The organism is Rhizobacter sp. P5_A1, assembly GCF_056400745.1.
The window spans coordinates 1-109,388 of the sequence record NZ_JBFUKR010000003.1 but is presented as its reverse complement, the minus strand read 5'-3'; the positions used below and the strand labels follow the sequence as shown (position 1 = coordinate 109,388).

Sequence of the window (109,388 nt, the reverse complement as noted above, 5' to 3'; positions counted from 1 at the left end):
CGAGGAGCTGTTCGTCACGACCAAGCTGTGGGTGCAGGACACCGGCTACGAGCGCACCCGCGACGCCATCGACAAGTCGCTGCGCCGCCTGCAGCTCGACTACCTTGACCTGTACCTGATCCACCAGCCGTTCGGCGACGTGCACGGCTCGTGGCGCGCGATGGAAGCGGCCTACGAGGCGGGCAAGCTGCGCGCGATCGGCCTCAGCAACTTCCACCCGGACCGGCTGATGGACATCAAGGCCTTCAACGACGTGGCACCGGCGGTGAACCAGGTCGAAGTGAACCCGTTCCAGCAGCAGGCCGAGAGCGTGGCGTTCATGCGCGACAACGGCGTGCAGCCCGAGGCCTGGGCGCCGTTCGCCGAGGGGCGCAACAACCTCTTCCACAACGAGGCCCTCGTGGCCATCGGCGCCCGGTACGGCAAATCGGTCGGGCAGGTCGTGCTGCGCTGGCTCGTCCAGCGCGATGTCGTCGTGCTGGCGAAGTCGGTGCGCAAGGAGCGGATGGCGGAGAACCTGAACATCTTCGACTTCCAGCTCGACGGCGCGGACATGGCGCGCATCGCGACGCTCGAGACCGGCACGAGCAGCTTCTTCTCGCACCGCGATCCGGCGATCGTCAAGTGGATGAGCGAGCGGCGGCTCGACGTCTGATGAAAGTTCGTTCGCTTGCTGTCGCGCTGGCCGTCGTGTCCCTCGTGGGCACCGCCCACGCGGCCGACGACGCCAAGGCGCGCCCGGCTCCGTTGATGATCCAGGCGCAGGGCAGCTTCGCCGTCGGCGGCACGGTCACCCGCGACCCACTGGGCCAGACCTTGCACGGCGACCACGCGCGGGTCTTCTATCAGGTCCCGGCGAACGCCCGCAAGCTGCCGCTCGTGATGTGGCACGGCTTCGGGCAGTTCGGCAAGACCTGGGAGACCACCGCCGATGGTCGCGAGGGCTACCAGACCCTCTTCCTGCGCCGCCGCTTCCCGGTCTACCTGGTCGATCAGCCGCGGCGCGGCGGCGCCGCGCGCAGCACGGTCGCCGCGACCGTCAATGCGGCACCGGACGAGCAACGCTGGTTCAACATGTTCCGCCTGGGCCGCTGGCCCGAGTTCTTTCCGGGGGTGCAGTTCTCGCGCGAGCCCGAGGCACTGAACCAGTACTTCCGCCAGATGGTTCCGGACACCGGACCGCTCGACGCGAAGGTGGTCACCGACGGCGTCTCGGCGCTGTTCGACCGCATCGGCCCCGCGGTGCTCGTCACGCACTCGCACAGCGGCGGATTGGGTTGGACCGTCGCGATGAAGAACCCCAACGTGCGGGCGATCGTCAGCTACGAACCGGGCAGCAACTTCGTCTTTCCGGAAGGCGAGGTGCCGCCGCCGATGCCGAGTGCCGCCGGCCCGCTCGAAGCCGTCGCGGTGCCGATCGCGCAGTTCCTCAAGCTGACGCGGATTCCGATCGTCGTCTACTACGGCGACAACATTCCCGACGAGCCCTCCGGGAACTTCGGCGAGGACAACTGGCGAGTGCGCCTGGCCATGGCCAGGCTCTGGACCGAGGCCATCAACCGGCACGGCGGCGACGCGACGCTGGTACACCTTCCCGAGATCGGCATCCGGGGCAACACGCACTTTCCGTTCTCCGACGTCAACAACGTGGAGATCGCCGACCTGATGTCCGACTTCCTCGCGCGAAAGAAGCTCGACTGAACGTTCTCGGCGACACTGCGAACCTGATGAGCAGCGAGCGAGGACGACATGGCTGACGTTCGATCGATGTGCGCGATCGGCCTGAGCGGTCAACTGGGGTTGAACGGGCACCTGCCGTGGGAGGGCGACCGCCGCCCCGAATTCGAGGCCGATGTGGCGCGGTTCTTCGACATGACCCGCGGCCACGTGCTGATGGCCGGCCCGCGCACCATCGGCGCGGTGCCGCAGTTCGCGCACGCGGACCGCACGCTGGTCACGCTGCGCTCGGGCGACGACCCGCAGGCGATGCTCGACCGCTTTCCCGGTCGCGTCGTCTACATCGGCGGCGGCCCGCCGGTGTGGGACGTCTACGCCCGCTTCATCCGCCACTGGGACATCACGCGGCTACCGTACGACGGCCCGGCCGATCGCTGGTTCGACCCGCGCTGGCTGCAGACCGGCGCGCAGGTCCGGTCGCGCTGAGCTGCTCACGACCTGCGTGTCAAGCCAGGTTGCCTTGGCACAGGTACTTGGTGTGCATGTAGTCGTCGAGCCCGTAGCGCGAGCCCTCGCGGCCGTAGCCGGATTCCTTCACGCCGCCGAACGGCGCGGCTTCCGAAGCGAGCGCGCCTTCGTTGATGCCGACGATGCCGCATTCGAGCGCGTCCGCAACGCGCCAGATGCGCGAAACGTCTTGCGAATAGAAGTAGCCGGCCAGGCCGAACGGTGTGTCGTTGGCCGCCTTGACGACCTCGGCTTCGGTCTCGAAGCGCGTCACCGGCACGACCGGGCCGAAGGTCTCCTCGCACGAGCAGGCCATGGCCGCGTCGGCGTTCACGATCACGGTCGGGGCGTAGTAGTTCGGGCCGGCGCAGCGCGCCGAGTGCAGGCGCTCGCCGCCGACGACGACCCGCGCGCCGCGGGCCACCGCGTCCTGCACGTGGCGCTCGATCTTCTCGATCGCGCGCGCATTGATCATCGGCCCGATCTGCGCGTCGGGCTCGGTGGCCGGGCCGACCTTCAGCGCGCCGACGCGAGCGGCCAGCTTGCCGACGAAGCGATCGTGCACTGAATCCTGCACGAACACGCGGTTCGGGCAGACGCAGGTCTGGCCGCCGTTGCGGAACTTGGCGGCCATCAGGCCCTCGACCGCGGCGTCGATGTCGGCGTCGTCGAACACGATGAAGGGTGCGTTGCCGCCGAGCTCGAGCGAGAGCTTCTTCAGCGTGCCGGCCGATTCGCGCGCGAGGTGCTTGCCGACCGGCGTCGAGCCGGTGAAGCTGATCTTGCGCACGCGCGCATCCGCGAGCCACACGTCGACGACCTCGGGCGTGCGCTCGCGCGATGCGGTCACAATGTTCAGCACGCCGGGCGGCACGCCGGCTTCTTCGGCCAGGCGCACCAGCGCCAGCGAGGTCAGCGGCGTGTCCTCGGCCGGCTTGGCGACGACGCTGCAGCCGGCGGCCAGCGCCGGCGCGATCTTGCGCGCGATCATCGCGGCCGGGAAGTTCCACGGCGTGATCACCGCGACCACACCGACCGGCTCCTTCACGACCATCATGCGGCGCCCGCGCACCGCGGCCGGGATGATGTCGCCGCAGGCTCGCGTCGCCTCCTCGGCGAACCACTCGACGTAGCTCGCCGCGTACAGCACCTCGCCCTTGCCTTCGGCCAGCGGCTTGCCCTGCTCGCGCGAGATCAGCCGGCCCAGGTCTTCCTGGTGTTCGAGGATCAGCGCGTGCCAGCGCTTCAGCAGCTGTGCGCGCTCCTTCGCGGGCCGGGCCCGCCAGCCCGGGAACGCCGCGTGCGCGGCCTCCACGGCCGTCAGCGCATCGGCGGCACCGCTGTCGGGCACCTGCGCGAACACGGTGTCGGTGGCCGGGTCGGTGACGTCGAGGCGACGGCCTTCGATCGCATCGGACCAGCGCGCGTTGATGAAGTTCTGCTGGCGTTGCAGCGCGGGGTGAGCGAGGGTCAGCGGCATGGCGATGAGACTGAAGGAAGAGTGGGGGTTCAGGCCGCGGCGACGCGCTGGGCGATCGCCTGGCCGAGTTCGGTGGTCGACGCCTTGCCGCCCAGGTCACCGGTGCGCGGGCCTTCGACCAGCACGCGCTCGATCGCCTGCACGATCGCGTCGTGCGCGGCGCGGCCGGCGCCGGTGCCGTGAGTCAGGAACTCGAGCATCAGCGCGCCCGACCAGACCATCGCGATCGGGTTCGCGATGTTCTTGCCGGCGATGTCGGGCGCCGAGCCGTGCACCGGCTCGAACAGCGACGGGAACTTGCGCTCCGGGTTCAGGCTCGCCGAGGGCGCGAGGCCGATCGTGCCGGTGGTCGCCGGCCCGAGGTCGGACAGGATGTCGCCGAACAGGTTGCTGGCCACCACCACGTCGAAGCGGTCCGGTTGCAGCACGAAGCGCGCGCTCAGGATGTCGATGTGCTGCTTGTCGGTCGTCACTTCGGGATAGTGCTTCGCCATCGCATCGGCGCGCGTGTCCCACCACGGCATGCTGATCGCGATGCCGTTCGACTTGGTCGCGACCGTGACGTGCTTGCGCGCGCGGCGCTGCGCCAGCTCGAACGCGTACTTCAGCACGCGGTCGGTGCCATGGCGCGAGAACACCGACTCCTGGATCACGATCTCGCGTTCGGTGCCGGGGTACATCACGCCACCGAGCGAGGTGTACTCGCCCTCGGTGTTCTCGCGCACGACGACATAGTCGATCTCGCCGGGTTGGCGGTTGGCGAGCGGGCACGGCACGCCCTCGAACAGGCGCACCGGGCGCAGGTTGATGTACTGGTCGAACTCGCGCCGGAACTTGATCAGCGAGCCCCACAGCGAGATGTGGTCCGGCACGGTCGCGGGCCAGCCGACGGCGCCGAAATAGACGGCGTCCATGCTCTCGAGCTGCGCCTTCCAGTCGTCCGGCATCATCTGGCCGTGGGCCGCGTAGTAGTCGCAGCTGGCCCATTCGATGTGCGTGAACTGCAGCGACAGATCGAAGCGCCTGGCCGCGGCTTCGAGCACGCGCAGGCCTTCGGGGATCACTTCCTTGCCGATGCCGTCGCCGGGGATCACGGCGATCTTGTAGGTCTGTGTCATGGGGTCTCCAGTCCGGGAAGAAATCAGGCCGCGATGGCGGCAGGCACGTCGTCCAGCCAGCCGCGTTGCAGCTTGGGCACCGAGCGTGCCAGCAGCTCGTAGTACGGGTGCTGCGGGCCGCGCTCGAAGTCGGCCCGCGCCACCTGCGCCAGCTTGCGGCCGTGCTGCATCACGACGATCTCGTCGCAGACCGAGCGCACCGTGTGCAGGTCGTGGCTGATGAAAAGATACGACACGCCGAGCTCGCGCCGCAGCTGCGCCATCAGGTCGAGCACCGCGGAGGCAACCACGGTGTCGAGCGCGGAGGTGACCTCGTCGCACAGGATCAGGTCGGGCTCGGCCGCGAGCGCGCGAGCGAGATTCACGCGCTGCTTCTGCCCGCCCGAGAGGCCGCCGGGCAGGCGCTGTGCCACCGCGGCCGGAAGCTGCACCAGGTCGAGCAGCTGCGTGATGCGCGCCTGCAGCGCGGCGCCGCGCAGGCCCTTGTAGAACTGCAGGGGCCGGGCGAGGATGCGCTCGATCGTCTGCGACGGGTTGAGCGCCGTGTCGGCCATCTGGAACACGATCTGGATGCGGCGCAGATCGTCCTTCGGGCGCTCGTTCAGCGTCGCGCCGAGCTCGCGGCCGTCGAACACGATGTCGCCGCGGCACGGCGCGATCAGGCCGGCGATCGCACGCGCCAGCGTGGTCTTGCCCGAGCCCGATTCGCCGATCACGCCGACGGCCTGGCCGCGGTAGAGCTTGAGGTCGATGTCCTGCAGGATCAGTGTCGCCGGTTGGCCGTCGCTGCCCTTGGCACCGTAGCCGGCCGACAACCCGGTCACCTCGAGCAGCGGGCGTGCGTCGATCGCGCTCGAGGCCTGACCGGCGTCGCGCATCTTCGGCAGCGCGGCGGCCAGCAGGCTGCGCGTGTAGTCGTTGGCCGGGGCCTCGATGATCTGCTCGGTGCTGCCGATCTCGCGCATCGCGCCGTCGCGCAGCACCAGGATGTGGTCGGCCATCTGCGCGACGACGGCGAGGTCGTGGCTCACGTAGACCGCGGTCGCGCGGCGCTCGCGCACGACGCGGCGGAACGCGCGCAGCACCTCGATCTGCGTGGTCACGTCGAGCGCCGTCGTCGGCTCGTCGAGGATCACGAGCTCGGGGTCGGTGATCAGCGCCATCGCCGCCATCAGCCGCTGCAACTGCCCGCCCGAGACCTGGTGCGGGTAGCGCGAACCGATGCGCTGCGGGTCGGGCAACGCGAGCTCGCGAAACAGCGCGACCGCCTTCGCCTCGGCGTCGGCGCGCGACATCAGGCCGTGGATGCGCGCCGGCTCGACGACCTGGTCCATGATCGAGCGCGACGGGTTGAACGAGGCCGCCGCGCTTTGCGCGATGTAGGTCACGGTGCGCCCGCGCAGCGCGCGTTGCTGCGCCGGCGACAGCGCCAGCACGTCGACCTCGCCGATCCGGATGCTGCCGCCCGCGATGCGGCAGCCGTCGCGCGCGTAGCCCATCAGCGCCAGCGCGGTGGTGGTCTTGCCCGAGCCCGACTCGCCGATCAGCGCCAGCACCTCGCCGGGCGCGATCCTGAAGTTGAGGTCCTTGACGATGGCCTGCTCGGCGCCGCCCCGTGCGCCCGCGACGATGTTCAGCTGGCTGACCGTGACGACCGCGCCCATCAGTGCGCTCCGCGGGCCGAGCGGCCGGGCAGGTTGTCGATCAGCAGGTTGACGGCGATCGTCAGGCTCGCGATCGCCAGCGCCGGCATGATGATCGCCGCGCTTCCGAGCGGCAGTGCGCCGATGTTCTCGCGCACCAGCGAACCCCAGTCCGCGGCGGGCGGCTGCACGCCCAGGCCGAGAAAACTCAGCGACGCAAGCAGCAGCACGACGTAGACGAAACGCAGGCCCAGGTCGGCCAGCATCGGGCCGACGATGTTGGGCAGGATCTCGTGCAGCATGATGTACAGGCGCCCTTCTCCGCGCGTGCGCGCGACTGTCACGTAATCCATCGCGTCGATGTTGACGGCCAGCGAACGCGCGATGCGGTAGGCACCTGGCAGGTAGATGATGGCCGCCGTCAGGATCAGCGTCGGCATCGACGAGCCGAAGGCCGCGACCATGATGAGCGCGAACATCTTGCCGGGCACCGAGGTCAGCGTGTCGATCGCGCGGCTCAGCAGCGCGTCGAGCCAGCGCCCGCTGGCCGCCGCAAGCAGCGCCAGCAAGGTGCCGCAGCCGCTGGCGAGCAAGGTCGCGGTCAGCGCCACGCCCACCGTGTAGCGCGTTCCCTGCACGACGCGCGCGAGCACGTCGCGGCCGAGGAAATCGGTACCGAACCAGTGGGCGGTGCTGATCGGCGCGAACACCGCCGCCTCGCCCATGCTGCTGCCGCCCTGGCTCATCAGGCTCGGGCCGATCAGCGCCGCGATGAGCCAGAACAGCAGCACCGCCCCGCTCAGCAGCGCGACCGGGTTGAACGCGCGGCGGGCGCGGCGCGGCTTGACGGGGAGGGTCAGCGTGGAGTCGTTCATCGCAGTGCTCGCGTTCAACGGTAACGCAGGCGCGGGTTCGCGACGATGCTGACGATGTCGGCCAGCGTCACGAGCGCCAGGTACGCGGCGCAGAACAGCATCGCGCAGGTCTGCACCAGCGGCATGTCGCGCTGGGTCACGCCATCGACCATCAGGCTGGCCACGCCGGGGTAGTTGAAGATGGTCTCGACGATGATCACCCCGCCGAGCAGATACGACAGCGTCATCGCCACCGCATTGGCGATCGGCCCGACCGCGTTCGGCAGCGCGTGCGCGAGCACCATGCGCATCGGTGTGGCGCCCTTCAGCAGCACCATCTCGATGTAGGGCGCCTTGAGCTGGTCGATCACCGCGGCGCGCGTCATGCGCATCATCTGCGCCACCATCACGCAGCACAGCGTCATCACCGGCATCGCGAACGAGCGCAGCATCTTCACCGGCGAGTCGAAGCTCACGCCGTACGACAGCGCCGGCAGCCAGTGCAGTTCGACCGCGAACACCAGCACCGCGAGCGTGGCGACGAGGAACTCGGGCACCGAGACCACCGCGACCGCGCCGCCGCTGACGATGCGGTCGAACACCGAGCCGCGGTACATCGCGGCGAGGATGCCCAGCACCAGTGCCAATGGCACCGCGACGACGATCGTGATGGCCGCGAGCAAGAGCGAGTTGGGCAAGCGGCTCGCGAGCATGTCGGCAACCGGCGTGTGCGTGACGATCGAATCGCCGGGCTTGCCGGCGAGCAGGCCGGAGAGCCAGCGCCCATAGCGCACCGGCGCGGGCACGTCCAGCCCCATCTGATGGCGCAGTGCGGCCAGGGTCTCCGGCGTGGCCTCCTGCCCGAGCTGCGCCTGAGCCGCGTCGCCGGGCAGCACCGCGGTGATGGCGAACACCATCGCCGACACCACCAGCAGCGACAGCAGCGCGAGCATCACGCGCTGGAGCGTCAGTCGCAGGATGAGCAGGTTCATCGCGCTCGGCGTTCGATGGCGTCAGCCGCTCAGGCGTCGAGCCAGACGTGCTCGGCGAACGAGTAGCCCATCAGCCCGCCGAGCGGGATCGGCGACAGGCCCTTGAGCTTGTTGCTGTGGCCGTCGAGGCTGGCCAGGAACAGCGGGATGCCGGTGCCGGCCTGCTCGTGGATCATGGTCTGCATGTCGGCGTACTGCTGCTTGCGCTTGGCCGCATCGGTCTCGGCGCGCGAGGTGATCAACAACTGGTCGAACTTCTCGTTCTTGAAGCGCGATTCGTTCCAGGCCGCGTCCGACTTGTAGAACAAGGTCAGCAGCGTGTCGGCGCTGGGGCGCGGATTCACGTTGCCGAAACCGACCTGGCTGTTGAGCCAATGGTTGGCCCAGTAGCCATCGGCCGGCATGCGCTTGACGTCGAGGTTCAGGCCGATCTTCTGCGCCGACTGCTGCATCACCAGCGCCATCTCGACCGAGTACAGCGCCGCCGGCGACGCGACCACCGGCACCGGGGCCTCGCCGACGCCCGACTTCTTCAGGTGGAACTTGGCCTTGTCGAGGTCGAACGGGCGCTGCGGCAGCCCGGCGAAGTAGAAGCGGTTCGTCGGGTCGATCGGCTGGTCGTTGCCGAGCACCGCATGGCCGAGCGCAACGGACTTGCGCATCTGCTCGCGGTCGATCAGGTGCTTCATCGCGAGGATGAAGTCGGGGTTGGTGCCCGGACCCACGTCCTTGCGCATGATCAGGTCGGAGTACTGGCCCGACTGGGTGCTGAACACCGAGAAGCCGGCCGTGCCCTTGATGCGATCCACCGAGCGCGGGTTGACCGAGCCGGCCAGGTCCAGGTCGCCCGACAGCAGCGCATTGACGCGCGCACCCTCGTCGCCGATGCCGACGAACTCGATCTCGTCGAGGTAGGGCTGGCCGGGCTTCCAGTAGGCCTCGTTGCGCACCACGATCGAACGCACGCCGGGCTTGAACTCCTTCAGCTTGAAGGGGCCGGTGCCGATGCCGGCGTTGAAGTCGGTCGTGCCGTCCTTGACGATCTGGAAATGGAAGGTGCCCAGGATCACCGGCAGATCGGCGTTGGGCGCGCTCAGCGTGACGGTCACCTCGTTCGCGCCGCTGGCCTTCACGGTGTCGATCTGGTCGGCCAGCGCCTTGGCCTTGGAGGCCGTCGCCGCGTCCTTGTGGCGCATGACCGAGAACACCACGTCGGTCGGCGTCAGCGGCTTGCCGTCGTGGAACTTCACGTCCTTGCGCAGCTTGAAGACCCAGACCTTCGCGTCCTTGGTGTCGAACGATTCGGCCAGCGCCGGCTGCGGCGTCAGGCTGCCGTCGAGCGAGGTCAGGCCGTTGTAGAGCATCGTGCCGCGCGAGTAGTCGGTCTGGTTCGACATCTTCGCCGGGTCCAGCGTGTCGGTGATCGCCGCGGTGGCGCCCGCGACGCGGATGCGCCCGCCGCGCTTCGGCGTGGCCGCGTGCGCCGACAGCGCCAGGCTGGACAAGCCGCCCGCCAGCGTGGCCTGCATGCCACCGGCCATCAGCATGGCCAGCACATCGCGCCGGCTCGCGCCGCGCTTCAACGCATCCAGCATGCGCGTGCTGTCGTGAGGACCGACGAGGTCTTGGAGTTTGGTGCGCTCGTTCATGGCAGTTCCTGTGGCTGTGGTGCGGTGGATCGAAGGGGAAGAGTCGGCTCAGGCGACCATGTCCTTGACACGGTAGTAGAGACCGATGGCGGGGAGAAACCAAGGGGGGCCGAGGTGGCCGGGGATTGCGGGCCACGCACGGTCGCGCCAGGGGTTGGCAGCGGCGTTGCCGGCCATCACCTCGGCCATGCGCTGGCCCATGTGCACCGACATCTGCGTGCCGTGGCCGCTGTAGCCCGTCGAGTAGTACAACCCGTCGCGCTCGCCGGCGTGCGGCAACCGGTCCTGCGTCATGTCGACCAGGCCGCCCCAGCAGTAGTCGATCTTCGCGCCGGCCAGTTGCGGGAAGGTCTGGTCCAGCCCGCGCTTCAGGATCGCGCCGCTCTTCCGGTCGGACGTGGGGCTGGACACCGCGAAGCGCGCGCGCCCGCCGAACACCAGCCGGTGGTCGGCCGTCAGGCGGAAGTAGTGGTGGATGTTCGCGACCGTGACGCAGGTGCGGCGCAGCCTGAGCACGGCCTGCGCGCGCTCGGGCCCCAGCGACTCGGTGACGATGATGAAGCTGCCGATGCCGACGATGCGCCGGCGCAGCCAGCCGAAGCTGCCGTAGCTGCCGTGCTGCGAGGCACCGGTGGCGAGCAGCACCTGCTTCGCGTTGACCGTGCCGCGCGCGGTATGCACGCGGTGTACGTGGCTCGCGCCCTGGCGCTCGAGCTTGTTCGCGGCCGTGCCGAGGTGGATCTGCGCGCCGTTGCGTTCGACCGCGCTCGCCAGGCCGTGGGCAAAGCGGCCCATGTGCATCTGCCCGCTCTTCTTCTGCAACAGGCCGCCGACGAAGCGCTCGCTGCCGACCTCCTGCCGCACGCGTGTCGCGTCGATCAGCTCGACATCGGGGTCGACCTCGCGCCGCATGCGTTCGGCACTGCGCGCCAGCGCCTCGTAGTGCGCCGGCCGGGTCGCGAGCTTGAGCTTGCCGTTGCGCTCGAAGTCGCAGTCGATCGCCTCGTCGCGCACGACGCGCTCGACCGTGTCGACGGCGGCATCGAACGCGTGGTACCAGGCGCGTGCCTGCTCGGCGCCGTATTGATCGGCCGCCGCACCGTAGTCGACCGCGAGGCCGTTGTTCACGTGGCCGCCGTTGCGGCACGAGGCTTCGCTCGCGATGCGGTCGCCGGCCTCCAGCACCACGACGCTCGCGCCGCGCCGCACCAGCGCCAGCGCCGCCGACAGCCCGGTGAAGCCGGCGCCGACGATGACCACGTCCGCGCTCGCCGGCAGCTCCGCGGCCGTCGGCGTGAACGCCGGTGCCGTGTCGGTCCAGTACGAGTCGAGCTTCATGGACGCGGTGTGGACGGTGTGTGCCGCGCGATCAGAGACCGACGACCCCGGCCAGCCCGCCGATGTCGGCAATCTCGGTGTAGCCGTAGGCCGCGCAGCCCGGACCATGGCCGCGATTGACGAAGACCTTGTTCCTGATGCCGAGGTCGTCTGCGGACATCAGGTCGTAGCGCAGGCTGGACGACACGTGCAGCATGTCTTCCGGGTTCGCGTTCAGCGAATCGAGCATGTACTCGAAGGCCTGCAGCCGCGGCTTGTAGGCCTGCGCCTGCTGCGCGGTGTAGACGCGGTGAAACGGCGCGCCGAGCTGCGCGACGTTCTTCAGGATCTGGTCGTCCGACGCGTTCGACAGGATCACCAGCGGGATCTCCTTCGCGACGCGCGCCAGGCCTTCGGGCACGTCGGCGTGCGGGCCCCAGGTCGGCACCGCGTCGTAGTAGCGCTGCGCCTCGTGGTCGAAGTACTGCACGCCCCACTTCTTGCAGGTGCGGCGCACCGCGTTCTTCAGCACGTCGACATAGGGCTTCCACGCACCCAGCACCTCGTCGAAGCGGTAGGCGGAGAAGTCGGCAACGAACTGCTCCATGCGATCGGCGGCAATGCGGTCGGCAAAGATCTCGCGCGTCATCTCGCCCATGCGAAACCGGGTCAGGGTGCCGTAGCAATCGAAGCTGATGTATTTGGGACGGAAAGCCATTCGGGTGGGTCCTTTGGTTCGGTGATGGAGCCTCGTCATCACCATTTCATTGAAGCATGTGACGAGGACGAGTTCGTGGGGAAATGGATCGAGCCGGGCATCGAAGCTGCGGTTTCGATGGCCCGTCTCGGCATGGCATGCGGTCTGCGCTGCACCGGTGCGGCGGCGCACTTCATTGCGGCACCGCGAAATCGATCAGCACGCTTTTGACGCGCAGGTTGGCCTCGACGGCCTGGCGCCCCAGGTCCTTGCCGATGCCCGACTGGTGATAACCCCCGGTCGGGATCACGAAGTCCGACGTGCGGCCGTAGCGGTTGATCCAGACCGTGCCGGCCTGGATGCGGCGCATCGCGCGCATCGCGCGACCGATGTCGGCGGTGTGCACGCCGGCGGCGAGGCCGTAGTGCGCGTGCTCGGCCAGCGCGAGGCCTTCTTCTTCGGTGTCGAAGGTCTGCACCGTCAGCACCGGGCCGAAGATCTCCTCGATCACGGCCGGGTTGGCCGCATCGACCTGGTCGATCAGCGTGGGCTGGAAATACGCGCCGCCGGCGGCCACGTCGGCGAGCGAGCCGCCGCAGCGCGCCCGCGCGCCGCTGCCGAGCGCACGCCCGACGATGTCGGCGATGCGCGCCGCCTGCGGGCGCGAGACGATCGGCGACAGCGTGGCCGCGGCGTCCCAGGTCGGGCCGGGGCGCAGCGCGTCGAAGCGCTCGGCGATGCGCTCGATCAACGCTTCGGCGATGCGCCGCTGCACGATCAGCCGCGAGCCCGCGACGCACACCTGGCCCGCGTTGCCGGTGATCGCGCCGGCGATCGTCGCGGCGAGCTTGTCCAGGTCGGGCACATCGTCGAACACCAGCTGCGGGCTCTTGCCGCCCAGCTCCAGCGTGACCGGCTTCGGGCCGTGCAGCGCGCACGCCGCCATGATCGCCGCGCCGGTGCGCGTCGAGCCGGTGAAGGTCATCTTGGCGATGCGCGGATGGCGGCTCAGTGCGTCGCCGGTGACGCGGCCGTCGCCCTGCACGATGTTGAAGATGCCCGGCGGCACGCCCGCCTGCACCGCCAGCTCGGCCAGCCGCAGCACCGAGAACGGCGTGAGCTCCGAGGGCTTGAGCACGACCGCGTTGCCGGCCGCGAGCGCGGCGCCGACCTTCCACGAGGCCATCACGAGCGGGAAGTTCCAGGGCGTGATCGCGCCGACCACGCCGTACGGCTCGGTGACGGTCATGCCGAGGTGATCGCTGCGCGTGGCCGCGACCTCGCCGCCCAGCTTGTCGGCGTACTCGGCGAAGAAGCGCAGGCCCTCGGCGGTGAACGGCAGGTCCCACGCGAGGGCGTCGCGCAGCGGCCGTGTCGAGCCCACGGCTTCGAGCGGGGCCAGCACCGCGCCATCGGCCTCGACCAGGTCGGCCCAGCGGCGCAGCACCCGGGCGCGTTCGCGTGGCGCACGGGTGGCCCAGTCGCTCGCCCGCCAGCGGGTCCACGCGTTCGTGACGACGCGGTCGACGCCGTCGGCATCGGCCAGCGGCAACGCGGCATAACGTTGGCCGTCCGAGGGCCGCTGCACCTCGAGGGCCTCGCCGGCCGCCGCCGGCAGGAGCATGCCGTCGATGAAGTGGCCGCTGCTCACATGGATCTGATCGGGCTGGAAGCTGTGCACGCGGGCCTTCAGAATGGGGGTGTACCGATCCGCAGATGCTAGGCAGGGTGGCGCGGAATTTGCGCCTGTACGCACCGCGGCGAGCGCAGCAAATTGCGATTCGCCGCGGCGCGACAGCGGATGCTGCGGTATGGGTCCCGGCAGCAAGATCGTCCTATCCGACGCGCCGGCAAGCTTGCAACCATCGCACGAGAACCCCAGCTGGAGAACCGATTGACCCATGCATTGAGCGCCGCTGACGGGGTCGTGCTGCGACCGATGACGGCGGCCGACCTCGAGGCCGCGCACGCGCTGTCGCTGCGCGTGCACTGGCCGCACCGCCTCGCCGACTGGCAGTTCAACTTCGAGTTCGGCCACGGGCTGGTGGCCGAGCGCGACGGCGAGCTCGTCGGCACCGCGCTGTGCTGGCTGTGGGGTGCGCAGTACGCGACCCTCGGCCTGGTGATCGTCGACCCGCGCTGCCAGGGCCGGCGCGTCGGCTACCGCCTGATGGAGGCGCTGCTCGCGTCGCTGCAGGGTCGCGACGTGCTGCTGCACGCCACGCCCGAAGGCCGCGGCCTGTACGAGCGCCTGGGTTTCGCGCGGACCGGCGAGGTGCGCCAGCACCAGGGCACGGCGCTGCCGGCGCCGCTGGTCGCGCTGGCCCCGGGCTGGCGGCTGCGCCCGGCCGACCACAACGACACCGCGACGCTGGCTGCGCTCGACGCCCAGGCGCGGGGCATGCCGCGCGTCGCGATGATCACCGCGCTGCTCGGCAGCGCCGACACCGTCGTGCTGGACCACCAGGCCCAGGCGCGCGGCTTCGCGATGCTGCGCCGCTTCGGCCGCGGCCTCGCGATCGGCCCGGTGGTCGCGCCCGACGCCGACAGCGCCAAGGCGCTGATCGCCCACCTGGTGGGTCTGAACGCCGGCAAATTCGTGCGCATCGACATCGACTTCGACAGCGGCCTGACCGAGTGGCTCGAGGGCCTGGGCCTGCTGCGCGTCGATGCGCCGACGGTGATGGTGCGCGGCGCCGCGCCGGGCCGCGTCGAAGGCGTGCGGCTGTTCGCGCTCGTCAATCAGGCACTGGGTTGAAACCTGGATGAGCTTCGTCTACAAGTCCGACCCCGTGCGCGGCCGGCAATGGGCCGAGATCTTTGCGCGCGAAGCGCCGGCGCTGCCGTTCCACATCTGGCCCGACATCGGCGATCCGGCTGCGGTGCGCTTTCTCGCGGCGTGGGAGCCGCCCGCGAAGCTCCTCGAGGTGTTCCCGAATCTCGAGGTGCTGTTCTCGTCCGTCGCCGGCGTCGACCAGTTCGACTTCTCGGCGCTGCCGGCCGGGCTGCCGGTGGTGCGCATGGTCGAGCCCGGCATCATCAACGGCATGGTCGAGTACGTCAGCTGGGCCGTGCTCGCGCTGCACCGCGACATGCTGCACTACCAGCGCCAGCAACGCCGCGCACTGTGGCAGGCCGCACCGCTGCGGCCGGCCTCGCAACGCCGCGTCGGCGTGCTGGGCCTGGGCTCGCTGGGGCAGGCGGCGCTCGCGGCATTGCGCCGCTTCGGCTTCGATTGCGCCGGCTGGAGTCGCTCCCGGCATGTTCTCGACGGCGTGCAGTGCTTCGCCGGGGCCGATGAGCTGCCGACGTTTCTCGCGCGCACCGACATCCTCGTCTGCCTGCTGCCGCTCACGAGCGAGACGCGCGGCATCCTCGACGCCGCGGTGTTCGCGCAGCTGCCGCGTGGCGCCGGACTCGTGCATGTCGGCCGCGGGCCGCAGCTCGTGCACGACGACCTGCTCGCCGCACTCGAGCGCGGCCAGATCTCGGACGCCGTGCTCGACGTGACCGACCCCGAGCCGCTGCCGCCGGACCACCCGTTCTGGCAGCACCCGAACATCTGGCTCACGCCCCACATCGCGAGCATGACGCAGCCCGGGACCGCCGCGCAGGCGGTGCTGGACAACCTGCGTCGCTTCGATGCGGGCGAGGCGATGATCGGGCGCGTCGATCGATCGCGCGGATACTGACGTGCCGCATCTTCTGCCGAACCCGCGCCCAGAACGATGAAGCATTGCGTGGCGGCCGTTCAATGCAGCACCACGCGTCAGAGCGGTCGACCTATTCTGGAGGCTCTTCTTCAAGAGTCATCCGCATGTCGTCCAGAGACCTTTCCCATCTCGATGCGCTGATCGCGCTCGACCGAGACCACCTGATCCATCCGGTCGCGCCGTGGCGCAAGCATGAGCAGCGCGGCGTGACCGTGCTGGAGTCGGGCCACGGTTCCTGGCTGAAGGACGCGAACGGCCGCGAGCTGCTCGATGCCTTCGCCGGCCTGTGGTGCGTCAACATCGGCTACGGCCACGAGAGCGTGGTGCGGGCCGCGGCCGAGCAGATGCGCAAGCTGCCCTACGCGACCGGCTACTTCCACTTCGGCAGCGAGCCGGCGATCCGCCTCGCGGCCAGGCTGGTCGAGATCACGCCGGCCGCGCTGACGCGCGTCTACCTGACGCTGGGCGGCTCGGAGGCGGTGGACGCGGCGAGCCGCTTCATCACGCAGTACTACAACAACACCGGCCGGCCGAGCAAGAAGCACTTCATCTCGCTGCAGCGGGGCTACCACGGCTCGTCGTCGTTCGGCGCAGGGTTGACGGCGCTGCCGGTGTTCCACCGCGGCTTCGACCTGCCGCTGCCGAACCAGCACTACATCGCGTCGCCGTATCCCTATCGCAGCGCGGTCGGTGACGATCCGCAGGCGGTGATCGCGGCGTCGGTGGCGGCGCTGCGCGCCGAGGTCGCCGAGCTCGGCGCCGAGAACGTCGCCGCGTTCTTCTGCGAACCGATCCAGGGATCGGGCGGCGTGGTCGTGCCGCCGGTCGGCTGGCTGAAGGCGATGCGCGAGGCGACCCGCGAGCTCGACATCCTGTTCGTCGTCGACGAGGTCATCACCGGCTTCGGCCGCACCGGCCCGATGTTCGCGTGCGACGCCGAGGGCGTGGAACCCGATCTGATGACGCTCGCCAAAGGCCTGACCGCAGGCTATGCGCCGATGGGCGCGACCCTGGTCTCGGAAAAGGTCTACGCCGGCATCGCCGACGGCGCGCCGGCCGATGCCCCGATCGGCCACGGCGCGACCTACTCGGCCCACCCGGTCAGCGCGGCGATCGCGCTCGAGGTGCTGCGGCTCTACGACGAAGGCGGCATCCTCGCGAACGGCCAGGCCGTGGCGCCGCATTTCGCCGCCGTGCTCGACGGCCTGCGCGATCACCCGCTGGTCGGCGAGTCGCGCCACCGCGGGCTGCTGGGCGCGCTCGAACTGGTGAGCGACAAGGCGACGAAGCGCGGCTTCGACGCTGCGCTCGGCCTGTCGGACCGGCTGTTCGACGCCGGCTACCGCAACGGCCTGATCTTCCGCTCGTTCGGCGACCACATCCTCGGCTTCGCGCCGGCGCTGTGCTTCACCGAGGACGAGTTCGCGCAGATGGCCACGCGCCTGAAGAAGACACTGGACGACGTGCTGGCCGCGCCCGATGTGCGCGCCGCGCTGAAGTGAGATGCGTCGCCGTCCGGTCAGCGAAGCCGCACAATTGAGCCCTCGCATTGCACTGCCCGCCCGTGACCAGCCCTTCTCTCAAACTCGACCGGCTCGACCTGCGCATCCTGAGCCAGTTGCAGAAGAACGGGCGCATCACCAACGTCGACCTGGCCGATGCGGTCGGGCTGTCGCCCAGCCCCTGCCTGATCCGCGTCAAGCGGCTCGAGCAGGCGGGGTACATCTCGGGGTACGGCGCGCAGCTGCGGCTCGAGAAGCTCGGCGACACGCTGACCGTGTTCACCGAGGTCACGCTGTCGGACCATCACCGCGAGGACTTCGTGCGCTTCGAGGCGGCGATCCGCGGCGTCGACGAGATCCTCGAATGCCACCTGGTCAGCGGCGGCTACGACTACCTGCTGAAGTTCACGACGCGTGGCGTCAACCACTACCAGGCGCTGATCGAGGACCTGCTCGAGCGCAACATCGGCATCGAGAAGTACTTCAGCTTCATCGTGATCAAGTCGCCGTTCATCAAGACGCACTACCCGATCGAGCGGCTGTTCCCGTCCAACCCCTGAGGACGGTTCTGGCATGAGCCATCCACTGCCCAGCGGTGGACGCTTCGTGCGTCTCGCCGAGACCGCGCGCGCCGCGGTGCATCTGTCGATCGACGGCGCACCAGCGACCGCGCTCGAAGGCGACACCCTGCTCGTCGCGCTGCTGACGAATGGCCGGCGCGTGCGCACGTCCGAGTTCGGCGACGGCACGCGCGCCGGCTTCTGCCTGATGGGTGCCTGCCAGGACTGCTGGGTCTGGGACGACGCCGGACAACGGCTGCGCGCGTGCTCCACCGTCGTCGCCGAAGGCATGACCGTGCGCACCGCGCCGCCGGCTTCGCTGTGGCCGATGACGCCGGAGGTCGCGGCGCGCGAACGCGGCGAGGTGTTCCGATGACGCCGCCGCGCGTTGTCGTCGTCGGCGCCGGCCCGGCCGGCGTGCGTGCCGCGCAGGCGCTGGTCGATGCCGGCCTGCGCCCCATCCTGATCGACGAAGGCCGGCGCGACGGTGGCCAGATCTACCGCCGCCAGCCCGAAGGCTTCAAGCGCACGCCGGCCATGCTCTACGGCAGCGAGTCCGCGAAGGCGCAAGCGCTGCACCGCGACTTCGATGCGCTGCGCACGCGGATCGACTACCACCCCGAAACGCTGGCGTGGAACATCACGTCGGGCCAGCTGCACACGGTGCATGCGCCCAGCGGCGCGACGGCCACGCTGCCTTTCGACGCGCTGATCGTCTGCGCCGGTGCCACCGATCGGCTGATGCCGGTGCCGGGGTGGAACATGGCGGGCTGCTACAGCCTGGGCGCGGCACAGATCGCACTGAAGGCGCAGGCCTGTGCGATCGGCTCGCGCGTGGTGTTCATGGGCAGCGGGCCGCTGCTGTACCTCGTCGCGGCGCAGTACGTGAAAGCGGGTGCGCAGGTCGAGGCCGTGCTCGACACCTCGCCGGCGCTGCCGTCGTTCGCGGCACTGCGCGGCTTGCTGACGCGCCCTCGCCTGCTGCTGCGTGGCCTGGCGCTGAAGGCCTCGCTGCGCCTCGCCGGCGTGGCGCTGCTGAACGACGTCGAGCCCATGCGCATCGATGGCTCGGCCGGTGGCGGCGTGTCGGGTGTCGTGGTGCGCGACGCACGGGGCGCCGAACGCAGCTTCGCGTGCGACGCGATCGGCATGGGTTGGCATCTGCGCGCCGAGACGCAGCTCGCCGACCTCGCGCGCTGCGAATTCGAGTTCGAATCCCTGAGCCGCCAATGGCTGCCGCGCATCGACGCCTGCGGCCGCAGCAGCACAGCGGGCGTCTACCTCGCCGGTGACGGCGCGCGCATCCTCGGTGCCGACGGCGCAGAGGCCGCGGGTCGGCTCGCGGCGCTGGCTGCGTTGCACGACCTGAACCATGGGCGGGGCCGCACGCTGTTCGCGGCCGAGCAGGTCGGCCTGCAGCGCACACTGGCGACGATGAACGGCTTCCGCGAAGGGCTGGCGCAGGCCTTCCCGTGGCCGCACGCGCACGCGGCCGTGCTGCCGAACGACGCGATCGTGTGCCGCTGCGAGGCCGTCACGGCCGGCGAGCTGCGCCGCAGCGTGCTCGCACTCGGCAGCCAGGAGCTGAACCGCGCGAAGGCCTTCAGCCGAGTCGGCATGGGGCGCTGCCAGGGCCGCTACTGCGGTCACGCGGCGGCCGAGGTCGTCGCGGCCGCGGCGAGCGTGCCGGTCGAGCGGGTGGGGCGCCTGCGCGGGCAGGCGCCAGTCAAGCCCTTGTTGATGAGCGCGCAGGAACATGGCTGAAACCGCATCACAGCGCAGTGACGTGCTGATCGTCGGCGGCGGCCTGATGGGCACGACGACGGCGCTGTTCCTGCGCCGCCACGGCCTGAGCGTGACGCTGCTCGAGCGCGAGCTGATCGGCCGCCAGGCCAGCGGCACCAACTTCGGCAACGTGCGCCGCCAGGGCCGCGACCTCGCGCAGATCCCGCTCGCGAACCGGGCGCGCGCCGTCTGGGGCCGCGTCAACGAGCTGCTCGGCGAGGACCTGGAGTTCGTGCCTTACGGCCACCTGCGCGTCTGCTACACCGAGGCGCAGGCCGCCAGCCTCGAGCAACACGTGCGCGACGTGCAGCCGCTCGGCCTCGATCTGCAGATGTTCGGTGCCGACGCGATGCGGCGGCGTTGGGGCATCTTCAGCGACGCGGTGGTGGCAGGTTCATTGTCGCCGCTCGATGGCCACGCCAACCCGCGCCTGGCCGGCCCGGCGTTCGGGCGCGCGGCACAGCGCGCGGGCGCGCACATCCACGAGCACAGCGAGGTCGCGCACATCGAGCGCGACGCGGCCGACTTCGTCGCCCACACGGTCGACGGCCGGCAATACCGCGCGGCCCAGCTGCTGGTGACGACCGGCGCGTGGTCGGCGCGCTTCGCGCAGAGCTTCGGCGAGCCGGTGCCGCTGGACGCGCGCGGCCCGCAGATGGGCGTGACCGAACCGCTGCCGTATGCGATCGGCCCGTCGATCGGCGTGTCCACGCCGATCGAGGAAGAGGGCCTGTACTTCCGCCAGATCGCGCGCGGCAACATCGTCTTCGGCGGCGGCCTCAAGGGCCCGGCGCTGGCCGATGCGGTGCGCGCGTACGTGAAGCCCGACAACACGCTGCGCCAGCTGCGCGAGCTGCGCCGCTTCGTGCCGGCGTTCGCGAACGTGCAGCTGATCCGCGTCTGGAGCGGCATCGAGGGCTACACCGGCGACTGGGTGCCGGTGCTCGGCCCGAGCGCGCGCGTGCCCGGGCTGCACTACGCGTTCGGCTTCAACGGCGAAGGCTTCGCGATCGGCCCGGGCGTCGGCGAGGCGATGGCCGAAGTGATCGCCACCGGCCGCACGTCGACGCCGATCGCGGCATTTTCGATCGGCCGCTTCGCGACCGTCCCGCGGGATCAGCCCATCACGACATAGACCTTGCGCAGCGTCTCGGTGATGTGCCACACGCCTGTGGTGTTGGCCGGGAAGAACAGCGTGTCGCCGGCGCGGATCTCGCGGGCCTCGCCGCCGGTCGGCGTGAAGGTGCACGAACCCGACAGGATGTGCATGACCTCGGCCTGCGCGAGCTGGCGTTCGAAGCGGCCGGGCGCGCACTCCCACAGACCCGTGCGGTTGGCGCCGGCGCCGACCAGTTCGACGGCGATGCCACGTGTCAGGCAGGGCGGCTGCGACAGCGGGCGCGCCACCGGGCCCAAGTCCTGCAGCTCGGTCAGGTTCGCGGATTGGCGGAGGATCTGGATCGTCATGTCGAGAGGCGCGGTGGTGAAAGAGGCGCAGCATAGCGACGCCCCTGCGCCGCCGATAGGACGCTCTTGTCGCGCCGCACGATCTGCGCGGCAGGTGCCGCACAACGCAATTCGCTGCCGCGCAGTGCGCCGTTTACGGCGCCACGCGGGCGGGCATCGCTCTTAAGCTGAAGCCCATGTGCACGACGCCCTCCAGCCCGACCGCCACACGGCGCGACACGCGCTCGCTGGCGCCGGTGCTCGCCCACATCGACGCCCACTTGAGCGAGCCCTTGCCGCTCGACGACCTGGCCGCGATCACCGGCCTGAGCGTGTGGCGCTTCGCGACCGTGTTCCGCCGCCACATCGGCATCGCACCGCACCGCTATGTGAGCCTGCAGCGCATTCGCCATGCCCAAGCCCTGCTGCGCCAGGGCGCGACGCTGGCCAGCGCCGCCAGCGAATCCGGCTTCTGCGACCAGAGCCACTTGTCGCGGCGCTTCAAGCGGCTGTGCGGCATGACGCCCGGCCAGTATCAGGCCGGTCAGGCGAGCCGGGCGGGTTCGCTTCCACTGGCTTCCAAACTCTGAAGGACCCCACCATGCCGCTGCAGAACTTCAAAGTCCTCACCTTCGACGTCGTCGGCACGCTGATCGACTTCGAGGGCGGGATGCTCGCCTACCTGCACGGCAAGGTGCCCGGCGCGACCGTGTCGGACGACGTCTTCCTTGCCGCCTACCGCCGCGCGCGCAAGAGCAAGGACACCGACTGGTACCCGAACGACCTGGTGCGCTGCTGGCACGCGATCGCGCCCGAGCTCGGCCTGCCGGACTCGGCCGCGCTGGCCGAAGGCTTTCGCGACTCGGTCGCCGAGTGGCCGGCATTTCCCGACTCGGTCGCGGCACTGAAGCGGCTGCGCGCGCGCTTCAAGCTGGTCGCGATGACGAACGCGCAGCGCTGGGCGCTGACGCACTTCGAGAAGACGCTGGGCATGCCCTTCGACGACAGCGTGACCTGCGACGACGCGCTGTGCGAGAAGCCCGACCCGCAGTTCTTCGCGTTCGCGCGCGGCCGCCTGAGCACGCGCGGCTACACCCGCGAAGACAACCTGCACGTGGCGCAAAGCCAGTACCACGACATCGGCGTCGCGCACCGCCTCGGCCTGACCACCTGCTGGATCGAGCGGCGCCACGGCCAGCCGGGCTTCGGCGGCACGCTGGAAGTACCGGAGCTGACGACGCCCGACTACCACTTCCACACGCTGGCGCAGCTCGCGGACGCGGTCGACGCAGACCGCTGATGGCCGCGCCGCGCGCCGACGAGATCGCCGACCTGCTGCCCGCGCTGACCGCGCTGCGGCACGACCTGCACGCGCACCCGGAGCTGGCGTTCGCCGAGCACCGCACCGCGGGCATCGTGGCCGGCGCACTGCGCGAGCTCGGGCTGGAGGTGCACGAAGGCATCGGCGGGACCGGCGTCGTCGGCATCCTGCGCGCGGGCACGAGCCGCCGCAGCGTGGGCCTGCGTGCCGACATGGACGCGTTGCCGCTCGCCGAGCACAGCGAGCTCCGTTATCGCAGCACCGTGCTCGGCGTGCACCACGGCTGCGGCCACGACGGCCACACCAGCATGCTGCTCGGCGCCGCGCGTCACCTGGCGCGCACGCGACGCTTCGACGGCAGCGTGGTGTTCATCTTCCAGCCCGCCGAGGAAGGGCGCGGCGGTGCGCGTGCGATGCTCGACGACGGGCTGTTCGAGCGCTTTCCGTGCGACGCGGTCTATGCGCTGCACAACTGGCCCGACCTGCCGCTGGGCCGTGCGCAGACCCGCCCCGGGCCGATCATGGCGGCCGCGGATCGCTTCGACATCACGCTGCGCGGGCGCGGCGGCCATGCGGCGCAACCGCAGCACACGCCCGATGCGATCCTGGCCGCGAGCCAGCTCGTCGCGCAGCTCAACACGATCGTCGCGCGCCGCATCGATCCGGCCGAGTCGGCGGTGCTGTCGGTGACACGCATCGAAGGCGGGCAGTCGCACAACGTGCTGCCGGCCGAGGTGCAGGTCACGGGCACCGTGCGCAGTTTCGATCCGGCGTCGCAGGATCGCATCGAGGCCGCATTGCGCGCCACCGCGCAGGGCATCGCGCTCGCCAGCGGCACCGAGGTCGAGGTGAGCTACACCCGTTACTACCCCGCGACGGTCAATGCCGAGCGCGAGGCCGCGCTCGCGCTGGCCGCGGCCCGCGACGTCGGCCTGGACGCCGGCGTCGCAGCGCGCCCGGCGTTCACGTCGGAAGATTTCGCCTTCCTGTTGCAAGCCCGGCCCGGCGCGTACCTCTGGCTCGGCCAGGGCCGAGCCGACGCCGCCGGCGACCGGCCACTGCACCATCCGTCCTACGACTTCAATGACGACGCCTTGTCCCTGGGCGTTCAGTGGTTTGCCGCCGTCGTTGGCCGCGAACTTGCGCCAGGAAGTGACGCGCAAGTGAAGTGATTCGCCGAAGCGGCCGGCGCCGGTAGGCAAGTCCGGAACGACCCCTCCGCGCGCTCACCGGTGCCGGCGCAAATCCGCCCTGCCCGGGCGTTGCCCGGCGGAATCTCGCCGCGTGGTCACCGCATCCACCGCGCCGAACCGAGCGAACGAGGCCGACAACCGCACGCGCCGTGCAATAGGCACGCAAGCCTGCGTGAAAACCCGCGTTGGTATGCCCCGTGCAATTGAGTGCCCGCGGCTTCAGCGCATGTCCGCGCTCTGCCGAACCCAGGAGTGCCAGCATGACACCGGTCCAGAATCTCGCAGCCACATCAAGGTCCTAGCGTGCTCGCGGACTCGGCTCTCCAGGCCTCCTGGCGCCGTGCCGCGCCGGTCTCGGTGTATGCGGGGCTCGCGGTCGGCGCGGTGACCACGGGGGTGTTCGCTGCCCAGTCGCTGTTCGACGTGGCGCTCGCCACGGCCATGCTCGTGATGTCGCTGCTGAACATGGCAGCGTCCGCGCTTTCACAGCGGGAAATACTTCGCCTCAACGAGGCCCTGCATCGCGCCAACAAGGATCTCGCCGAGCTGCTCCATTCCGACATGCTCACGAGCCTGCCCAATCGACTGCACTTCGAGAAGGTGTTGAACCGAGCGGTCGCGACCCATGAAGAGACCGGTCAGCCGTTCGCCGTGTTCGTGATCGACCTGGATGGCTTCAAGCCGATCAACGACAGCCTGGGCCGCCAGGCCGGCGACACCGTGCTGCGCGAGATTGGCCAACGCCTGCGACAGCTGAAGCGTGCGGGCGATGTCGTGGCCCGCGCGGGGGGTAACGAGTTCCTGATGCTCGGCAACGGTTTGCAGGGTCGCGTGGATGCCGCGAAGCTGGCCGAGCACCTGCAGTCGGCGATCTCTCGGGTCGTCAAGTGCGGCAACGATGAGCTGTTCGTGTCGTGCTCGATCGGCGTTTTCATGTACCCGGAGTGCGGGCAACCCGACGGCTCGATGATCGGCTGTGCCGATGCTGCGATGTACGCTGCGAAGCGGGCCGGCGGCGCGAGTCTGGTGTTCTACGAATCCGGCATGTCGCTGGAGGGATCCGCGGCCAGGGAGCAGATGACCCTGAAAGCGGAGCTGCGAACCGCCATCGAATGCGGCCTGCTGGAACTCTTCTACCACCCCAAGGTGGCCGTGAAGACGGGTCAGATCACCGGGGTTGAAGCGTTGGTGCGCTGGCGCCATCCAACCCGAGGCATGGTCGGGCCGGACGAGTTCGTGCCGATTGCCGAGCGCTTCGGCATGATCCAGCTGCTCGGCGATTGGGTCATCGAGGCTGCCTGCCGGCAGATCCGCAGCTGGCTCGTGGAGGGTCTGCGCATGCGCGTGGCCGTGAACCTGTCCGCGCGCCAACTGCAATCGCATCAGCTGGTGCCCCACGTGCAGGCGTGCCTGCAGCGCCATCGCATCGATCCCCATCTGCTCACGTTCGAAATCACCGAAACGCTCGCGATGGAGGATTCACCGGAGATCGGTCGGGTCTTGCACGAACTCGTCGACTCGGGCGTCACGCTGTCGATCGATGACTTCGGCACGGGCTATTCCAACCTGAGCTACCTGCGCCGATTGCCGATCGCTCAACTGAAGATCGACAAGATGTTCGTGCGTGACGTGCACGAGGATCCAGACGCACGGGCGGTGGTCGACGCCGTCGTCCGCGTCGGGCACGCGCTCGGCCTCGAGGTGGTGGCCGAAGGCGTCGAGAGCGAGCGCCAACGACAGTCCTTGGTCGAGTTGGACTGCGACCAGCTGCAAGGCTATCTGTTCGCGCTGCCCATGCCGGCCGATGCGCTGAAGCGCTGGGCCGACGCGGTCAAGGAAGATCCGTTCGCGATGTTCGAACCCGACTTGTACGGGCACACGACGATGCGCGCCCAGCTTTGAATCGCGATGGCAGAACTGAACGTTGCATCACTGGCGCGAGCGCTTCGAGGAAGATTCGAGGTCGTTCAACGCTTCTGCGTCGACAGCGCGGGCCAGTGGGAGGTCGTCCTGCATTCGCCGCAGCGATCGACGTTCAAGCGGGTGACTGCCGACGCGCTCGAACCCTTGGCATGGGTGCACGAACGGCATCGCACGACGGTCGCCACGGCCGTTCAGCGCGCGGTTGAAGCGCACGCTGACTGGAAGGGCGTGTGCGACTTCGCGAGCGAGCCGTCCGTCTCCTGGCCCGTCGAAGTCATCGTCACGTCGTTGGAGGGACCGCGCTCGTGTCTGCTCACGGCCCGGCGACTGGTGCGCGAGTCTGGCGAGCTATCCGTCGGGCCGGATCGACGGGGCCTTTGGATTCTTGCCGCTTCGGCGGCGGGCCTGGGTCTGGTCGTGATCGAGCCGGATGCCGCAGAAGTCAAGCTGGATGACACCGCGGCAGCTCAGATCGGATTGCCCGATTCGGCCGAAGGTGTGTTTTCGGTGGACGCGTGGATCGGCCAGTTCGTGGCCGAGGACCGCGCGCGGCTGCTTTCACTGGTGGAGACTGTCCCGACCGCTGGACAAACGCACGCGCTCAGCGCTCGCACGCAGCGGCGCGAGGGCCGCCACAACCGGGTGCTGGATCTGTCCTTTCGTGCCAGCAACGACGGCATGCGATGGGTTGGCGCCAGTCGAGACGTCACCCAGGAGCGAACCTTGGGGGAACTGCGGCGCAAGAAGGTGGCGGCCGAACGGGCCAACAAGGCGAAAAGCGAGTTCATGTCGCATGTGAGCCATGAGTTGCGAACGCCGCTGAACGGGATACTTGGTTTCGCTCAGCTGATGCTGATGGACAGGGAGAATCCGCTCACCGGTGAGCAACTCCGGCGCGCCGAGGTACTGACCTACTCCGGGCAGAGGCTGCTGGGACTCATCAATCAGTTGCTCGAGATCTCGCGCATCGAGCAGGGCCGACGCTCCATGAAGATGGGGTCGGTCAACGTAGCGTCGGTGTTTCGCCTGAGCGTTGACCAGCTTCAACCGATGGCCGATCGAGCCAACGTCGTCGTGGAGATTCTGGTCGACCATCCCGAGCGGGCGGCGGTGCGCGCGGATCGGGCCGCGCTCGAGCAGGTGCTTGTCAACCTTCTCTCCAACGCGATCAAGTACAACCGACCAGGAGGGCGTGTCAGCCTGACCTTCAGCCGTGAAGACCGCGGTGTGATATGCGTGAAGGACACAGGGCGTGGGCTGACAGGCCCGGAGCTCAGGCGGCTGTTCGAACCGTTCAACCGGCTCTGGGCTCAGCACTCGAAGGTGTCTGGCCATGGCCTGGGCCTCGCCATCACCCGAAAGCTCGTCGAGGCGATGGACGGCGAACTCACGATCGAGTCGACCCGGGGCGTGGGGTCGGTCTTCTCGGTGCACCTGCCCGAGGCCAGCCACTCCCGGTTCGATGCCACCGAGACGGTGCCCCTGGAGCTTCCATCCGGGTGGGACTCGCTCGAGGGGCGCAGGGTTTTGTACGTCGACGATGACGAAGTCAACACGCTCTTGATGCGGCAGGTCTTCCTGACGCAGCCCGAGTGGGAACTCAGGACGGTTGGTACCGGAGCCGAAGCCCTGAGATCTGCGGTGCGGGACAAGCCCCAGCTGATACTGCTCGATCTGAACCTGCCGGACATGACCGGGATCGAGGTTCGCCGGGCCTTGCGGTCCGACGCCGGAACGCGCGACATTCCGTGCGTCGCAGTGAGCGCCGACGCGATGCCCGGACAGGTGAAGAAGGTACTGGCGGAAGGCTTCGAGGAGCATTGGGCCAAGCCGCTCGACCTGCCGCGGATCCTGCGCAAGCTCAAGCAACGCTTGGCCTGAGGTCGGGTCGGCGCCGCGCGGCGCCGGGGTGTTCACTGGCGATAGACCTCGGGGTCGATGCTCAGCCGCTTGAGCTTGTCGTGCAGGGTCTTGCGCGGCATCCCCAGCGCTTCGGCGGTGCGCGAGATGCTGCCTTCGGCCTTGCGCAGCGCGTGACCGATCAGGGCACGCTCGAAGTCATCGACCTGCTCGACCAGCCCGGCCGGCGCCGCCGCGGCCGCTGCCGGCGCGGCGGCCTGCTCGAGGCCGAGCACCCAGCGCTCGGCGAAGTTGCGCAGCTCGCGCACGTTGCCCGGCCAGTCGCGCGTCTTCCACTCGGCGATCTGCGCCGGCGTCCACGCGGGCACCGGGCGGCGCAGGCGCAGCGCCGCCATCTCGGTGAACTGCACCAGCAGCAAGGGGATGTCGTCGGCCCGCTCGCGCAGCGGCGGCAGTGCGATCGTCGCCACGTTCAGGCGGTAGTACAGGTCGTCGCGAAAGGCGCCGCGCGCGGCCAGCTTCTGCAGGTCCACCTTGGTCGCGGCGACGACCCGGCAGTGCAGCGGCACCGCGGTGTTGGAGCCCAGCCGCTCGACCGCACGCTCCTGCAGCACGCGCAGCATCTTCACCTGCAGCGCCATCGGCATCGACTCGATCTCGTCGAGGAACACCGTGCCGTCGCGTGCGTACTCGAGCTTGCCGATGCGGCGCTTGGTGGCGCCGGTGTAGGCGCCGGCCTCGGCGCCGAAGATCTCGGCCTCGAACACCGTCTCGGGCAGCGCGCCGCAGTTGATCGCGACGAACGGCCCTTCGGCGCCGCTCGCGTCGTGCAGCGCGCGCGCGACGACCTCCTTGCCGCAGCCGGTCTCGCCGTGGATCAGCACGTCGACGCGCGTCGGCGCCAGGGTCGCGATCAGCGTGCGCACGCGCTCCATGGCCGCGGTCTGCCCGATCAGCGGGCTGCCGCCGTCGAGCACGGCTTTGAGGCGGCGGTTCTCGACCACCAGCTGGCGCTGCGCGAGGGCGCGGCGCGCCGCTTCGATCAGGCGCTCGGAGGCGAAAGGCTTCTCGATGAAGTCCCAGGCCCCTTCGCGCATCGCCTCGACCGCCATCGCCACGTCGCCGTGGCCGGTAACGAGCGTGACCGGCAGCTCGGGGTCGGTGCGGCGCAGCTCGCGCAGCAGCGACAGGCCGTCGCGCCCGGGCAGGCGCACGTCGCTGATCACGATGCCCGGGAAGCTGTAGGCGTTGAGCTCCGCGAGCGCCTGCTCGGCCGATTCGCGCGCAGCCACGCTGAAGCCGCCGAGCTGCAGCGCCTGCGCGGCGGCCAGCCGCACGCCGGGGTCGTCTTCGATCAGCAGGATGGAGGCTTGGTCCAAGGGGGTCATCGCACGCTCCTCGCGCTGTCAGCCGATCGTCTGCGAAACCGCGGCGCTCGCGCCGACGGTCCATGTCGCGGCCGGCAGCCGCAAGGTGAACACCGCGCCGCCGCCGACGCGATTCGCGGCCTGGAGCGTGCCGCCGAGTGCGTTGGCGATCGAGCCGGAGATCGCGAGGCCGAGCCCGAGGCCGACGCCGGCCGGCTTGGTGGTGAAGAAGGGTTCGAACAGCCGGCCCGCGGCCTCGTCGGCGATGCCCGGCCCGGTATCGGCGACGCTGATGCCGACCCAGTCGCCCTCGCGCGCGACGTCGATCTCGATGCGCGTGCCGCCAACCTCGGCGCAGGCGTCGAGCGCGTTGCGCAGCAGGTTGACAAGGATCTGCTCGATGCGCACCGTCTGCCCCTGCATCGCGAGCGCGGGGTCGGAGGCCTCGGCGTGGATTGCGATGCCGTGCTGCCGGGCTTCGGCCGACACCATCGCGATGGCCACCGCAATCGCCGGTGCGACCGGCACCGGCGCGTGGCGCAGGTCGTCCTTGCGGGCGAAGCCCTTGAGCTGCCCGACGATCGTCGCGATGCGCTGCGTCAGCTCGCCGATGGTGTCCAGGTTGGCCTGCACCGAGGCGTCGTCGCCGCGGTCGAGCAGCATCTTCGCGTTGTCGTTGAGCGCACGCAGCGCGGCCAGCGGCTGGTTGATCTCGTGCGTGATGCTCGCCGCCATCTGCCCGAGAACGGTGAGCTTGCCGGCCTGGATCAGCTCGTTCTGCGTCGCGCGCAGCGTGGCCTGGGTGCGGTCGAGTTCGCGGATCTTCGACTCGAGCTCGTCGTTGGCACGCACCAGCACCGCGGTGCGCTCGCCGATGCGCTGCTCGAGCTGCGCATGCACGCCTTCGAGCTCGCGCTGGGCGCGGCGGCGCTCGTCGTTGCGGCGCCGCCGCAGCCTGGCGTAGAGCGCCGCCACCAGCACGAAAGCATAGGCAAAGCCCGCCGCCGCCGCGTAGCCGCGCGCGAGGTTGCCGACGTCTTCGACCTCGGCAAACGACAGCAGCGTCCAGCCCATGTGGCCGAGCGCGCGGCGCTCGCCGGCCACAGGCAGCCAGCGCATGGCGGCGCCATCGCGCAGCGCGAGCTGCGCGACGCCGTCGCGCCCGGCCTGCACCAGCGGCACCGGTTCGAGGGCACTGTCGCCGTACTGCCGCGTCGCGCGGATGCGGGCGCGCGCCGCCTCGTCGAGCGGCGCGAGCGAGCGGAAGCGCCACTCGGGGCGACTCGACAGGAACACCACGCCCTGCTCGTCGGCCAGCATCAGCAGCGACCCGCTGCGCCGCCAGTTGGCCTCGATGTCGTCGAGCGAGATCTTCACCGCGACCACGCCGAGCGGCGCCGCGCCCGGCTGCAGCTCGTCGGGCACGCGGTGGGCCAGGAAGTAGCCGGGCTCGCGGGTGGTTGAACCGAGCGCATAGTAGCGGCCCGAGCCGTTGGCGACGGCGTCGCGGAAGTAGGGCCGGAAGGCGTAGTTCTGGCCGACGAAAGACAGCGGCGTGGCCCAGTTGCTGGCGGCCACGGTGTGGCCGTGCGCGTCGATCAGGTAGATCGCGGCGACGTGGGTGTGCGCTGCCAGCCGCTCGAGGCGCCGGTTGACCGCATCACGGCGCGCCGCGTCGGCGGGGTTTGTCAGCAAGGCCACCTGGTCGGGGTAGCCGGCCAGCACGACCGGCAAGGTGTCGTACTTGTTGAGCGCCGAGGCCAGGCCGGACGACAGGAACTCGAGCTGGCGCTGCGTGCTCTGGCGCAGATCGTCCAGGCCCCAGCGGTAGGTACTGCGGTAGGTGAGCCCAACCAGCAGCACGCCGGCACCGACCAGCAGCACCACCAATGCAATGGCCTGCGCCGTGCGGGCCGGCCCCCGCCAGGAGCGGGTGGGCTCAGGGGTGTGATGCTTCGGCATCGATCCTCGAATGGCGACGCGTGTCGCGCATGCCCAGGTAGACCAGCAGCGAGCACGCGATCACGGCGCTAGCGTACCAGTAGAAGCCGCTCTCGTTGCCGGCCTGCTTGAACCACAGCGCGATGTATTCCGCGCTGCCGCCGAACACCGACACCGCCACCGCGTAGGGCACACCGACGCCAGTGGCGCGGATGGCCGCCGGGAACAGCTCGGCCTTCACCACCGCGTTGATCGAGGTGTAGCCCGAGACGATCAGCCAGGCACAGGCGATCAGCGCAAACGCTTCCCAAGGGCCATGGGCATGGCGGATCGCGGTCAGCAGCGGCACCGTGAACAGCGTGCCGAGGATCGCGAACTCAAGCAGCAGCGGACGCCGTCCGATGCGATCGGACAGGGCACCGTAGATCGGCTGCAGCAGCATCGCGAACAGCAGCGTCGCGGCCGACACCGCGGTGGTCTGCGCGTCGGTCAGGCCCACCGACAGCTTGAGGAACTTCTGCATGTAGGTGGTGTAGACGTAGAACGCGAGGGTGCCGCCCATCGTGAGGCCCACGACCACCATCACTTCCTTCGGGTATTGGGCCAGCAGGCGCAGGCCGCCCATCTGGGTGCCGCTTTTGCGCGCGGCTTCGAACGACTGTGTCTCGGCCAAGTCGCGCCGCATGAACAGGGCCACGAGCGCGAGGCCGGCGCCGATGAAGAACGGGATGCGCCAGCCCCACTGCTTGAGCTCGGCCGGGCTCAGGAACACGTTCTGCAGCAGCAGCAACACCACCAAGGCAAGCAGCTGGCCGCCGATCAGCGTGACGTACTGGAAGCTCGAGTAGAAGCCGCGGTGGCGCGAGGTCGCCATCTCCGACAGGTAGGTGGCGCTCGACCCGTACTCGCCGCCGAGGCTCAGGCCCTGCAGCAGACGCGCGAGCAGCAGGATCGCCGGCGCGGCCACACCGACCATCGCATGGGTGGGCGCGCACGCGATGATCAGCGAGCCCAGACACATCAGCAGCACCGAGGTCATCAACGCCGTGCGCCGGCCGAGCCGGTCGCCGATGCGCCCGAACAGGATGCCGCCGATCGGCCGCACGAAGAAGCCGAGCGCGAAGATGCCGGCCGCCGACATCATCTGCGCGGTCGGGTCCTGCGCGGGGAAGAAGGCCGACGCGAAGTAGAGCGAGAAGGCCGAGAAGCAATAGAAGTCGTACCACTCGACCAGGTTGCCGATCGAGCCGACCAGGATGGCGCGCAGGCACGAGAGCTCGATGCGATCCAACTTGACCGGCCTGGCCGGCCTGGCCAGCTCATTGGCCGGCACGCCGGGCATGGTGGGTCTGAATTCCATCTGTGGTCTCCTTGTTGAGGCGGCGGGTGCCGCACCGGTGGCGGCCTGCATTGCAGATCACATGCCACGCGTCGAATGCGGCGCATCACCCGGCGCCGACGTGGCGCCAGGCTCGCAAAGCGCCGGCGCGCGCGGCGGATCTCCGCCACGCGGCCCGAACCGGCGGCGGATTCCGTCATGGTCCGCGTCTGCGGCGTCACCGTTCAACGGGGCGGCATCAGCAAATACCCTCGCTGGTACGCCCCGTGCACTTGGAGACGCACGCGAGTTCGCGACTCGAACCTCAGGAGACATTCGAATGAAACGCAGGCAATTGATCCAGATGGCGATCCCGGCGATCGTCGGCACCCTCGGTGTGACGAGCGCGTGGTGCCAGAACTACCCGAGCAAGCCGGTGCGAGTCATCGTTCCCTTCGCAGCCGGAGGCACGACCGACATCATCGCGCGCGTGATCGCCGAGGGCACGCAGGCATCGTTCGGCCAGGTGATGGTCGTCGACAACAAGGCCGGCGCGGGTGGTCTCGTGGGCGCGACCGAGCTCGCCAGGGCCTCGCCCGACGGCTACACGCTGGGCATCGCCACCGTGTCGACCACTGCGTCGGTGCCCGCGATCAATCCGCGCGTCACCTACAACCCGCTGACCGACTTCACCCCGATCATCAACATCGCGGCAACGCCGAACGTGCTTGCGGTCCACCCGTCGTTCCCGGCGAAGGACTTCACGCACGTGCTGGCCGCGCTCAAGGCGGCGCCGGGCAAGTACACCTACGCCAGCTCGGGCGCGGGCGGCATCGGCCACCTGCAGATGGAGCTCTTCAAGTCGCTCACCGGCACCTGGATCACGCACATCCCCTACAGGGGTGCGGGCCCGGCGCTCAACGACGCGGTCTCGGGGCAGGTCAACATGATCTTCGACAACATCCCGTCGATCCTGCCTTTCATCAAGGCGGGCCGCCTCGTTCCCGTCGCGGTGGCCGCGCCGCAGCGCCTGGCTGCGCTGCCGAACGTGCCGACCTTCAAGGAGCTGGGTCTCGAGCCGGTGAACCGGATGGCCTACTACGGCATCAGTGGCCCGAAGGGCCTGCCCAGCGAGGTCGTGGCAAAGGTCGCGACCTCCGTCAAGCATGCGCTCGAACGGGCGGAGACGCGGGCACGCATCGAGGAGACGGGCTCCTTCGTCATTGCCAACACGCCCGAGCAGTTCGCCGCGCAGATCAAGGCCGAGTACGAGGTCTACAAGAAGGTCGTCGACCAGCAGAAACTCAAACTGGAGTAAGGCGCACGCCCTCCACTCGGCTCCTCTTTGCCCCGCCCGCCGCGGGGCATTTTTTTGGCGGCCAGATCAAGGCTGAGGTGCAGGCGCAAATCCGCCCTGCCGGCGCGCTGCCAGGCGGAATCTCGCCGCGTGGGCACCGCATGCACCGCGACCGAAGCGCGCGAACGGGGCCGGCAACCGCACGCGCCGTGCAATACGCACGCGAGCCTGCGTACAAACCCGCGTTGGTATGCCCCATGCAATTGAGTGCCCGCGGCTTCAGTGCATGCCCGCGCTCTGCCACACCCAGGAGTCCAGGCATGACATCGATCCAGAGTCTCGCAGCCGCCGCGTCCGCGGCCACGGTGCTGGCATGCAGCGCTCCAGCCGCAGCCCAGGTCGTGATCGGCCAGACCAGCGGCTTCACCGGACCCGTCGCGCCCGGCGTGATCGAGAACACCGAGGGCGCGCGTCTGTACTTCGACCATGTGAACCAACGCGGCGGCGTCAACGGGCAGCGCATCGAACTCGTCTCGCTGGACGACAAGTTCCAACCGGCACTGGCGGTCGAGAATGCGCGCAAGCTGATCAGCGACCCTCGCGTGGTGGCGCTGTTCCTCAACCGCGGCACACCGCACAGCGAGGCGATCCGGCCGCTGCTCGACGAACACAAGATCGCGCTGGTGGCGCCGTCGAGCGGCGCGATGTCGCTGCACGCGCCGGTGAATCCGTGGATCTTCAACGTGCGTGCGCCCTACCAGCTCGAGGTGATGCGGACGATCAAGCACCTCACGAGCTTCGATGTCAAACGCATCGCGCTGGCGATCGTCGACGACGCCTTCGGGGCCGACTGCCTGATCGGCGCGAACAAGGGCTTCGCGGAGGCCGGCGTGCAGCCGGCGGCGGTGATCCGCTTCGATCGCGACAAGCCCGATCATGCGGCGATCGCACAGGCGGCGGTCAAGACCGACGCGCAGGCGGTGCTGTTCGTCGGCGCGTCGGCGGCAGTGGCCGACGGAACACGCGCGCTGCGTGCGCAAGGCTCGCACGCGCAGGTCGTCACGCTGTCCAACAACGCGTCGCGCGGGTTCATCGAGCAGATGGGGCCGCACGCCCGCGGCACGATCGTGTCCCAGGTGTTCCCGCGCGAGCGCTCGCTGTCGGTACCGATGATCAAGGAGGCGCACGACCTGGCGGTGGCCAAGGGCGTGAAGGAAGTGACTCCCGCGATGGTCGAGGGATACGCCGCGGCCAAGGTGCTGGTCGAAGGGCTGCGCCGCGCGGGCCCACATCCGTCGCGCAAGGCTCTGCGCGACGCGCTCGAAGGCCTGCAGAAGGTCGACATCGGCGGCATGGAGGTGTCGTTCAGCCCGTCCAACCACACCGGCCTGAAGTACAGCGACCTCGCGATCATCGGTGCGCAGGGCACGTTCGTGCGCTAGGGGCTGTTAACGCTATGGAACTGCCAACCCACGAATCGACCATGACTGCACCGATCACGCCCGACACGGCAAACTTCGCCGGCACCGTGCATCGCGCCACGCTGCTCAAGCTGTTCGACCAGGTGCGACCGGGCCCGCAAACGTCATTGGGCCCTGACCTTGACGTTTGCGTCGCCGTGGAGAGTCCGCGGGCCTGTGTGAGACCCATGGGCCCGGCCGGGGGCGAGAGACGCCAGCCGTTGCAACTCCATGCGTGTCGAAGTCGCGCCGCCGCAGGGTCAGACTTCTCGCAACGCCCTGCGCTCAAACTGGCGGCTGCTGCCGCCGGACTCGGCTGCGTCCTGGTGCACGCGAGTGAGCGAAGCGTCAGCTTCGACTCGGTGGCGGCCGCGCAGCACGGTTTGGTTCCCACGGGCCATGGCGAAGTTTGTCTGACACTTGATGCGTGGACTGCCTTGCTGGACGAGCAAGATCGAGCCGCCTTGTCGGTCTTGTTCGGCGCCGGGCTGGCCGCGGGCTCCGTCGAGAGGATGTCGGTCCGGCTGGTTGGCACGACGGCGCAGAAAGCACGCCTGCTGGAGCTGACGTTCGTCGGCGTGCCCAACACATCGTTGCTGGTCGTGGCGTCGCGCGACGTCACCACGGAGCGGTCGCGCGAAGAACTGCGGCGACAGAAGGCTGCGGCGGAACGAGCGAGCCTCGCCAAAAGCGAATTCATGTCACAGGTGAGCCACGAACTGCGCGCGCCGCTCAACGCCATCCTTGGGTTCGCGCAGCTGATGGCGATCGACACAGCACTGTCTCCATTGCCGGCCGTGCATCGGCAGCGCCTGCAACTCATTCAGCACTCCGGTCGTCGTTTGCTGGCGTTGATCGATCAGTTGCTGCAGCTGGGTTGCGCCGAGCATCGCCGGCAACATCTGAATCTGCGCGACCTGCCGGTGGTCCCCCTCGTCAAGCGCTGCCTTGACTCGCTCGAGCCGATGGCGCTCGAGAGGAATGTCCGGTTTGAGCTCCATGTCCGCGACGAAGACGCCACCGTGCGCGCGGACGAGCAAGTGCTCGAGCAGATCCTGACGAACCTCCTGACGAACGCGATCAAGTACAACCGGAGCGGCGGTCTGGTTCGCGTGCGCATCCGATCAGACCTCGACGTCGCGATGACGTTCGACGACACCGGTCACGGCATGTCCGAGGCCCAGCTCGGGCACCTGTTCGAACCGTTCAATCGCTTGTCGGCCAGCCACAGCCGCATTCAAGGCACGGGCTTGGGGCTGGTCATCACCAAGCAGCTCATCGAGGCCCTGGGTGGCAAGCTGGGCGTGTGGTCGCAAGTGGGCAAGGGCAGCCGTTTTCGGGTTCGCCTTCCGCTCGGCGATGCAGGCCTTGCGGTGGTCCCCGATGAGGGCTCGGACACGCTGCCCGCGCCGTGGGACAGCGGCCTGCGCTTCCGGATTCTGTACGTCGAAGACGACGAGATCAATGTGTTGCTGATGCGAGAGCTCTTCAACACGCAACCTGAATGGCAGCTCTGCGTGATGGGCACCGCGGCCGAGGCGATCGCGAGCGCCAAGGAGCATCCACCCGACCTGATCCTTGTCGACATGAACCTGCCCGACGCGGATGGCCTGCACGTGCTGCACGAACTCAAGGCAGACCCCCGAACCCGAGAGATCCGCTGTATCGCCGTCAGTGCCGACGCCGTGCCGCGACACGTCTCCGACGCGCTTCAAGCCGGCTTCGCAGACTATTGGACCAAGCCCCTGGATCTCGTTCGAACGGTGGATCGGATCAAGGATGCGCTCAGCTGATGACGCACCGCTTTCCCTTCGCGGCGCTGACCCTGTTCGCGGTGCTGGGAGTGAACGTCCGTGCGCAGCAGGGCGAGGCGGTTCGGCCCTTGCCGGAACTGGTCGCGGGCATCGTGCACTACACGCGTTGGCCAGACCCGCCCGCAACGCTGCGCCTGTGCGTGGAAGCCGGTGACGAACTCGCCGACGGCGACGGTGCGCGGCAGCTCTTCGAGGCGCTCGCGTTGCTGCCGGAGCGCCGGGTCAGCACGGTTGCGCGACGCATCGCGGGGGCGACCGCCGCGAGTCTGCAAGACTGCCAGGCGATCTACTTCGGGCAGGTATCCAGTGCGTCCTGGCGATACCTGCTGCAGGAGCTGGCGAACCAACCCGTGCTGACGATCGGCCCCGGCGAGGACTTCTGTTCCTGGGGAGGCGTGTTCTGCCTCGAACGCGCCGGCGCGTCCGTGCGGATCAAGGCCAACCTCGACGCGGTGGCACGCAGTGGCCTGCGCGTGAACCCGCAGTTGCTGCGCCTGACGCAGCGCGGCAAGGTGGCACGATGACGGACCGGCGCGTCATGTCGGTCGCGCCTTCCGTCGCCTCGCGCGTGCGGCGGGCGCAGTGGCGGGTCGCGTTGTTTGCGAGCACCGGACTCGCGCTGACCCTGTCGATCGCCGGCCTGGCCGTGCTGAGGGGACACGAGCAGAGCTCGATGCACCTGGTCGCGAGCTCGTTGGCGATCGCGGGCGAGCCGGCCCTGCGCTTCGGTGACCGCGCCGCCATGCAGGAGTTGATCGATCAGGTGGCCGGGCCCGCTCGGCTGGCCGAGGTCATTGTCCAGAACCGCAGCGGAGCGCCCTGGTTGCGGGCCGAGCGACCGGTCGACGGCACAGTCGACGCGTGGGCACGCCGCCTCGCGCGAGCGCTGCTCCCCGACGCCCCCAGCGCCGAAATCGGCGGCCCACATGACTCGATCGGCCGCATCGCGCTGCGCTCGAATGGCCAGACCCTGACGCAGTATCTGCAATGGGCCGCGCTCTGCCTGGCAGTGAGCGCCGCCGCGACGGCGCTCTTCGTCCGCTGGCACGCGCGCCGGCTCGCGCGTTGGATCACCGGCCCGATCGAGGCGCTGGCATCGCTGACGCGCGAAGTGCGCACCTCGCGCGACTTTGCGCGGCGTGCCGCGCCGGCCGCCGTCGGCGAGATCGATGCCCTCGCCGACGACTTCAACGCGCTGCTGTCGGAACTGCAGGCCCAGCAGGCGCTGATCGAGGCTCGTCATACCGACCTGCGGCGCGCCAACGAATCGCTGTGGTCCCTGAGCCGGCACGACACCCTCACCGGCCTGCCTAACCGCGCCTACCTCGGCGAGCGCCTCGCGCGCGTACTCGAGGAGTGCCGCCGGCACGGCTCGCGTGCGGGGCTGGTCTTCGCCGACAGCGACCGCTTCAAGCAGATCAACGACCGCTACGGCCACGCCGCCGGCGATGCGCTGCTGATCGAACTGGCGTCCCGGTTGCGCAGTTCAGTGCGCGAGTCCGACTTCATCGCGCGCCTGGGCGGCGACGAGTTCGTCATCGTGCTCACGCCCATGCGCCATCCGCAGGAGATCGACGTGCTGATCGAGCGCGTGCGCGGTTCGCTGAATCGGCCGGTACGCCTCCCCGGCGGCGGCGAGTTGGAGTCGATCAGCATGTCGCTGGGCGTGGCGGTCTACCCCGACCACGCCGACACGATCGACGACTTGATCCGCGCCGCCGATGCCGCGATGTACCGCGCCAAGGAGAGCCCGCAGCGCGGGGCCACAGCCACCTTCCTGCCGTCTGGCGACGCGCCCGGCGCGCCGCATCGGCCTTCCCGGGAAACCCTGCCATGACACCCACCGACCCACGCCTGCAATCCGCCGGACGACGGGGCAGCCTGCTCCTCGCGGCCAACGCGTTGCTCACCCTGGCCGGCTGCGCAGCCGCACCGCCGGCTTCGCAGCCTCCCAGCTCGGCGCAGCAGTCCGCGTTGCGCAGCCTGGGCTTTGCGCCCACCCAGGACGGTTGGGAGCTCGACATGTCTGCACGCATGAGCTTCCGCGTGGACGACTCGAGACTGGGTGCAGGGGATCTCGACATCTTGGGCCGTATCGCCGCCGTGTTGCGCAGCGCGGGCATCGAGCACATCACGGTCGAGGGTCATGCGGACGACCAGGGCAGCGAGCCGTACAACCTGCAGCTGTCCGAGCGGCGCGCCCAGACGGTCGCGCAGGCGCTGGCCGAGCGCGGCATGGCGCCCGGCAACATCGTGCGCCGCGGGCTCGGTTCGGCGCGACCCGTGGCCGACAACACGACCCCCGGCGGACGCGCGCGCAACCGGCGCGCGGTGCTGATCGTCGAGTCGCTCTGACACCGGCCGCTGTCGTCAAGGGCGCGCCGAGCCAGGAGCTCAGTCAATGACGCGGTCGGCGCGCTTCAGCACTTCGGCTGGGTTGATCAACCCAAGGTCATGGGCGGTCTTGACATCGAGGCACCGGGTCACGCCGGCCTCCGTGCGCAGGGTTCAGTAGCCGACGGTGAAGCGCTGGCGCGAGTGCGCGGGCTTTTCCAGTTCATCGAGAAAAGCGATCGCGAGGTCGGCGAAGCTGATCCAGCTCTTGCCGTCGGCGCCGACCAGCAGGTCGTCGCGGCCGAGGCGAAACTTGCCGGTGCGCTCGCCTTCGACGAGCAGCGCGGAGGGCGACAGGAAGCTCCAGTCCAGCACTTGCTCCTGACGCAAGGTGTCGAGATAGACGCCTCCGGCCGCGGCCTCCGCCTTGTACTCGGCGGGGAAGTTCGGCGTGTCGATGACCTTCAGACCGGGCGCCGCGAACAGGCTGCCCGCGCCGCCAACCACCAACAGGCGCTTGACCCCCGCCTTCTTCACCGGGTCGATGACGGCGCTGGCCGGAATGCCGGTGAAGTGCGCGGCGCTGAACACCGCGTCGTGGCCAGCCACGGCCTGTTGCAGCGCGTTGGCGTCGAGCACGTCGAGGTCTTTGACGGTCACACCGGCGCGTTCGCCGAGCTTGGAGGACGCATTGCGGGCGATGGCGGTTACGGCATGGCCGCGACGCAGCGCTTCTTCCAGCAACTGGCTACCGGCACGTCCGGTGGCACCGATGATGGCAATCTTGCTCATGGTGAGGTTCTTTCCGATGGGTTGATGAATTCGACTCGGCACTCGGCGGCTCGCGACACACATGCGCAGCCGCGCGGCCGCGGTACCCAGATGCTAGTTGCAGGCGATGGACCCGGAAACCCGCGAAGGAGACACAGTCTGTTTCGTCAATCGGTCGAATCGACACGCGCGGCCCCATGGCCAGTGTCGCCATCGGGCGGCGCACGATCCCGGCGATCGAAGAACGCTACGCAAGCATCGAGAGGCTGCTGGGCGTCGAGACCTTGCAGCCGGCGTACGACGTGCTCGACGCGCTGCTCGCGCCGCTCGGTTGCGCCCCCGCCGATGCGGCCGAGGCCGCCGAGACCGCCCCGGATTCCGGCGATAGGGCGTCGACCCAATCACCGACAGCTGCGAATTCGCGGAGCAGCGAATCGGCCGGTGCTAGAGTGATGTCACCATGCAGACAAGGCTTGGGCAGACGCGCGAGCGGGAGCTACTCGACCAGAATCGCCGCTTCTACGATTTGCTCTGGTCCGGTGCGAGGCTGGTCGAGCCGCAACGATTCAATACGTGGGCGCTCGTGCAATCACTGTTGCCCGAGTCCGGGAGCAGGCTCGAGGTTGCGCCGGGCCTGAGACCACGACTGCCGATCGAAGGCACGCAGTTCGTGGACATCAGCGCGCCGGCGCTGGCGAAACTTCAAGAACGCGGTGCGCAGGTCACGCTGGCCCAGGTCACTGCCCTGCCGTTCGCCGACTCTGCGTTCGACCTGGTGTGCGCGCTCGACATCATCGAGCACGTCGACGACGACGACGGCGCATTGTCCGAACTGTGCCGTGTCGCGAGGGACGGTGCGGCACTGGTGATCTCGATGCCCCTGCATCCTTCGCGTTGGACCTCGTTCGACGATTTCGTGGGCCACAAGCGGCGGTACGAACCGGCGCGCCTGATCGAGAAGCTGGCGCAACACCGCCTCGTGGTGGAGCGCAGCGCCGTGTATGGCATGCAGCCGCCCTCGTCGCGCCTGGTAGAGATCGGCATGTGGTGGCTTCTGCATCATCGCGAGCAGGCCATGTGGTGGTACAACCGCGCCTTCATGCCGCTCGGATTGCGGCTCCAGAAGGAGCTGTCGCTCGCGCCGGGAATGATTGCGACGGCCGAAGTCGACGAGATCCTCCTGGTGTGCCGAAGAAGCGGCACCGTCTTCCGCGCGTCGTGACCGTTCGCAGGGCGTTCAAGCGCGCCGCGCAGGCGGCAGGCTCGGCTTGCCGCACGCGAGGAACCGGCTGTCATCGATGCCCATATCCTCGGCGACCTGTCGCCGGTCTGAACCCAGATCGCCGCTGAACCGGACAGTCAGGACGACCGGATGCCGCCCTTCGTGGATGGCGTCGTCAGCAACCTGTGCATGTCGGCCAAGAAGCGATCGAAGTCCAGCGGCTTGGTCCAGTACTCGGCCACTCCGTGGGCCCGTGCCTGCGCCACCGACTCGGGCATCGCGCTCGCCGACACCGCGACGACAGTGAGATCCGAGGTTGCCGGATCGGCGCGGAGCGAGTCCAGCACGGCGAAGCCGTCCATGTCGGGGAGCTGCATGTCGAGCAGCACGAGATCCGGGCGCAGCGATCGCGCGAGGTCGATGCCACTTGCGCCATCCTCGGCCTGCACCAGCAGCACGCCACTCCAGCGCGCGAGCAACTGTTCCACGAGCATCAGATTGACGGGGTTGTCTTCGATGTAGAGCACGACGCCGGCCGGCGCCGCCGTGTCGGCGCTCGAGTCGTCGAGCGCGGCGCGGGCCGATGGCATGAACGCCGGCGTGTCGCTCGCCTCGGTGACCCGGTGGGCCTGGAGCGAGACGCGCACGCGTGTGCCCCGCCCGAACTCACTGTCGACGTCTATTCGACCGTCCATCAGCCGCACCAGTTGGCGCGTCAGCACCAGGCCGATGCCCGTGCCTTGCACACCGCTGCGCTCCTGGCCCAGCCGATTGAAAGGCTCATACAAATGGGCCAGCTGATCGGGCGTCATGCCGATGCCGCTGTCGACCACGTCGATCAGAACCCTGTCCGCATCGTTGGCCACCTCGATGCGCACCGACCCGCCGCAGCGGTTGTACTTGACCGCATTGGAAAGCAGATTGATCAGCACTTGTCGCAGGCGGATCGGGTCGGCGAGCACCCACACCCGCAGCGCCTCGCGATCGAGCGCCACCAGGCTCACGCCGAGCGGCTGCGCCAGCGGCTCGGCCATGTACAGCGCCTCTTCGAGCAGCGGGCCAAGCTCGACGGCCTGTGCCTGCACCTGCAGCTGACCGATCTCGATGCGCGACACATCGAGCAGATCGTTGATCAGCGCCAGCAAGTGCCAGCCTGCGCAGCGGATGTGGTCGAGCTGAGCCAGCTGCTGTGCGCTGAGCCGATCCTGCGCATCGACCCTCAACAGCTGGGAGAAGCCAAGCACCGCGTTGAGCGGCGTGCGCAGTTCGTGGCTCATGCGCGACAGGAATTCGCTCTTGGCGCGGCTCGACGCTTCGGCCGTGCGCCTCGCTGCGGCCTCCACTTCGACCTGCTTGCGTTCGCGCAGCGTCACGATGCCAAAAGCGAGATTGCCCGCCAGCTCGCCGAGGATGCCGACCTCGTCGGCGTCGAAGCCATCGACTTCGCCGGAGTGGATCGCCAGGACCCCGAAGGCCTGGCCCTCGCTCTTCAGCGGTAGCGCGACGACAGACCGATAGCCGCGACGCGCGGCCTCGTTCCGCCATGCGGCCAGATGGGGGTCGTTCTGGATGTCGCGCGAGATGCTGGGCTGCCCCGTCCGAACCGCCGTGCCTCCCGGTCCGCGGCCGTACTCGCTGTCTTCCGACCAGCTCACTGTCGGGCCCCGGACGAAGCCCCCTTCCACACCGCCATAGGCGGCGGGCCGCCACGACTTGGCCTCGTCCCGTTCGGCGAACGCGACCATCGCCATGCGATAGCCGCCCTCTTCGACCGCGATGCGGCACACGTCCTGCAGCAGGCTGTCTTCGTCGGAGGCGAGGATCAATGCCCGGTTCGAGCTGCGCAGCAACCGCAAGGCACGGCTGGTCCGGGCCAGCTCGACGGCAGCCTGTGGCGGCGCCTCCGGATCCGGCGCATTCGTCGCAACAGGGTGCTCAGACATGACGACCGCGAGTCGTGACGAAACGGAGCATCGGCGCATCTCCCGAGGTGGCGCCCACACTCTACGCGCGTTGCGGCCCTGCCCCACGGGTGCAGCTCGCGCGGCCTCATCATCGTGGTGCGGATGACGCGCAAGCCATTCGCTCTCAAGGCGCGCGCTGCGTGAACTTCCCCACGCACCCCCGCGCGCGGTTCCAGTATCGTTCACCACTTTGTTTGCGGACAAGACATGAGAACGATCGTTGGAACCGCGTTTGCGGTATGGCTGCTCGCCGCAAGCGCGACGGCGCGTGCCGACGTTCAGGGTGCCGGCGCCTCCTTTCCGTCCAAGGTGTACGAAAAGTGGGCCGCGCGGTACGAGCGTGACAGCGGCACGCGGGTGACCTACAAGCCGACCGGCTCCGGCGACGGGATCAGGCAGATCACCGAGCGGCACGTCGCGTTCGCCGGCTCCGATTCACCGCTGTCGAAGGACGAGTTGGCTCGCCGCAGGCTGATTCAGCTGCCGATGGTCGTCGGTGGCATCGTGCCGGTCATCAACGTACCCGGCGTCGCCGCGGGTGCACTGCAACTGGACGGCCGGACGCTCGCCGACATCATGCTCGGGACGATCGCGCGTTGGGATGACCCGCGCATCGTCGAACTCAACCGAGGTGTGCGGCTGCCGCCTCTTGCGATCCGCCGGATCGTGCGCGCCGAGAAGTCGGGCACCACGGAAGGATTCGCGCGCTACCTGACGCAGGTGTCGGGCGCGTTCAAGGAGCAGGTCGGCGTCTCGCAACTGCCAAAGTGGAGCGGGACGGTGATCTCCGCCGAAGGCAACGACGGCGTCGCGAAGGCGGTCAATGCAACCCAGGGAGCCATCGCGTACGTCAGCTACGACCGTGTTGCGCACGACGGCCTGCTCGACGTGCGGCTGCGCAACGCGGCGGGCAACGTGGTTCGCGCATCCGAAGGCAGCTTTCGCGCTGCGATCGTCGAAAGCGAACTGAGCCGAACGGGTGACGACCTGGCCAGCCTGATGGACCGGCCTGGCAGCGAAACGTGGCCGATCACCTTGGCGACATTCGCGCTGGCAGATGCCAACCCGGAGTCGGCCGACGCTGCGGCGCCGGCGCTGCGGTTCCTTTACTGGTGCTTCCTGCATGGCGATGATTTGACCCGCGGCACCGGATTCGCGCCGCTTCCGATCACAGTGCAGTCACGCCTCGCTGCTCGCTTCGCGAGCGTCAAGGCCCGCGACGGAAAGGTCGTCAACTACGTCAGCAACTGAGGCGCGCTCGCAACCGCGTGGCTCGAACTGCCCTATCATGCGTCTCATGTCCTTGATCGTTTCGACCCTCTGCGTCGCCCCCGCGGCACGAGCCCAGCGAGCTGCACGAGCCCGCCGCTCGTTGCTGTGCGCCGCGCGTGAGAGACCGAAGCCGATGATCTAGGCACCAGACGATCTCTCCCCCGAAAGGCCACGGCTCATCCCCGTGGCCTTTTTCTTTGTCCGCCCACTTTGAAAGGCTTGTCATGATCGACCCGCAGCCCTTGCCGTTCAACCACCTGATGCCCGTCACCGAACGCCCCGCCGAGGTGTTTGTTCGCGGCGAGGGCGCCTGGCTGTGGGATGCCGCCGGCAAGCGCTATCTCGATTGGTTGCAAGGCTGGGCCGTCAACGCGCTGGGGCACTGCCCGCCGCTCATCACGCAGGCGCTGCAGGCGCAGTCCACGCAGCTGCTCACGCCGAGCCCCGCGCTGTACAACCTGCCTGCGCTCCGGCTCGCGGCGCGCTTGTGCGAGCTCAGCGGGTTCGCTCAGGTGTTCTTCGGCAGCACCGGGGCGGAGGCCAACGAAGGTGCGATCAAGCTGGCACGCAAGTGGGGCCGCATCCAGCGCGCGGGGGCACACGAGATCATCACCTTCGAGAACGGCTTTCACGGCCGCAACTTGGCGACCATGGCGGCCAGCGGCAAGGCGGGCTGGGACCGGCTCTTTCCACCCCAGATGCCAGGGTTCGCCAAGGCCCGTCTGAACAACCTCGACTCTGTCATCGGTGCGATCAACGAGCGCACCGTTGCCGTCATGCTGGAGCCGGTGCAAGGCGAAGCCGGCGTGCGACCCGCCTCACCGGCCTTCCTCAAGGCCCTTCGCCAGTTGTGCGACGCGCGCGGCCTGCTGTTGATCTTCGACGAGATCCAGACCGGCTGCGGCCGTCTGGGGCAACTCTTCGCCTTTCAGCAGTCGGGCGTCACGCCGGACATCATGACCCTGGGCAAGGGCCTGGGCGGCGGCGTGCCGATTTCCGCCGTATTGGCGCAAGCGCACTGCAGCGTCTTCGAGCATGGCGACCAGGGAGGAACCTACGCTGGCAACCCGCTGATGTGCGCCGTCGGTCTGGAGGTGCTGAACGTCCTGAGCCAAGCCGAGTTCCTGGCCAATGTGCGGGCCACGGGCCGGTGGCTGCGCAGCGGACTGGAAGATCTTTCGGCGCGCATGGACCTGGGCGAGGTGCGTGGCGACGGGCTGTTGCTGGCACTCGACCTGGGTACCGACACGGCAGCGGCGGTGGTCCGCGAGTGCCGCGCACACGGCCTGCTCGTGAACGCCGCTCGACCCGATTGCCTGCGATTCATGCCGCGGCTGAACAGCACCGCCCACGAGGTTCAGCAGGGCTTGGAGACACTGGGCGCCGTCTTGCGCCGAGCCCGGAAGCCGGCGATTGCTGCGTCGTAGCGTGCGGACGCGCATGAAGCGTGACGGCCGAATGAGTCGCCCGCCAAGATGCTCCCATGGCAATTCTGCGAAGGAGCGCAGGCATCGGAAGTTGCGGTTCACCCCGCCGACGTGGACTGCTCACCCGGCGGAGAAATGCTCACCCAGCGCACGCCGCAACACGTCGACGGCGACGTGCCGGTGCGGGGTCCGGTACGCCAGCGCCAGACCGATCTGGAACGGCTCTTCGAAGCGCAGCCGTTTGTAGACGACGCCCGAGCGACCGATGGCGGTCAGGGATCTCGGCACGAGCGCCACACCGCGCCCTTCCGCGATCAGGCTCAGCAGCACATGGTGATCCTGGGGCTCAGGCAGGCGTTCCGGCGCGAAATCCAGCCGGCGGAACACCTTCTCGAAATGATCGTAGTACGCCGGATTCAGTGAGCGCTTGAACCAGAACAACGGGCTGGCGGCGAGCTCCCCCAGCTCGATCTTCTGGCGCTGCGCCAGTGGATGCGAACTGGGCAACGCGACCGTGAGCGGATCGTCGGTCAACTTCTCGACGACCAGGTCGGCGGTCTCGGACGGCAGGCCGATGATCGCCGCGTCGAGCCGCCCGCGGTGCAAGTCATTGATCGAGAGCTGCGAGATCTGCCGCTTGATGATCAGACGCAGCCCGGGCACCAGTGCGAGAAGTGCCGGCTCGAGCCAGCTGAACAGCGACGCGTCGACGACCGTGGTCAGTCCGAGGCGCAGGGGGATGCGCGACGCCACCCCAGGGGCCTCCCGTTGCGCGAATCGGTTTGCCAGCTTGTCGGCGCGCGCGAGGATGTCCCGTGCCTCGCGCAAGACTTCGCTGCCCTCGGCCGTCAGCTCCACCCCGCGCCGATCGCGCACGAGCAGTTGCACGCCCAGCTCCCCTTCCAGCGCCTGGATCTGACGCGTGAGCGGCGGTTGCGTCAACGCGAGTCGATCGGCGGCACGCCTGAAGCTCGACGCTTCGGCGACGGCGACGAAATAGCGGAGGTGCCTCAACTCGAGGTGGACGCTCATGACCGGATCCCTTGATACCTGAACAGTATCACCTGAAAGGAAATGGCGCCGCGCGTGCCCGCGGCCTATCTTTGTTCCATCAATCAAACAGGAGTCGACATGGAAGACGCACGCACCGCCGCCGGCCTCAAGCTGCTTGCGCAGATCGAAGGCAACCCGCAGGCCTCGATCGTGGCCGCGTTGGCCGACGTGGCCCCGGACCTTGCCCAACTCGCGATCGGATTCGCCTACGGCGAGATCTATGGCCGCCCGGGACTCGATCTGCCCCAACGGCAGCTCGTGACGGTCTCCGCACTCGCGGCCATGGGCGGATTGGAACCCCAGTTGCGATTCCACGTCGCAGGCGCCTTGAATGCGGGATGCCGCCCGCAGCAGCTGGTCGAACTGATGATCCATCTCGTGGTCTATGCCGGATTTCCGGCTGCGCTGAACGGAACCGTGGTCCTGCGCCAGGTCTTCCAGGAGCGAGGAATCGTTGTCGAGCCCACCGCATCGAAACCGCCGCACGACACGCATCAGGCAGGCATGGCGGCGCTGCGCGAGATCGACGGCGAAGCGGGAGAGAAGGTGATCTCGTCCCTGAAGGACATCTCGCCCGATCTCGGGCGCTCGATCATCGACTTCGCGTTCGGACAGGTCTACACCCGCGAGGGGCTGGACCTGCACCCGCGCGAGCTGATCACGGTGGCCTCGCTCGCGGCGATGGGGTGCGCAACACCGCAACTCAAGGTTCATACCCACGGCTTCCTGAACGTGGGCGGCACCCGGGAGCAACTGGTGGAGATCGCGATCCAGATCGCCGCCTACGCCGGCTTCCCGCGTGCCATCAACGCCGCGCTTGCCATCCAGGACGTGCTGCGCGAGCGCGCCAAGGGGCACTGAACTAAGCGTCACGGGCGGAGCAATCACCGCTCTCGGTAGAGCACCATTCCGGCGTGGTAGAGGATGCCGTCGCGAAACTGGCCATCCGCGGTGAAGCGCGTACCGTTCGAAGGCGTTGAAGCCTGTCGTCGTCCCAGTGCAACCTGACGCCATTGGAACCGCCCAAGAATTCCTCGACCCATCCACCAAGGAGTTCGCAATGGCAAAGGTTCTCGTTCTCTACTACAGCAGCTACGGCCACATCGAGACGATGGCGCAGGCAGTCGCCGAAGGAGCCCGCAGCGGCGGCGCGGAGGTCGTGATCAAGCGCGTGCCAGAGATCGTGCCCGAAGAGGTTGCGAAGGCCTCGCACTTCAAGATCGATCAAGCCGCTCCGCTGGCGACCGTGGACGAGCTGCCCGACTACGACGCGATCATCTTCGGCGTGCCGACGCGCTTCGGCAACATGGCGGCGCAGATGAAGAACTTCCTCGACCAAACCGGCGCACTGTGGTTTGCCGGTAAATTGGTAGGCAAGGTCGGCTCGGTGTTCGCGAGCACGGCAACTCAGCACGGCGGCCAAGAGAGCACGATCCTCAGCACACACACGGTACTGCTACACCAAGGAATGGTCATCGTTGGCCTTCCGTATACGTGGGCTGGCCAGATGAAGCTCGACGAAATCACCGGCGGCAGCCCCTATGGCGCCACCACGATCGCCGGCGGGGACGGCTCGCGCCAACCCTCTGCCAACGAACTCGAAGGCGCACGCTTCCAGGGCAAGCACGTCGCGCAAATCGCCGCGAAACTGGCCGCCTAAGGCCCGATCGAGCCCAAATCGGAATCTCAGGCGCGCATCACGCGCGCTGGCAACCCAAGCAAGCGTCGCGCTTCGGCCACCGTCGCGGGCCGTCGCGAGGACTCGGCGCACAGGTCGGCGATCTGGTGCACGAGCGCGGCGTTCGACGGTGCGAGGGTGTCCTTGTCGAGCCGCACATTGTCTTCCAACCCGGTGCGGCAGTGGCCGCCGAGTTCGAGCGACCAGCGCGCCAGCGGCAACTGCTCGCGACCGATGCCGGCGCCGGTCCAGGTCGCGTTCGGCGACAGGCGCTTGAGCGTCCTCGCATAGAACTCGAGCACTTCGCGGTCGGGCGGCATCGCGTTCCTGATGCCCATGATGAACTGGCAGTGCAGCTCGCCGCGGATGATGCCTTCGCGCTGCAGACGCACGGCCTGGAAGATCATCGACAGATCGAAGACCTCGATCTCCGGCTTCACCTCGTACTCCGCCATCTCGCGCGCCAGCCACTCGATCAGCTCGGGCGGGTTGTCGTACACGCGGTTCGGGAAGTTCACCGAGCCGGCGGCAAGCGAGGCCATGTCGGGCCGCAGCTGGAGCATGCCGCCGCGCTCGCGCCCGGCGCCGGATCTGCCCCCGGTCGATACCTGCGTGATCATGCCCGGTGCGTGCCGGCGTATGCCATCGAGCACCTGCGCGAAGCGCTCGGGCGCCGAGGTCGGCGTCTCGTCGTCGTTGCGCACGTGCAGGTGAACCAGCGTCGCACCGGCTTCGAACGCAGCCTGGGTCGACTCGATCTGCTCGTTGACGCTGATCGGGACCGCAGGGTTGTCCTTCTTGCGCGGCAGCGAACCCGTGATCGCGACAGAGATGATGCAGGGTGTGGTCATGCGATGCGTCCCAATCCCCACCGCCAGGGCCTGATCTCGACCGTGCCATAGACGCCGCCGAGCACGTACGGGTCGCCGGCGATGAAATTGCGCACGTCGGCGATGTCGTGCGCTTCGACGACGAGCAGGCTGCCGTTCATCGCGCCCGCCTCGTCGGTGGTCGGGCCGCCGAGCACCACCTTCAGCCCGTCGGGTGCACCTTCGCGCAGGCGTGCGCGGTGAGCCTCGCGAACGCGCCCGCGCTCGGCCGTCATGCCGGGCCGGTCGGTGGCCCAGATGGCGAAGTGCGTTGCTTCACTCATTCCGCGTCGGCGAGCACGAAGGTGTGCTCGAGGGTCGTGAATGGCGCCGTGAAGTGCGACCCGTCCGGCGCCTTGCCTTCGGCGTGCTCCACGAAGCGGCCGATCAGCGACGAACGCACGCCGAACACGACGTCCGAATCGAGGTACGGATCGGGCGACTTGAAGAGGTGTGTGACCAGCGTCTGGTAACCCGGGGCGCTGATCATGAAGTGCACGTGCGCCGGCCGCCACGGATGGCGCCCGCTCGCGACCAGCATGCGGCCCACCGGCCCGTCGGTCGGCACCGGGTACGCGGTCGGCACGATGCTGCGAAACTGCACCACGCCTTCGGCATCGCTGCGCAGCACACCGCGCGCGCGCCGCGCATCGCCGAGCTCGGGGCGCTGCACGTCGTACAGGCCCTCCTCGTCGGCCTGCCACACGTCGACCACGGCCCCGGCGATCGGCTTGCCATCGAGGCCTTGCACATGCGCCGTCACGAACAGCGCCCTGCCGGGCGCGTCGCCAGCGATGTCGGCGTGCTGCGGCAGAACCGGCGCGTCGCCGGTGTGGAACGGGCCGAACACGGTCGCTTCGGTGGCACCCGCGGGCTTCGCGTGGTTCAGCGCCACCGTCAGCATCGAGACGCCCAGCGTGTCGGACAGCAGGATGAACTCCTGCCGCTTCGCATCGCACATCTGGCCGGTCTCGGTGAGGAAGTCGATGCCGAGCTTCCACTCGGGCTCGGTCAGCTTCACCTCGCGAACGAAGTCGTGCAGGTGGCGCACCAGTGCGCTCAGCACGTCCTTCAGGCGCGCATCGCTGCAGCCTTCGAGCCGCTGCAGCATCGCTGCGGTGATGGTGTGTTCGTTGATGTTGCGCATACCTCAACCTTTCAACGTTCGTTGGGTCGGAAACGCCACCCAACCCCAGCGCTGCTGCACGAACCCGGCGACCCCCTGGCGGAAGAACAGCGTGACGATGATCGCCAGCAGCCCGAGCCCCATCAGATACCAGGTGCCGTAGTCGCTGAAGAACTTGTTCAGGGCCCAGAACACGACCGCGCCGACGATCGGCCCCTCGATGCGGCCGATGCCGCCGACCACGACCATGAAGATCGCGAATGCGGTCCAGTTGACGCTGAAGGCGGCGTCGGGCGAGATGCGCAGGTTGCCGACGAAATACAGCGCCCCGGCGAGCCCCGCGCCCACCGCCGCGACGACATACACCGCGAGCTTCATCCTTTGCACTGCGATGCCCTGCGATTCGGCGGCGACTTCGTTGTCGCGGATCGCCAGCAGCGCGAGCCCCTGCTTGCTGCGCAGGAACAGGTAGACCAACGCGACGCAGGCCACGACGCACGCCAGCGCGACCCAGTAGGTGGTGCTTTCGCGCGTCGCCTTGTCGATGCCGCGCAGCGCGGTGAGGCTCGTGCCGGAACCGCCGCCCACCGCCGAAACATTCGCGATGCCGAGACGGAAGACCTCGGAGATGACCCAGCTGCCGATCGCGAAGTAGCCGCCCGACAAGCGGAACGCGACACGCGACACCGGCACCGCGACGAGGCCCGCCGCCAGCGCCGCGAGCGGAATCGCGACGAAGGGATTGATGCCGCCGAAGTTGCCGAGCGCCAGCATCGCGTAGCCGCCGATGCCGAAGAACGCCTGCTGGCCGATCGAGACCATGCCGCCGTAGCCGGCGAGCAGGTTCCACATCGACGCGAAGATGAAGTAGCACGCGATCTCGACGAACTCGCGCATCCAGCTCGATTCGCCCCAGAACGGCAGGCTGGCCGCAACCCCGACCAGCACGACGGCCACGCCGAGCGTGACCTGGCTCAGGAGCGTGCCGCGCACGACGATCGGTTCGGCCGCGGAGGCGGCACGCGGCACAGCAGCCGGGATCGTCGTCGAAGGCGAGATGGCGCTCATGGTGTTCAACCTCGTGTCTTCGGAAACAGGCCCTGCGGGCGCACGACCAGCACGATCAGGAAGACGATGTGGCCGATCCAGATGCCCCAGCCGGGGTCGATGCGAAACCCGATCTGCTGCGTCACGCCGAGCAGCATCGCGCCGCAGAAGGTGCCCCAGAACGAGCCCATGCCGCCGATGATCACGGCCTCGAAGGCGAACAGCAGCAGCAGCGGCCCGTCGCTCGGCGCGACCGTCGTGCGCATCGCCTGCAGCACGCCGGCGATCGCGATCGTGACGAATGCGATGCCGGTCGCCAGCGCGTAGACCTTGCGCGCGTCCAGCCCCATCAGCTCGGCGATCTCGCGGTCGTCGGAGACCGCGCGAAACGCGCGACCGATGCGCGTGTGGCCGAACAGCCATTGCAGCGCGAAGGTGCACGCGACAGCGACGCCGAAGATCACGAGCGGCAGCACGCCGGCGGTCAGCGAGCCGACGTTCAGGCTTTCGGTCGCCAGCGCGCCGCTGTCGAGCGAGCGCGGGTCGGCCGAGAAGAGCTGCTGCAGCCCGTTCTGGATCACGATCGCGAGCCCGAACGTGACGACCAGCGATGGCAGCGGGTCGCGACCGAGCGTGCCGTTGAGCACATAGCGCTGCAGCGCGTAGCCGAAGGCGAAGGCGATCGGCAGCAGCGCGAGCCCGATCAGCACCGGATGCAATGCCACCAGCCCCGCGCTGGCGATCGCGGCGAATGCGCCGAGCACGATGAAGTCGCCTTGCGCGGTGTTCGTCAGCCGCATCACGCCGAACATCAGCGACTGGCCGAGCGCAAACAGGCAGTACAGGCCGCCGAGCAGCAATCCCTGGAGCAAGGTGTCGATCATGGCCGCGCTCAGTGGGTTGCTTCGAGGCCGAAGTACGCGGCAGCGATCTGCTCACGCGTCAGCTCGCCCGATCGGCCTTCGAGCGAGATCCGGCCTTCCTGCAGGCAGACGACACGCTGCGAGACACGCTGCGCCAGGCCGATGTCCTGCTCGACGATGACCACGCTCATGCCCTCGCCGACGATCGCCGGCATCGCGTCGTAGATTTCCTTGATGACGATGGGCGCGAGGCCGAGCGAGAGTTCGTCGCACAGCAGCAGCTTCGGGTTGCTCATCAGCGCGCGACCGATCGCGACCATTTGCTGCTGGCCGCCGGACAGCGACGTGCCCGGCAAGTTGCGCTTCTCGGCCAGGATCGGGAACAGCGCGTACAAGCGTTCCAGGCTCCACGGCCCCGGGCGCTCAGCAAACGCGCCCATCAACAGGTTCTCTTCGACCGACAGGCTCGGGAACAGGCGCCGCCCTTCGGGCACCAGCGCCAGGCCGAGGCGCACGATCGCGCCCGGCGCGCGGCCGCCGATCGCATCGCCGCGCCAGTGCACCATGCCGGGCTCGACCTTCACGAGCCCGGTCAGCGACTTCAGGAACGTGCTCTTGCCAGCACCATTGGCACCGATGATCGCGAGCAGCTCGCCTTCGGCCAAATGGAAGTCGATGCCGAACAGCGCCTGCGCGTCGCCATAGAACGCTTCGAGGCCACGCGTCTCGATCAAGACCGTCATGCCACCGCCTCCAAGCCCATGTAGACGCGCTGCACCTCAGGGTCCTTCATCACCGATTGCGGTTCGCCCTCGGCGAGCTTCGCGCCGAAGTTGATGACGAAGAGCCGATCGGCCAGAGACAGCAGCGCGTGCACGACGTGCTCGATCCAGACCATCGTGACGCCGGAGGCCTTGATGCGCGCGAGCTCGCCCACCAGTTCCTTCGCCTCGTGCTCGGTCAGCCCGCCGGCGATCTCGTCGAGCAGCAGCAGCTTCGGCTTCGTGGCGAGCGCACGCGCCAGCTCGAGGCGCTTGCGGTCCAGGAGGCGCAGCGACGCGGCAGGCCGGTTCGCCTGTGCGGCCAGCCCGGTCTGCTCGAGCACCGCACGCGCCGTCTTCCAGGCCGCGCGCTCGGGCTCGCCGCCGCCGAAGCAGGCCGCGGTCACGAGGTTCTCGAACACCGTCATCGCACCGAAGGGCTGCGGCACCTGGTAGCTGCGGCCGATGCCGCCACGGCAGCGCCGGTGCGGCGCGAGGCGCGTCACGTCCCGGCCGTCGTATTCGACGCGGCCGGCGTCGCAGCGCACGTCGCCCGAGATCAGGTTGAACAGCGTCGTCTTGCCGGCGCCGTTTGGTCCCAGGATGCCGAGCGTCTCGCCCGCTTCGACCGCGAGCGAGATATTGTCCGTGACCTTCACCGCGCCGTAGGACTTGCTGACACCATGCAGGCTGAGCAGCGCCATGACGTCAGATCAGCTTCAGTGCGCCGCCGGTCGGGATAGCCGGCGCGGCCTGGTTGTTGACGATCACGAGCTCGGTCTTGTACTTCGATCCCTTGCCCCACTGGCCGAGCACCAGCGGCGTCTTGCTGACGTTCTTCATCGGCCCCGCCCCGCCCCACTTCACCGGCCCGACCACGGTCGCCAGCTGCGTCGCCACAACGGCGTCGCGCACGTCCTTCGCGCCCGTGCCCTTGGCGCGCTTCAATGCATCGGCCGCCACCTCGAACAACGCGTGGGCGAAGCCGATCGGCTGCGTCCACTGCTTCTTCGTGCCGGCCTCGTAGGCCTCGGCCAGCGCCTTCGCACTCTGCTTCGTCAGCGACGACGCGAACGGGTGCGACGGGCTCCACCACACCTCGGTGCTCAGGCCATCGCCCAGCTCGCCGAGCGCCTCGATCGCGCCCGGGAACAGCAGCGCCTTGCCGAGCGTGATGACCTTCGGCTTGAAGCCCTGCTGGCGCGCCTGGGTCAGGAAGGTCTTCGCATCGGGCGGGATCACGACGCCGGTCACGATCTCGACCCCTGCCTTCTTGAACGCGGCGATCTGGGCCGAGAAGTCCTGCGTGCCGTTCTGGAAGCGGCCCGGGTCGAGCAGCGTGAAGCCCATCGCCGACAGCGGCTTCGGGAAACCCAGCTCCTTGTCGCCCCACGCGTTGCCGTCGCCGTCGTTCGGGAACAGCCCGCCGACCTGCTTGTTGGTCGCGACCGTCTTCCAGCCGTTGGTGAAGTTGGCGATGACGTCTTCCAGGCCCCAGAACAGGTGATAGGTCCACGCGAAGCCCTTCGCCGGGTCGCCCTTGCGGCCGAAGAACCACGGCTGCCACGGCACGACGCTGGAGATGCAGGGCACCTCGTTGAGCTCGCAGGCGTCGCTGACCGGGTTCGCGGTCTCGGGCGTGCCGGCCGTCAGCACGAGCGCGACCTTGTCCTTCAGGATCAGGTCGTTGGCGACTTCGCCGGCGCGATTCGGATTGCTCTGGCTGTCCTTCAGCACGATCTGCACGTCGTGTTTCTTGCCGCCGATCACGAGGCCGTCCTTGAACGCGGCCCGCATCTGCTCGATGACCCACTTGTCGGCTTCGCCGAACGGCGCGAGCGGGCCGGTCTGCGGCGAGACGTAGCCGATCTTCACGGCGTCGGCGGCCCACAGGAGCGGCGTCGCGCTGCCGAACGCGAGCGCGGTGCTGCCCTGGATCAACTGGCGGCGGTTGAGTGCCATGGGATGTCTCCTCTTGTGTTTGTGTGTGTCGGTCGGGGGATCAGGGGGCGGCGCCGTCGTAGGCGCGTTGCAGCAAGGCCCGAAGCGCGGCCCGATCGAGCAGGCGCGGATTCGGGTAGGGCGTCTTCGCCGCCAGGTCGGCGGCGCGGTCCAGGCCGCCTGCGGGCATGCCGATTTCCCTGAGCGACGTCGGCGCGCCGAGCGTGCGTGCGAGACGCTGCAGCGCAGCCGGTGCGTTGCCCGACGCATCGCCGAGCGCACGCGAGATCGCGGCCATCGCCTGCGGCGCGGCCTCGGCGTTGTAGGCCAGCGCATGCGGCAGCACGACGGTGTGCGTCTCGGCGTGCGGCAGGTTGAAGCTGCCGCCCAGCGTGTGGCAGAGCTTGTGGTGCAGCCCCATCGCGACCTGGCCGAGCACGGTGCCGCACAGCCATGCGCCGTAGAGCGCATCGCTGCGCGCCTCGAGGTCGGTGGGCGAACGCTGGATCAACGGCAGCGCACGCGCCAGCGCGCGAATGCCGTCTTCGGCCATCAGGCCGATGATCGGATTCCCATCGTGCGCGTACAGCCCTTCGGCCGCGTGCGCGATCGCGTTGAGACCGCTCGTGACGCTCAGGCCTGCGGGCAGCGTGACGGTGAGTTCGGGATCGTAGATCACCGTCCTCGGCATCACGCGCGGGTCGCGGCCCGTCTTCTTTTCGCCGCCTTCGGTGAGGCCGTAGATCGGCGTCATCTCGCTGCCGGCGTAGGTGGTCGGGATCGCGAGGATGGGCAGCCCCGAGTCGAGCGCGATCGCCTTGCCAAGCCCCGTGGTCGAGCCGCCACCGATCGCGACCGCGCAGTCGGCACCCAGGCGCGCAGCTTCGGCACGCGCTTCGCGGGCGCTTTCGATCGGCACATGCATCACCGCGCCTGCGAACACGCCGGCCGCGCGATCGCCGAGCATCTCGGCGATGCGCCAGGCGCTCGCGCCTTGCTCGGGCGTCGAGAGGACGAGCGCGCGTTTCGCGCCGATCGCCTCGATCTCGGCGCCCAGCCGTGCCAGGCTGCCGGCGCCGAACACCACGCGCGGCAGTCGCGCATCGAAGACGAACGGCGTCACGATGGCCTCTTGAAATGCGGTGGGATCTGCGCGTCGACGTTGATCCACACGCTCTTGACTTGCGTGTACTCGCGCATCGCGTCGAAGCCCATCTCGCGGCCGTAGCCGCTCTGGCCCACACCGCCGAACGGCGAGCCCGGATTGACGCGCTTGTAGCTGTTGACCCAGACCATGCCGGCGTGCAGGTCACGCGCGACGCGGTGGGCGCGCTGCAGGTCGCGTGTCCACAGGCCGCTGCCCAGGCCGTAGTCGGTGCCGTTGGCAATCACCAGCGCTTCTTCGTCGGTCTTGAAGGTGAGCACGGTCACGAATGGGCCGAAGACTTCTTCCTGCGCCACGCGGTCGCGGTGCGACTTCGCGCGCACGACGGTGGGCTCGACGTAGCAGCCGCGCGCCAGTTCACCCGCGGGCGACTTGCCGCCGGCGAGCACCTCGCCGCCTTCGCTCTTCGCGACGTCGACATAGGCCAGCACGCGCTCGCGATGCTGCGCGCTCGTCAGCGGCCCCATCTCGGTCTCGGGATCGAGCGGGTTGCCGAGCCGGATCGACCGGGCCAGTGCGATGAACTTGTCGAGGAAGGCGTCGGCGATGTCTTCGTGCAGCACCAGCCGCGATCCGGCGATGCAGGCCTGGCCCTGGTTGTGGAAGATGGCCCACGCGCTGCCGTTGACCGCGGCCGTTAGGTTGGCGTCGGCGAAGACGATGTTCGGGCCCTTGCCGCCGAGCTCGAGCTGCACCTTCTTCAGGTTGCCCGCACTCGCCTGCACGATGCGCCGGCCGGTCGCCGTGCTGCCGGTGAACGCGATCTTGGCAATGCCCGGGTGTTCGGCGATCGCCTGGCCAGCGACGTGGCCGAGCCCCGGCACCATGTTGACCACACCATCGGGCAAGCCCGCCTCGGCCATCAGCTCGGCGATGCGAAGCGACGTGAGCGGCGTGATCTCGGCCGGCTTCATCACGATCGTGTTGCCGGCCGCGAGCGCGGGCGCCATCTTCCAGCTCGTGAACATGAGCGGGAAGTTCCACGGCACGACCTGCCCGACAACGCCCACCGGCTCGCGCAGCGTGTAGTTCAGGAAGCCCGCCTCGACGGGGATCGTCTCGCCCTGGAACTTGTCGGCCATGCCGCCGAAGTAGCGGAAGCAGGCGGCCGTGCGCGGCACGTCGAGCGCGCGCGAGTCGCGCAGCGGGTGGCCGGTGTCGAGCGACTCGAGTCGCGCCAGCTCCTCGGCGTTGGCTTCGATGAGGTCGGCGAGCTTGAGCAGCACACGCCCGCGATCGGCCGCGGGCATGCGGCTCCACGCCGGGAAGGCGCGCGTCGCCGCGGCGACGGCCTTGTCGATGTCAGCGGGGCCGGCCATCGCGACGTTGGCGATCGGCGTGTTGTCGTGCGGGTTGAGCGTGGGCATCACCTCGCCTGATTCGGCGTCGACGAAGCGGCCGGCGATGAAGAGCTGGTGGCGGATCGGCCGAGTCAACCCGGCCGCGCGCTCGATGGCGGCGGTGTCCATGATGAAAGTTCCGGGCTCAGAACTGGACCGGAATCGCCGGGCTCTCGCCCTTCTCGATCTCGTAGACCAGGTTCGGCGAACCGTTCTCCCACACCAGCAGCATCGAGCGCTTCGGGCTGTAGCCCTGGTGGCGGCAGTAGGCCGGCATGGCCGCCATGTCGCCCGCCTTCATGATCACGCGCGCCATCGGCTTGCCGCTGACCTTGTCGCCGCAGTCCCAGTGGATTTCGTCGGTCATCTGGAAGAACCACTCGACGCGGTCGTTGCCGTGGATGATGGGCAGGATGTGCTCTTCGGTGGTCGGGCACATGTAGCTGTACTTCACGACCGAGGTGAAGCTCGGGTTCCACGTGACCTGCGATCGAGACAGGAAGCCGAACAGGTTGAAGGCGTGCACCTCGTTCTCGAAACCCGGCTCGGGGTGCAGTTCGGGTTCGGCCTGCGGCACGTCGGCGAAGGCGCGGTTGATCGGCGCGCCGCGCGCGTCGCTGCGCAGCGCGAGGTCGTCCTTCAGCCCGACGCAGCGCTTCGCGAGTTCGCGTGCCCGCGTGATCTTGGCGGTGTTGTTGCCGCGCTTGCGGCCGTACGGAGAGCCGGTCTCCTGCGGCGCGGCGAACGGGTCGAAGCTCTCGTTGGTCCAGTCGTCGAGCATCTGCTCGAAGGTGGCGCGGATCTGCGCCGTCGGGAAGGTCTCGAGCTGGTCGACGCCGGCTTCCTTCATCGTGCCGTTGTACGCGCCGGCGTAGAAGTCGACCGACTGGTAGTGGTTGACGGTGCCGATCACGTTGTCGAAATTGACCCAGCCGTAGAAGAAGCCCCAGGCCACGTCGCGCATCAGTGCGCGCAGGTAGCTGCCGGCGTCGGCTGTGTGGCTCATCGGGCGGCCGTCGCGCGTGGTCCAGCCGATGTGAACGAAGTATTCGTCGCGACGGAAACTGAAGCCACCGAGCTGGAAGGACTTGTAGCCCAGTGTCGGATGCGGTTGCGAGGCATCGACGCGCACGGCGTCGGCAGTGTTCGTGGTCATGGTTCTCTCCGTTCTCGGACTCGTTCAGCCATTCAGGCGGTCTGGCAGATCTCGGCCCAGCGCTCGATGCTCAGGTCGCCCTTGCAGGTCTGCAGCACGATCACACCCGGGCGTGCGCTGCGGAACTGGTAGGCCGTGTTCTTGGGCAGCAAGCCCTGGTGGCCGCGCGTCAGCCGCATCCAGCCCATCTTCTGGCCGCGCGGCTCGCCTTCGACCAGCACGGCGCCGTTGTGCTCGGTGTCGGGCACGGTCTGGGCGGCATCAAGCTTCACGAGCTGGACATCGATCTCGCCATCCATCACGAGCGCGAACTCGTCGTGGGCGCAGGTGTACCAGGGCGAGCTGCCCTCGGCGCGCAAGGTCTCGAGCACGTAGATCTGGTTCTGCCCGAAGACGACCTTCTCGTACGGCTTGCTCTTGCTCGCGATCTCGAAGCAGTTCGAGAACGCGTAGTGCCTGACGTCGTCGTCGATGATCTGCACGCCGCCCTTCTCGTAGTGATCGAGCGAGCCGAAGGCGGTCTTGTAGACGGGTTTCGTGTCTGTGCTTGCCATCGTTGCCTCCTGGTGTGGATTGAGGCAAATCGTAGGCGCGCCGCCGCCGGGCCACTAGACGGCAGGTCGCAACTTGATTGTTCGATGATCGCGAACAAAGAGAAGGGGAAACCCCTATGTCATACGGCGGGACTCACTCGATCACCCGGCGCTGCAGCAAGCCGCGTTCGATCAGTGCCTCGTCCCATGGTGGTGTGCTCGCGAAGCTGCTCGTGACCATGTCGAGGAACAGCTTGAGCTTGAGCGAGTTGCGCTGCGATGTCGGGTAGAAGATCGACAGCCAGAAGGCCGTCAACTGGTGGTTCGGCAGCACGATGCGCAACTGCCCCGACAGCACGGCATCCGACGCGACCAGGGTCGGGATGCAGACGATGCCGGCATGTTCGAGCGCGTACTCGCGCAGCAGGTGCACGCTGTTGGTCAGCATCGCCGGCTTGAGCTCGAGCGAGACCACGTCGCTCGGGCCGTGGAAGGCGATGCGCTCGCGCGTCGGGTAGCCCGAGTACCAGCCGATGCGGTGGCCCAGCAAGTCGCGCGGGCCGCGCACCGTGCCGTTGCTGCGCAGGTAGTCGGGCGAGGCGCACAGCACGCGTCGCACCGGGAACAGCTTGCGCGACACCAGTTCTTCGGAACGCGGCGGGAAGATCTGCAGTGCGCAGTCGAAGCCTTCCTTCACCGGGTCGATGGCGGCGTCGCTCACCAGCATGTCGAGCACGATCTGCGGATAGCGTTGCTGGAACAGCCGCAGCACCTTCGCCAGGTGGCCGAGCACGAAGCCGGGCAGCGCGTGGATGCGCAAGCGGCCGACCGGCGAGGTGCCGACCTCGCGCATCTGATCCACCACCTCGTTCGTGCGGCCGACGAGCTCGACGCAGTCGCGCAGGAAGGTGCGGCCCAGGTCGGTGAGCTGGACGCTGCGCGTGTTGCGCATGAACAGCGGCGCGCCGACGAAGGTCTCGAGCTGCTGGATGCGCGTGGTCATCACCGACCGCGAGATGCGCAGCTGGCGTGCGGCCTCGGCAAAGCTGCCGGCTTCGGCGACTCTGACGAACGATTCGATCGCGAGGTATCTGTCCATGCGTTGCGGATCCACGCGGGCCGCGCCGGCCCGCCATCCGGGAGCATGGCACGCGGCTGAGGCAGCAGGTCCTAGGACGTTCACCGTGCCTCATCAGCTTGCGCGCATGGAGGCGCGCTCGCTGATCAGCAAGGACCAGAAGGGGCTTCGCTAGCTCGGTGCTACTCGCGCATCGTCTGTGACGGCAACTCGCCGAACAGCGCCTTGTACCGTTGAGCAAAATGGCTCAGATGGTTGAACCCTCTGTCTGCGGCCGCCTGCGCAATGCTCAGCTCCGCCGCTCGTGTCGACAGCAACTGCCGGCGCACGGCGTTCAGCCTTACGCAGCGTAGATAGTGAACAGGCGTCGCGTCGGCGACCTGCCTGAAGCTGTTCTGCAAGCTGCGCCGGCTCGTGCGAAGACGCAGGCACAGCTCCTCCACGCTCGGCGGAGAGTCCCCGCTGGTGGCCACCATCCGATGGCATTGCGCGACGATGAAACTGGCCGATGCGCTGCCAACGGCCTGCCGTGCGTCGGCGGCGCCGTTGAACAGTTCGCACAGCGCTTCGAACACGGCGCGGGACACTGACTGGTCCTTGATCGCTTCCGACTTCTCATCGAACAACGAGAGAAGGTCATACCGCAATCGCTGCATCGCGTGACCCGGCGCTCGCAGCACCGGGCGCGACAGCAAGGCCCGGGCGCCCGGTGCCCACGGCCGTTCGTCGGACAGCCGACGAAATTCGTCGAGCTCGAACGTCACCGCCGCCAACTCCATCCCTTTCGGGCGTTGCAGCGTGAACGCCTCGCCGCCGCGAAGAACGACGATGCTGTCCTCGTGCAATTCACGGCCCTGCATGCGGGGCGTTCCAGCGAACTTCCCGAGCGGGACCGCGAAGCAGATCTTGCCGCCGGGTACACAGCCCTGTTGAATCACGCGCTCGCTCATCCACTTGCGAAAGACATGGATGCTGCCCGCCGTCACCTCGGCGAGCGAACTGCGCATGGCCCCCGGCGACACCTGTAGATAGCGTTGATCCCACTCCGGCGCCGACGCGCCATGCACGTGGAAGTCGTCGAATACGTCCAATTTGAGTGTCATGCGTGTATTCCGGGTGGCGACGCAATCGAAGAATAGTCCTGACTGAGAAGCTGCGTCGCTTTGCCGATTCGGGCTAACGGTGCAGGCCGCTCACGCTTCATAGTCTGCACACCTTCTCAGGCGAGGACTCTTCCCAGATGTGGACACGACCTACTTCGCGCCTTCTGGCGCTCGTGCTGGCGCTGACGCTCGCAGCCTGTGCTTCCCCGACCGCATCACCCTCACGCAAATCCGAGAGACAGACCGTCATGAACGTGGAACAGATCAAGGAGGCCCTCGTCGGTGACTGGGCGAGCATCGCGCCGGAGGTCCGACCGAGCGCCAACAAGAATCCCGACGGCACGCTGAAGCCGTTCTACCTGAAGCGTGAATTCAAGTACCTGGCGGGGGATCGGTTCGAGCTGAACATCGTCAATTCGGCCGACCCGAACGGCGCGGTGCCCATCGCCCGAATCGCCATCCGCGGTCACATGCTCTGGCGCGGCCCTCACCCGATCGCTGCGGGGGCGCAAAAGGTGGACTTCGTTGCTGACGAGGGATACGAGGTCACGCCACTGATCCAGGGATTTGCCGATCTGCTGAACCAGGTCGCCGCCAACGGCTACAGGAAGTGGCAGGTCAACGACACGCAGAGCGTTTTCGGCAAGGCGTTCCTCCCGTTCGGGTTGAGCGAAGGGAAGAACTTCATGGAGTTCGATCTCGTCCATCTGAGCCACGGCATGCTGTTCTGGGGCGCGCGCAACGTGGACGGCCGTGGGTTCGACAAGGAAGAGAACAGGCCGACGAACCTGCAGATCCCGCTCGCGCGCAAGTAGTCTGGAGAACGAAAGTGAGCGTGTCCCTCGAAGCGAGAAACAAGGCGCTGGTCCTCGAAGCCTTCGACGCGTTGTTCAACCAGCGCGACTACACGAAGGCCGAACGCTACTGGTCGCCGAACTACATCCAGCACAGCGCTCACATCGCGCCGGGTCGCGACGGGCTTTTCAACCTGATCAAGAGCCTGCCGGCATCGCTGCGCCACGAGCCGGGCCTGATCATGGCCGAGGGTGACTACGTGATGATCCACGGCCGCTTCTGGGGCGAACACCGCCCGGTGAACTGGATCGGCGTGGACATCCTGCGCATCGCCGACGGAGTTCTGGCCGAGCACTGGGATGTGCTGCAAGACGAGGCCAGTCGGGCCGAGTCGAAGAGCGGGCTGCCGATGTTCGGCGACAAATTTCTCGCGTGAGTCTTGGCCTTCGACGCCGGCTTCGGGGTCGGATTCCCGGACACGAGCTGTCCGGCAACCACGCAATGCCGAACCCTTGCTGGGCGAGGTCTCCGAGCACTCTCGGACGGCAGTCGGTGACGCCCTACGCTTTGCTCGATGCCGCCTGCTGCGAGAACGACAGCGCCATGAAGTCGACGAAAGCCCGCACGCGCGCTGCCAACTGATGGCGCTGCGGATACACCGCATGAATGTCGGCGTCCGGCGTGTGGTACTGCGGCAGCACGTGCACCAACCGGCCGTTGCGCAAGTACCGCTCGATGTCCCACTCGGCACGCATCAGGATGCCGTGGTTCTCCAGCGCCCAGTTGACGGCGATCTCGCCGTCGTTGGTCGTCAGGGTGCCCCGTATCTTCACGGCCTCGGTGGTCGCTGTCTTGCCTCGGCCGCTGGACAGGCGCCACACGCCATAGGCCTCCTCGCCCTGTCGGATGCCGATGCAGCTGTGCTTGGTGAGGTCGTTGGGAACCTTGGGAATTCCGTGCTTTGAGAGATAGGCCGGAGAAGCGCACAGCAGCCTGCGATTCGGAGCGATGTACCTCGCGATCACGCGCGAGTCCGGCGGCGCGCCGAACCGGATGCAGACATCGAACGAGTCTTCGGTCAACGGCGGCGGGTTCACCGACAGCTGCAATTGCACCTCGACCTGCGGGTGCTTGCGCACGAAGCGAGAGATCAGCGGCGCCACATGGCCGCGCCCGAAGCCCAGCGTCGCGTTCACTCGGAGCAGCCCTTTCGGCGTGGCCTTGGCCACCCCGAGCAACTCCTCCATCCCATCGATCTCACTCAAGATGCGACGGGCACTTTCCAGGTACAGCTCGCCCTCGGGCGTCAAGCTCATGCGCCGCGTCGTCCGGACCACCAGCGACACGCCCAGGCGCGACTCCATCAAGGCGAGGTGCTTGCTGACGGCCGGCGTCGTGATGCCCAGTTCCCGCGCGGCAGCGCTCAAGCTGCCAGCACTCGCCAGCGCCGAGAAGAATCCCAGATCGGCCGGTTGGATGCCACTCGTCATCGGTGCTCGATTGTTGAAATCAGGTTAACGCTGGATTCACTTTAGCGGTGAGTGGAAGGGGTGTCCAGTTCTTACATTCTCGTCATCAACCCCTCGATCATCATTGACGGAGACATCCATGAAGACCTACGCGATCGCAACGATTCCCGGTGACGGCATCGGCAAGGAAGTGGTTCCTGCGGGGCAGCAAGTGCTGGAAGCGCTCGCCAGGACGAGCAGCGACTTCCGCTTCGAGTTCGAGAACTTCGGCTGGGGCGGCGATTACTTCCGGGCGCACGGCGTGATGATGCCGGAGGACGGCCTGAACGCGATCCGCAACAAGGATGCGATCCTGTTCGGCTCGGCCGGCGATCCCCACATCCCCGACCACATCACGCTCTGGGGCCTGCGCCTGAAGATCTGCCAGGGCTTCGACCAGTACGCCAACGTGCGCCCCACGCGCATCCTGCCCGGCATCGACGCCCCGCTGAAACGCTGTGGCCCGGACGACCTGGACTGGGTCATCGTGCGCGAGAACTCCGAAGGCGAGTACGCCGGTGTCGGTGGCCGCGTCCACCAGGGCCACCCGATCGAAGCCGCCACCGATGTCTCGATGATGACCCGTGCCGGCGTCGAACGCATCATGCGGTTCGCGTTCAAGCTGGCGCAATCGCGCCCCCGCAAGCTGCTGACCGTCATCACCAAGAGCAACGCCCAGCGCCACGCGATGGTGATGTGGGACGAGATCGCGCTGCAGATCTCCAAGGAGTTCCCGGACGTGACCTGGGACAAGGAACTCGTCGACGCGTCGACCGCCCGCATGATCAACAAGCCGGCCACGCTCGACACCATCGTCGCGACGAACCTGCACGCCGACATCCTGAGCGACCTGGCAGCGGCGCTGGCCGGCAGCCTGGGCATCGCGCCGACCGGCAACATCGATCCCGAGCACCGCTATCCGTCGATGTTCGAGCCGATCCACGGCTCGGCTTTCGACATCATGGGCAAGGGGCTGGCCAACCCGATCGGCACCTTCTGGTCGGTCGTGATGCTGCTGGAGCACCTGGGCGAACTGGATGCCGCCAGGCGCGTGATGAGCGCGATCGAACAGGTCACCGCGAACCCCGCGCTGCACACCGGCGACCTCGGCGGCAAGGCGACCACCGCCCAGGTCACGCAGGCCGTGTGCGAACTGCTGGCCACCAGCACGCAGCGCAAGGCCGCCTGATCCGCCGCGCGCCCTTCCCGAAGCAGCCGTGAAGCGCTGCCGGGTCAGCTCGAGCCCAAGCACAACATCAGGAGACAAGGAATGCGTCGCTTCTTCGGAAAGCTCTACGTCCAGGTGCTCATCGGCGTGTTCGCCGGTGTCGCCCTCGGCTTCTTCCACCCCAGCGTCGGCGTGGACGTGAAGCCGCTCGGTGACGTGTTCATCAAGCTGATCAAGATGGTGTTCGCACCGATCATCTTCGCGATGGTCGTGCTGGGCATCGCCCGCATGGAAAACATGAAGGAGCTCGGCCGCGTCGGTGCCCGGGCGCTGATCTATTTCGAGGTGCTGTCCACGTTCGCCCTCGGGCTCGGCTTGCTGGCCGTGAACCTCGTGGGCCCGGGCGTCGGCATGAATGTCGACCTGGCCGCGCTGGACACCAAGGCCATCGCCAACTACACGGCGGCGTCGGCCAAGCCGGTGGGCTTCGTCGACTTCCTGCTGAACATGGTGCCGACCAGCATCTTCGATGCGCTGGCCAAGAACGACATCCTGCAGATCCTGGTCTTCGCGATCCTGTTCGGCGTGGCGCTGTCACACATCGGGCCTCGCGCCAAGCCGGTGATCGCGGTGCTCGACTCCTTCATCGACGGCATCTTCGCGGTGGTGGGGATGATCATGCGCCTGGCCCCGATCGCCGCATTCGGCGCCATGTCGTTCACGGTCGGCAAGTACGGGCTGGGCTCGATCGTCGCGCTCGGCAAGCTGATGGGCACGATGTACATCACCTGCTTCCTGTTCGTGGCGGTGGTGCTGGGCTTCATCTCGTGGCTGTCGGGCTTCAGCCTGTGGAAATTCCTGAAGTACATCAAGGACGAGATCTTCACCGTGCTCGGCACCAGCTCGTCGGAATCGGTCGTGCCGCAGCTGATGAAGAAGCTGGAGTTCGCCGGTGTCTCCAAGCCCGTCGTCGGGCTGGTGGTGCCGTCGGGCGTGACCTTCAACCCCGATGGCCAGTGCATCTACTACACGATGGCCGCCATCTTCATCGCGCAAGCCACCAACACGCCGCTGACCTTCATGGATCAGCTCGTGGTGCTGGGGGTGCTGACCATCACGTCGAAAGGCTCGGCGGGGGTCACCGGCTCGGGCTTCATCACGCTGGCCGCGACGCTGGCGTCGATGGGCAAGATTCCGGTCGCAGGCATGGTGCTGCTGCTGGGCGTCGACCGCTTCATGTCCGAGGCGCGCGCCATCACCAACACGATCGGCAACGCCGTCGGCACGGTGGCCATCGCGCGCTGGGTCGGCGCGATCGATCGGGTTCGCCTGGCGCACGTGCTCGATGGCAAGACCAACCCCGAAGACCTGCACGCGCTGTACGAAGTCCCTGCCACTCCCGAAGTGGACACGACCAGGCTGCAGCCGATCTCGACGCGCGCCGCCGCCTGACGCCGCGCCGGGCGCCCTCGTGAATTCATTCGATCCACGCCGGCTGCTGCGCGACATGTTCGATGCGGCCGTTGCCGCTGCGCAGCCTTCGCTGTGCGTCCCACGCCACCTCCCCGCCGCTTCAAAGGGCCGACTGGTCGTCATCGGCGCCGGCAAGGCCTCTGCGGCCATGTCCCGCGCTGTCGAGGACCACTGGCAAGGGCCTTTGTCTGGGCTGGTGGTCACGAGGTACGGCTACGCGATGCCTTGCAAGCACATTGAGATCGTCGAGGCGGCACATCCCGTACCCGACGCGGCAGGCGAATCCGCCGCCAAGCGCCTCCTTGGGCTCGTCAAAGGACTGACGGCGGATGACCTGGTGCTTTGCCTGATCTCGGGCGGTGGCTCGTCGCTGCTGCCGCTCCCGCTGCCCGGTCTCACGCTCGCCGACAAGCAGGCATTGAACCGTGCGCTGCTTGCCAGCGGCGCGAGCATCGGCGAAATGAACTGCGTACGCCGACACCTGTCGGCTATCAAAGGTGGGCGGTTGGCGGCGGCCTGTCACCCCGCGCGCGTCGTGAACCTTCTGTTGTCCGACGTCCCTGGTGACGACCCGATCGACATCGCATCGGGACCGACCGTCGCCGATCCGACCACCTGCGCCGACGCGCTGAACATCCTTCGGCGCTACGGAATGGCGGTGCCGCCGCGTGCTCTCGACCTTCTCGAAAGCGGCGAAGGCGAAACCCTGAAGCCCGGTGACCCACGCCTGCCCGCGATCGAGACCCGCTTCATCGCAACGCCGCAGATGGCCCTCGAGGCGGCGGCCAAGGTCGCACGGGCTGCCGGGTTGACGCCGTACATCCTCGGCGACGCCATCGAAGGTGAAGCGCGCGATGTCGCCAAGACGATGGCCGGCATCGCCTTGCAGGTGGCTCGACGGGGCCAGCCCGTTGCGGCACCTTGCGTTCTGCTGTCGGGCGGCGAGACCACCGTCACCGTGCGCGGCCGCGGGCGCGGCGGTCGCAATGTCGAGTTCCTGATGTCGCTGGGCATCGCGCTGAACGGCGAGCCCGGCATGCACGCGATGGCCGGCGACACCGACGGGGTCGACGGGCAGGAAGAGATTGCCGGCGCGTTGCTGACCCCGGACACGCTGGTCCGCGCATGGGCGCAAGGCATGAACCCGCGCGAGCGCCTCGACGACAACGACGGACACGGCTTCTTCGAGGCGCTCGGCGACTCGGTGATCACCGGTCCGACGCTGACCAATGTGAACGACTTCAGAGCCATCGTGATCGATGGCCGCCCGATCGGAGACCGATGATGCAACGCCCCTGCAACGCCAAGATCGTCGCCACGCTCGGCCCCGCCAGCGCGGATCGCGCCACCATCGAAGCGCTGGTGCGCGCTGGTGCTGACGTCTTTCGTCTGAACTTCAGCCACGGCACCCATGCCGACCACCAGCAGCGCCTCGACCTGATCCGCTCCATCGAGGCCGACATCGGCCGCCCGATCGGTGTGCTGCTCGACCTGCAAGGTCCGAAGCTGCGCGTGGGAACCTTTGCCAACGGCCCGGTGAAGCTGGTCGAAGGCGCAAGGTTCCGTCTCGATCTCGATCACAAGGCGGGCGATGCGACCCGCGCGCCGCTGCCGCACCCGGAAATCTTCGCCGCACTCGGACCAGGTGCAGAACTGCTGCTCGACGATGGTCGGCTGCGGCTGAAGGTGGAGAAGTCTGGCCAGGACTTTGCCGAAACGATCGTCATCAACGGCGGCATGCTGTCCGACCGCAAGGGCGTGAACGTTCCGGGCGTGGTGTTGCCGCTCTCGGCGATGACAGCGAAGGACCGCGCCGACCTGGACTTCGCTCTGACGCTGGGCATCGACTGGATCGCGCTGTCGTTCGTGCAACGCGCCGCCGACATCGTCGAGGCCCGGGCCATCATCCAGGGACGCGCCGGCATCGTTGCCAAGCTGGAAAAACCCGCGGCGATCGAGTGCCTCGACGAGATCCTGGCCGTGACCGATGCGGTGATGGTGGCGCGCGGCGACCTCGGCGTCGAGATGCCGGCCGAGCAAGTGCCGGCGATCCAGAAGCGCATCGTTCGCGAATGCCGCCGTCTCGGCAAGCCGGTGATCGTCGCGACGCAGATGCTCGAGTCGATGGTGGGGGCGCCGGTGCCCACGCGCGCCGAAGCCTCGGACGTGGCCACTGCGATCTACGACGGCGCCGATGCGGTGATGCTCTCGGCCGAGTCGGCGTCGGGCAAGTTCCCGGTCGAGGCGGTGGCGATGATGGACCGGATCATCGCGCAGACCGAGGCCGATCCGCACTACCGCGACGCCATCGATGCATCGCACACGCAGCCGGCGGCGAACACGCCCGACGCCATCGGCTGGGCCGCACGTTCGGTTGCCGGCCTCCTCGACGTGGCAGCGATGGTGGCGTACACCAGTTCAGGTTCTTCGGCCCTGCGCATGGCGCGCGAGCGACCCCGTGCTCCCATCATCGGGATGACGCCCCAGCGGGAAACCGCACGCCGCCTCGCGCTGGTGTGGGGTGTCAATCCTGTCGTGTGCGACGACGTGACCGGCGTCGACGACATGACCAAACGTGCGACTGCGACTGCCAAAGAGCTGCAGTTCGCACAAGCGGGCCAGACCATCGTCATTGCCGCCGGCCTGCCGTTCGGCACACCCGGCTCCACGAACCTGCTGCGAATCGCGCGGATCGACTGACGACGGGCCTCGTGCCCAACCTGCCGCCGACTGCGGCGGACGCTCGCGGCGTGATCGACTCCACATCGACTTGCTCTCCACGCTCGACGCGTCGTCGCCGTGAATCGGATTCAGCTTCGGTAGGTCGGATCGATGCGGTCGACGATGCGCTGCAGCGCATCGAACGCGTCCTGACCTGCGCCGTACTTCGGATCGAAGTTGAGCGAATCGCGCACGCAGCCCTCGAGCACCGGCGCCGCGATCGCGCGCGGCTTGCCCATGGCCAGCGTCGCCATCTGCACCTCGCAGGCGCGATTGAGCAGCCACATCAGGCTGAGGCACTGCGGCAGCGTGTGGCCGATCGTCACGGGCCCGTGGTTGCGCAGCAGCAGCACCGGCTTGTCACCGGTGCTGTCGAGGATGCGCGCGCCCTCGTCGGCGTGCACCGTGATGCCCTCGAACTCGTGGTACGCGACCTTGCCGAACAACTGCGCGGCATAGAAGTTGGTGTACGACAGGCCTTCGTCGAGGCAGCACACTGCCATCGTCGGCGTGGTGTGGACATGCATCACGCAATGAGCATCCGGAACCTGCTCGTGGATCTTGCCGTGGAAGGTGAAGCCCGCCGGGTTGATCGGCCAGTCGCTGTGGCCGATGATGTTGCCCCGCACGTCGACCTTCACGAGGTTCGACGCGCGCACCTCGCTGTAGTGCAGCCCGAACGGGTTGATCAGGAAGTGCGGCTCCGCGCCCGGCACGCGCAGCGAGATGTGGTTGTAGATCAGCTCGCCCCAGCCGAGGTGGTCGAAGATCCGGTACGCGGCGGCGAGCTGGACGCGGGCGGCCCACTCCTCGGGCGTGAAGCGGCTCGGGCGCGGCGCGGCGGCCGCCGGCAGTGAAGCTTCGGTCATGATCTTCTCCTCGGATCCGGTGTGGGCGAAACGCTGTGCATCGGGCCGGCTCACAGGCCGCCCATGCAGAGGTACTTGGTGTCGATGTAGCCCTCGATGCCGTGGCGCGAACCCTCGCGCCCCATGCCCGATTGCTTGACGCCGCCGAACGGCGCCACCGCAGTGCTGATGATGCCCGTGTTGATGCCGACCATGCCGACTTCGAGCGCGCCGGCGACACGCCAGACGCGGGCCAGATCGCGCGAGAAGAAGTACGACGCCAGGCCGAACTCGGTGGCGTTGGCCAGCGCAATCGCCTCGGCCTCGGTCTTGAAGCGGAACAGCGGCGCCACCGGGCCGAAGATCTCTTCGCTCGCGAGCTTCATCGCCGGCGTGACATCGGCCAGGATGGTCGGCTGGTAGAAGGTGCCGCCCAGCGCGTGGCGCTGGCCGCCGACGACGCAACGTGCACCGTGACCGATCGCGTCGGCCACCAGTTCCTCGACCTTGCTCAAAGCCGCCGCATCGATCAACGGGCCTTGCGACACCTCGGCCTGCACGCCGTCGCCGACCTTCAATTGCGCCACCGCCTGGCCGAGCTTTTCGGCGAACAGGTCGTAGACGCCGTCCTGCACCAGCAGCCGGTTGGCGCAGACGCAGGTCTGCCCGGTGTTGCGAAACTTCGACGCGATCGCGCCGGCCACGGCCGCGTCGAGATCGGCATCGTCGAACACGATGAACGGCGCATTGCCGCCGAGCTCGAGCGACAGGCGTTTCAGCGTCGGCGCGCATTGCGCGGCGAGCAGGCGGCCGATCTCGGTCGAGCCGGTGAAGGTGAGCTTGCGCACGACCGGATTCGCGGTGAGCTCGCCGCCGATCGCCGTTGCGCTGCCGGTCACGACACTGAAGACGCCCGCCGGCACACCGGCGCGCAGCGCCAGTTCGCCGAGCGCGAGCGCCGACAGCGGCGTCTGCGAGGCCGGCTTGACGACGATGGTGCAGCCGGCCGCCAGTGCCGGCGCGACCTTGCGGGTGATCATCGCTGCCGGGAAGTTCCACGGCGTGATGGCCGCGCACACGCCCACCGGTTCCTTCGTGACGATGATGCGCTTGTCGCCCCACGGCGAGGGCACCACGTCGCCATAAACCCGCCGCGCTTCTTCGGCGAACCATTCGACATACGCGGCGGCATAGGCGATCTCGCCGCGCGACTCGGCCAGCGGCTTGCCTTGCTCGCTGGTCATGATGAGCGCGAGATCTTCCTGGTTCGCCATCATCAGATCGAACCATCGTCGCAGCACGCGGGCGCGCTCGTCGGCGGTCAGCGCCTTCCAGCCGACCATCGCGCGCTCGGCCGCGGCCACGGCGCGGCGGGTCTCGGCCGCGCCGGCATCGGGCACGGTGGCGACGATCGCGCCGTTGGCCGGGTTGGTGACAGCCAGCGTGCGCTCGTCGCCGGCGCCGACCCAGGCGCCGTCGATCAGGCACTGCGAGCGCAGCAGCGTGGGGTCGTTCAAGTTGAGCATGGGGCTTCGATCCAGAAGACAGGGGAAAGCGTGGCGCGTCAGTACGCGCCAGGTCCGGGTGACGTCGCTGCAGGCTTGTCGGCGCCGTTGTTCTTGTAGGCCGCCACGAGATCGCGGCAAGCACGCGTGAGCAAGGTGGTGTCGACGCCGACCGCGACGAACAGCGCACCGGCGTCGAGGTACAAGCGCGCCAGCTTCGGGTCGGGCGCGAGCACGCCCGGCGCCTTGCCGGCAGCGCGGACCACCTTGATGCCTTCGAGAATGGCCTGCTGCACCTGCGGGTGCCCCGGCTGGCCGATCAGGCCCATCGATGCCGACAAGTCCGCGGGGCCGAAGAAGACACCGTCCACGCCTTCGGTAGCGGCGATCGCGGCCAGGTTCTCGACGCCCTTCCGGGTCTCGACCTGCAGCAACACGCACATCTGCTCGTCCGCCGTGTGCAGATAGTCGCCGATCTGGTTCCAGCGTGACGAGCGCGCCAAGGCCGAGCCGACACCGCGGATGCCGCGCGGCGGGTAGCGCGTGGCCGCCACCAGCGTGGCCGCCTGCCCGGCGGTCTCGACAACCGGGATCAGCAAGGTCTGCGCGCCCACATCGAGCAGTTGCTTGATCAGCGGCACGTCGCCGATCACCGGCCGCACGATCGGGTGCGTCGGGTATGGCGCGACGGCCTGCAACTGGCCCAGCACGGTGCGCAGGTCGTTCGGCGCATGCTCGCCGTCGATCAGCAGCCAGTCGAAACCGGCGCCGGCCATCGCCTCGATCGCATAGGCGTCGGCGAGGCCGACCCACAGGCCGATCTGCACGCGGCCTTCGGCGAGGGCACGCTTGAACGCGTTGATGGGTGTGTGCACGGTGTGGCCCCTTCAGACCAGGCGGAACGCGACCGAGCCGAGCGGCCCGTAGTCGACGTGGAAGTTGTCGCCGGCCCGCGCCGTCGTCGGGCGCGTGAACGACCCCGCGAGCACCACGTCGCCGACGTTGAGCTGTTCGTCGTAGGGCGCGATCTTGTTGGCCAGCCAGGCCACACCGGTCGCCGGGTGGTTCAGCACGCCGGCGGCGAGGCCGGTTTCCTCGATCACGCCGTTCTTGTAGAGCAGCGCGCCGACCCAGCGCAGATCGACTTCGGTCGGCCGCACTGGGCGGCCGCCGAGCACGATGCCGGCGTTCGCGGCGAAGTCGCTGATGGTGTCGTAGACCTTGCGCATGACCTTGGTGTCGCGGTCGAACTGCTCGATGCGCGCGTCGATGATCTCGATCGCGGGCGTGACGTACTCGGTGGCCGAGAGCACGTCGAACAGCGTCGCGCCAGGCCCGCGCAAAGGCTTGCCCAGGATGAACGCCAGCTCGACCTCGATGCGCGGCGCGATGAAGCGGCCCGCGTCGATGTCGCTGCCCTGCTCGAAGAACATGTCGTCCATCAGCGGCGCGAAGTCGGGCTCGTCGATCTGGCTCGCCTGCTGCATCGCGCGCGAGGTCAGGCCGATCTTGCGGCCCAAGATCCTGCGGCCATCGGCGAGCTCGAGCTGGACCCACGCGCGCTGGATCGCGTAGCCATCGTCGATCGTCATCTCGGGAAAGCGCTTGGAGAAGTGGCGCAGCTGCGTGCGGCTCTTGCGCGCGTCGTAGAGCTCGCGGGCGAGTTGGACGATGGTGTCTTGGGACAGCATGGATCAGCCTGGCTTGTTGTTGAAGAGGGGGTGCAGCGAGCTGTGCTTGGCATCGAACACTTCGGCACCGACGTCGACCTGCAAGGTCACGCCGACGTACATGCTGGCGATCAAGGGCTCGAAGTGCCCCTTCGCGACGGCCGACAGCGCCCGGCCGACGCCTTGATGCACGGCCTCGCTGCGGCCGCGACCCATGCGCAGGTTCAGGTAGGCGAAGCCGTAGTCGCCGTCACCGCCGGCGGCGCGCCCGGCCGCGCCGCCATCGCTGATCGCGAAGTGCGGCGCCGGGTACGCGAGCGCGCGCGTGCCGCCGGGCGGGAACACCGGGGAACCCGCTTCGTCGCGCTGCGCCAGCATCGCGTCGACGAGGCCGCGGCACAGCGCCGACATGTCGGTGCGCGCTTCGAGATTGGCGCTGTAGAGGATCACGAGATGCGGCATCGCTGATCGCTGTTCAAAGGCGCGTCGCAACTGACGCGTAGCCCTCGGCGCTGGACGCCACGGGCTTGGGCACCGCCCGGCCGTCCTGCGGCGTGACCGGGAAGATCGCATTGATCTGCCCGGTGCCCGAGGAGCCGAAGTACGGCGTCACGACCTCGGCGCGGCCTTCGTACGCCGACCAGCCGAGCACGCCCATCAGCATCGCGGTGTCGTGCATGAAGCCTTCGCCGTGACCCTTCGCGGCGTACTCGGGCAGCATGCCGCAGAAGGTCTTCCAGTCGCCGCGCTTCCAGATCTCGACCACCTCGTGGTCCAGCGTCTCGAGGAAGGGGCTCCAGGTCTTGAACGCGAACTCGTCCGCCAGCCCGTTCTGCGCGAAGCGGTGGCTCAGCGATCCGCTCGCGAGGAAGGCCACGGTGCCGTCGTAGTGGTCTTCCACCGCCTTGCGCATCGCCCAGCCCAGCCGCGCGCTGTCGTTCAGGTAGTGCGCCATGCACAGCGCCGAGACCGACACCACCTTGAAGTGCCGGTCGGCGTTCATGTAGCGCATCGGCACCAGGGTGCCGTACTCGGGGCCGAGTGTCGTGGCCGGATGGGCGAGCGTGTCCACGCCGTGCTCGTTGCAGCCCTGGGCCAGCAGTTGCCCGAGCGCCGGGTTGCCTGGGAACGCGAATGCCAGGTTGCTGATGAAGTGCGGCAGTTCGTTGCTGGTGTAGGTGCCCGAAAACTGAGGGGCGCAGTTGACGTGGTAGCTGGCGTTGACCAGCCAGTGGGTGTCGAACACGACGATCGTGTCGACGCCGAGCTCGCGGCAGCGGCGACCGATCTCGACGTGGCCGTCGATCGCCGCCTGGCGGCTGCCCTTGCGCGGGCCTTCGAGCTCGCTCAGGTACATCGACGGTACGTGCGTGATCTTGGCGGCGAGTGCGACTTTGCCCATGCGGGTCTCCTTGAATTCCTTGAATATCAGTCGGCGGGCTCAGGTTCCCCAGTGGGGAATGTGGTGCGAGCCGAGCGACACCGCGACGTTCTTCGGCTCGAGGAACACCTCGTAGCTCCAGGTGCCGCCTTCGCGCCCGGTGCCGCTGGCCTTGGTCCCGCCGAAGGGCTGACGCAGGTCGCGCACGTTCTGGCTGTTGACGAAGCACATGCCGGCCTCGATCGCGGCCGCCACGCGGTGCGCGCGGCCGAGGTTCTCGGTCCAGACGTAGCTCGACAGGCCGTACTGGATGTCGTTGGCCTGCGCGATCGCGTCAGTCTCGTCGACGAACGGGATCAGGCACGCGACCGGGCCGAAGATCTCTTCCTGCGCGATGCGCATCGAGTTGCTCACGTCGGCGAACACGGTCGGGCGCACGAAGTTGCCCTTCTTGATCGACTCGGGCAGTTCCGGCGCATCGACCCCGCCGGCGAGCAGCGTGGCCCCCTCCTTCGAGCCGAGCTCGATGTAGCTGCGCACCTTGGCGAGATGGCCGGGGCTGATCATCGGGCCGACGATGGTCGCTTCGACCATCGGGTCGCCGACGGCGATGCGCTTCGCGCGCTCGGCGAAGCGCCTGGCGAACTCGGCATAGATCGACTTCTGGATCAGGATGCGCGAGCCGGCGGTGCAGCGCTCGCCGTTGTTCGAGAAGATCATGAAGATCGCGGCATCGAGCGCGCGCTCAAAGTCCGCGTCCTCGAAGACGACGAACGGGCTCTTGCCGCCGAGCTCCATGCTGAACTTCTTCAGGCCTGCGTTGCGCACGATGCGCTGGCCGGTGGCGGTCGAGCCGGTGAACGAGATCGCGCGCACGTCGGGGTGGCCGCACAGCGGCTCGCCCGTCTCCTTTCCGAAGCCGTGCACGATGTTCAGCACGCCTGGCGGCAGGCCGGCCTCGGTGGCGAGTTCGCCGAAGCGCGAGATGCTCAGCGGCGACAACTCGCTCATCTTCAACACCGCGGTATTGCCGAAGGCCAGGCACGGCGCGATCTTCCAGGTGCCGGTCATGAAGGGCACGTTCCACGGCGAGATCAGTGCGCACACGCCGACCGGGTGATAGAGCGTGTAGTTCAGGTGCGTGGGCGTCGGGTAGGTGTGGCCGTCGACGCGGGTGCACATCTCGGCAAAGTAGTGGAAGTTGTCGGCCGCGCGCGGCACCAGGTTCTTGCGTGTCTGCGAGATCACCTGACCGGTGTCGCGCGTCTCGAGTTCGGAGATTTCGGGCACGTGCGCTTTGATCAGGTCGCCGAGCCTGACCATCATCTTCGCGCGCTCGGTGGCAGGCAGCGCGGCCCACTTCGGGAAGGCCGCCTTGGCGGCAGCCACCGCGGTGTTGATCTCGTCGGCGCCGCCGGAAGCCACCTCGGCCAGCACGCCCTGGGTGGCAGGGTTGACGGTCTCGAAATAGTCGCGGCTCTCGACGGACTTGCCGTTGATCAGGTGCTGGATGCGCATGATGGAAATGCTCCTTATCGTCCAAATGCTTCGTCGCCGACGAGGGTGTTGAGCAGCCGACCGATGCCGTCGATTTCGGTGACCACTTCATCGCCCGGATTGACGTTGACCACACCCTCGGGCGTGCCGGTCAGGATCACGTCGCCGGGCGACAGTGTCATGAAGCTGCTCAGGTATTCGATCAGCGCCGGCACGTCGTTGACCAGGTCGCGCGTGTTGCCGCTCTGCGTGAGCTTGCCGTTGACGAACGTGCGCAGATCGAGCGCGTGCGGGTCGGCCACATGGGCCGCCGGCACGAACCAGGGGCCGAGCACGGTGCAGGCGTCGCGGCTCTTGACGCGCAGGTTCGGCCGATACCAGTTTTCGAGGTAGTCGCGGATGGCGTAGTCGTTCGCGACGGTGTAGCCCGCGACGACCTCCATCGCATCGCCGCGCGCCACGTTCTTCGCGGTCTTGCCGATGATCACCGCGAGCTCGCACTCGTAGTGCATGAAGGTCGCGTCGCTCGGCCGGCGTGTGAAGCCGCGGTGCCCGATCAGCGTGTTCGGCGCCTTCAGGAAGGCGAGCGGCTCGTCCTTCGCGCTCAGCGTCAGCTCCTTGGCGAGCTCCCTCACGTGGTCGGCGTAGTTGATGCCGAGCGCGATGATCGTGCCGACCTCGAACGGCGGCAGCCACACGACCTCGGTCTCGCGCAACACACGGCCGTCGGTGAGGCGCACGCCATCGACGTGCTCGACCGCGTCGTGGATGGCGCCGCCAAAGGCGACCCGCGCAGTGCGCTTCATGGTCGAGCCTGTCATGCGAGCGCTCCTTCGGCGATCAACGGGTTGTCGAGCCGCCCCAGCCCGTCGATCGCGATGCTGACGCGCTGGCCAGCGCGCGCGCGCGGCGCCCCGGCGGCGACGCCGACCGACAGCACATCGCCCGGCGCCAGCGTCATGAAATCGCTGACCTCGGCGATCAGTTGCGCGGTCGAGCGAATCAGCCCGGCCGTGCTCGCGCGTTGCACGGCCTCGCCGTCGATCGTGACGACGATGCCCAATGCGTCGGGCGAGCCGATCGCCGCGCGCGCCACGAACGGCCCGATCGGGCAGAAGGTATCGCGCGCCTTGAAGCGCAGCGACGGGCGGTAGTACGAATCGTGGGGCACGCTGACGTCGTTGACGATCACATAGCCTGCCACGAAGCTCAGGGCATCCGACGCGTCGACGCGGCAGGCCGGGCGGCCGATCACCAGGCCCAGCGTGGCGCCGATCTCGAGCGCCTCCACACCCGCCGGCACGACGATCGGCTGGCCGGCATCGATCCAGGTGTTGCGTGGCTTGATGTAGAGGATCGGCGCCTTCGGCGCGGCCTTGTACGGCGGCTCGTTGACGGCGCTGCCGAGCGCCGCGAGCGCGTCGCGATGGTTCAGCAGCGTGCCGTAGACGGTGCCTCGGCGCGGGGGTTGTCGCATGACGTTCATCGCATGTCTCCTTGTGCACTCCATCAGCCGTTCAGATGCACGAGCCACAGCGAAATGCTCGGCACCAGCAGCAGCAGCACGATGCGCACGAGATCCGAGACCAGGAACGGCATCACGCCCTTCGCGGTCTCGAGGTACGGCGTGTCCTTCGCGAGCTTCTGGATGATGAACAGGTTCATCCCGAGCGGCGGGTGCACGAGGCCGATCTCCACCACCATCAACGCGAGGATGCCGAACCAGATCGACTTGTCGACCGCGGCCATGCCGTAGAAGTCGAGCCCCATCACGACCGGGTAGAAGATCGGGATCGTCAGCAGGATCATCGCGAGCGAATCCATCACGCAGCCGAGCAGGATGTAGACGACCAGGATCGCCACCATCACCAGCAGTGGCGCCATCCCGCTGCCCTTGACCCAACTCGCCAGTTCGCCCGGCAATTGCGTGATCGCCAAGCCCGCGTTGAGCACATCAGCGCCGAGCAGCACCATGTAGATCATCGCGGTGGCGTGCGCCGTGCCGATGATGCTGGCGCGCAGTCCCGGCCAGCGCATGCCGCCGCGCAGCACGGCGAGCGCGCCGCATGCGGCCGCACCGATCGATGCCGCCTCGGTCGGGTTCGCCCAGCCGCCGTAGATGCCGACGATCACGACGAGGAATACGCCGGCGACCGGCAGCACCTCGACCACAGAGCTCAGCCGATCGGCCCAGCTCGCCTTGTCGCCGGCCGGGCCCGACGCGGGATTCAGCGTGACGAAGAGCCGGATCACGAGCATGTAGCCGAAGGTCGCGATCAGGCCGGGGATCACCGCGGCGACGAACAGCTTGCCGATCGATTCCTGCGTCAGCACCGCGTAGATCACCAGCGGCACCGACGGCGGAATCAGGATCCCCAAGGTGCCGGCCGCCGCCAGCGTGCCTGTGGCCAGCCGCCCCGAGTAGCCGTGCGCTCGCAGCTCGGGCAGTGCCACCTGCCCCATCGTCGCGGCGGTCGCGAGCGACGAGCCGCAGATCGCGCCGAAGCCGGCGCAGGCGCCGGTCGCAGCCATCGCCAGGCCGCCTCGGAAGTGACCGATGAAGGCCGCCGCGCAGCGGAACAAGGCCTTCGAGAGCCCGCCGTTGGTGGCGAACTGGCCCATCAGCATGAACAGCGGGATCACCGCGAGGTCGTAGTTCGACAGCCGTGCGTAAGCCAGGTTGTTGAGCGTGAACAGCAGCGCGTTGAAGTCACCGTGGTTCATCGCGAGGAACGCCGCGGACCCGGCGAAGAACATGCCGATGCCGACGTGGATGCGGAACACCAGCAGGCACATCAGGCACGCGAAGATCGTCAGGCCGAGCGCCATGCCGCTCATGGCGTGCCTCCCATTGCCTCGTCCAGCGAGCGGTGCGTGCGATAGAGGCCGCACAGCGCCAGCAACGCGAAGCTGGGGACCAGCAGTGCCACCGGTTGCCACATCGGGATCGTCAGCAGGGTCGACACCTCGCCCGACGAATAGCCGTCGACGACCGCCAACACGGTGCGCCAGGTGATGAGCCCGGCGGCGACGCTGAGCAACAGGTGCGCCACCATGTCGAGCACGGCCCGGCTGCGCGCGCTCATCCAGCCGGTCAGCGCATCGACCTTGATGTTGTGGTCGTGCAGTTCGCACAGCGGCAGGAACGCGGCCGCGCCGACCGCCGCGCCCATCTGCATCAGCTCGACATCGCCCTGCACCGGCGCGGCGAACAGCTTGCGCCCGACGATCGAGACGATCGACATCGCGATCAGCGCGCAGAAGGTCAGCCCGCCCAGCATCGTGAAGAGTGTCGCGACGCGGTCGAGCAGGCGCCCGACCGCTCGCGTGGACACGCCCTCGACGGCGCCCTCGCGCTCGATGAATTCAGCCATGGTATGAGTCTCCGAAGTCGTGGGGAGCGATCACTTCATGTACTTCGCACCGATGGCCCGCACTTCCTTGACCAGCATCGCGCCGTCGAGGCCCTTCGACGCGACTTCCTTGGCCCACTCGACCTCGACCGTCGCCGAAGCCTTGCGCATCGCCTCGTAGTCTTCGGGCTTGACGGTGAGCGTCTTGTTGCCGGCGTCGTTGGCGATCCTGCGGCCGTCGACGATGGCCTTGTCCCAGGCCGTGCCGGCGAGCTCGACCAGGTAAGGGCCGGTGGCCTTGTCGAGCAACGCCTTCAGGTCCGGCGGCAGGCCGTCGTATTTGGCCTTGTTCATCAGCATCACCAGCGGGTTCTGCGTGAACGCCGCCTGATTCGCCGGACCTTCCATGTGGTACTTCGTCACTTCCTGCAGCTTGACCGCGGGTACCAGTTCCCAGGTCGCCATCGCGCCGTCGACCACGCCCTTGGAGACCGCCTCGGTGATCTGCGCCGGCGGCATGTTGACCGGGGCGCCGCCGAGCGCCGTCAGCAGCTTGGCCGCGCTGCGCGACGGGCTGCGCAGCTTGACGCCCTTGAAGCCGTCGACGTTCAGGATCGGCTTGCTCGCGGTGCTCATGATGACGCCGCTGCCGGTGAACATCGCCAGCAGCTTGAAGTCGGCGTAGTCCTTCGCAGCGTACTTCTGGCTGTACTCCCACATCACCTTGCTCCCGGCCAGGCCCCCCGGCGGCAGCGTGAACGGCTGCTCCAGCGCCTCGGTGTACGGGAAGCGGCCCGACGAGTAGCTCGGCGAGGTCATCACGATGTCGGCCACCGCGTTCTTCGCCTGATCTGCCAGTTGCGGCGGCGTGCCGCCCAACTGCATCGCCGGGTAGATCTGGCACTTCAGCTTGCCGCCGGAATCCTTGGCCAGCTTGTCGCACCAGGGCTCGAGAACGGTCTTCTGGTAGTTGGAGTTCGGCGGCAGGAAATGCGAGACCTTGAGCGTGATGTCCTGCGCGTACAAGGCGGGCGCGGTCATGAAGAAGGCGGCGCAGAGGAGGCGCTTCAAGGCGGCGGTGCGGGCAGTGGTCATGGGCTTGTCTCCGTTCGTTGGACTGCGTGGCGACCAGGTTCGCTCTCGGAGCCCGGTCATCATTTGACTAACATGTGCGTAATTATTTTGCTAATATCTTAGTAAGTCAAGCAACCGCAGCGACCGGATTGCTAGGCACTTACCCTAGGTCGGGATCAGTGCGAGCCGATCAGGCATCAACTCGGTTGGCGGTGCTTTCGGGCCGAATGGCCCGTTGGATGGCACGCTGAGCCACTGCCGGCAGCTCGACCTTGTCGGCCGAGGTGCGTCCAGCCAGCGTCGCGATCAACGGTCCCTGTGCACATCGATGTTGCGAGCCACGGCAGCGACGCGCACATCCGATCCGGGACGAACCCGGAGAAGCGCGAGTTCACTGATCAACCACACCGGGCGGCGAACCTGCGGCTGCAGATGCGCAGCGCGGAAGGCCGCGCACTCGCGCTGATGGAGTGGATGCCGCAGTGGCCCCAGCGAATTCGGTAGATGACGCTGAACGGGGCCGGTTCGCCGGTTCACTATGATGTGAGTCAACCCCGGGCGATCTGCCCCGACCAAGGCGAGAACAGCATGTCGATCGAATTGCGTCACCGCAACCTGCCCCAATTGATGCTGCAGGCGCGTGAAGCCCTGATGGCGCAGTTCCGGCCGATCCTGAACGAGAACGGCGTGACCGAACAGCAGTGGCGCATCGTCAGAGCCCTGCTGATGCAAGGGCCGCTGGAGCCTCGGCAGTTGTGCGAGATGTGCCAGATCTCCAGCCCCAGCATCGTCGGCGTGCTGCAACGACTGGAGGAGGCTGGCCTGGTCGTTCGCGAGCGCATGCCCGACGACCAGCGCCGCGTTCGCGTCTCGGTCACCGCGCGCAGCCGCCAACTCGGGCGTCGCATGATCCCGGCGATCGAAGAACGCTATGCAGGCATCGAGGAGATGGTCGGCGTCAAGACCTTGCAGGAGGTCTACGATGTCCTGGACGCGCTGCTTTCGTCGCTGTGTCAGGCACCCGCCGACGCGGGCGCCGAAGCAGACGACACCACCGTCTCTCCGGCGCGCGCCGCACGCCGCCGCTGACATTGGGAGACCCGTGACGCTAACCTGATCGCCGCGATCCCCGCGAGGGCATCGGCAAGGAAGTGCTCCCCGAAGGCCTGCGCGCGCTCAAGGCTGCGGCGCACTCTTTCCCTGGCACAGCTTGAGGCGGTCGGCTTTCTGGCGCGGCGTGCGTTCGAAGGCCAGGCCTGGCGCGGGTTGCGCCCGGCCGATCGCGAACCGCTGCTGTTCCGGCTGTCGCTGCTGATCGAGGAACACGCCGCGACCCCGAGACGCAGCTCGGCCCGGTCGTCTCGAAGCGCCACTTCGAGCGCGTGATGGGCTACATCGATGGCGCGAAAGCCGAAGGCGCGACGGTGCTGACCGGCGGCGCGCGCGCGTTCGATGGCGGCTATTTCGTGCAGCCGACCGTGTTCGTCGACACCTTGGAGTCGATGCGCATCGTGCGCGAAGAGGTGTTCGGCCCGGTGCTCGTCGCCGTGCCATTCGACGACGTAGAAGACGCTGTCCGGCAGGCGAACGACACGCCTTTCGGCCTCGCAGCGAGCGTCTGGTCGAATGACCTGTCGGCAGTGCATCGCATCGTGCCGCGCCTGCGGGCCGGCACTGTCTGGGTCAACGCGCACAACGAGCTCGACGACGCAATCGATAACTGATGCTCCAGGCACATCAATCCTTTCGAACTATGCAATTCCGTATCCGTTAGGCATTGGTCAGACTGCGTCTCATGAGTTGCCCTTTCAGAGCAACCAACCGCCAGGAGACCACCCCGTGCAAAACGCAGACAACCCCTTGACCGACTGGATCGGTCGCAGCGAGACCGTCGAAGACACTGCCTATCCCACGCCCGCGATCGCACAGACCGCCACGTTGGACCATCCCCGTACGCCGTTGTCAGCGGGCACCGCACTTCCGCCGCTGTGGCACTGGCTGTACTTCCTGCCGATGCACCAGCAATCGGGGATCGGGCCCGACGGCCACGCCCGGCGTGGCGGCTTCCTGCCCCCGGTTCCGCTGCCGCGGCGCATGTGGGCCGGCAGCCAGTTCGAGTTCCGCGCGCCGATCCGCATCGGCGATCGGATGGCCCGCACGTCGACGATCGACGACGTGACGACCAAGGAGGGCCGTACCGGCAAGCTCGTGTTCGTCAGGGTGCGCCACGAACTGCGCACCAATGGCGCGAGTGACCCCTCGCTGGTCGAATTCCACGACATCGTCTACCGCGAAGCACAGCGCCCCGATGACATCGCGCCGCCGCCGCAGCGCGCCGAGGCGAACGCGCCCTGGCAACGCGAGATCGTGCCCGACGACGTGCTGCTGTTCCGCTACTCGGCGCTCACGTTCAATGGCCACCGCATCCACTACGACCGCAAGTACGTGACCGAGGTCGAGGGCTATCCCGGCCTGATCGTGCATGGCCCGCTGATCGCGACCTTGCTGATGGACCTGCTGCGGCGTGAGATGCCACAGGCCGATGTGGCCAGCTTTCGTTTCAAGGCGGTCCGGCCGACCTTTGATCCGCATCCGTTCCGCGTCAATGGCGCACTGCAGCCCGATGGCAAGACCGTGCGCCTCTGGGCTCAAGACCATGAAGGGTGGCTGACGATGGACGCCACCGCCACCTTGCGCTGAAGGAGACTGAAATGAGACCCCCAAGCTCGCTGCGTTCGCGGCCCCCCGAGGGGGCGCTCAGTTCCTTCGGAACGGCCGGGCGGAACTGACATGCAACCCCTCAAAGGCCTCACCGTCGTCACGCTCGAACACGCGATCGCGGCGCCGTTCGCGACACGCCAGCTCGCCGATCTCGGTGCGCGTGTCATCAAGATCGAGCGTCCCGGGGCGGGCGACTTCGCTCGCGCCTACGACTCGCGGGTGCGTGGGCTCGCCTCTCATTTCGTCTGGACCAACCGCTCGAAGGAGAGCATGACGCTCGACGTCAAGCATCCGGAGGCCGCCAAGGTGCTCGAACGCCTGGTGATCGAGAAGGCCGACGTGGTGGTGCAGAACCTCGCGCCCGGCGCGGCGGCGCGACTCGGGCTCGGCTACGCAGCGCTTGCGGCAAAGAAGCCGGGCATCATCGTCTGCGACATCTCCGGCTACGGCGCTGATGGCCCGTACCGCGACAAGAAGGCCTACGACCTGCTCATCCAGAGCGAAGCCGGGTTCGTCTCGGTGACTGGCACGCCCGACGAGCCGAGCAAGGCCGGCCCGTCGATCGCCGACATCGCCGCGGGCATGTACGCCTACACCAACATCCTCGCGGCGCTGTTGCAGCGTGGCCAGACCGGCAGGGGCCAGCACATCGACATCTCGATGCTCGAGTCGCTTGCCGAGTGGACCAGCTATCCGCTCTACTACGCCTTCGATGGCGCGCCGCCACCGCCGCGCACCGGCGCCAGCCACGCGACGATCTATCCGTACGGCCCGTTCCCGACCGGCGGCAACGGCACCGTGATGATGGGCCTGCAGAACGAGCGCGAGTGGCTCAAGTTCTGCGAGGTCGTGCTGCAGCAGCCGGCCGTGGCAACCGACCCGCGCTTCACAGGCAACGCCAAACGTGTGGCGAACCGCGACGCCCTCAAGGGACTGATCACCGAGGCATTCGCGTCGCTGACCGCGCCGCAGGTCGTCGAGCGGCTCGAGGCCGCACAGATCGCGAACGCGCGCGTCAACACGATGCACGAGGTCTGGGCACACCCGCAGTTGAAGGCGCGCGAGCGCTGGCGTGAAGTCGGCTCGCCGGCCGGCAAGCTGCCGGCAATGCTGCCGCCCGGCACCTGGGACGAGGGCCCGCGCATGGACCCCGTGCCAGGGCTTGGCGAACACACCGATTCGATCCTGGCGGAACTGGGGCTGGGCGGTGAGGAGATCCGTTCCTTGCATGAAGTCGGTGCGGTGTGACATGAGCGCACCCGTTGCCCGCACCTATCTGTTCGTTCCCGGCAATCGCCCGGAGCGCTTCGCGAAGGCACTCGCGAGTGCCGCCGACGCGGTGGTGCTCGACCTCGAGGACGCTGTTGCGGTCGACGACAAGTCGAGTGCCCGCGAAGCGGTCGGCGCCCAATTCGCCGGCATGTCGCCCGAAGCACGCCGCCGCATCGTCGTGCGCATCAACGACGTCGCGAGCAGCTGGTTTGCGATGGACCTGCGCATGCTGCTGCACAGCGGAGCCACCCAGGTGATGTTGCCGAAAGCCGAAGCGGCGGCGCAGATCGCCGAGGTGCTCGGCGCCGTGCCCGATGCCGACGTGCTCGCGTTGATCGAGAGCGCGCGCGGCGTGGCGGCGGTCGACGAGATCGCCGCGGCAGCCGGCGTGTCGCGACTCGTGTTCGGAACGCTCGACTTCGCGCTCGACCTCGATCTCGACAACGGCTCCGACGACGAGGGCCTCGCGTACGCGGCGGGTCGCATCGCCGTCGCAGCGCGCGCCGCGGGTCTGGCCGCACCGGTGGCCGGCGTGACCCCGCAGCTCGACGATGAAGCGCGTCTGCTCGCCGACCTGGCACGGGCCCGGCGATTCGGCTTCGGCGCGAAGCTCTGCATCCACCCGAAGCAGGTCGACCCGATTCATCGCGCGCTGCAACCCAGCACGGCGGCCCTTGACTGGGCGCGTCGCGTGCTCGAGGCCGAGGCCGCGTCGCCCGGTGCAGCCAAGCTCGACGGCCGAATGGTCGATCGACCGGTCGTGCTGCAGGCCCAGCGAATCTTGACGCGCAACGCCCACTGACCCTCACCACCTCACACCGACGGAGACAACACCATGGCATCGACCATCATCGACTCGACGATCTTCCAGGGCATCTTCAGCAGCGACGCGATGCGTGAAGTCTGGTCGGACGAGAACCGCACCCGCAAGTACATCGACATCGAGCGGGCACTCGCCAAGGTCCAGGCCCGGCTGGGACTGATTCCGCAGGAGGCCGCCGACGAGATCATCAGTCACTGTCACCTCGACCAGATCGACATGGTCAAGCTCCGCGCTCAGACCGAGCGCATCGGCTACCCGATCCTCGGCGTCGTCTCGCAACTCAACGCGCTGTGTCGGGACAAGCTGGGCGAGTACGTTCACTGGGGTGCCACGACGCAGGACATCACCGACACCGCGACCGTGCTGCAGATTCGCGAGGCGCTCGCGCTCGTCGACGCCGACCTGGCGGCCATTTCCAAGACGATGGCCGACCTCGCGCGCAAGCATCGGCTCACGCCGATGATCGGTCGCAGCAATCTGCAGCAGGCGATTCCGGTCACCTTCGGCTACAAGATGGCCGGGCTGCTCTCGGCGATCGAGCGCCACCGCACCCGCCTTGCTCAGCTGCGACCGCGCGTGCTCGTCGGCGAGTTCGCCGGCGCAGCGGGCACGCTCGCGTCGCTCGCGACCGGCGCGATGGAAACGCAGGCCGGTCTGATGGAGGAGTTGGGCCTCGGCCAGCCCGACATCGCATGGCACACGATCCGCGACAACATCGCCGAGGTCGGCTGCTTCCTCGGTCTCGTCGGCGGCACGCTCGGCAAGTTCAGCATGGACGTGAAGCTGATGATGCAGACGGAGGTCGGCGAGGTCTACGAGCCGTTCGCGCACGGGCGCGGCTCAAGCAGCACCATGCCGCAGAAGCGCAACCCGATCAGCAGCTGCTACATCCATGCGCAGGTGTCGGTCGTGCGCCAGCACGCCGCAGCGCTGATGGACGCGATGATCGCCGACCACGAGCGCAGCACGGGCCCATGGGAGATCGAATGGATCGTGCTTCCCGAGGCCTTCTGCCTGATGGCCGGCGCACTGAAGCAGACGCGCTTCGTGCTTGACGGGTTGGAGGTCGACGAAGCGCAGATGCGCGCCAACATCGACATGACGGGCGGGCTGGTGATGAGCGAGGCCGTGATGATGGGCCTGGGCAACCACATCGGGCGCGAGTACGCGCACGACCTGGTCTACGACATCTGCCGCGTGGCGGTCAAGGAGAAGCGACCGCTGCTCGACCTGCTGTGCGAGCACCCGGAGATCAACAAGCACCTCGACCGCGCCGCGCTCGCCAGGCTCTGCGACCCGGCCAACTACCTCGGGCAGTCCGGCGTGATGGTCGACCGCGTTCTGAGCAAGTTGCGCTGACAAGCTCAGCTGATTCGCGACGAACCCAAGCCGCCGAAGAGCGGCGGGCCGTTGCGCCCTGATCGAAAGAATCACCGGAGACAAGCCGTGAAATTCCTAAAGCACCTCTACGTTCAGGTCCTGATCGGCCTGGTCATCGGCATCACCGTCGGCCACTACTGGCCCGAGTTCGGCGCAGCGCTGAAGCCGCTCGGCGACGGTTTCGTCAAGCTCGTGAAGATGATGATCGCGCCGATCGTCTTCTGCACGATCGTCAGCGGGATCACCTCGCTGAACGACTCCAAGGAGATCGGCAAGACGCTGCTCAAGTCGATGGGCCTGTTCTATGTGCTGACCATCCTCGCGCTGTTCACCGGCCTCGCCGCGGTGATGCTGCTGCAGCCGGGCCATGGCATGCACATCGACCCGGCGCATCTGGATGCTTCCGTGGCGGCCAAGTTCGGCAACAAGGCACCCCAGGGCTTCACGGAATTCGCGCTCCACATCATCCCGAGTTCGTTCTTTGGCGCGTTCGCAGAGGGCGAAGTGCTGCCGGTTCTGCTGCTTGCCGTGCTGTGCGGTTTCGGCCTGACGCGCATCGGAAAACCCGCGCAGCCGGTTCTCGACAGCATCGACGGCTTCTCGCACATGCTGTTCGCTGCGTTCGGCTTCATCATGAAGCTGGCGCCGCTCGGGGCGTTCGGCGCGATGGCGTTCACCGTGGGCCGCTACGGCATCAAGTCGATCGGATCGCTGGGCTTGCTGATCGGCACCTTCTACATCGCCTGCACCTTCTTCGTCGTCGTGGTGCTGGGCCTGCTCGCGCGCATGCACGGCTTCAAGCTGTGGCAGCTGATGCGCTACATCCGCGAGGAACTGCTCGTCGTGCTGGGCACCTCGTCGAGCGAGCCGGTGCTACCGCGGCTGCTCGTCAAGCTGGAACGCCTGGGCTGCAAGAAGGGCGTGGTGGGGCTGGTGCTGCCGACCGGCTACTCGTTCAACCTCGATGGCACGGCGATCTACCTGACGCTCGCGTCGATGTTCATCGCGCAAGCTTGCGACATCACGCTGTCATGGGTCCAGATCTTCTCGATGCTCGGCGTGATGCTGCTGACGTCGAAGGGGGCGGCAGGCGTGACCGGCAGCGGCTTCGTCGCGCTCGTCGCGACTCTGACCGTGATGCCCGATCTGCCGGTGGCGGGCGTGGCGCTGATCGTCGGCATCGATCGCTTCATGTCCGAAGCACGTGCGCTCACCAGCACGATCAGCAACGCGGTGGCCTGCATCGTGGTCTCGATCTGGGAGAAGGCCTGTGACCGCGACGTGCTGCAGCGTGAGCTGAGCGTCGACTACGCACGGACCGAGGAGGCGCTGGAGGAGGACGCCGCAGGCTTCCCCGTCGCCGCTGCCGCTCCGCAGCCGCTCAGCGCGCTTCACTGAGCAACGCGCGTCGATCCGGTCACCCGGCCCGGGCAGGGGCGCGCCTGGCGCGCCGCTGGCCTTTCATCTCGCTGATGAAGTCGTAGATCTGACGCGCGGCAGGCGACAGCGAACGCCCCTTGCGCCGTATCAGTCCGATGCGGCGCGTGATGACCGGGTCAACCAGCGGCACGCTGACGAGCAGCGGGTGGTCCGCATCCGGCATCGCCATCGACGGCACCGCGGCGACGCCCAGCCCGGCTTCGACCAAGCCGAGCATCGTCGTGACGTGCTGCGCTTCGAACAGAATCTGCGGCAGGCCGGCGACCCCGGAAAGCGCCTGGTCCAGCAACAACCGGTTGCCCGACGACTTGCCGACCGAGATGTAGTCGTAAGCCGCCAGCTCGGTCCAGGCGACGCGCCGCTTCTTCGCGAGCGGGTGATCTCGGCGGCAGGCGGCGACGAATCGCTCTTCGAGCAGCGGCTTGAACTCGATGTCGGGCTCCTGGCTGCCGATGAAGTTCAGACCGAAGTCGGCCTCGCTGCGCGCCACCGCAGAGAGCACCTCGTTCGCGCTCGCGTCGAACACCTTGATCCGGATCTTCGGGTAGCGCTCGTGATAGCGTGAAATCACCTGCGAGAGGTAGTAGTAGACGGTCGACGGCACGCACGCGATCGTCACCTCGCCCATGCGCGTCGCGGCGACGCCGCGAATGCCGAGCAGCGTGTTGTCCAGCTCGTCGAGCAGCGCCTGTACCTTGCGGTCGAACTCGCGGCCGACCGCCGTGAGGCTGACGCGCCGCGTCGTGCGGTCGAGCAGGCGGACGCCAAGCGCCAGCTCCAACTTCTCGATGCGCCGGCTGAACGCCGGCTGCGAAAGGTGGATCGCCTCGGCCGCCTTGCGGAAGTTGCTGGTCTCGGCCACCGCGCGGAAGGCCTGGAGGTCATTCAGATCGAAATTCATCGCCATGTGCCTGCCTCACTCCGTCATCACTCACTCAGCGATCGACAGTGTGCATCAATCGATCCTAATTGTGCAATTCACAAGCATGGATGCCGGCACGATGATCCGGTCCATGAACAAGATCCTTCCCTGCGTATTGATGCGTGCCGGAACTTCCCGCGGGCCGTTCTTCCTGCGCGAATGGTTGCCGGAGGACGATGCCACGCGCGACGAGGTGCTGATCGGCGCGGTGGGCGCCTCCGATCCGTTGCAGCTGGACGGCGTGGGTGGCGGCAGCACGCTCAACAGCAAGGTCGCGATCGTCTCGAAGTCCGGACAGCCGGGCTGCGATCTCGACTATCTATTCGCGCAAGTGGGCGTCGGGCAGCGCTCGGTCGACACGCGACCGAACTGCGGGAACATGCTTTCGGGCGTCGTGCCGTTTGCGATCGAGCAAGGCCTCATTGAGGCGACCGAAGGCACGACGACGGCACGGGTCTTCAACGTCAACACCGGCTCGCGCATCGACGTGACCGTGCGCACGCCGGGTCGGCGAATCACCTATGACGGCGACGCGCGCATCGACGGCGTGGCGGGCACTGCGTCGCCGATCCATCTCAATTTCTTGGACGCCTGGGGCGCCGTGACAGGCAGCGTGTTTCCGACAGGCCAGCGCATCGATCTCATCGACGGTACCGAGGTCACCTGCATCGACGCGGCGATGCCGCTGATGATCGTGCGGGCCACGGACATGGGCGTGACGGGAGCGGAAACGCCGGCCGAGCTCGACGCGAACACGGCATTGCTGGTTCGACTCGAATCGCTGCGACTCGCCGCCGGCCAACGCATGGGACTCGGTGACGTCTCCGCCAGCGTGATCCCGAAGCCGGTGCTCGTCAGCGAAGGCGCTGGCCCGGACACCGTCACGTCGCGCTACTTCACGCCGCGGCGTTGCCACGCATCGCATGCGGTGACCGGCGCGATCGGCGTCGCGAGCGCGTTCGCGCTGCCGGGTACGGTGGCGAGCGGCCGTCAAGCCATGGCTGGCAAGCGCGCGCTGGTCGTGCTGCATCCGGCAGGCCAGATCGACGTCGAAGTCGAGGTGAAAGGAGCCGGCGACACCGCGTCGATCCGCAGTGCCTCGCTCGTTCGCACCGCCCGAAAGATTCTGCAAGGGGAACTGCATATTCCCGATTACGTTTTTTCCAGACCCACCAATGGAGACTCCATGAACCTGAAGCAACTCATCGCCCCTGCGCTGGCCGCCGGGATCGGCGCGGTGGCCGCGCCGGGGGCACTTGCGGACTATCCGACCAAGACGATCACGATCGTGGTGCCCACCGCCGCAGGCGGCGGCAACGACGCGATGGCGCGCACGATCGCGCAGAAGCTGGGTCCGCTGCTCGGCCAGACGATCCTCATCGACAACCGCGCCGGCGCCAACGGTTCGATCGCCAGCGAGTTCGTGGCCCGCGCGGTGCCCGACGGCCACACGCTGATGCTGGGCTACATCGCAACGCACAGCATGAACCCGGCCCTGCAGAAGCTGAAGTACGACCCGGTGAACGACTTCGAGCCCATCGGGCTGGTCGGCTATTCGCCGACGCTGATGGTGGCGAATGCCTCGGTCGGCGTGAAAGACGTGAAGGACCTGGTCGCGCAGCTCAAGGCGAAACCGGACCGCTACACCTATGCGTCGGCGGGCAACGGGACGGCCCCACACTTCGCCGCCGAGCTGTTCAAGCTGAACGCCGGCGTGGTGATGCTGGGAGTCCCCTACAAAGGCGCGGCGCCGGCGGTCAGCGACACGATCGGCGGTCAGACGCAGTTCATGTTCCCGAGCCTGTTCACCGCCTATCCGTTCATCAAGAACGGCAAGCTGAAGGCCATGGCGGTGGCTGGACCGAAGCGGGTTGCGAACCTGCCCGACGTGCCGACGCTCAAGGAAGCCGGCGTGGATGGTGTCGACGTGACGCAGTGGTACGCGATCTTTGCGCCTGCCAAGACGCCCAAGGCGATCGTCGAGCAGCTGAACAAGGCGCTGAATCAGCTGCTGTCGGACAAAGAGGTGATCAAGCGCATGGAGGACCACGGCGCCCATGTGGAAACCAGCACGCCCGATCAGCTGCGGGCGCTCGTCGCGAGTGAATTGGTGAAATGGAAGAGCGTGGTGCAGAAGGCGAAGCTCGCCGCCGAATGAGGAATTCGGACACAACTTTGATTGCACCTCGGTCTTCGCGATGGAAGCACCAGACCTCTCTGGATCTCGCCGGGCGAATAGGTGACGTTCGTGGCTTCGCCGCAGGCGGTCGACGGAGTGCCCGCTTTGCGCCTGCTCATTTGTCACTCTGTACTTCCGCTTAGGGTCGTGACTGCGAGTTCGCGCGGTAGAGAAGCGGCCGCCGGCGCCGCGCGAACCGCCTCGTGGAGGTCTTACGGCTGCAGTACCTCGTACTGCCGTCGTTCGGGCCAGCGCCTGTGGCGATGCCCAACGACTGCTTGGTGGCAGTCAGAGCCCCCCGTCTCATCCCAACGGTCAGGGAAGTCACCGACCGTAGATGCCGCTGCCCAATGGTCACGATTTCGGCCCTGGGCACGAAGCCCAAGGGTCATTTCGCGATCTTCAACAAATGCGTCGGGCACGGCCTAGGCACGAAATGGGCACAGGACGGGCACAAAGCAAAACGCCGACCTTGCGGTCGGCGCTCGACTATTCTAAGTTATTGTTTTTGTTCTGGAATTTTGGTTGCGAGGGCAGGATTTGAACCTGCGACCTTTGGGTTATGAGCCCAACGAGCTACCAGACTGCTCCACCTCGCGACTGAGCCTGTGACTATAGCAGAGATTTCGAGCCCCCATCCAATTCATAAGCCAGCCGTCCGCAGGGTCTCGAGGAATCGCGTGCTGTCCTGGAAGCCGGCGATGCGCGCGGCCGGGATCTCGCGGCCTTGCGGGTCGAAGAAGATGGTGCCGGGCGGGCCGAACAGGTTGAAGCGCTTCAACAGTGCGCGGTCGTCGTCGTTGTTGGCGGTGACGTCGGCCTTCAGCAGCAGCGCGCCGCTCATCTTCTTGCGCACGGCCGGATCGATGAAGGTGAAGCGCTCCATCTCCTTGCACGAGACGCACCAGTCGGCGTAGAAGTCGAGCATCACGGGGCGGCCCGCGGTGCGCAGCGCTTGATCGAGTTCGGCGCTGCTGCGAACCGTCGTGAACACCGGGCCGGGCGCGACGGCAGCGTCGCCGCCGAGTTGCACCCGCAGGTGCGAGAGCGGCTGCAGCGGATTCGATCCGCCCGACGCGGCGCCGACGAGCTGCAGCAGGCCGCACACGGCGAGCACCGCCGCGATCGCGCGACGGCCGATGCTGCGGGTCCAATCGGTGCGGTGCCCGTGGTGATGCGACACCAGCATCACCGCGGCGCCGATCGCGAGGGCACCCCACAGCGCGAGCACCAGCGGGGCCGGCAGCACCGATTGCACGGTCCAGAGGGCGACGCCAAGCAGCAGCAAGCCGAAGAAGCGCTTCACCTCGTCCATCCAGCCGCCGGCGCGCGGCAGCAAGGCGCCGGCCGACGCCCCCATCAGCAGCAGCGGCACGCTCATGCCGGCGGCAAGCGAGAACAGCGCGGTGCCGCCGAGCCATACGTTGCGGGTCTGGCTCAGGTAGACGAGCGCGCCGGCCAGCGGGGCCGCGACGCATGGGCTGACGATCAGTGCCGAAAGGCCTCCCATCGCGAACACGCCGGCGAAGCGGCCGGCGGGCAGGCGTTGCGAGGCGTGCGAGAGGCGGCCGGTCAGCGCCGCTGGGAGCTGGAGTTCGTAGATGCCGAACATCGACAGCGAGAGGCCGACCAGCCCGAGCGCGAATACGGTCAGCAGCCACGGCTTCTGCAACGCCGCCGCGAGGCCTTCGCCGGCCAGCCCGGCCGCGACCCCGAGGGCCGTGTAGACCAGCGCCATGCCGAGCGAGTAGCTCGCCGCGAGGGCGAAGCCGCGGCCGCGCGAAACTTGCGCGCCGTGGCCGACGATGATCGACGACAGGATCGGCAGCATCGGCAGCACGCACGGCGTCAGTGACAGCAGCACGCCGGCGACGAAGAACACGCCGACGACGCTCCAGAACTTGCCGCCGCGCAGCGCGCCGTCGATGCCGGCGTCATCGGCCGCGTACCGTGGCCCAGCCTGCGAATCTGCGGACGAGGATGCCGCAGTGGCGCCCGGGCCCTCGCTCGCCGCCATCACGCGCGCCGAGCCATCGCCGCCGAAGCCAGCCAGGCTGACCTCGATGCCGCGCTGCTGCGGCGGATAGCACAGGCCCTTGTCGGCGCAGCCCTGGTTCGTCACCAACAGCTGAAAGCGTGCGGCGCCCTGCTGCACCGGAACCGCGATACGCACGATGTCGCGGTAGGTCTCGACGGTCTTCTGGAAGGTCTCGTCGAACTTCGTCTTGCCGGCCGGCAGCACCGGGGCGCCGAGCGTCGCGCCGTTCGCGGCGAACTTGAATTGCTCGCGGTAGAGGTAGTAGCCGGGTGCGACGGTGTAGATCACCTCGACGGTGCGCTCGTCGACCGCACGCGCGGCGAGCTTGAACGCGACCTCGGGGTCGAGGAAATCTTCTTCGGCGTGTGCCGAAAGCGCACCCATGAACAGCAGCGCAGCCGCGAGGAGTTGCAGCCACAGAGTCGTCAGGTGTCGTGTGCGCATGAATGGCGGATTTTGCTGTGGCTTGAATGACCTTGGGCGGGCGACGAGGTTCCCGGTTCAACGCAAAAGGGCCAGCAGATGCCGGCCCTTCGCGATGCAATCGACGTTTTACGCGTCGGCCGCGGTGTCGGTCGCTGCAGGTTCCGGACGATCGACCAGTTCGACGAAGGCCATCGGCGCGTTGTCGCCGACGCGGAAGCCCATCTTCAGGATCCGCGTGTAGCCGCCCGGGCGCGCCTTGTAGCGCGGGCCGAGCTCGTTGAACAGCTTCGTGACGATGTCGCGATCGCGCGTGCGGTCGAACGCGAGGCGGCGGTTCGCCAGCGTTGCTTCCTTGGCCAGCGTGATCAGCGGCTCGACGACGCGGCGCAGTTCCTTGGCCTTCGGGACCGTGGTCTTGATCGCTTCGTGCTGGAGCAGCGAATTGCACATGTTGCGCAGCATCGCCTGGCGATGCTCGCTGGTGCGGTTGAGTTTGCGGAGTCCGTGGCGGTGACGCATGGTGCAGTTTCCCTTCTGACTAACTTGTTGAACCCCAGCCGTATCAGGTACTGGGGGTTGCACGATCAAACACGCTGGCGTGTTTGTCATCCGATGACGGCTTCGGCCGTCTTTCCTGTTGGAGCGAAGCGGTTACCGCTTGTCCAGGCCCTGGGGCGGCCAGTTCTCGAGCCGCGCGCCGAGCGTGAGCCCGCGCGAAGCCAGCACTTCCTTGATTTCGTTGAGCGACTTGCGACCCAGGTTCGGGGTCTTCAGCAGCTCGGTCTCGGTGCGCTGGATCAGGTCGCCGATGTAGTAGATGTTCTCGGCCTTCAGGCAGTTCGCCGAACGCACCGTGAGCTCGAGCTCGTCGACCGGGCGCAGCAGGATCGGATCGAACTGCGTGTTGCGTGCAACCGGCGCGTCGGCGAACGAGCTGATCTCGCCTTCGAGCTGCGCGAACACCATCAGCTGTTCGACCAGGATCTTGGCCGAGTTGCGGATCGCTTCTTCCGGCGTGATCGCGCCGTTGGTGTTGATCTCCATCACCAGCTTGTCGAGGTCGGTGCGCTGTTCGACGCGGGCCGATTCGACGGTGTAGCTGACGCGCGCAACCGGCGAGAACGAGGCGTCCAGCACGATGCGGCCGATCGACTTGGTCGGCTCGTCGCCGTAGCGGCGCATCGTGCCCGGCACGTAGCCGCGGCCCTTCTCGACCTTGATCTGCATGTCGAGCTTGCCGCCGTGCGACAGGTGCGCGATCACGTGCTCCGGGTTGATGATCTCGACGTCATGCGGGGTCTGGATATCGCCGGCCGTGACCGGGCCCTCGCCTTCCTTGCGCAGCACCAGCGTGACTTCGTCGCGGTTGTGCAGGCGAAACACGACGCCCTTCAGATTCAGCATGATGTGAACGACGTCTTCCTGGACGCCGTCGATCGCCGAGTACTCGTGCAGCACGCCGGCGATCGTCACCTCGGTCGGCGCGTAGCCGACCATCGACGACAGCAGCACGCGGCGCAGCGCGTTGCCCAGCGTGTGGCCGTAGCCGCGCTCGAACGGCTCGAGCGTGACCTTGGCGCGGTTGCCGCCGAGCGGCTCCACATTGATGGCTTTGGGTTTCAGCAGATTGGTTTGCATTGAAGTCCTGTTCGTCTCAATACCCTCGGCTCGTTACACCGATAAGGCTGATGGACACAGCGCCGGGCAAGAGATGTCTCGCTGTGTGCCCGGCAAAGCACTAGCGACGCAGCAGCCGAGAAGGGGGTCGGCAAACGCCGGCACCCGCCCTCGTGTTCGTTAACGCGAATACAGTTCCACGATCAGCGCTTCCTTGATGTCGGCGCCGAATTCGTCGCGATCCGGCGCCTTCTTGAAGATGCCTTCGAGCTTGGTCGCATCAACCGCGACCCAGCTCGGCATGCCCTGGCCTTCGGCCAGCTTCAGCGAGTCGATGATGCGCAGCTGCTTCTTCGCCTTCTCGCGCACCGCCACCGTGTCGCCGACCTTCACGAGGTACGACGCGATGTTGACGACTTCGCCATTCACCGTGATGCCCTTGTGCGAGACCAGCTGGCGCGCTTCGGCGCGGGTCGAGCCGAAGCCCATGCGGTAGACGACGTTGTCCAGGCGCGATTCGAGCAGCAGCAGCAGGTTCGAACCCGTGTTGCCCTTGCGGCGCTCGGCCTCGGCGAAGTAGCGGCGGAACTGGCGCTCCAGGATGCCGTACATGCGCTTGACCTTCTGCTTCTCGCGCAGCTGCAGGCCGAAGTCGGACGTGCGGGTGCCCGAGGTGCGGCCGTGCTGGCCCGGCTTGCTGTCGAACTTGACCTTGTCACCGATCGGGCGGCGAGCGCTCTTCAGGAACAGGTCGGTGCCTTCACGGCGGGAAAGTTTGCCCTTGGGGCCCAGAAAACGTGCCACGTTGATTTCCTTTGGTCAATCTGACGCAGGCTGCGCGTTTGTGATCACAGCTTGCGCGAGTCTGGCGAGTGTTGTTGTGTGCGCTCAGACGGTGGGCTTCATCTTCTGCCGGCTTTTCGATCGGTCGACAGAAGCGAAAAAGTCGGCGGAGCCACTCAGGCACCGCCGACGACGAAAACGGTCGAACTCAGATGCGGCGGCGCTTCTGCGGACGGCAGCCGTTGTGCGGCACCGGCGTCACATCGGAGATCGAATTGATGCGGATACCGAGCGAGGCCAGCGCGCGAACCGACGACTCGCGGCCCGGGCCCGGGCCCTTGATCCGCACGTCGAGATTCTTGATGCCCTGGTCTTGCGCGGCGCGGCCAGCTACTTCGGCAGCCACCTGGGCGGCGAACGGCGTGCTCTTGCGCGAGCCCTTGAAACCCTGGCCACCGCTCGATGCCCAGGACAGCGCGCCGCCCTGACGATCGGTGATCGTGATGATCGTGTTGTTGAACGACGCGTGAACGTGCGCGACGCCGTCCGCAACGTTCTTGCGGACTTTCTTGCGCACGCGCTGCGCGGCGGTGTTGACAGGTGACTTAGCCATGTTGACCTTCTTTGGCGATTCTCTTCAATCGGTAGATGCGATGCGACGGCGAACGTCAGATCACTTCTTCACCACGCCGGACTTGCGCGGACCCTTGCGGGTGCGGGCATTCGTCTTCGTGCGCTGACCGCGCACCGGCAGGCCACGGCGATGGCGAAAGCCGCGGTAGCAGCCGAGGTCCATCAGACGCTTGATGTTGATCGACATTTCGCGACGCAGGTCGCCTTCGATCGTCAGGCGGCCGATTTCTTCCCGGATCTTCTCCAGGTCGGCGTCGGTCAGATCCTTGACCTTGCGATCGAACGGCACACCGCTGTTCGAGCAGATCTTCTGGGCCGTCGTGCGGCCGATCCCATAGATCGAGGTCAGACCGATCTCGGTGTGCTTGTGGGGCGGAATGTTGATACCAGCAATGCGTGCCATGTTCGTCCTCTAATAGCGTGTCAGCGAAGGCCTGAAGGTCAGCCTTGACGCTGTTTGTGGCGCGGGTCGGTGCAAATGACGCGCACGACGCCCTTGCGACGGATCACCTTGCAATTGCGGCACATTTTCTTGACCGATGCTGCGACTTTCATTCTCTTCTCTCCTAAACCTTACTTTGCCCGGAACACGATCCGAGCACGGCTCAGGTCGTAGGGCGTCAACTCGACAGTGACCTTGTCTCCCGGCAGGATGCGGATGTAGTGCATGCGCATCTTGCCGGAGATGTGGCCGAGCACGACGTGCCCGTTCTCCAGCTTCACTCGAAACGTTGCATTGGGCAGATTCTCGAGAATCTCACCCTGCATCTGAATCACATCGTCTTTGGCCATGTACTTTTTCAGCTCGCTTTGAAGTTGGCCTTCTTGAGCAGGGACTCGTACTGCTGGCTCATCACGTAACTCTGCACCTGGGCCCAGAAGTCCATCGTCACGACGACGATGATCAACAGGGATGTGCCACCGAAATTGAACGGCACGTTGTACTTCAGCACCAGGAACTCCGGCAGCAGGCACACCAGCGTGATGTAGATCGCACCGGCCAGGGTCAGCCGCGACAGGATGCGGTCGATGTGGCGAGCGGTCTGGTCACCGGGGCGGATGCCGGGAATGAACGCGCCGCTCTTCTTCAGGTTGTCGGCCGTCTCGCGGCTGTTGAAGACGAGCGCGGTGTAGAAGAAGCAGAAGAACACGATCGCCGCGGCATACAGCATCACGTAGATCGGCTGGCCGGGACGCAGCAGGTCGGCCACATCTTTCAGCCAGCGGAAGCTGTCGCCGGTCGCGAACCAGCCCACGGCGGTGGCCGGCAGCAGGATGATGCTCGAAGCGAAGATCGGCGGAATCACCCCCGACATGTTCAGCTTCAGCGGCAGGTGCGACGACTGGCCGCCATAGACCTTGTTGCCGACCTGTCGCTTCGCGTAGTTCACCAGGATCTTGCGCTGACCGCGCTCGACGAACACGACCGCGAACGTCACGCCGAACACCAGCAGCGTGATGAACAGCGCCGCGACGATGCTCATCGAACCCTGGCTGACCAAGGTGCCGAACTGGCCGAGCGCACCCGGCAGGCCAGCCGCGATGCCGCCGAAGATCAGGATCGAGATGCCATTGCCCAGGCCGCGCTCGGTGATCTGTTCACCCAGCCACATCAGGAACATCGTGCCGGCAACCAGGCTGACGACCGCCGTCATGCGAAAGCCGAAGCCCGGCGAGATCACCAGACCCGGCGAGCTCTCGAGTGCCGTCGCGATCGCGAGCGACTGGAACAACGCCAGTCCCAGCGTGCCGTAGCGCGTGTACTGCGTGATCTTGCGACGACCCGATTCGCCTTCCTTCTTCAGCGCCTCGAGCGTCGGCACGACGTAGGTCATCAGCTGCATGATGATCGACGCCGAGATGTACGGCATGATGCCGAGCGCGAACACGGTGAAGCGCGACAGCGCGCCGCCCGAGAACATGTTGAACAGGCTCAGGATGCCGCCGGCCTGGCTGTTGAACAGCTGGCGCAGTTGGTCGGGATCGATGCCGGGCACGGGAATGTGCGCGCCGACGCGGTAGACCACGAGCGCGAGCAGCAGGAACGTCAAGCGGCGACGCAGGTCGCCGAACTTGCCGCTCTTCGCCAGTTGATTCGCGTTGGTTGCCACTGATGTCCTATGAATTCGATTCGAGACGTGCCGACCGGGCCTCAGGCCACCGAACCGCCGGCGGCCTCGATCGCGGTCTTGGCGCCCGCCGTCGCGCCGATGCCCTTGAGGGCCACCGCCGACGTCAATTCACCCGACTTGATGACCTTCACGACTTTTGCAAGTTCGCCAACCAGGCCGGCTTGCTTCAGCGTCAGGATGTCGACCTCGGCCGCGCCGAGGCGCTGCAGGTCGGTCAGGCTGATCTCGGCGTTGAACTTCAGCAGGTGCGACTTGAAGCCGCGCTTCGGCAAGCGGCGCTGCAGCGGCATCTGACCGCCTTCGAAGCCGACCTTGTGGTAGCCGCCCGAACGCGACTTCTGACCCTTGTGGCCGCGGCCCGCGGTCTTGCCCAGGCCGGAGCCGATGCCGCGACCGACGCGACGCTTGGCGTGCTTCGAACCGGCGCCCGGCTTGATGGTGTTGAGTTCCATGTTCTTGTCCTCGGGGTGCTTCAGAGCACCTTGACCAGGTACGAGACCTTGTTGATCATGCCGCGCACTGCCGGCGTGTCTTCGAGCGTCGATTCGCTGTTCAGCTTGCGCAGACCCAGGCCACGCACGGTCGCGCGGTGCGACTCGCGGGTGCCGTTGATGCTGCGCACGAGCTTGATGCTGACCGTGCCCTTGGTTGCTGCTTCTTTGGTCGCCATGATGTTTCTCCGTGGCTCGCCGTTCAGCCGAACAGCTCTTCCACCGTCAGCCCGCGCTTTGCAGCGATCTCGGCCGGGGTGCTGGTGTGCTTCAACGCGTCGAGCGTGGCGCGAACCAGGTTGTAGGGGTTCGACGAGCCGAGGCTCTTGCAGACGATGTCGGTCACGCCCATCACCTCGAACACCGCGCGCATCGGGCCGCCGGCGATGATGCCGTCACCCGGCTTCGCCGGGGCCATCAGCACGCGCGAGGCGCCGTGCTCACCGATGACCTTGTGCTGGATCGTGCCGTTCTTCAGCGAGACCTTGATCATGTTGCGGCGCGCCGAGTCCATCGCCTTGGTCACGGCAACCGGCACTTCCTTGGCCTTGCCCTTGCCCATGCCGATGCGGCCGTCGCCATCGCCGACCACGGTCAGTGCGGCGAAGCTCAGCGTGCGGCCGCCCTTCACCACCTTGGTGACGCGATTGACCGCGATCATCTTTTCCTTCAGACCGTCGTCACGACCTTCGTCCTGCACGCGGGGTTGAAACTTTGCCATTTTCGAATTCCTTGCGCTTAGAACTGCAGGCCGGCTTCACGAGCGGCTTCGGCCAGGGCCTTGACGCGGCCGTGGTATGCAAAACCGGCGCGATCGAACGCGACCTTGTCGATGCCGGCAGCCTTCGCCTTTTCGGCGATGCGCTTGCCGATGATCGCGGCCGCGGCGACGTTGCCGCCCTTGCCCGACACCTTCGAGTCGCCGGCGAGCTCCTTGCGGACCTCGGCCTCGGCGGTCGACGCGCTGGCCAGCACCTTCGAGCCGTCGTCGGAAACGACGCTGGCGTAGATGTGCAGGTTGGTGCGATACACCGACAGGCGCGCGACGCGCTGCACGGCAATGCGCGCACGGGTCTGGCGGGAGCGACGAACGCGCTGATCTTTTTTGTTCAGTGACATGTCATGCGCTCCTTACTTCTTCTTCGTCTCTTTGATGACGACCTTTTCGCCGACGTAGCGAATGCCCTTGCCCTTGTAGGGCTCCGGCGGACGAATCGCGCGGACCTCGGCGGCGATCTGGCCCACGACCTGGCGATCCGAACCCGTGATCACGATTTCGGTCTGCGTCGGGCAGGCCACCTTCACGCCTTCGGGCATGTCCTTCGCGACCGGGTGCGAGAAACCGATCTGCAGATTCAGCTTGCTGCCGGCAGCTGCGGCGCGGAAGCCAACGCCGACGAGCGACAGCTTCTTCTCGAAGCCCTTGCTGACGCCGTTGACCATGTTCGCGACCAGCGCGCGCATCGTGCCCGACATCGCATCGGCCTCGACGCTGTCGTTCGCCGGGGCGAAATTCAGCTTGCCGTCTTCGTTCTTGATCGTCACCAGCGAGTTCACCGGACGCACCAGCGTGCCGAGCGAACCCTTGACGCTGATCTGTTCAGCGCTGACCGACACATCCACGCCCTTCGGGAGCGGCAGCGGCATTTTTCCTACACGAGACATGGCCGTTGCTCCTTAGGACACGTAGCAAAGCACTTCGCCGCCGATACCGGCCTGGCGCGCCTTGCGATCCGTCATCACGCCCTTCGGCGTTGTCACGATCGCCACACCCAGGCCGTTCATCACGTTGGGGATGTCGTGGCGACCCTTGTAGACGCGCAGGCCCGGGCGGCTCACGCGTTCGATGTGCTCGATCACCGGCTTGCCGGCGTAGTACTTCAGCGCGATCTCGAGTTGCGGCTTCGTCGCCTCGCCACGCACCGCGAAGTTGTCGATGTAGCCTTCGGCCTTCAGGACCTCGGCGATCGCGGTCTTCAGCTTCGACGCCGGCATCACCACACTGACCTTCTGAACCATCTGCGCGTTGCGGATGCGGGTCAGCATGTCGGCGATAGGATCACTCATGCTCATTTGGGATATCTCCTGATCAGGCAATAACTGGTAAAGGCGTGACTTACCAGCTGGCCTTGACGACGCCAGGGATGTCACCCTTGAACGCCAGTTCGCGAATCTTGTTGCGGCCGAGACCGAACTTGCGGAAGGTGCCGCGCGGGCGGCCGGTCAACTCGCAGCGGTTGCGCTGGCGGGTCGGGTAGGCGTTGCGCGGGAGCTTCTGCAGCTCCAGGCGGGCGGCGTAACGCTCTTCGTCGGACTTCTTCGCGTCGTTCGCGGTGCCCTTGAGCTCCGCATACTTCTTCGCGTACTTGGCGACGAGCTGGGTGCGCTTGAGCTCGCGCTGAATGAGGGAGGTTTTTGCCACGGGGCTGTCCTTCAGTTCTTGAACGGGAATTTGAACGCGGTCAGAAGCGCCTTGGCCTCTTCGTCGTTCTTCGCCGTCGTGGTGATGCTGATGTTCAGGCCACGCAGCACATCGATCTTGTCGTAATCGACTTCAGGGAAAATGATCTGTTCCTTGACGCCGATGTTGTAGTTGCCGCGACCATCGAACGCGCGACCCGAGATGCCGCGGAAGTCGCGCACGCGCGGCAGCGCGATCGTCACGAAGCGATCGAGAAACTCGTACATCTGCACGCCGCGCAGGGTGACCATGCACCCGATGGGCACGCCGTCGCGAATCTTGAAGCCGGCGATCGCCTTCTTCGACTTCGTGACGACCGGCTTCTGGCCGGCGATCTTGGTCAGGTCGCTGACCGCATGGTCCATGACCTTCTTGTCGGACACCGCCTCGCTGACACCCATGTTCAGCGTGATCTTGGTGATGCGCGGCACCTGCATCGGCGACTTGTAGCTGAACTTCTCGATCAGTTCGGGCGAAATCTTGTCGCGGAAGATGGCCTGAAGGCGCGCGACCTTCGGAGGCGCGGAGCTGTTGCCGGTCTCGGCTGCTTTTTGCTTGGTAGCCATGTGAACCCCTTAGGCCTTGATCTCGTCGCCGCTGGACTTGAAGACCCGCACGCGCGTGGTCTTGTTCGTCTTCGGATCGGCGAGGAGCTTGATGCCGACGCGGTCGGCCTTGCCGGTGGCGGCATTGAAGATGGCGATGTTCGACTGGTGGATCGACAAGGTCTTGTCGACGACGCCGCCGGTCGTGCCCTTCATCGGGTTCGGCTTGACGTGCTTCTTCACGACGTTCACGCCCTCGACGACGACGCGCTCGTCGTCGACGCGCTGCAGCACGGCGCCGCGCTTGCCCTTGTCGCGGCCGGTCAACACGATGACCTGGTCGCCCTTGCGAATCTTGTTCATGGCCTGTCCTGTATCTCTAGGGTCGTTCTCTGAGCAAAACCAGGCTCAGAGCACTTCAGGTGCGAGCGACACGATCTTCATGAAGCGCTCGGTGCGCAGTTCGCGCGTCACCGGCCCGAAGATGCGGGTGCCGATCGGCTCGAGCTTGGCGTTCAGCAGCACGGCGGCGTTGCCGTCGAACTTGACCAGCGAGCCATCTTGGCGGCGCACGCCCTTCGCGGTGCGAACGACGACGGCGCTGTAGACCTCGCCCTTCTTCACGCGACCGCGCGGCGCGGCTTCCTTGATGCTGACCTTGATCACGTCGCCAATGGCGGCGTAACGGCGCTTGGAGCCGCCCAGCACCTTGATGCACATGACGGATTTCGCGCCAGTGTTGTCCGCGACGTCAAGCCGCGATTGCATTTGAATCATGTTGTCCTGTCCCCAACTTGATGGCCAGCCGGGTTACGGTGAGGCAATCAGTCTTGGGCCCGCGTGTGGGCAGTGATAGCAAATCGTCAGATCCGAGACGCGCATCGAGCCGAGCGGCTCAAGTCGAATTTCGGCGAAGCTTTAGATTATGCAGCATTTCAGCGAATTGCGTCAATGACCTTGCTGCAAGCAACAACGGGGCGCCAACCGGCGCCCCTGAACGAACTTCAGGCCAGCACCTGCTTCGCCTGCGCCAGCAGCGTGTCGGCGTCGCTGACCTCGAACTTGCCGGGCCCCTCGACGTTCAAGGTCTTCACGACACCATCGACGACCAGCATCGAGTAGCGATTCGAGCGCAGGCCCATGCCCCGTGTTGTCAGATCCAGCGTCAGCCCGGTCGCCTTCGCGAACTCGGCGCTGCCGTCGGCCATCATGCGGACCTTGCCGGCGGTGCGCTGGTCGCGCCCCCAGGCGCCCATCACGAAAGCGTCGTTGACCGACACGCACCAGATCTCGTCGACGCCGGCCGCCTTCAGGGCATCGGCCTTCTCGACATAGCCCGGCACATGCTTGGCCGAGCAGGTCGGCGTGTAGGCGCCGGGCAGAGCGAACACCGCGATCGCCTTGCCGGCGGTCGTCTTCTGCACGTCGAAGGTGTTCGGGCCGAGCGAGCAGCCGTTGCCTTCGACTTCGATGAATTCCGAGAGCGTGCCTGCCGGCAGCTTGTCGCCAACTTTCAACATGTCCTTCTCCTGGTGAGCGAAAACAAAAAAACGGCCGGGCGCCAGTATCAGCGTTCCGACCGTTCGTTGCGAGGCGGGTGGCTTAGACCACGATCGCCTTCTGGACGAGGCGAGTCACGGTCCAGGCCTTGGTCTTCGAGATCGGGCGGGTTTCCGCGATCTCGACCATGTCGCCGACCTTGTACTCGTTGTTCTCGTCGTGCGCGTGGTACTTGCTCGACTTCGCGACGATCTTGCCGTACAGCTCGTGCTTGGTGCGGCGCTCGATCAGCACGGTGATGGTCTTCGAGCGCTTGTCGCTGACGACCTTGCCGACCAGCGTGCGCGTGTTCTTCGCCGGCTTCTCGGTCGTTGCGGCGGCGGTGGCGCTAGTGGAAACAGCGTGCTCGCTCATTTCTTCGCTTCCTTCTTCTTCTGGGCCAGCACGGTCTTGGCGCGAGCGATGTCGCGACGCGTGTTGCCCAGCTGGGTGTGGTTGCTCAGGTTCTGCGTCGCCTTTTGCATGCGCAGGCCGAAGTGGGCCTTCAGCAGGTCGCCGATCTCTTTCTGCAGACCGTCGACGTCCTTGGCACGGAGTTCAGATGCTTTCATGGGTGTTCTCCTTACGCGCCGACCTGGCGGGCGACGAAGGTGCACTTCAGCGGCAGCTTGGCTGCGGCCAACGTGAACGCTTCGCGCGCCAGCTCTTCGGCGACGCCGTTGATCTCGTACAGGACCTTGCCCGGCTGGATCTCGGCGACGTAATACTCGGGGTTGCCCTTGCCGTTGCCCATGCGGACTTCAGCCGGCTTCTGCGAGATCGGCTTGTCCGGGAAGATGCGGATCCAGATCCGGCCGCCACGCTTCACGTGACGCGAAATGGCGCGACGTGCGGCTTCGATCTGGCGGGCCGTCAGGCGGCCGCGCTCGGTGGCCTTCAGGCCGAAGTCGCCAAACGACACGTTCGCGCCGCGGGTGGCGACGCCGGTGTTGCGGCCCTTCTGTTCCTTGCGGTATTTTCTGCGTGCAGGTTGCAGCATGCTTATTCTCCTTTGGCGTCAGGCGTGCCCGGTGTTGCCACCTTGCGCACGCGCTTGACCGCCGGCGCCTTCGGCGCATCGCCACCGGCCGGGGCGGCGGCCGGAGCCACCGCAGCCGTGCCGGCATCGGCCGGGCGATCCTGGCGCGGCGCGCCACGATCGAAACCACCGCCACCTGGGCGGCCACCACGGCCGCCCGGCGCACCGCCCGGACCCCGCGGCGGGCCGCGGCGCGGGCCACGGCGATCATCCTCGGCGCCCGGAGGCGTCACGATGCCGGGCGACTCGCCGTTCGCGAGGCGGTCACCACGATAGACCCAGCACTTCACGCCGATGATGCCGTAGGTCGTCTTGGCTTCGGAGAAGCCGTAGTCGATGTCGGCCTTCAGGGTGTGAAGCGGCACGCGGCCCTCGCGGTACCACTCGCAGCGCGCGATCTCGATGCCGTTCAAGCGGCCCGACGACATCAGCTTGATGCCTTGCGCGCCCAGGCGCATCGCGTTCTGCATCGCGCGCTTCATCGCGCGGCGGAACATGATTCGCTTCTCGAGCTGCTGGGTGATCGAGTCGGCGATCAGCTGCGCATCGACTTCGGGCTTGCGCACCTCTTCGATGTTGACTGCCACCGGCACGCCCAGGCGGCGCGTCAGTTCGGCCTTCAGCGCCTCGATGTCCTCGCCCTTCTTGCCGATCACCACGCCCGGGCGCGCCGAGTAGATGGTGATGCGGGCGTTCTTGGCGGGGCGCTCGATCAGGATGCGCGAGACGGCCGCGCTCTTCAGCTTGGCCTTCAGGTATTCGCGCACGCGCAGGTCTTCGGCGAGCATGGTCGCGAAGTTCTTGTTCGACGCGTACCAGCGCGACGACCAGTTGCGCGTGACCGGCAGGCGGAACCCGGTGGGGTGAATCTTTTGTCCCATGGTCTTTGCCTTTAGTTGCCGACGGTGATGTAGATGTGCGCGGTCGGCTTGCTGATGCGGTTGCCGCGGCCCTTGGCGCGCGCGGAGAAACGCTTCAGCGTGGCGCCCTGCTCGACATAGATCGTCTTGACCTTCAGCTCGTCGATATCGGCGCCGTCGTTGTGCTCGGCATTCGCGATCGCGGACTCCAGGCACTTCTTGATGATGCCGGCGGCGCGCTTCTGCGTGAACGTCAGGATGTTGAGCGCCTGGTCGACCTTCTTGCCGCGGACGAGGTCGGCCACCAGCCGGCCCTTGTCTGCCGACAGGCGAACACCGCGGACGATTGAACGGGTTTCCATCGTCGTCATCCTTATTTCTTGTTGGCCTTCTTGTCGGCCGGATGCCCCTTGAACGTGCGGGTCAGCGCAAATTCACCGAGCTTGTGGCCGACCATCTGGTCGGTGATGTAGACCGGCACGTGCTGCTTGCCGTTGTGCACGGCGATCGTGATGCCGATGAAATCGGGCAGGATCGTCGAGCGGCGCGACCAGGTCTTGATCGGCTTCTTGTCCTTGATGGCAACCGCCTTCTCGACCTTCGCCTGCAGGTGATGGTCGACGAACGGGCCCTTCTTGAGTGAACGAGTCATTGCCGTTCCCCTTACTTCTTGCGACGCGCGACGATCATCGTCTGCGTACGCTTGTTGTTGCGAGTGCGGTAGCCCTTGGTCAGCGTGTTCCACGGCGACACAGGCGCCTGACCCTCACCGGTACGGCCTTCACCACCGCCGTGCGGGTGATCGACCGGGTTCATCGCGACACCACGCACCGTCGGGCGGATGCCCTTCCAGCGGATCGCGCCGGCCTTGCCATACTGGCGCAGCTGGTGCTCCTCGTTGGAGACTTCACCGATGGTCGCGCGGCAGTCGATGTGGATCTTGCGGACTTCGCCGGAGCGCAGGCGAACCTGCGCGTAGATGCCTTCGCGCGCCAGCAGCGTCGCCGAGGTACCGGCCGAACGTGCGATCTGCGCGCCCTTACCGGGCAGCATCTCGATCGCGTGGATGATCGAGCCCACCGGGATGTTCTTGATCGGCAAGGTGTTGCCCGCCTTGATCGGCGCCTCGGCACCGCTCAGGATCGTCGCACCCACTTCGAGACCGCGCGGCGCAATGATGTAGCGGCGCTCGCCGTCGGCGTAGCACACCAGCGCAATGTGCGCCGTGCGGTTCGGGTCGTACTCGATGCGCTCGACCTTCGCCGGAATCGCATCCTTGTTGCGCACGAAGTCGACGATGCGGTAGTGGTGCTTGTGCCCACCGCCGCGATGACGAATCGTGATGTGACCATTGTTGTTGCGGCCCGCATTCTGCATTTGCGGCTCGAGCAGCGATGCCTCGGGCTTGCCTTTGTACAGATGCGGGTGCACCACCTTCACCACGCCACGACGGCCCGGCGAGGTCGGTTTGATCTTGATGACGGGCATTACGCGCCCTCCCCGGAGAAGTTGAGCTCCTGGCCCGCCTTCAACGACACATACGCCTTCTTGACGTGGTCGCGGCGGCCAATCGATTTGCCGAAACGCTTGACCTTGCCCTTTTGGATCACGGTCGAGACGGACTCGACTTCGACCTTGAACATCAGCTCAACGGCGGCCTTGATCTCGGGCTTGGTGGCGTCGCGCAGCACCTTGAACAGCACCTGGTTGTGCTTCTCGGCCGCCATCGTCGCCTTTTCGGAGACGATCGGCGCGACCAGCACCTGGGCCAGGCGATCGGCGCTGTGCTTCGGGCGAATCACTTCGGTTGCGGTGCTCATGCCAGCATCTCCTTGAGTTGCTCGACCGCCGCCTTCGTCACGAGCACCTTCTTGAAGTGCACGAGCGCGAGCGGGTCAGCGTGACGCGGCTCGACAACCAGCACGTTGATCAGGTTGCGCGACGCGAGCAGCAGGTTGTCGTCGAGCTGGTCGGTGATGACCAGCACCGAATCCAGGCCCATCGCCTTGAACTTCGCGGCGAGCTGCTTGGTCTTCGGCGAGTCGACGGTCAACGAATCGACGACCGCCAGACGGCCTTCGCGAGCCAGCTGCGAGAAGATCGCCGCCATGCCGGCGCGATACATCTTCTTGTTGACCTTCTGCGTGAAGTTCTCGTCCGGGCTGTTCGGGAAGATCCGACCGCCTCCGCGCCACAGCGGCGACGAGGTCATGCCGGCGCGCGCGCGGCCGGTGCCTTTCTGGCGCCACGGCTTCTTGGTCGAGTGCTTGACCATCGTGCGGTCGAGCTGGGCACGGGTGCCTTGGCGCGCATTGGCCTGGAAGGCCACGACGATCTGGTGCACCAGCGCTTCGTTGTAATCGCGACCGAACAGCGTGTCAGGGGCGTCGACCTTCGAGGTCGCCTGACCTTGTTCGTTGAGGAGTTCGAGCTGCATCAGTTCGCTCCCTTCTTGACTTTCACCTTGATCGCCGGGCTGACGACCACGTGGCCGTTCTTCGCGCCGGGCACCGCGCCGCGCACCAGCAACAGCTGGCGGGCTTCGTCGATGCGGACGATGTCGAGGTTCTGAATGCTCTTGGTCACGTCGCCGCGCTGGCCGGACATCTTCTTGCCCGGAAACACGCGACCCGGATCCTGCGCCATCGAGATCGAGCCCGGCACGTTGTGCGAACGGCTGTTGCCGTGCGACGCGCGCTGCGACTTGAAGTTGTGACGCTTGATCGTGCCGGTGAAGCCCTTGCCGATCGACGTGCCCTGCACGTCGACCAGCTGGCCGACCGCGAACACGCCAGCCACGGCGACTTGCGCGCCCGGCTTGTATTCGGCAGCCACCTCGGCGGCCACGCGGAACTCTTGCAAGATCTCGCCGGCTTCGACACCCGCCTTGGCGAAGTGGCCCGCTTCGGGCTTCGAAACGCGAGACGCCTTGCGCTCGCCGAACGCCACCTGGATGGCGCTGTAACCGTCGGTCTGCTCGGTCTTGACCTGGGCGACGCGGTTGTTGGACACGTCGAGCACGGTCACGGGAATGGCGTCGCCATCGTCCGTGAAGATGCGCATCATGCCCACCTTGCGGCCCAGCAAGCCGAGGCGATGGCCTGGATTGACTGTCGTCATGGATTTTCTCCAGCTGCGCACCTTGGCAGGCACGCCAGCCTTTGTTCACGAGCCCGACATCGATTGGTCGGGTTGATAGATTTCCGTCACCCGCCTCTCTCTTTGCAGAGAAAGCAAGTGCGGAAAAGCCTGCGATTCTAGCACCAGCGGGCGAACCCGCAAGTACTTTGCTCGGCGCAGCGGGCCGAGCGCCGGGCCGCCCCCAAGCCCGCCCGCATCCCCTTGAGGGATCGGCTGACGTACTCGTCAGCCGAGGGGCTCAGATTTCACTGCAGCTTGATTTCGACGTCAACGCCGGCGGGCAGGTCGAGCTTCATCAGCGCGTCGACGGTCTTGTCAGTCGGGTCGACGATGTCCATCAGGCGCTGGTGCGTGCGGATCTCGAACTGGTCGCGCGAGCTCTTGTTGACGTGCGGCGAGCGCAGGATGTCGAAGCGCTGCATGCGCGTCGGCAGGGGCACGGGGCCCTTGACGATCGCGCCGGTGCGCTTCGCGGTGTCGACGATTTCGAGTGCCGACTGGTCGATCAACTTGTAGTCGAACGCCTTCAGGCGGATGCGGATCTTTTGCTTTTGCATGATGAGTCCGCCTTATTCGATGATCTTGGCCACGACCCCGGCGCCGACGGTACGGCCGCCCTCGCGGATGGCGAAGCGCAGGCCTTCTTCCATCGCGATCGGGTTGATCAGCTTGACGGTGATGCTGACGTTGTCGCCAGGCATGACCATCTCCTTGTCCTTGGGCAGCTCGACCGCGCCGGTCACGTCGGTGGTGCGGAAGTAGAACTGCGGCCGGTAGTTGTTGAAGAACGGCGTGTGACGCCCGCCCTCTTCCTTG

117 protein-coding genes, 1 tRNA gene and 1 pseudogene (1 of these 119 running past the window's edge) are annotated in these 109,388 nt (G+C 67.4%); 40 read left to right on the top strand and 79 right to left on the bottom strand.

Translation table 11 applies throughout. The features are described from left to right. The 3 genes in view from AC1DTW_RS04070 to AC1DTW_RS04060 are tightly spaced (at most 48 nt apart) and all read left to right on the top strand, a layout consistent with a single transcriptional unit that may run on beyond the window. Positions 1-655 carry the 3' portion of an aldo/keto reductase gene (locus AC1DTW_RS04070; RefSeq protein ID WP_477979377.1) on the top strand. It extends 197 nt beyond the left edge of the window, so only the last 655 of its 852 coding nucleotides appear in the window; its start codon lies off the left edge, out of view; its stop codon occupies positions 653-655. Then, positions 655-1,701 carry an alpha/beta hydrolase gene (locus AC1DTW_RS04065; protein ID WP_477979376.1) on the top strand — a complete coding sequence of 349 codons (1,047 nt, stop codon included), beginning with the start codon at positions 655-657 and terminating at the stop codon, positions 1,699-1,701. Before AC1DTW_RS04070 ends, AC1DTW_RS04065 begins: the two co-directional genes overlap by 1 nt. A gap of 48 nt (positions 1,702-1,749) precedes the next feature. After that, positions 1,750-2,163, top strand: coding sequence for a hypothetical protein (locus AC1DTW_RS04060; protein ID WP_477979374.1), 414 nt, complete (start codon positions 1,750-1,752; stop codon positions 2,161-2,163). 19 nt (positions 2,164-2,182) lie between these two features. On the opposite strand, the gene AC1DTW_RS04055 is transcribed toward AC1DTW_RS04060, so the two are convergent. The 9 genes from AC1DTW_RS04055 to AC1DTW_RS04015 all read right to left on the bottom strand — a co-directional run bounded on the left by AC1DTW_RS04055 (position 2,183) and on the right by AC1DTW_RS04015 (position 13,558). After that, entirely contained in the window at positions 2,183-3,664 is a 1,482-nt protein-coding gene (locus AC1DTW_RS04055; protein WP_477979372.1) for an NAD-dependent succinate-semialdehyde dehydrogenase, read from the bottom strand. A 29-nt stretch (positions 3,665-3,693) separates the two neighbouring features. After that, the gene (locus AC1DTW_RS04050; protein WP_477979370.1) at positions 3,694-4,782 is read right to left on the bottom strand and encodes a tartrate dehydrogenase; all 1,089 of its coding nucleotides are present in this window, start codon (positions 4,780-4,782) and stop codon (positions 3,694-3,696) included. 23 nt (positions 4,783-4,805) lie between these two features. Further along, the gene (locus AC1DTW_RS04045; RefSeq protein WP_477979368.1) at positions 4,806-6,446 is read right to left on the bottom strand and encodes an ABC transporter ATP-binding protein; all 1,641 of its coding nucleotides are present in this window, start codon (positions 6,444-6,446) and stop codon (positions 4,806-4,808) included. Then, positions 6,446-7,300 carry an ABC transporter permease gene (locus AC1DTW_RS04040; protein WP_477979366.1) on the bottom strand — a complete coding sequence of 285 codons (855 nt, stop codon included), beginning with the start codon at positions 7,298-7,300 and terminating at the stop codon, positions 6,446-6,448. The genes AC1DTW_RS04045 and AC1DTW_RS04040 overlap by 1 nt, the downstream gene beginning before the upstream one ends. 14 nt (positions 7,301-7,314) lie before the next feature. Then, the gene (locus AC1DTW_RS04035; protein WP_477979364.1) at positions 7,315-8,271 is read right to left on the bottom strand and encodes an ABC transporter permease; all 957 of its coding nucleotides are present in this window, start codon (positions 8,269-8,271) and stop codon (positions 7,315-7,317) included. Between the two features lie 29 nt (positions 8,272-8,300). Continuing rightward, positions 8,301-9,920: an ABC transporter substrate-binding protein gene (locus tag AC1DTW_RS04030; protein WP_477979362.1), complete on the bottom strand. Its 1,620-nt coding sequence runs from the start codon at positions 9,918-9,920 to the stop codon at positions 8,301-8,303. 48 nt (positions 9,921-9,968) lie between these two features. Next, entirely contained in the window at positions 9,969-11,258 is a 1,290-nt protein-coding gene (locus tag AC1DTW_RS04025) for an NAD(P)/FAD-dependent oxidoreductase (protein WP_477979360.1), read from the bottom strand. Positions 11,259-11,289: 31 nt separating this feature from the next. Continuing rightward, a complete protein-coding gene (locus tag AC1DTW_RS04020) occupies positions 11,290-11,955 on the bottom strand; it encodes a haloacid dehalogenase type II (RefSeq protein ID WP_477979358.1) in 666 nt (221 codons plus the stop codon). 172 nt (positions 11,956-12,127) lie between these two features. Then, entirely contained in the window at positions 12,128-13,558 is a 1,431-nt protein-coding gene (locus AC1DTW_RS04015) for an aldehyde dehydrogenase family protein (protein WP_477979813.1), read from the bottom strand. 315 nt (positions 13,559-13,873) lie between these two features. Here AC1DTW_RS04015 and AC1DTW_RS04010 point away from each other — a divergent pair, with 315 nt between their 5' ends. From AC1DTW_RS04010 to AC1DTW_RS03980, 7 genes are all read left to right on the top strand, one after another. Beyond that, positions 13,874-14,692, top strand: coding sequence for a GNAT family N-acetyltransferase (locus tag AC1DTW_RS04010; protein WP_477979811.1), 819 nt, complete (start codon positions 13,874-13,876; stop codon positions 14,690-14,692). A gap of 7 nt (positions 14,693-14,699) precedes the next feature. Further along, positions 14,700-15,626, top strand: coding sequence for a 2-hydroxyacid dehydrogenase (locus AC1DTW_RS04005; RefSeq protein ID WP_477979356.1), 927 nt, complete (start codon positions 14,700-14,702; stop codon positions 15,624-15,626). A 125-nt stretch (positions 15,627-15,751) separates the two neighbouring features. Further along, a complete protein-coding gene (locus tag AC1DTW_RS04000) occupies positions 15,752-17,149 on the top strand; it encodes an aspartate aminotransferase family protein (RefSeq protein WP_477979354.1) in 1,398 nt (465 codons plus the stop codon). Positions 17,150-17,211: 62 nt separating this feature from the next. Further along, positions 17,212-17,709 (top strand): Lrp/AsnC family transcriptional regulator, encoded by a 498-nt coding sequence (locus AC1DTW_RS03995; RefSeq protein ID WP_477979352.1) that lies wholly within the window; start codon positions 17,212-17,214, stop codon positions 17,707-17,709. 13 nt (positions 17,710-17,722) lie between these two features. Beyond that, the gene (locus tag AC1DTW_RS03990; RefSeq protein WP_477979350.1) at positions 17,723-18,085 is read left to right on the top strand and encodes a (2Fe-2S)-binding protein; all 363 of its coding nucleotides are present in this window, start codon (positions 17,723-17,725) and stop codon (positions 18,083-18,085) included. After that, complete coding sequence (locus AC1DTW_RS03985; protein WP_477979348.1) at positions 18,082-19,473, top strand: FAD/NAD(P)-dependent oxidoreductase; 1,392 nt, start codon at positions 18,082-18,084, stop codon at positions 19,471-19,473. The genes AC1DTW_RS03990 and AC1DTW_RS03985 overlap by 4 nt, the downstream gene beginning before the upstream one ends. Then, positions 19,466-20,629, top strand: a complete 1,164-nt coding sequence (locus AC1DTW_RS03980) for an NAD(P)/FAD-dependent oxidoreductase (protein ID WP_477979346.1) — start codon at positions 19,466-19,468, stop codon at positions 20,627-20,629. The genes AC1DTW_RS03985 and AC1DTW_RS03980 overlap by 8 nt, the downstream gene beginning before the upstream one ends. On the opposite strand, the gene AC1DTW_RS03975 is transcribed toward AC1DTW_RS03980, so the two are convergent. After that, positions 20,611-20,961 carry a cupin domain-containing protein gene (locus tag AC1DTW_RS03975; RefSeq protein WP_477979344.1) on the bottom strand — a complete coding sequence of 117 codons (351 nt, stop codon included), beginning with the start codon at positions 20,959-20,961 and terminating at the stop codon, positions 20,611-20,613. The genes AC1DTW_RS03980 and AC1DTW_RS03975 overlap by 19 nt on opposite strands. Before the next feature lie 176 nt (positions 20,962-21,137). Here AC1DTW_RS03975 and AC1DTW_RS03970 point away from each other — a divergent pair, with 176 nt between their 5' ends. The 5 genes from AC1DTW_RS03970 (at position 21,138) to AC1DTW_RS03950 (ending at position 27,258) form a co-directional block, all read left to right on the top strand. Then, entirely contained in the window at positions 21,138-21,530 is a 393-nt protein-coding gene (locus AC1DTW_RS03970; protein WP_477979342.1) for a helix-turn-helix domain-containing protein, read from the top strand. Between the two features lie 11 nt (positions 21,531-21,541). After that, positions 21,542-22,240, top strand: coding sequence for an HAD-IA family hydrolase (locus AC1DTW_RS03965; protein WP_477979340.1), 699 nt, complete (start codon positions 21,542-21,544; stop codon positions 22,238-22,240). Then, entirely contained in the window at positions 22,240-23,433 is a 1,194-nt protein-coding gene (locus AC1DTW_RS03960; protein WP_477979338.1) for a M20 aminoacylase family protein, read from the top strand. The genes AC1DTW_RS03965 and AC1DTW_RS03960 overlap by 1 nt, the downstream gene beginning before the upstream one ends. Before the next feature lie 324 nt (positions 23,434-23,757). After that, positions 23,758-25,356 carry a putative bifunctional diguanylate cyclase/phosphodiesterase gene (locus tag AC1DTW_RS03955; protein WP_477979336.1) on the top strand — a complete coding sequence of 533 codons (1,599 nt, stop codon included), beginning with the start codon at positions 23,758-23,760 and terminating at the stop codon, positions 25,354-25,356. A gap of 6 nt (positions 25,357-25,362) precedes the next feature. Beyond that, complete coding sequence (locus AC1DTW_RS03950) at positions 25,363-27,258, top strand: hybrid sensor histidine kinase/response regulator (protein ID WP_477979334.1); 1,896 nt, start codon at positions 25,363-25,365, stop codon at positions 27,256-27,258. A 32-nt stretch (positions 27,259-27,290) separates the two neighbouring features. Here the strand turns inward: AC1DTW_RS03950 and AC1DTW_RS03945 are convergent, their stop codons facing one another. The 3 genes from AC1DTW_RS03945 to AC1DTW_RS03935 are packed head-to-tail and all read right to left on the bottom strand — an operon-like array spanning position 27,291 to position 31,887. After that, positions 27,291-28,625 carry a sigma-54-dependent transcriptional regulator gene (locus AC1DTW_RS03945; RefSeq protein WP_477979332.1) on the bottom strand — a complete coding sequence of 445 codons (1,335 nt, stop codon included), beginning with the start codon at positions 28,623-28,625 and terminating at the stop codon, positions 27,291-27,293. A gap of 18 nt (positions 28,626-28,643) precedes the next feature. Then, positions 28,644-30,566, bottom strand: coding sequence for a sensor histidine kinase (locus tag AC1DTW_RS03940; RefSeq protein ID WP_477979330.1), 1,923 nt, complete (start codon positions 30,564-30,566; stop codon positions 28,644-28,646). Continuing rightward, complete coding sequence (locus AC1DTW_RS03935; RefSeq protein WP_477979809.1) at positions 30,544-31,887, bottom strand: MFS transporter; 1,344 nt, start codon at positions 31,885-31,887, stop codon at positions 30,544-30,546. The genes AC1DTW_RS03940 and AC1DTW_RS03935 overlap by 23 nt, the downstream gene beginning before the upstream one ends. 316 nt (positions 31,888-32,203) lie before the next feature. On the opposite strand from AC1DTW_RS03935, the gene AC1DTW_RS03930 reads away from it, so the two are divergent. The 6 genes from AC1DTW_RS03930 to yfiB all read left to right on the top strand — a co-directional run bounded on the left by AC1DTW_RS03930 (position 32,204) and on the right by yfiB (position 38,789). Then, positions 32,204-33,181 (top strand): tripartite tricarboxylate transporter substrate binding protein BugE, encoded by a 978-nt coding sequence (locus AC1DTW_RS03930; protein ID WP_477979328.1) that lies wholly within the window; start codon positions 32,204-32,206, stop codon positions 33,179-33,181. Positions 33,182-33,480: 299 nt separating this feature from the next. Next, positions 33,481-34,602, top strand: coding sequence for an ABC transporter substrate-binding protein (locus AC1DTW_RS03925; RefSeq protein WP_477979326.1), 1,122 nt, complete (start codon positions 33,481-33,483; stop codon positions 34,600-34,602). A gap of 41 nt (positions 34,603-34,643) precedes the next feature. Beyond that, complete coding sequence (locus AC1DTW_RS03920) at positions 34,644-36,413, top strand: ATP-binding response regulator (protein WP_477979324.1); 1,770 nt, start codon at positions 34,644-34,646, stop codon at positions 36,411-36,413. Next, positions 36,413-36,958, top strand: coding sequence for a regulatory sequestration protein YfiR (gene yfiR / locus AC1DTW_RS03915; RefSeq protein WP_477979322.1), 546 nt, complete (start codon positions 36,413-36,415; stop codon positions 36,956-36,958). Before AC1DTW_RS03920 ends, yfiR begins: the two co-directional genes overlap by 1 nt. Then, the gene (gene dgcN, locus AC1DTW_RS03910) at positions 36,955-38,271 is read left to right on the top strand and encodes a diguanylate cyclase DgcN/YfiN (protein ID WP_477979320.1); all 1,317 of its coding nucleotides are present in this window, start codon (positions 36,955-36,957) and stop codon (positions 38,269-38,271) included. Before yfiR ends, dgcN begins: the two co-directional genes overlap by 4 nt. Then, positions 38,268-38,789 carry an outer membrane lipoprotein YfiB gene (gene yfiB, locus AC1DTW_RS03905; RefSeq protein ID WP_477979318.1) on the top strand — a complete coding sequence of 174 codons (522 nt, stop codon included), beginning with the start codon at positions 38,268-38,270 and terminating at the stop codon, positions 38,787-38,789. Before dgcN ends, yfiB begins: the two co-directional genes overlap by 4 nt. Before the next feature lie 153 nt (positions 38,790-38,942). Here yfiB and AC1DTW_RS03900 read toward each other — a convergent pair whose 3' ends face one another. After that, the gene (locus AC1DTW_RS03900; protein ID WP_477979316.1) at positions 38,943-39,560 is read right to left on the bottom strand and encodes an NAD(P)-dependent oxidoreductase; all 618 of its coding nucleotides are present in this window, start codon (positions 39,558-39,560) and stop codon (positions 38,943-38,945) included. Between the two features lie 439 nt (positions 39,561-39,999). Here AC1DTW_RS03900 and AC1DTW_RS03895 point away from each other — a divergent pair, with 439 nt between their 5' ends. Beyond that, complete coding sequence (locus AC1DTW_RS03895; RefSeq protein WP_477979314.1) at positions 40,000-40,761, top strand: class I SAM-dependent methyltransferase; 762 nt, start codon at positions 40,000-40,002, stop codon at positions 40,759-40,761. 137 nt (positions 40,762-40,898) lie between these two features. Here AC1DTW_RS03895 and AC1DTW_RS03890 read toward each other — a convergent pair whose 3' ends face one another. After that, positions 40,899-42,704 carry an ATP-binding protein gene (locus AC1DTW_RS03890; RefSeq protein ID WP_477979312.1) on the bottom strand — a complete coding sequence of 602 codons (1,806 nt, stop codon included), beginning with the start codon at positions 42,702-42,704 and terminating at the stop codon, positions 40,899-40,901. A gap of 228 nt (positions 42,705-42,932) precedes the next feature. Between AC1DTW_RS03890 and pstS the strand changes: the two genes are divergently transcribed. Next, positions 42,933-43,976, top strand: coding sequence for a phosphate ABC transporter substrate-binding protein PstS (pstS, locus tag AC1DTW_RS03885; protein WP_477979310.1), 1,044 nt, complete (start codon positions 42,933-42,935; stop codon positions 43,974-43,976). A 245-nt stretch (positions 43,977-44,221) separates the two neighbouring features. Beyond that, complete coding sequence (locus tag AC1DTW_RS03880; RefSeq protein ID WP_477979308.1) at positions 44,222-45,424, top strand: acetylornithine transaminase; 1,203 nt, start codon at positions 44,222-44,224, stop codon at positions 45,422-45,424. A 120-nt stretch (positions 45,425-45,544) separates the two neighbouring features. On the opposite strand, the gene AC1DTW_RS03875 is transcribed toward AC1DTW_RS03880, so the two are convergent. Next, positions 45,545-46,456 carry a LysR family transcriptional regulator gene (locus AC1DTW_RS03875; RefSeq protein WP_477979306.1) on the bottom strand — a complete coding sequence of 304 codons (912 nt, stop codon included), beginning with the start codon at positions 46,454-46,456 and terminating at the stop codon, positions 45,545-45,547. Between the two features lie 99 nt (positions 46,457-46,555). Here AC1DTW_RS03875 and AC1DTW_RS03870 point away from each other — a divergent pair, with 99 nt between their 5' ends. Next, on the top strand, positions 46,556-47,338 hold the full coding sequence (locus tag AC1DTW_RS03870) for a carboxymuconolactone decarboxylase family protein (RefSeq protein ID WP_477979304.1): 783 nt from the start codon (positions 46,556-46,558) through the stop codon (positions 47,336-47,338). Between the two features lie 23 nt (positions 47,339-47,361). On the opposite strand, the gene AC1DTW_RS03865 is transcribed toward AC1DTW_RS03870, so the two are convergent. Then, positions 47,362-47,520: an Atu4866 domain-containing protein gene (locus tag AC1DTW_RS03865; RefSeq protein ID WP_477979805.1), complete on the bottom strand. Its 159-nt coding sequence runs from the start codon at positions 47,518-47,520 to the stop codon at positions 47,362-47,364. 17 nt (positions 47,521-47,537) lie between these two features. Here AC1DTW_RS03865 and wrbA point away from each other — a divergent pair, with 17 nt between their 5' ends. Next, positions 47,538-48,137 (top strand): NAD(P)H:quinone oxidoreductase, encoded by a 600-nt coding sequence (wrbA, locus tag AC1DTW_RS03860; protein ID WP_477979302.1) that lies wholly within the window; start codon positions 47,538-47,540, stop codon positions 48,135-48,137. A 26-nt stretch (positions 48,138-48,163) separates the two neighbouring features. On the opposite strand, the gene AC1DTW_RS03855 is transcribed toward wrbA, so the two are convergent. From AC1DTW_RS03855 to AC1DTW_RS03790, 14 genes are all read right to left on the bottom strand, one after another. Then, positions 48,164-49,006 (bottom strand): 3-oxoadipate:acetyl-CoA acetyltransferase, encoded by an 843-nt coding sequence (locus tag AC1DTW_RS03855; RefSeq protein WP_477979300.1) that lies wholly within the window; start codon positions 49,004-49,006, stop codon positions 48,164-48,166. Continuing rightward, positions 49,003-49,308 (bottom strand): YciI family protein, encoded by a 306-nt coding sequence (locus AC1DTW_RS03850; protein WP_477979298.1) that lies wholly within the window; start codon positions 49,306-49,308, stop codon positions 49,003-49,005. The genes AC1DTW_RS03855 and AC1DTW_RS03850 overlap by 4 nt, the downstream gene beginning before the upstream one ends. Further along, positions 49,305-50,171: an intradiol ring-cleavage dioxygenase gene (locus AC1DTW_RS03845; RefSeq protein ID WP_477979296.1), complete on the bottom strand. Its 867-nt coding sequence runs from the start codon at positions 50,169-50,171 to the stop codon at positions 49,305-49,307. Before AC1DTW_RS03845 ends, AC1DTW_RS03850 begins: the two co-directional genes overlap by 4 nt. 3 nt (positions 50,172-50,174) lie before the next feature. Beyond that, positions 50,175-51,218: a branched-chain amino acid ABC transporter permease gene (locus AC1DTW_RS03840; RefSeq protein ID WP_477979294.1), complete on the bottom strand. Its 1,044-nt coding sequence runs from the start codon at positions 51,216-51,218 to the stop codon at positions 50,175-50,177. Positions 51,219-51,223: 5 nt separating this feature from the next. Continuing rightward, a complete protein-coding gene (locus AC1DTW_RS03835) occupies positions 51,224-52,081 on the bottom strand; it encodes a branched-chain amino acid ABC transporter permease (protein ID WP_477979292.1) in 858 nt (285 codons plus the stop codon). Positions 52,082-52,089: 8 nt separating this feature from the next. Further along, the gene (locus tag AC1DTW_RS03830) at positions 52,090-52,803 is read right to left on the bottom strand and encodes an ABC transporter ATP-binding protein (RefSeq protein WP_477979291.1); all 714 of its coding nucleotides are present in this window, start codon (positions 52,801-52,803) and stop codon (positions 52,090-52,092) included. Further along, positions 52,800-53,525 (bottom strand): ABC transporter ATP-binding protein, encoded by a 726-nt coding sequence (locus AC1DTW_RS03825; protein ID WP_477979289.1) that lies wholly within the window; start codon positions 53,523-53,525, stop codon positions 52,800-52,802. Before AC1DTW_RS03825 ends, AC1DTW_RS03830 begins: the two co-directional genes overlap by 4 nt. A gap of 4 nt (positions 53,526-53,529) precedes the next feature. Then, positions 53,530-54,783 carry an ABC transporter substrate-binding protein gene (locus AC1DTW_RS03820; RefSeq protein ID WP_477979287.1) on the bottom strand — a complete coding sequence of 418 codons (1,254 nt, stop codon included), beginning with the start codon at positions 54,781-54,783 and terminating at the stop codon, positions 53,530-53,532. Positions 54,784-54,823: 40 nt separating this feature from the next. After that, on the bottom strand, positions 54,824-55,885 hold the full coding sequence (locus AC1DTW_RS03815) for a maleylacetate reductase (protein ID WP_477979284.1): 1,062 nt from the start codon (positions 55,883-55,885) through the stop codon (positions 54,824-54,826). After that, positions 55,882-57,351, bottom strand: a complete 1,470-nt coding sequence (locus tag AC1DTW_RS03810; protein WP_477979803.1) for an aldehyde dehydrogenase family protein — start codon at positions 57,349-57,351, stop codon at positions 55,882-55,884. Before AC1DTW_RS03810 ends, AC1DTW_RS03815 begins: the two co-directional genes overlap by 4 nt. Before the next feature lie 61 nt (positions 57,352-57,412). Continuing rightward, a complete protein-coding gene (locus AC1DTW_RS03805; RefSeq protein WP_477979282.1) occupies positions 57,413-58,423 on the bottom strand; it encodes a hydroxyquinol 1,2-dioxygenase in 1,011 nt (336 codons plus the stop codon). A 32-nt stretch (positions 58,424-58,455) separates the two neighbouring features. After that, positions 58,456-58,977: a cupin domain-containing protein gene (locus AC1DTW_RS03800; protein ID WP_477979280.1), complete on the bottom strand. Its 522-nt coding sequence runs from the start codon at positions 58,975-58,977 to the stop codon at positions 58,456-58,458. Positions 58,978-59,110: 133 nt separating this feature from the next. Further along, a complete protein-coding gene (locus AC1DTW_RS03795) occupies positions 59,111-60,055 on the bottom strand; it encodes a LysR family transcriptional regulator (protein ID WP_477979278.1) in 945 nt (314 codons plus the stop codon). A 161-nt stretch (positions 60,056-60,216) separates the two neighbouring features. After that, entirely contained in the window at positions 60,217-61,137 is a 921-nt protein-coding gene (locus AC1DTW_RS03790; RefSeq protein ID WP_477979276.1) for a helix-turn-helix domain-containing protein, read from the bottom strand. Between the two features lie 173 nt (positions 61,138-61,310). On the opposite strand from AC1DTW_RS03790, the gene AC1DTW_RS03785 reads away from it, so the two are divergent. Further along, complete coding sequence (locus AC1DTW_RS03785; protein WP_477979274.1) at positions 61,311-61,952, top strand: hypothetical protein; 642 nt, start codon at positions 61,311-61,313, stop codon at positions 61,950-61,952. A 14-nt stretch (positions 61,953-61,966) separates the two neighbouring features. Beyond that, entirely contained in the window at positions 61,967-62,368 is a 402-nt protein-coding gene (locus AC1DTW_RS03780) for a nuclear transport factor 2 family protein (RefSeq protein ID WP_477979272.1), read from the top strand. A gap of 124 nt (positions 62,369-62,492) precedes the next feature. Here the strand turns inward: AC1DTW_RS03780 and AC1DTW_RS03775 are convergent, their stop codons facing one another. Continuing rightward, complete coding sequence (locus tag AC1DTW_RS03775; RefSeq protein WP_477979270.1) at positions 62,493-63,422, bottom strand: LysR substrate-binding domain-containing protein; 930 nt, start codon at positions 63,420-63,422, stop codon at positions 62,493-62,495. 118 nt (positions 63,423-63,540) lie between these two features. On the opposite strand from AC1DTW_RS03775, the gene AC1DTW_RS03770 reads away from it, so the two are divergent. From AC1DTW_RS03770 to pyk, 4 genes are all read left to right on the top strand, one after another. Beyond that, the gene (locus tag AC1DTW_RS03770) at positions 63,541-64,629 is read left to right on the top strand and encodes a tartrate dehydrogenase (RefSeq protein WP_477979265.1); all 1,089 of its coding nucleotides are present in this window, start codon (positions 63,541-63,543) and stop codon (positions 64,627-64,629) included. A gap of 81 nt (positions 64,630-64,710) precedes the next feature. Next, positions 64,711-66,060: a dicarboxylate/amino acid:cation symporter gene (locus AC1DTW_RS03765; protein WP_477979263.1), complete on the top strand. Its 1,350-nt coding sequence runs from the start codon at positions 64,711-64,713 to the stop codon at positions 66,058-66,060. Between the two features lie 55 nt (positions 66,061-66,115). Further along, complete coding sequence (locus AC1DTW_RS03760) at positions 66,116-67,366, top strand: glycerate kinase type-2 family protein (protein WP_477979801.1); 1,251 nt, start codon at positions 66,116-66,118, stop codon at positions 67,364-67,366. Then, positions 67,366-68,781 carry a pyruvate kinase gene (pyk, locus tag AC1DTW_RS03755; RefSeq protein WP_477979799.1) on the top strand — a complete coding sequence of 472 codons (1,416 nt, stop codon included), beginning with the start codon at positions 67,366-67,368 and terminating at the stop codon, positions 68,779-68,781. Before AC1DTW_RS03760 ends, pyk begins: the two co-directional genes overlap by 1 nt. Positions 68,782-68,891: 110 nt before the next feature. Here the strand turns inward: pyk and AC1DTW_RS03750 are convergent, their stop codons facing one another. The 12 genes from AC1DTW_RS03750 to AC1DTW_RS03695 are packed head-to-tail and all read right to left on the bottom strand — an operon-like array spanning position 68,892 to position 80,151. Continuing rightward, entirely contained in the window at positions 68,892-69,671 is a 780-nt protein-coding gene (locus AC1DTW_RS03750) for a class II aldolase/adducin family protein (protein WP_477979261.1), read from the bottom strand. Positions 69,672-69,721: 50 nt separating this feature from the next. Then, a complete protein-coding gene (locus tag AC1DTW_RS03745) occupies positions 69,722-71,176 on the bottom strand; it encodes an NAD-dependent succinate-semialdehyde dehydrogenase (RefSeq protein ID WP_477979259.1) in 1,455 nt (484 codons plus the stop codon). Between the two features lie 38 nt (positions 71,177-71,214). Continuing rightward, the gene (gene hpaI / locus AC1DTW_RS03740; RefSeq protein WP_477979257.1) at positions 71,215-72,030 is read right to left on the bottom strand and encodes a 4-hydroxy-2-oxoheptanedioate aldolase; all 816 of its coding nucleotides are present in this window, start codon (positions 72,028-72,030) and stop codon (positions 71,215-71,217) included. A gap of 12 nt (positions 72,031-72,042) precedes the next feature. Further along, positions 72,043-72,846, bottom strand: coding sequence for a 2-oxo-hept-4-ene-1,7-dioate hydratase (hpaH, locus tag AC1DTW_RS03735; protein ID WP_477979255.1), 804 nt, complete (start codon positions 72,844-72,846; stop codon positions 72,043-72,045). A gap of 3 nt (positions 72,847-72,849) precedes the next feature. After that, positions 72,850-73,287, bottom strand: coding sequence for a 5-carboxymethyl-2-hydroxymuconate isomerase (locus tag AC1DTW_RS03730; protein ID WP_477979253.1), 438 nt, complete (start codon positions 73,285-73,287; stop codon positions 72,850-72,852). Positions 73,288-73,300: 13 nt separating this feature from the next. After that, positions 73,301-74,227: a 3,4-dihydroxyphenylacetate 2,3-dioxygenase gene (gene hpaD, locus AC1DTW_RS03725; RefSeq protein ID WP_477979251.1), complete on the bottom strand. Its 927-nt coding sequence runs from the start codon at positions 74,225-74,227 to the stop codon at positions 73,301-73,303. Positions 74,228-74,266: 39 nt separating this feature from the next. Continuing rightward, positions 74,267-75,724 (bottom strand): 5-carboxymethyl-2-hydroxymuconate semialdehyde dehydrogenase, encoded by a 1,458-nt coding sequence (hpaE, locus tag AC1DTW_RS03720; RefSeq protein WP_477979249.1) that lies wholly within the window; start codon positions 75,722-75,724, stop codon positions 74,267-74,269. A 14-nt stretch (positions 75,725-75,738) separates the two neighbouring features. Continuing rightward, positions 75,739-76,509, bottom strand: coding sequence for a fumarylacetoacetate hydrolase family protein (locus AC1DTW_RS03715; protein ID WP_477979797.1), 771 nt, complete (start codon positions 76,507-76,509; stop codon positions 75,739-75,741). Positions 76,510-76,520: 11 nt separating this feature from the next. Then, a complete protein-coding gene (locus AC1DTW_RS03710; protein ID WP_477979247.1) occupies positions 76,521-77,189 on the bottom strand; it encodes a fumarylacetoacetate hydrolase family protein in 669 nt (222 codons plus the stop codon). A gap of 23 nt (positions 77,190-77,212) precedes the next feature. Next, the gene (locus AC1DTW_RS03705; RefSeq protein WP_477979245.1) at positions 77,213-78,541 is read right to left on the bottom strand and encodes a TRAP transporter large permease; all 1,329 of its coding nucleotides are present in this window, start codon (positions 78,539-78,541) and stop codon (positions 77,213-77,215) included. Continuing rightward, positions 78,538-79,077, bottom strand: a complete 540-nt coding sequence (locus AC1DTW_RS03700; protein WP_477979243.1) for a TRAP transporter small permease — start codon at positions 79,075-79,077, stop codon at positions 78,538-78,540. The genes AC1DTW_RS03705 and AC1DTW_RS03700 overlap by 4 nt, the downstream gene beginning before the upstream one ends. 30 nt (positions 79,078-79,107) lie before the next feature. Next, entirely contained in the window at positions 79,108-80,151 is a 1,044-nt protein-coding gene (locus AC1DTW_RS03695; RefSeq protein ID WP_477979241.1) for a TRAP transporter substrate-binding protein, read from the bottom strand. A gap of 483 nt (positions 80,152-80,634) precedes the next feature. Here AC1DTW_RS03695 and hpaR point away from each other — a divergent pair, with 483 nt between their 5' ends. After that, positions 80,635-81,219: a homoprotocatechuate degradation operon regulator HpaR gene (hpaR, locus tag AC1DTW_RS03690; protein WP_477979239.1), complete on the top strand. Its 585-nt coding sequence runs from the start codon at positions 80,635-80,637 to the stop codon at positions 81,217-81,219. An 87-nt stretch (positions 81,220-81,306) separates the two neighbouring features. Here the strand turns inward: hpaR and AC1DTW_RS03685 are convergent, their stop codons facing one another. After that, positions 81,307-81,456: a hypothetical protein gene (locus AC1DTW_RS03685; RefSeq protein WP_477979237.1), complete on the bottom strand. Its 150-nt coding sequence runs from the start codon at positions 81,454-81,456 to the stop codon at positions 81,307-81,309. Here AC1DTW_RS03685 and AC1DTW_RS03680 point away from each other — a divergent pair. From AC1DTW_RS03680 to dctA, 6 genes and pseudogenes are all read left to right on the top strand, one after another. Further along, positions 81,456-81,836, top strand: a pseudogene (locus AC1DTW_RS03680) (aldehyde dehydrogenase family protein); the annotation flags it as partial. The gene AC1DTW_RS03685 and the pseudogene AC1DTW_RS03680 sit on opposite strands and share 1 nt — an antisense overlap. A gap of 133 nt (positions 81,837-81,969) precedes the next feature. Next, positions 81,970-82,830 carry an HTD2 family dehydratase gene (locus AC1DTW_RS03675; protein ID WP_477979235.1) on the top strand — a complete coding sequence of 287 codons (861 nt, stop codon included), beginning with the start codon at positions 81,970-81,972 and terminating at the stop codon, positions 82,828-82,830. Positions 82,831-82,920: 90 nt separating this feature from the next. Then, positions 82,921-84,099: a CaiB/BaiF CoA transferase family protein gene (locus AC1DTW_RS03670; RefSeq protein ID WP_477979232.1), complete on the top strand. Its 1,179-nt coding sequence runs from the start codon at positions 82,921-82,923 to the stop codon at positions 84,097-84,099. Position 84,100: 1 nt separating this feature from the next. Then, positions 84,101-84,925, top strand: a complete 825-nt coding sequence (locus tag AC1DTW_RS03665) for an HpcH/HpaI aldolase/citrate lyase family protein (protein WP_477979230.1) — start codon at positions 84,101-84,103, stop codon at positions 84,923-84,925. 33 nt (positions 84,926-84,958) lie between these two features. Next, on the top strand, positions 84,959-86,305 hold the full coding sequence (gene pcaB / locus AC1DTW_RS03660; RefSeq protein ID WP_477979228.1) for a 3-carboxy-cis,cis-muconate cycloisomerase: 1,347 nt from the start codon (positions 84,959-84,961) through the stop codon (positions 86,303-86,305). A gap of 87 nt (positions 86,306-86,392) precedes the next feature. Then, positions 86,393-87,724, top strand: coding sequence for a C4-dicarboxylate transporter DctA (gene dctA / locus AC1DTW_RS03655; protein WP_477979226.1), 1,332 nt, complete (start codon positions 86,393-86,395; stop codon positions 87,722-87,724). Between the two features lie 19 nt (positions 87,725-87,743). On the opposite strand, the gene AC1DTW_RS03650 is transcribed toward dctA, so the two are convergent. Continuing rightward, on the bottom strand, positions 87,744-88,673 hold the full coding sequence (locus AC1DTW_RS03650) for a LysR family transcriptional regulator (protein ID WP_477979224.1): 930 nt from the start codon (positions 88,671-88,673) through the stop codon (positions 87,744-87,746). 79 nt (positions 88,674-88,752) lie between these two features. On the opposite strand from AC1DTW_RS03650, the gene AC1DTW_RS03645 reads away from it, so the two are divergent. Next, positions 88,753-90,846, top strand: coding sequence for a 4-oxalomesaconate tautomerase (locus AC1DTW_RS03645; protein WP_477979222.1), 2,094 nt, complete (start codon positions 88,753-88,755; stop codon positions 90,844-90,846). 543 nt (positions 90,847-91,389) lie between these two features. Here the strand turns inward: AC1DTW_RS03645 and AC1DTW_RS03640 are convergent. The 33 genes from AC1DTW_RS03640 to AC1DTW_RS03480 form a co-directional block, all read right to left on the bottom strand. Continuing rightward, positions 91,390-91,466, bottom strand: a tRNA-Met gene (locus AC1DTW_RS03640). Between the two features lie 44 nt (positions 91,467-91,510). Beyond that, on the bottom strand, positions 91,511-93,349 hold the full coding sequence (gene dsbD, locus AC1DTW_RS03635; RefSeq protein WP_477979220.1) for a protein-disulfide reductase DsbD: 1,839 nt from the start codon (positions 93,347-93,349) through the stop codon (positions 91,511-91,513). A 108-nt stretch (positions 93,350-93,457) separates the two neighbouring features. Then, positions 93,458-93,850: a 50S ribosomal protein L17 gene (gene rplQ, locus AC1DTW_RS03630; protein ID WP_477979218.1), complete on the bottom strand. Its 393-nt coding sequence runs from the start codon at positions 93,848-93,850 to the stop codon at positions 93,458-93,460. A 132-nt stretch (positions 93,851-93,982) separates the two neighbouring features. Beyond that, complete coding sequence (locus tag AC1DTW_RS03625) at positions 93,983-94,969, bottom strand: DNA-directed RNA polymerase subunit alpha (protein ID WP_056473181.1); 987 nt, start codon at positions 94,967-94,969, stop codon at positions 93,983-93,985. Between the two features lie 159 nt (positions 94,970-95,128). Then, positions 95,129-95,752: a 30S ribosomal protein S4 gene (gene rpsD, locus AC1DTW_RS03620; RefSeq protein ID WP_477979215.1), complete on the bottom strand. Its 624-nt coding sequence runs from the start codon at positions 95,750-95,752 to the stop codon at positions 95,129-95,131. 187 nt (positions 95,753-95,939) lie between these two features. After that, positions 95,940-96,344 carry a 30S ribosomal protein S11 gene (gene rpsK / locus AC1DTW_RS03615; protein WP_056473174.1) on the bottom strand — a complete coding sequence of 135 codons (405 nt, stop codon included), beginning with the start codon at positions 96,342-96,344 and terminating at the stop codon, positions 95,940-95,942. A 60-nt stretch (positions 96,345-96,404) separates the two neighbouring features. Further along, positions 96,405-96,767 carry a 30S ribosomal protein S13 gene (gene rpsM / locus AC1DTW_RS03610; RefSeq protein WP_477979213.1) on the bottom strand — a complete coding sequence of 121 codons (363 nt, stop codon included), beginning with the start codon at positions 96,765-96,767 and terminating at the stop codon, positions 96,405-96,407. Positions 96,768-96,805: 38 nt separating this feature from the next. Then, complete coding sequence (gene rpmJ / locus AC1DTW_RS03605) at positions 96,806-96,919, bottom strand: 50S ribosomal protein L36 (protein WP_011830995.1); 114 nt, start codon at positions 96,917-96,919, stop codon at positions 96,806-96,808. An 18-nt stretch (positions 96,920-96,937) separates the two neighbouring features. Then, the gene (gene infA / locus AC1DTW_RS03600) at positions 96,938-97,156 is read right to left on the bottom strand and encodes a translation initiation factor IF-1 (RefSeq protein ID WP_009855680.1); all 219 of its coding nucleotides are present in this window, start codon (positions 97,154-97,156) and stop codon (positions 96,938-96,940) included. A gap of 8 nt (positions 97,157-97,164) precedes the next feature. Beyond that, positions 97,165-98,475 (bottom strand): preprotein translocase subunit SecY, encoded by a 1,311-nt coding sequence (gene secY / locus AC1DTW_RS03595; protein ID WP_477979211.1) that lies wholly within the window; start codon positions 98,473-98,475, stop codon positions 97,165-97,167. 41 nt (positions 98,476-98,516) lie between these two features. Next, positions 98,517-98,948, bottom strand: coding sequence for a 50S ribosomal protein L15 (gene rplO, locus AC1DTW_RS03590; RefSeq protein WP_477979209.1), 432 nt, complete (start codon positions 98,946-98,948; stop codon positions 98,517-98,519). Positions 98,949-98,968: 20 nt separating this feature from the next. After that, positions 98,969-99,166, bottom strand: a complete 198-nt coding sequence (gene rpmD / locus AC1DTW_RS03585; protein ID WP_477979207.1) for a 50S ribosomal protein L30 — start codon at positions 99,164-99,166, stop codon at positions 98,969-98,971. Positions 99,167-99,189: 23 nt separating this feature from the next. Then, positions 99,190-99,708 (bottom strand): 30S ribosomal protein S5, encoded by a 519-nt coding sequence (rpsE, locus tag AC1DTW_RS03580; RefSeq protein ID WP_477979205.1) that lies wholly within the window; start codon positions 99,706-99,708, stop codon positions 99,190-99,192. Positions 99,709-99,725: 17 nt separating this feature from the next. After that, on the bottom strand, positions 99,726-100,106 hold the full coding sequence (gene rplR / locus AC1DTW_RS03575) for a 50S ribosomal protein L18 (protein WP_477979203.1): 381 nt from the start codon (positions 100,104-100,106) through the stop codon (positions 99,726-99,728). A gap of 12 nt (positions 100,107-100,118) precedes the next feature. Further along, entirely contained in the window at positions 100,119-100,652 is a 534-nt protein-coding gene (gene rplF / locus AC1DTW_RS03570) for a 50S ribosomal protein L6 (protein ID WP_477979201.1), read from the bottom strand. A gap of 12 nt (positions 100,653-100,664) precedes the next feature. Beyond that, on the bottom strand, positions 100,665-101,060 hold the full coding sequence (gene rpsH, locus AC1DTW_RS03565; RefSeq protein ID WP_477979199.1) for a 30S ribosomal protein S8: 396 nt from the start codon (positions 101,058-101,060) through the stop codon (positions 100,665-100,667). Positions 101,061-101,103: 43 nt separating this feature from the next. Beyond that, positions 101,104-101,409, bottom strand: a complete 306-nt coding sequence (gene rpsN, locus AC1DTW_RS03560) for a 30S ribosomal protein S14 (protein ID WP_056473141.1) — start codon at positions 101,407-101,409, stop codon at positions 101,104-101,106. An 11-nt stretch (positions 101,410-101,420) separates the two neighbouring features. Further along, positions 101,421-102,014: a 50S ribosomal protein L5 gene (gene rplE / locus AC1DTW_RS03555; protein WP_477979197.1), complete on the bottom strand. Its 594-nt coding sequence runs from the start codon at positions 102,012-102,014 to the stop codon at positions 101,421-101,423. Between the two features lie 9 nt (positions 102,015-102,023). After that, positions 102,024-102,356, bottom strand: coding sequence for a 50S ribosomal protein L24 (rplX, locus tag AC1DTW_RS03550; protein ID WP_477979195.1), 333 nt, complete (start codon positions 102,354-102,356; stop codon positions 102,024-102,026). A 45-nt stretch (positions 102,357-102,401) separates the two neighbouring features. After that, a complete protein-coding gene (rplN, locus tag AC1DTW_RS03545) occupies positions 102,402-102,770 on the bottom strand; it encodes a 50S ribosomal protein L14 (RefSeq protein WP_025511783.1) in 369 nt (122 codons plus the stop codon). 227 nt (positions 102,771-102,997) lie between these two features. Next, positions 102,998-103,513 (bottom strand): peroxiredoxin, encoded by a 516-nt coding sequence (locus AC1DTW_RS03540; protein WP_477979193.1) that lies wholly within the window; start codon positions 103,511-103,513, stop codon positions 102,998-103,000. An 82-nt stretch (positions 103,514-103,595) separates the two neighbouring features. Further along, positions 103,596-103,907: a 30S ribosomal protein S17 gene (gene rpsQ, locus AC1DTW_RS03535; protein ID WP_477979191.1), complete on the bottom strand. Its 312-nt coding sequence runs from the start codon at positions 103,905-103,907 to the stop codon at positions 103,596-103,598. Then, a complete protein-coding gene (gene rpmC / locus AC1DTW_RS03530; protein ID WP_477979189.1) occupies positions 103,904-104,104 on the bottom strand; it encodes a 50S ribosomal protein L29 in 201 nt (66 codons plus the stop codon). Before rpmC ends, rpsQ begins: the two co-directional genes overlap by 4 nt. An 11-nt stretch (positions 104,105-104,115) precedes the next feature. Further along, the gene (gene rplP, locus AC1DTW_RS03525) at positions 104,116-104,532 is read right to left on the bottom strand and encodes a 50S ribosomal protein L16 (RefSeq protein ID WP_025596278.1); all 417 of its coding nucleotides are present in this window, start codon (positions 104,530-104,532) and stop codon (positions 104,116-104,118) included. Between the two features lie 2 nt (positions 104,533-104,534). After that, on the bottom strand, positions 104,535-105,452 hold the full coding sequence (gene rpsC, locus AC1DTW_RS03520; protein ID WP_477979187.1) for a 30S ribosomal protein S3: 918 nt from the start codon (positions 105,450-105,452) through the stop codon (positions 104,535-104,537). A gap of 11 nt (positions 105,453-105,463) precedes the next feature. Then, a complete protein-coding gene (rplV, locus tag AC1DTW_RS03515; RefSeq protein ID WP_477979185.1) occupies positions 105,464-105,793 on the bottom strand; it encodes a 50S ribosomal protein L22 in 330 nt (109 codons plus the stop codon). 11 nt (positions 105,794-105,804) lie between these two features. Beyond that, positions 105,805-106,083: a 30S ribosomal protein S19 gene (gene rpsS, locus AC1DTW_RS03510; RefSeq protein WP_056473117.1), complete on the bottom strand. Its 279-nt coding sequence runs from the start codon at positions 106,081-106,083 to the stop codon at positions 105,805-105,807. A gap of 11 nt (positions 106,084-106,094) precedes the next feature. After that, positions 106,095-106,919, bottom strand: a complete 825-nt coding sequence (gene rplB / locus AC1DTW_RS03505; RefSeq protein WP_477979182.1) for a 50S ribosomal protein L2 — start codon at positions 106,917-106,919, stop codon at positions 106,095-106,097. Beyond that, positions 106,919-107,251: a 50S ribosomal protein L23 gene (gene rplW / locus AC1DTW_RS03500; RefSeq protein ID WP_477979180.1), complete on the bottom strand. Its 333-nt coding sequence runs from the start codon at positions 107,249-107,251 to the stop codon at positions 106,919-106,921. The genes rplB and rplW overlap by 1 nt, the downstream gene beginning before the upstream one ends. Continuing rightward, positions 107,248-107,868, bottom strand: a complete 621-nt coding sequence (gene rplD / locus AC1DTW_RS03495) for a 50S ribosomal protein L4 (protein ID WP_477979178.1) — start codon at positions 107,866-107,868, stop codon at positions 107,248-107,250. The genes rplW and rplD overlap by 4 nt, the downstream gene beginning before the upstream one ends. Then, positions 107,868-108,551 carry a 50S ribosomal protein L3 gene (gene rplC, locus AC1DTW_RS03490; protein WP_477979176.1) on the bottom strand — a complete coding sequence of 228 codons (684 nt, stop codon included), beginning with the start codon at positions 108,549-108,551 and terminating at the stop codon, positions 107,868-107,870. The genes rplD and rplC overlap by 1 nt, the downstream gene beginning before the upstream one ends. Positions 108,552-108,817: 266 nt before the next feature. Next, positions 108,818-109,129 (bottom strand): 30S ribosomal protein S10, encoded by a 312-nt coding sequence (rpsJ, locus tag AC1DTW_RS03485; RefSeq protein WP_011831018.1) that lies wholly within the window; start codon positions 109,127-109,129, stop codon positions 108,818-108,820. A 12-nt stretch (positions 109,130-109,141) separates the two neighbouring features. Beyond that, positions 109,142-109,388 (bottom strand): EF-Tu C-terminal domain-related protein (locus tag AC1DTW_RS03480; protein WP_477914443.1); only part of this gene is annotated, 247 nt, incomplete at its 5' end.

Coding starts and splice junctions, on each gene's coding strand:
- AC1DTW_RS04030 (WP_477979362.1), bottom strand. CDS start 9,920: ATGAACGAGCGCACCAAACTCCAAGACCTCGTCGGTCCTCACGACAGC.
- AC1DTW_RS03790 (WP_477979276.1), bottom strand. CDS start 61,137: ATGACACTCAAATTGGACGTATTCGACGACTTCCACGTGCATGGCGCG.
- rplV (WP_477979185.1), bottom strand. CDS start 105,793: ATGGAAACCCGTTCAATCGTCCGCGGTGTTCGCCTGTCGGCAGACAAG.
- AC1DTW_RS03960 (WP_477979338.1), top strand. CDS start 22,240: ATGGCCGCGCCGCGCGCCGACGAGATCGCCGACCTGCTGCCCGCGCTG.
- AC1DTW_RS04055 (WP_477979372.1), bottom strand. CDS start 3,664: ATGCCGCTGACCCTCGCTCACCCCGCGCTGCAACGCCAGCAGAACTTC.
- rplF (WP_477979201.1), bottom strand. CDS start 100,652: ATGTCTCGTGTAGGAAAAATGCCGCTGCCGCTCCCGAAGGGCGTGGAT.
- pyk (WP_477979799.1), top strand. CDS start 67,366: ATGCAACGCCCCTGCAACGCCAAGATCGTCGCCACGCTCGGCCCCGCC.
- AC1DTW_RS03935 (WP_477979809.1), bottom strand. CDS start 31,887: ATGCCCGGCGTGCCGGCCAATGAGCTGGCCAGGCCGGCCAGGCCGGTC.
- AC1DTW_RS04045 (WP_477979368.1), bottom strand. CDS start 6,446: ATGGGCGCGGTCGTCACGGTCAGCCAGCTGAACATCGTCGCGGGCGCA.
- rplQ (WP_477979218.1), bottom strand. CDS start 93,850: ATGCGTCACCGCCACGGACTCCGCAAACTCAACCGCACCAGCGAGCAT.
- AC1DTW_RS03795 (WP_477979278.1), bottom strand. CDS start 60,055: ATGGACAGATACCTCGCGATCGAATCGTTCGTCAGAGTCGCCGAAGCC.
- AC1DTW_RS03880 (WP_477979308.1), top strand. CDS start 44,222: ATGATCGACCCGCAGCCCTTGCCGTTCAACCACCTGATGCCCGTCACC.
- yfiR (WP_477979322.1), top strand. CDS start 36,413: ATGACGCACCGCTTTCCCTTCGCGGCGCTGACCCTGTTCGCGGTGCTG.
- AC1DTW_RS03950 (WP_477979334.1), top strand. CDS start 25,363: ATGGCAGAACTGAACGTTGCATCACTGGCGCGAGCGCTTCGAGGAAGA.
- rplN (WP_025511783.1), bottom strand. CDS start 102,770: ATGATTCAAATGCAATCGCGGCTTGACGTCGCGGACAACACTGGCGCG.
- rpsK (WP_056473174.1), bottom strand. CDS start 96,344: ATGGCTAAGTCACCTGTCAACACCGCCGCGCAGCGCGTGCGCAAGAAA.
- rplC (WP_477979176.1), bottom strand. CDS start 108,551: ATGACGACAGTCAATCCAGGCCATCGCCTCGGCTTGCTGGGCCGCAAG.
- AC1DTW_RS03930 (WP_477979328.1), top strand. CDS start 32,204: ATGAAACGCAGGCAATTGATCCAGATGGCGATCCCGGCGATCGTCGGC.
- AC1DTW_RS03990 (WP_477979350.1), top strand. CDS start 17,723: ATGAGCCATCCACTGCCCAGCGGTGGACGCTTCGTGCGTCTCGCCGAG.
- AC1DTW_RS03770 (WP_477979265.1), top strand. CDS start 63,541: ATGAAGACCTACGCGATCGCAACGATTCCCGGTGACGGCATCGGCAAG.
- AC1DTW_RS04050 (WP_477979370.1), bottom strand. CDS start 4,782: ATGACACAGACCTACAAGATCGCCGTGATCCCCGGCGACGGCATCGGC.
- AC1DTW_RS04025 (WP_477979360.1), bottom strand. CDS start 11,258: ATGAAGCTCGACTCGTACTGGACCGACACGGCACCGGCGTTCACGCCG.
- AC1DTW_RS03945 (WP_477979332.1), bottom strand. CDS start 28,625: ATGACCCCCTTGGACCAAGCCTCCATCCTGCTGATCGAAGACGACCCC.
- AC1DTW_RS03835 (WP_477979292.1), bottom strand. CDS start 52,081: ATGATCGACACCTTGCTCCAGGGATTGCTGCTCGGCGGCCTGTACTGC.
- rpsE (WP_477979205.1), bottom strand. CDS start 99,708: ATGGCAAAGTTTCAACCCCGCGTGCAGGACGAAGGTCGTGACGACGGT.
- AC1DTW_RS03715 (WP_477979797.1), bottom strand. CDS start 76,509: ATGAAGCGCACTGCGCGGGTCGCCTTTGGCGGCGCCATCCACGACGCG.
- AC1DTW_RS03705 (WP_477979245.1), bottom strand. CDS start 78,541: ATGAGCGGCATGGCGCTCGGCCTGACGATCTTCGCGTGCCTGATGTGC.
- rpsH (WP_477979199.1), bottom strand. CDS start 101,060: ATGAGCATGAGTGATCCTATCGCCGACATGCTGACCCGCATCCGCAAC.
- hpaD (WP_477979251.1), bottom strand. CDS start 74,227: ATGGGCAAAGTCGCACTCGCCGCCAAGATCACGCACGTACCGTCGATG.
- AC1DTW_RS03750 (WP_477979261.1), bottom strand. CDS start 69,671: ATGACCGAAGCTTCACTGCCGGCGGCCGCCGCGCCGCGCCCGAGCCGC.
- AC1DTW_RS03970 (WP_477979342.1), top strand. CDS start 21,138: ATGTGCACGACGCCCTCCAGCCCGACCGCCACACGGCGCGACACGCGC.
- AC1DTW_RS03695 (WP_477979241.1), bottom strand. CDS start 80,151: ATGACCACTGCCCGCACCGCCGCCTTGAAGCGCCTCCTCTGCGCCGCC.
- rpsS (WP_056473117.1), bottom strand. CDS start 106,083: ATGACTCGTTCACTCAAGAAGGGCCCGTTCGTCGACCATCACCTGCAG.
- hpaH (WP_477979255.1), bottom strand. CDS start 72,846: ATGCTGTCCCAAGACACCATCGTCCAACTCGCCCGCGAGCTCTACGAC.
- AC1DTW_RS03650 (WP_477979224.1), bottom strand. CDS start 88,673: ATGGCGATGAATTTCGATCTGAATGACCTCCAGGCCTTCCGCGCGGTG.
- rpsM (WP_477979213.1), bottom strand. CDS start 96,767: ATGGCACGCATTGCTGGTATCAACATTCCGCCCCACAAGCACACCGAG.
- AC1DTW_RS03730 (WP_477979253.1), bottom strand. CDS start 73,287: ATGCCGCATCTCGTGATCCTCTACAGCGCCAATCTCGAAGCGCGCACC.
- AC1DTW_RS03820 (WP_477979287.1), bottom strand. CDS start 54,783: ATGGCACTCAACCGCCGCCAGTTGATCCAGGGCAGCACCGCGCTCGCG.
- rpsQ (WP_477979191.1), bottom strand. CDS start 103,907: ATGAGCGAGCACGCTGTTTCCACTAGCGCCACCGCCGCCGCAACGACC.
- hpaE (WP_477979249.1), bottom strand. CDS start 75,724: ATGCGCATCCAGCACCTGATCAACGGCAAGTCCGTCGAGAGCCGCGAC.
- AC1DTW_RS03965 (WP_477979340.1), top strand. CDS start 21,542: ATGCCGCTGCAGAACTTCAAAGTCCTCACCTTCGACGTCGTCGGCACG.
- infA (WP_009855680.1), bottom strand. CDS start 97,156: ATGGCCAAAGACGATGTGATTCAGATGCAGGGTGAGATTCTCGAGAAT.
- AC1DTW_RS03850 (WP_477979298.1), bottom strand. CDS start 49,308: ATGAGTGAAGCAACGCACTTCGCCATCTGGGCCACCGACCGGCCCGGC.
- rpsC (WP_477979187.1), bottom strand. CDS start 105,452: ATGGGACAAAAGATTCACCCCACCGGGTTCCGCCTGCCGGTCACGCGC.
- dsbD (WP_477979220.1), bottom strand. CDS start 93,349: ATGCGCACACGACACCTGACGACTCTGTGGCTGCAACTCCTCGCGGCT.
- dgcN (WP_477979320.1), top strand. CDS start 36,955: ATGACGGACCGGCGCGTCATGTCGGTCGCGCCTTCCGTCGCCTCGCGC.
- AC1DTW_RS03625 (WP_056473181.1), bottom strand. CDS start 94,969: ATGCAAACCAATCTGCTGAAACCCAAAGCCATCAATGTGGAGCCGCTC.
- AC1DTW_RS03830 (WP_477979291.1), bottom strand. CDS start 52,803: ATGACGGTCTTGATCGAGACGCGTGGCCTCGAAGCGTTCTATGGCGAC.
- AC1DTW_RS03540 (WP_477979193.1), bottom strand. CDS start 103,513: ATGTTGAAAGTTGGCGACAAGCTGCCGGCAGGCACGCTCTCGGAATTC.
- rplD (WP_477979178.1), bottom strand. CDS start 107,868: ATGCAGCTCGAACTCCTCAACGAACAAGGTCAGGCGACCTCGAAGGTC.
- AC1DTW_RS04000 (WP_477979354.1), top strand. CDS start 15,752: ATGTCGTCCAGAGACCTTTCCCATCTCGATGCGCTGATCGCGCTCGAC.
- AC1DTW_RS03895 (WP_477979314.1), top strand. CDS start 40,000: ATGCAGACAAGGCTTGGGCAGACGCGCGAGCGGGAGCTACTCGACCAG.
- rplO (WP_477979209.1), bottom strand. CDS start 98,948: ATGGAACTCAACACCATCAAGCCGGGCGCCGGTTCGAAGCACGCCAAG.
- rplB (WP_477979182.1), bottom strand. CDS start 106,919: ATGCCCGTCATCAAGATCAAACCGACCTCGCCGGGCCGTCGTGGCGTG.
- pcaB (WP_477979228.1), top strand. CDS start 84,959: ATGGCATCGACCATCATCGACTCGACGATCTTCCAGGGCATCTTCAGC.
- AC1DTW_RS03665 (WP_477979230.1), top strand. CDS start 84,101: ATGAGCGCACCCGTTGCCCGCACCTATCTGTTCGTTCCCGGCAATCGC.
- AC1DTW_RS03670 (WP_477979232.1), top strand. CDS start 82,921: ATGCAACCCCTCAAAGGCCTCACCGTCGTCACGCTCGAACACGCGATC.
- AC1DTW_RS03900 (WP_477979316.1), bottom strand. CDS start 39,560: ATGAGCAAGATTGCCATCATCGGTGCCACCGGACGTGCCGGTAGCCAG.
- AC1DTW_RS03940 (WP_477979330.1), bottom strand. CDS start 30,566: ATGCCGAAGCATCACACCCCTGAGCCCACCCGCTCCTGGCGGGGGCCG.
- AC1DTW_RS04010 (WP_477979811.1), top strand. CDS start 13,874: ATGACGGCGGCCGACCTCGAGGCCGCGCACGCGCTGTCGCTGCGCGTG.
- AC1DTW_RS03980 (WP_477979346.1), top strand. CDS start 19,466: ATGGCTGAAACCGCATCACAGCGCAGTGACGTGCTGATCGTCGGCGGC.
- AC1DTW_RS03985 (WP_477979348.1), top strand. CDS start 18,082: ATGACGCCGCCGCGCGTTGTCGTCGTCGGCGCCGGCCCGGCCGGCGTG.
- AC1DTW_RS03975 (WP_477979344.1), bottom strand. CDS start 20,961: ATGACGATCCAGATCCTCCGCCAATCCGCGAACCTGACCGAGCTGCAG.
- rplW (WP_477979180.1), bottom strand. CDS start 107,251: ATGAGCACCGCAACCGAAGTGATTCGCCCGAAGCACAGCGCCGATCGC.
- AC1DTW_RS03875 (WP_477979306.1), bottom strand. CDS start 46,456: ATGAGCGTCCACCTCGAGTTGAGGCACCTCCGCTATTTCGTCGCCGTC.
- rplP (WP_025596278.1), bottom strand. CDS start 104,532: ATGCTGCAACCTGCACGCAGAAAATACCGCAAGGAACAGAAGGGCCGC.
- AC1DTW_RS03825 (WP_477979289.1), bottom strand. CDS start 53,525: ATGGCGCTGCTCAGCCTGCATGGTGTCAGCAAGTCCTACGGCGCGGTG.
- AC1DTW_RS03645 (WP_477979222.1), top strand. CDS start 88,753: ATGGATGCCGGCACGATGATCCGGTCCATGAACAAGATCCTTCCCTGC.
- rpmD (WP_477979207.1), bottom strand. CDS start 99,166: ATGGCGACCAAAGAAGCAGCAACCAAGGGCACGGTCAGCATCAAGCTC.
- AC1DTW_RS04065 (WP_477979376.1), top strand. CDS start 655: ATGAAAGTTCGTTCGCTTGCTGTCGCGCTGGCCGTCGTGTCCCTCGTG.
- rpsJ (WP_011831018.1), bottom strand. CDS start 109,129: ATGCAAAAGCAAAAGATCCGCATCCGCCTGAAGGCGTTCGACTACAAG.
- AC1DTW_RS03890 (WP_477979312.1), bottom strand. CDS start 42,704: ATGTCTGAGCACCCTGTTGCGACGAATGCGCCGGATCCGGAGGCGCCG.
- AC1DTW_RS03700 (WP_477979243.1), bottom strand. CDS start 79,077: ATGGCTGAATTCATCGAGCGCGAGGGCGCCGTCGAGGGCGTGTCCACG.
- wrbA (WP_477979302.1), top strand. CDS start 47,538: ATGGCAAAGGTTCTCGTTCTCTACTACAGCAGCTACGGCCACATCGAG.
- AC1DTW_RS04040 (WP_477979366.1), bottom strand. CDS start 7,300: ATGAACGACTCCACGCTGACCCTCCCCGTCAAGCCGCGCCGCGCCCGC.
- AC1DTW_RS03745 (WP_477979259.1), bottom strand. CDS start 71,176: ATGCTCAACTTGAACGACCCCACGCTGCTGCGCTCGCAGTGCCTGATC.
- rpmC (WP_477979189.1), bottom strand. CDS start 104,104: ATGAAAGCATCTGAACTCCGTGCCAAGGACGTCGACGGTCTGCAGAAA.
- AC1DTW_RS03840 (WP_477979294.1), bottom strand. CDS start 51,218: ATGAGCGCCATCTCGCCTTCGACGACGATCCCGGCTGCTGTGCCGCGT.
- AC1DTW_RS03710 (WP_477979247.1), bottom strand. CDS start 77,189: ATGAACGTCATGCGACAACCCCCGCGCCGAGGCACCGTCTACGGCACG.
- rplX (WP_477979195.1), bottom strand. CDS start 102,356: ATGAACAAGATTCGCAAGGGCGACCAGGTCATCGTGTTGACCGGCCGC.
- AC1DTW_RS04020 (WP_477979358.1), bottom strand. CDS start 11,955: ATGGCTTTCCGTCCCAAATACATCAGCTTCGATTGCTACGGCACCCTG.
- AC1DTW_RS03765 (WP_477979263.1), top strand. CDS start 64,711: ATGCGTCGCTTCTTCGGAAAGCTCTACGTCCAGGTGCTCATCGGCGTG.
- AC1DTW_RS03870 (WP_477979304.1), top strand. CDS start 46,556: ATGGAAGACGCACGCACCGCCGCCGGCCTCAAGCTGCTTGCGCAGATC.
- AC1DTW_RS04015 (WP_477979813.1), bottom strand. CDS start 13,558: ATGCTCCTGCCGGCGGCGGCCGGCGAGGCCCTCGAGGTGCAGCGGCCC.
- rpmJ (WP_011830995.1), bottom strand. CDS start 96,919: ATGAAAGTCGCAGCATCGGTCAAGAAAATGTGCCGCAATTGCAAGGTG.
- AC1DTW_RS04035 (WP_477979364.1), bottom strand. CDS start 8,271: ATGAACCTGCTCATCCTGCGACTGACGCTCCAGCGCGTGATGCTCGCG.
- AC1DTW_RS03920 (WP_477979324.1), top strand. CDS start 34,644: ATGACTGCACCGATCACGCCCGACACGGCAAACTTCGCCGGCACCGTG.
- AC1DTW_RS04005 (WP_477979356.1), top strand. CDS start 14,700: ATGAGCTTCGTCTACAAGTCCGACCCCGTGCGCGGCCGGCAATGGGCC.
- AC1DTW_RS03800 (WP_477979280.1), bottom strand. CDS start 58,977: ATGGCAAGCACAGACACGAAACCCGTCTACAAGACCGCCTTCGGCTCG.
- AC1DTW_RS03845 (WP_477979296.1), bottom strand. CDS start 50,171: ATGCGCAACATCAACGAACACACCATCACCGCAGCGATGCTGCAGCGG.
- AC1DTW_RS03855 (WP_477979300.1), bottom strand. CDS start 49,006: ATGACCACACCCTGCATCATCTCTGTCGCGATCACGGGTTCGCTGCCG.
- hpaR (WP_477979239.1), top strand. CDS start 80,635: ATGACGCTGAACGGGGCCGGTTCGCCGGTTCACTATGATGTGAGTCAA.
- AC1DTW_RS03805 (WP_477979282.1), bottom strand. CDS start 58,423: ATGACCACGAACACTGCCGACGCCGTGCGCGTCGATGCCTCGCAACCG.
- AC1DTW_RS03775 (WP_477979270.1), bottom strand. CDS start 63,422: ATGACGAGTGGCATCCAACCGGCCGATCTGGGATTCTTCTCGGCGCTG.
- rplE (WP_477979197.1), bottom strand. CDS start 102,014: ATGGCTACCAAGCAAAAAGCAGCCGAGACCGGCAACAGCTCCGCGCCT.
- AC1DTW_RS04060 (WP_477979374.1), top strand. CDS start 1,750: ATGGCTGACGTTCGATCGATGTGCGCGATCGGCCTGAGCGGTCAACTG.
- pstS (WP_477979310.1), top strand. CDS start 42,933: ATGAGAACGATCGTTGGAACCGCGTTTGCGGTATGGCTGCTCGCCGCA.
- AC1DTW_RS03760 (WP_477979801.1), top strand. CDS start 66,116: ATGTTCGATGCGGCCGTTGCCGCTGCGCAGCCTTCGCTGTGCGTCCCA.
- AC1DTW_RS03925 (WP_477979326.1), top strand. CDS start 33,481: ATGACATCGATCCAGAGTCTCGCAGCCGCCGCGTCCGCGGCCACGGTG.
- rplR (WP_477979203.1), bottom strand. CDS start 100,106: ATGTCACTGAACAAAAAAGATCAGCGCGTTCGTCGCTCCCGCCAGACC.
- yfiB (WP_477979318.1), top strand. CDS start 38,268: ATGACACCCACCGACCCACGCCTGCAATCCGCCGGACGACGGGGCAGC.
- AC1DTW_RS03865 (WP_477979805.1), bottom strand. CDS start 47,520: ATGGGTCGAGGAATTCTTGGGCGGTTCCAATGGCGTCAGGTTGCACTG.